The sequence below is a fragment of the Ochrobactrum sp. BTU1 genome (assembly GCA_018798825.1).
Taxonomy (GTDB): Bacteria; Pseudomonadota; Alphaproteobacteria; order Rhizobiales; family Rhizobiaceae; genus Brucella.
Map to the genome: position 1 here is coordinate 2097257 of CP076354.1, position 115343 is coordinate 2212599.

The window sequence follows — 115343 nt, forward strand, 5'->3', positions numbered from 1 at the left end:
GCGCATCAGCTTTCATCGCCATGTTCCGCAAATTGATGGGTATTACCCCCGACGAATATCGCAGACAAATCGGTGCCTGAACGGACATAGCGACAAGCTCTAGCGGCAATTGCAGCAAACTGCCCCTGATTTCTCCTGCAAGCACACAGGAGATATTAAAGTTGCATTGCTTGCACGGCTTGCCCTTGTTCTTGCCCAAAGCAACCGCTACATCTCGGCTAAAGCATCGCTCCGTAGCCTGACTGGATTGGGACAGTACGATGCAAAGTTCAAAGGGTTGGAGCGGTCTTCCTGGGTCAGTTTATGATCTGTGCCGCTCCGATTGCCAAGGAGACCTTTATGATCGCACTGTTCCGCACCATTGATCTGGCGCTCGATATCTATACTTGGATCATTATCGCTAGCGCCGTTTTCTCATGGCTCTATGCGTTCAACGTCGTCAATTCTTCCAATCGCTTTGTCGCATCGATCGGTGAGTTTCTTTACAAAGTAACTGAACCGGTCCTGCGTCCACTCCGCAATATCCTGCCCAATCTCGGCGGCATCGATATTTCGCCTATCGTCGTCCTGCTGATTATCTTCTTCATCCGTCAGTTCATGTGGACGACGCTGCTTCCTGCACTTCTGTAAGAAGCCCATACATAACCAGACAAACAAAAACGCCCGGACTTTCATCCGGGCGTTTTTGATTAAACATATAAGGCAGATTACTTGCCCTTGGCGCGTTCAATCGCTTCAACGATGAACTTGCGAGCGTAATCTTCATCGCCCCAATCACCGATCTTGACCCACTTGCCTGGTTCCAGATCCTTGTAGTGTTCGAAGAAGTGCGCGATCTGCTTGAGCGTGATTTCCGGAAGATCGGAATAATCATGCACCTTTGCATAACGCTGCGTCAGGTTTGGCGAAGGAACTGCAATGATCTTCTCGTCCTTGCCGGAATTGTCTTCCATGACCAGAACGCCGATTGGGCGAACATTGATCACGCAGCCAGGAACCAGCGGACGGGTGTTGCAGACCAGAACGTCGATTGGGTCGCCATCTTCCGAAAGCGTGTGCGGCACGAAGCCGTAATTGCCCGGATAGGTCATTGGCGTGTAGAGGAAGCGGTCCACAATCAGGGCGCCAGCCTTCTTGTCCATCTCGTACTTGATCGGCTGTCCGCCGACCGGCACTTCGATGATCACGTTGACGTCTTCTGGCGGATTGTTGCCGATGGAGATAGCATCAATATTCATGATGGGTCCTTTCGTGTCGCGCTCTGATAACGGGTTTCATGTTTCCGTGCAAGAAAAACGAAAGTTCAACAAAACGCGGCGAATTGTCATTGTTGCAATGCAACTGAGCGTGATTGGCTATTAAGAGTTAGGAGGAAGTTGTTTCGCCCAATTCCTTCAGCCTTTCGATAGCTGTTGGCGGCATGGGCGGAGCATTGGTGTCGCGACTTGCTGCAACCAGCAGTTCGTCACAAGCCGTCTCCGTCGTTTCTATCAAACGACGCAGGAATTCTTCTTTCTCAAGGCCCGCCGGAATGGGCGGCAGCACACGGCAGCGAATGGTGCCCGGAAAGCGCAGGAACTTTCGGCGTGGCCAGTAAAGCCCCGCATTGTGAGCAATCGGCAATACAGGCAGGTTCAGCGCTTCGTAAAGATGCACAATGCCGTATTTATACTGCGGCGGCGCTCCCGGTGAACGGCGCGTGCCTTCCGGATAGATGAGAATCTGGCGACCTTCTGCAATCGCCTTCTCCGCTCCCTTGGTGATGGAATGAAGCGCTTTGACGCGCGATCCACGATCAACCGGGATCATTTCCATCTTGGCAACATACCAGCCAAAGAGCGGTATTCGCATCAATTCACGCTTGAGGATCAGAACAGGATCGTCAAGCTGCGGCAGGAACGCGTAAGTGTCCCATGCAGACTGATGCTTGGGCGCAACGATATAAGCGCCTTCGGGAATATTCTCGAGGCCTTCGATCACATAATCAGTGCCAGCGATATATTTCTGCAGCCACAGGTTAACCCGCGCCCATGTCTTGGGAACGATCCATGCCTTCTTGCGGGGAAGCAGAAAATAGAACGGCGTATAAAGGATCATCTGCACCAGAGTGCCGATGTAAAAAGCCAAATTGAACAGGATTGAGCGCAGATAGAGAAGCATCGTATCGGCGAAGACCTTAAGTGGACCTGATGCAACCGCATCAGATGACAGAATTTCGGTGCTTTCTCATGAAAGCTGCGGCACCCGATATATCAGGAAGCTGAGCTTTTTCCATAAGGAAATCTCTGCACGCGATCATCAAATCGTGGGATGCACTTATTGGGGCTTAAGCCGTATCACCGAAAATTCTAGCTCCGCCTACGCGAATGGCAGCACCCAGATATTTGACATATTCGATAAACAGCACTCTGAGCGTATCGCTCTCTGCCACCCAGCTATGCGAACGCTTTTCGCCATTGACCACAGGATAAGGCACAAATTCAACGTCCTGCATCCGATAGGACATTTCCAGAATGCTACGCGGGATGTGGTAATTATTGGTGACGACGATCACACGATGATAGTTGTTGGCGCGTATCCAGCGTTCGCTTTCAGTCGCATTACCCACAGTGTTAAGCGCAGAACGGTCGAGATCGACACAGCAATCAAACAGACTTTGCTCTGAATGGGTGGCACGCTGCAGCGATTTTTCCGTGGTTGACGGATGAACGCCGCTAATCAACAAACGTTTTCCCTGCTTACCCTTTAAGAGATCGAGAGCGGCCTGAATGCGAGACTGTCCACCAGTCAGAACAACAATAGCGTCAGCCGGTTCATCCAGAACAGGCGACTGCATGCTGGTGACTTTTTCACTGAAGGCAACAAAGCCAATCAGGAAAGCGACAATGGCCAGAAAGAGAACGATGGAAATAGGCTGAAGTCGTCGAAATACACGCATTAGGACAGACCATAAGAATTTACCGACTGTAGACGCAAGCGTGGACGTCGCACCAATTGTACGACTGCGGCGCCATACCACAGCACCCGTATCCGCCCCCATCTCTCTATCTGCTGCTGCATCAACGCTTCCCGAATGCCCAACCGATACCGTTTGCTGAACCTTGCGTTCACCTTTCTTGCTATCATAGCCATCATTGCGGCGATAACTCGGAAAGTTGCTGGAAATTCGTGACTTCCGGCCGGTATTGGTAAAAAAAGCGGTCATTCGGCCCGTACTCCCGGACCATCCATCGTCGCAAGCTGTCGAACGACCGTCAGGCGGCTCGTCAACATCGTCAGCACACTCACTAGAATGATGATTGCCGCAGCGCCAATGTAACCATCGCGACCAATGGCAAAATTACCGAACATTGCGGCAGCCTGATCACCGGCAGGCGTCGCCATATGCCGAGATGCCCACCACGAAAAGACGAAGAAAACCAGCATAGCAGCCCCTCCGCCAAACAGCGCACCTTTAAGGGCTGTGCGGAAAAAGTGCCATTCGAACTCGCGCGCAACGAATTTTGATTCTGCACCGATGAAGTGCAGAACTTCAATAATATGGCCATTGCCCGACATAGCGCCGCGCGTTGCGAAGATAACCGTCAGAACAGTCGCGGCAATGACGAGCGACAAGACACCCGTTCCGATCAGCACGGTTGTATTGGCCATTGAAACAAGCCGGTCGACCCATGTGCGGTGATCGTCGAAACTCGCGCTCGGGATAGAGCGGGTAATTTCCGCCCGCATTGTTTCAAAATCCGGCGGCGAATTCTCATCAATCGTTACAACAACCAGACGTGGAACAGGCAATTCATCGATATTGAGACCCGTACCAAGCCAGGGCTCAAGCAAACGCGCGGTGGCATCCTTGTCGATGATGCTGGTATCTTTCACGCCTGCAAAGCCGCGCGCGATCCCGCTTGCGTCCTGAAGCGCCTTTTCCATGTCCAGCCCATCGGCAGGTCGGATCTGAATAGTTGCTTCGCGTGCAATCTGGCTTTGCCATTGAGCAGCAGAAGCGCGCACCAGCGTAACGCCACCCAGGGTAAGGCAGGCGAGAAATGTCATGATCGCAATCACGATCACAAGCGCTGTGCCCGTCACACTGCCGTCCGGCACAATCGGGCTTGGCCCCTGACGTTTCCTGCGCTTGCCGATGCGAACCATCAGCATATCTTTGAGGTCTTCAAAGCGGATGCGCAGGTCGTCTAGGACCTTCCGAAAAGCTCTCTGCCAGTCTTTGTCAGCTTCAATCATAGATATCGAGCCGCCCATGTTCGAGGATCATGCGACGCGCATTCACCTGATCCATCAGCGATAGATCGTGCGTCGCGATGATGACTGCAGTGCCGGAACGATTAAGCTCGGTAAAAAGCCGCAACAGGCGCTTGGCGAGCGGTGGATCAACGTTACCGGTCGGCTCATCCGCCAGCAGCAATTCTGGCTGGTCGATCAGCGCACGCGCAATTGCAGCACGTTGCTTTTCACCACCGGAAAGCACGGGCGGCAGCACGTTCATGCGGTCACCGAGGCCGACCCAATGCAGAAGTTCTTCTACTTCATGACGGTATGTCGCCTCTTCCTTGCCGCGTACGCGCAGCGGAAGAGCAACATTTTCATAGGTTGTCATGTGATCGAGCAGACGGAAATCCTGAAATACAATCCCGATGCGCCGACGCAGAAGCGGCACTTCCTTATGATCGAGCCGCGCGACATCCTTGCCAAAAATATTGATCAGTCCGCGCGTTGGTTTCAGCGCCATAAACAACAGGCGCAACAAAGAGGTTTTCCCGGCACCGGACGGTCCGGTCAGAAATTGAAATGAACGTGGCGGAATATGGAAGCTGACATCCTTCAGGATCTCTGGCCCCATTCCATATCGCAGGCCGACATTCTCGAAACGTATCACCGGTGTGCTTCTCTAAATTGCCCGCAGTCCCACATGGAGCGCGGATGAAATCGATATCAAAATGACCTTTAACCTCCATGGTTAATGTGAGGTTAATACAGTCAGAATCAGCCATAAAAATTGCGCGAGCATTGTGTTTTTATAACGCAGAACATTCAGGCAATTATTGGAACAGACGCAATAACGGTCTTGCTGACCTGACAATCGCCGGATCAGTCACAAAAAAACATCAAAAACGGATGAGAAAGAAAGGGCTACTCCCAGCAACCCAGATTGCGGCCCTTAAGATTATGCGCATCGATATCGGTTACGAGGCGCGCATCTTCACGCAGAAGAACCATTGTTGTGCGCTGCTTGAGATCAATTCTCTGCCAACCAGCACATTCTGTCGGCATCGGCGGCTTGCTATCGATACGTACCGTCTCGCTCCATGCAGTCGCGGTACAGCCGGAAAGAAGAGCGATCATGGTCATAGCCGATACAGCGCGCAAGACCGATCCGCCAGTTCGTGCCTCCAATTGAATATTCAAGGCTGGCAACTCCCTATAATGCCCCACGCGATACCCGTTTGCCGAGATAGTTTCCATCATAACCATCTGCATGAACAAGCTTCTTATAGCGCGGGCACAACCACTCCCGCAATATACAAGACAAAAACAAGAATGATTTAAATTAAGGCGGAAAAGCGGCTAATTCATGGGTTTTCCTGGTCTTTTTGAGCTTTTAGAACTATTTAAAAGAACATTCTAATACAAATAGGGATCGATTAAAAATTTACTGATATTCAGTCAATAGCATTCAGAAATTACAAAAATATCCTCCAATTAAACATGATTGATGTAAGAAAAAGTCGGCTATATATTTGGTCATCTGATTCGCAATGGCACTTATCACTACACCAACACTGGGGACTTCCATGTTGAACAAACTGTCTGCGGAATTTTTCGGAACATTCTGGCTTGTTTTCGGCGGTTGCGGCAGCGCGATCTTCGCAGCCGCTTATCCTGAATTGGGCATCGGCTTTGCGGGCGTTGCTCTCGCCTTCGGTCTGACCGTCCTTACAATGGCCTATGCTGTTGGCGGCATTTCCGGCGGTCATTTCAATCCAGCCGTATCGCTGGGTCTTCTCGTTGCGGGACGCTTCCCGGCTAAAGACCTCATCCCTTACTGGATTGCACAGGTATTGGGCGGCATTGCTGCAGCAGCAATTCTTTACCTCATTGCAACCGGCAAAAGCGGCTTTACAGCAGCTGGTTTCGCATCCAACGGCTATGGTGAACTCTCACCAGGTGGATATAGCCTGACATCGGCACTGCTCGTTGAAATCGTGCTGACGGCCTTCTTCTTGATCGTCATTTTGGGTTCGACATCATCCTCGGCACCAGCTGGTTTTGCACCAATTGCAATTGGTCTGGCACTGACGCTGATCCACCTGATCTCGATCCCGGTAACAAATACCTCGGTCAATCCTGCACGTTCGGCAGCGGCAGCCTTGTTTGCAGAAACCAGCGCGCTTGGCCAGCTCTGGCTGTTCTGGGTCGCTCCGCTGGTGGGTGCCGCAATTGGCGCAATCATCTGGAAAGGCCTTCTTGGCAAGGATTGATCAACAATCCTGAAAGATATTTAACGGAAGGCCGGTTTCGACCGGCCTTTTTGCTATCCGCCGACTGTCTCCTACTTTGACTTTACAGAGACACGCTCCCGCTTTGTTGCATAACCGTTAGATTCTCCAAGAAATGTGATACTTGCCGACTAAAAATTGCTGTAAGAAGGAACTCCCTTTTACAGATGTCTTGAGCAATGTCCCCCAGCACCGATGCTTCCCATGCGGATCGTTACGCCGCATTCCGCCATGCTTCCTTTAAAAAATACTGGGCCGCGCGTTTTCTGAGCGCTTTTGCCGTTCAGATCGTCAGCGTAGCGGTTGGCTGGCAGATTTATGACCAGACCCGTGACGCATTCAATCTTGGCATGGTTGGCCTTGTCCAGTTTCTCCCGGCACTTGTGCTGGTTCTGTTTACGGGTGCCGCAGCTGACCGTTTTGGCCGACGGCTTGTCATGGGGCTGTCACTGGTATTGGAAGCAGGCGTCACAGCCTTCCTTTTGCTCCTCACCTTGTTTGGCGACTTCGAGCCTATTGTCGTCTTTGGGGCATTGCTGGTCTTCGGCATCGCTCGCGCTTTTCTCGGACCGTCTTCCGCTTCGCTGGTAGTCAACCTCGTTCCGACGGAAGACTTCGCCAATGCCGTTTCGTGGAACTCATCGGCTTGGCAGGTAGCAACCATCGTCGGCCCTGTTGCTGGCGGCCTGCTCTACGGCATCTCGCATATCGCTGCTTACGGCGTAGCAACTGTGTTTCTGGTTGCAGGTTCTGTCCTGATTTTCTCAATTCCAAAGCCTAAGCAGCATACAATGACCGAAGAGCGCTCGCTCTCAACCATGCTTGCAGGCTTCCGCTATATCTGGAAGGAAAAGATCGTTCTGGGTGCAATCTCGCTCGATCTTTTTGCCGTTCTGCTGGGTGGTACAGTTGCGCTTTTGCCTATCTATGCACGCGATATTCTCGATCTTGGTCCATGGGGTCTGGGCCTTCTGCGCTCGGCACCAGGTATCGGCGCTGTTCTCACAGCAATCTGGCTCGCGGGCCATCCAATCCGCGATCATGCAGGCCGCGTAATGTTCGTGTTTGTGGCACTGTTCGGCTTCTTCAACATCATCTTTGGTGTTTCAACGCTGACCTGGCTGTCGATTATCGCTCTGGCTCTGGCTGGAGCCGCCGACATGATCAGCGTCTATATTCGCGAAACATTGATGCAGCTCTGGACGCCCGACCATGTTCGTGGCCGTGTGAACGCCGTCAACATGGTCTTCGTCGGCGCATCAAACGAGCTTGGAGAGTTCCGCGCAGGCCTTATGGCGGCAGCTATCGGTGCTGTGCCTGCGGTGGTCATTGGCGGGATAGGTTCAATTGCGGTTGCAGCAGCCTGGGCTGCCATGTTCCCGCAATTGCGCAAGGCACGCAATTTGCAGGGACGCACTTAAAACTTTACCACCGCGTCAAGCTTCTGGCGCGGTGGTATTTCCGGCATGGACACGCGCTTCAATCTGATCGCGGTCTTCAGCCTTAATGCCTATAAGCTCGGCCACACGCCACATCACATCGACCTCAACTTCGCTGGCGATGCCATCGGCATAAACGATGTCCCACATCAAGGCGATGAAATCGAGACGTGCGTGATAATCCAGATGGCGCTTGAGAACAGTGGTGAAATCCGACAGGCTGATTGATTCCTGATCGGCTTCTTCAGCAGCGCGGATAAGCTGTTTTAGCGCATCACCCTTCAGGCCATATTTCTGCGAAAGCATGGTGGAAAGCTTGGCACGTTCTACTTCGCGCGCGTCGCCATCTGCATCCATAATGTGAAACATCAGGGCAGCAGCAGCCAGTCTTGGATCATCGTCGGCAATTTTTTCGCCCCGTTCGCGTAAACCATTACCCGGCAACTCTTTCAGAAAATCCAGCAAACGCTCGAACATTCACCCTCGCCACAGAAACACTTTCGGCAAATGCCGTTCTTTAGAAGAATTGAAAGTAACGAGATGACCGCACGGCACAAGACGACAAACCGCCTTGGCCGCGTTTCAACAGCTCAAGACGGTGCCTGCGTTGTCTTTAGGCAACAATTAGGGGGTCAGAAAAGGCGCAAACCGCTGTTTTGACTCTTCTGCGAGGCCTTGCGTTCATCAACACCGGGATCGTCAACGATCATATGCCCAGGGCGTTTCTCGTTGTCACCTTCAACGTCTGCTTCTGCCACATCCAGAACAGCAGGCTTCTCTACCTGCTTGATTTCAGGCTTAACGGGCTCTGGCTTTACCTTGACAGGCTCCGCCTCCGGCACAACAACTTCCGCCTCAACAACATCGTGAAACTTCGGCTTAAGTTCATGTTTCTCGACCGGAACAATTGCCTTGTTTTCTGGAATGCGATCAGGAACGGCTTCAGCCACTTCCGGCTTTTCAACCTCAATCACAGGCGAAAGCTGCTCAACCGGCACTTTCCATTCAAAACTGTTGAGACGACCTGTGACCGGAGACACCGGCGACCATTGCTCGGACACATAACCATCTGCTGTCCATGCCGGATCGCGCGGAGCTTTGACTGCCTGTGCAAGCCACTGCCTGACCTTGCCCTGGTCACCAGTTTCGGCCTCTTCAATATCGGCAAGTAACAGATAAGCGCTTTCACGCGGCGAGCCTCGCAACACCTGCTCAGCATTATCACGCGCCAGACGATAATCACCCGCTTCATAAGCAGCACGCGCTACGGCTAGGCTGCCTTCCGCATTGTTGGACCTGAGCGTGACCAGATGCTTTGCACGTTTCAGACGGTCCTGCACAGTATCGCCAGCCCGACCATACACATAGGTCGAAGCAATATCAGGATGCGGCGAACGCTTCCATGCAGCTTCAAGGATTTTGGAGCCTTTGCGGACTTCGCCATCAGCAAACAATGCACGGGCCGCAACAACAGCTGCAGGCACCAGATCAGGCGCGAGCTTGTTGGCTTCAAGCGCAATCGCTTTTGCATTTGCATGATCGACATCTACTGTCGCCATGGCTTTGGCAGTCAGAAGCGCTGCGCGCTCCTTCTTCACCACATCCTTGCTGTGCGCGAGCGCCTGTTTGCGCGCTTCAACGAGCTTCAAAGCGCCATCCCAGTCGCCTTCCGAGCAGAGCTGCCCCATGACGGCAGACGACGCCCATTCAAGCTGCGGCGCTTCCTTGGCTGCTTCCACGGCATAATGGCGGGCAGCCTCGCGCGCACCAACGCGTTGTGCTTCTATATAAAGCCCGCGCAAGCCAAGCAGCTTGGTTTCTGGATCTTCGATCATCGCTTCAAAGCCCTTGCGGGCATCGTCTGAGCGACCTTCAAGCATTGCTGTCTGCGCTTCAAGAAGCTTGATGAGCGGCTCTTGATCAGAATTAAGAAGCTTACCTGCCTGCTTCGTCATACGGCGAGCGGCTTCTGCATCACCGGCACCAGCCGCAATCAAGCCTGTCGACAGTGACTGATAACCCCGGTCGCGTTTGCGCGCACGGAAATGACGGCGAAGGGTGTAGGGCGACTGGATGATGCTCTTGATCAGCCACCAGATAATCAGGATCGCCACAACAATTGCCACAACACCGGCTGCAGCAGTAATCAGCGGCACGTTGTAATGATTACCGCCAAAGGTAACATCAAGCTCGCCCGGACGATCAGCGAGCCACGAGAAGCCAAATCCCAGAGCAACGACGATAGCGAAGTAAAAAATCACACGCAGCATGGACGCCTCCTTAATTTGGCGCCGTGGCGTCTGTTGCAGTCTTTGGCTTGAGGCTTTCGGTCACGAGACGCTGGATGAGCGCATCGGCATCGCGCCGCGCCTTCATCTGCCCTGAAAACTCTTCCGAAACGGCCTTGGCATCGGCTGGTAACTGTTCCCATTCGGAGACCGCACGCTCAAGATCGCCAGCATGAAGGGCTGCTTCCATGCGCGCCGTGGTCGGGCCAACACCTGTTCCACTGACATTGCCTGCAACAGGACGCACGCTGACAAGCCCCTTGGCACTCGCGACAAGCTGATCCCAAACGCCTGCATCTGCAGGAAGTTTGTTTTCCGTGGCAATGATCTTGTTGGCAACAGGCCCAAACCATGCATTGAGATCGGCAATGGTCGGTACGCCCTTGTCGGCAAAGGTCTTCAGCCCTTCGATTGACGTATCCTGTGGTGCAACCGATGCATATGTGTCGAGTTCAGCCTTGAACGAACCACCGCGATCAATCGCTGTCTTCAACGCATTGGCGGCGATCAGTGCGGATGCATCAGGCTGGCGCGCGCTTTCGCTCACCTTGTCCTGAAGCGAAACCAGCTTCTGTTCAAGGTTCGAAATCGTGCCGCTATTGCCGGAAACTCCGGCTGCGGCCTGATCAGCCTGATTCTTTGCATCACTCAACTGCTGCTCAAGCGATGCTAAACGCTCGGTCAAAGCCGACATATCCGCAGGAGCAGCATCGCCCTCGCCTGGCTTTGGAAGTGCCGCAATCTGCTGCTGAACTTCGGTCAGAGTGCCGGCAACGGCCTCCGCCTTGATTTCAGCGGCTTCGACATTTTTCTGCAAATTGGCAAACTGCGCCTTGCTCGCATCATCAAGCGGCGCAGGGGCAGGATTGCTGCGTAGGTCAGCAATCTGCTGTTCGATATGTGCAAGCTGTTCTGCAGTCACACGCGATCCCGGTGACGGCACCACATTGCCCCATTGCAAAGCAAGCAGACCGCCCAGCGCGATTACACCACCTGCAACGCCCGCCAGAAGATTAGCGCCGGTTGAACCAGATTTCTTTTCAATTACCGGCGGCACAGATGCGGTGGAACGAGACGTTTCCCTGGTTGTTTCCGGCTTAACACCCGCGGTAAAGGGCGGCCTTTCCACTTTTGGCTCAGTTTTTGGAGCTTCCGGCTTTGGAGCGGCTTTCTGAGCGAAATCCCCGACAGGTTCGGCCTTCGGTGTCGATTGAGGCGCAGCACCTTCATCTACACGTTTTACATCAGACGGATCGAGATTGATCGTCACGGGCGCGCGGGCCGGTTTGGAATGTCGCGGAGTGCCGGATTTCGCCATGGGTCCTCTCGTATTCGCTTATCAGGTGGTTCGAAGCTTACCAGATAAAATCATCAGATGAAGGAAGGTTGCCAGGAAAAGAGTCAAAGTTTGGAAAACAAACGAAAAATACCACTCTCATCCGGATGATCCGCAACAAGCGCTCTCGCCCGCCATTCCTCTGGCAGCTCACGACAAACACGCTCAGAAATGCAGAGAAACCAGGTTCCGGCATCAAATTGCGCGCGAAACTTCTGCATCGTCTCAACAAAAGCCTGCGCTGCGACTGCTGAATAGAGCAGCACCGCGACAAAAGGCCCTTGGTCGAGAATGGCTTTGATTTCATTGGCTGAATAGTTGATCGCCTCGACGTCGTAGACGTCATGGACTTCCATATTAAGCCCGGCCTCTGACACCTTGTCCTCAAATATCGACTGGCGCACGCGACCGGCTAGATAAAGGAGCCTCGCGTTTTCCGGCAGATGTTTGGCAATTGTTGCAGCCAGACGCACCGCATCACCGCCGCCTTCAATCACAGTCTGAAAGCCTGCTTCTTGTGCAGCCCTTGTTGTGCCTTCGCCAACAGCAAATAGCGGCAATGCCTTCAATGATTCAAGATTTTCGCTGGGTACATGTCGAAATGCATTGGCGCTGGTGACCGCCAAAGCGTCAAATGTTTGGTCGCCGATATAAAATGGAACCGTGACAGTGCGGCTTACAGGTAGGGAAACGGGCGAAAAGCCGAGAGCAACAAGCTTTGCCGCCGTCATTGACGCTGACGGTTCCGGCCTTGTAGTCAGGACAGGGCCACCGATTGCTACATTCCGCTCTTCCGCCAATGCTACTCCCAACCCTCAAAGAAATCCGCACCCGCCTCTGCCCGCACGCGCTTGGCCGCATCAGCACCAAGTTCAGCTGCATCGAGAGCCGAGCCTTCCGCGGTTACTTCATGCGCATCACGGCCATCCGGCGTCAGAATCATGCCACGGAACGAAACCTTGTCACCTGCAACAATTGCGAGTCCGGCAATCGGTGTGCGGCACGAGCCATCAAGCGTCGCCAGAAATGCGCGTTCACAGGCAAGTGCAACATGCGTTTCGCGATGAGCCAATGGCTTGAGCAGCGCATCGATTTTTTCATCGCCAATGCGGCTTTCAATGCCGATTGCACCCTGTCCCGGCGCTGGCAAAAAGACCGCCGGATCAAGCAGATCAGTGATCACGTCAGCCAGATCAAGACGCTTCAAACCGGCACAGGCGAGGAATGTGCCATCCACTTCGCCTTCTTCGAGTTTACGCAGACGTGTCTGGACATTGCCACGGAACATCACCACCTGAAGGTCAGGACGCAGACGCTTGATCATTGCCTGACGGCGCAACGACGACGAGCCGACGACGGCGCCCTGCGGCAGATCGAGAAAGAGCTTCGAGGTCCGGCCAACAAATGCATCACGCGGATCTTCGCGCTCAAGAAACGTAGAAAGATGAAGACCTTCCGGCAGAACAGTCGGCATATCCTTGGTGGAATGCACAGCCAGATCGATGCGGCCATCTTTGAGCGCTGCTTCAATCTCTTCGGTAAAAAGCCCCTTGCCGCCGACCTGCGACAGAGGACGATCCTGAATACGATCACCCGCAGTGGACATCGGCACGATTTCGATGGCGTCTTCGGCGAAACCATGTGCTTCAATCAGACGGGAGCGCGTTTCATAGGCTTGCGCGAGAGCAAGCTTGCTGCCCCGAGTACCGATCTTCAAGCTGCCAATCTTCAAGGATGCTGTTTGCATATCGCGCCGTCCATGATACCGGGTTTCCGGAAAATATTGCATAAAGTTACGAGACAGGCAGGGTCTAACCGCAAATGCGCATTCTTGGAATAGAGACCAGTTGCGACGAAACAGCCGCCGCCATCGTTGAACGCGACGATAGCGGCAAAGGGTATATTTTGTCCAATGTGGTGCTCAGCCAGATCGCCGAACACGAACCTTATGGCGGTGTGGTGCCTGAAATCGCCGCACGCGCCCATGTTGAAGCGCTTGACCGGCTGGTGGAACGCGCCCTCAAAGACGCCAATGTGAAGCTCGATGACGTGGACGCGATTGCTGCGACCGCCGGTCCCGGCCTTATTGGCGGGCTGATTGTCGGCCTGATGACCGCCAAGGCGATGGCCATGGCTGCAAACAAGCCGTTTTATGCGGTCAATCATCTGGAAGGCCATGCGCTAACCGCACGACTGACCGACAACCTACCATTTCCTTATCTGCTGCTGCTGGTATCCGGCGGTCACACGCAGATGGTGCTTGTACGCGGCCTTGGCGATTATGAACGCCTTGGCACGACAATCGACGACGCGCTTGGCGAAGCTTTCGACAAGACTGCAAAGCTGCTCGGTCTGCCCTATCCGGGCGGTCCAGCAGTTGAACGCATGGCATTGCAGGGTGATCCGAAGCGTTTCCCGCTGCCACGGCCACTCAAGGGCGAAGCCCGGCTCGACTTCTCATTCTCCGGTCTCAAGACCGCTGTGCGGCAGACTGCAACAGAGCTTGCTCCACTTTCCGATCAGGACGTTGCAGACATTTGCGCATCTTTTCAGGATGCGGTTGCCGACACTTTGTCGGATCGCGTGAAACGGTCGCTTGAGCGTTTTAAAGATGAGTTCCCAGACTGCGCAACGCCGTCGCTGATCGTTGCCGGTGGTGTTGCTGCCAACAAGACATTGCGCGCATCGCTTGAAACATTGTGTGCAAAGCATGGTTTCGGCTTCATCGCACCACCGCTCAATCTCTGCACCGACAATGCGGCAATGATCGCCTGGGCGGGTGCCGAGCGAGCTGCAACCAAGGGGCCTGATTCGCTCAATCTTGCTCCGCGCTCACGCTGGCCGCTTGATGAGAAATCAGCACCCATGTTCGGCACCGGACGTCGCGGAGCAAAAGCATGAGTGAGCGGGCAAAAATTGCCGTGCTTGGCGGCGGCGCATGGGGAACGGCTCTGGCAGCCATGAGCGCCATCGGCCAGCACGACACATGGCTTTATGCTCGCGATGCTGAAACTGTTGCCCATGTGAACGACCAGCGCCGCAACCCTGCTTACCTTGGCGAAATTGAACTTCCTGAAGGCATTCGTGCCAGCACGGATGCCAAGGCTGTACTCGAAAATGCCGATGCGGTTCTCGTTGTTGTTCCCGCGCAGGCAATGCGCAAAGGTCTTCTGGAACTCAGCGCACTTATTCCGCAATCTGCGCCCGTCATTCTCTGTGCCAAGGGCATTGAGCGCGAAACAGGAAGGCTGATGTCGGAAGTGGTGGCGGAAGTTCTGCCACATCATACGATCGGCGCACTGTCCGGCCCGAGCTTTGCAACCGACGTGGCGCGTGGCCTGCCAACAGCGGTGACGATTGCTTGCGAAGATGCAACCATTGCCGATCAGCTTGCAGCAACGCTCTCCGGCCCCGCATTCCGCTGTTATTCGACCACCGATCTCAAAGGGGTGGAAATCGGTGGCGCATTGAAAAACGTGCTGGCTCTTGCAGCAGGTGCTGCCATGGGACGCGGCTATGGTGCCAGCGCACAAGCAGCCCTTGTCACGCGCGGCTTTGCCGAACTGCGCCGCGTAGCCCTTGCCATGGGCGCAAAGCCGGAAACCATCATGGGCCTGTCCGGTCTTGGCGATCTGATGCTGACCTGCTCATCATCGCAATCACGTAACTATTCCTATGGGCTGGCAATCGGTCGTGGCGAAGACCTCACCAACCGCCCGCTGGCCGAAGGTGTGGCAACCGCCCCCATCGCAGCTGAACTTTGCAGACAACATGAAGTGCCTGCACCGATTATCACGGCCGTTGCAGCGCTTCTTGCCGGACATATCACGATTGATGAAGCCGTAACGGCGCTTCTTAACAGACCACTCAAGACCGAGGATTAGAGCATGATCCTGAAAAGTGCGTAGCGGTTTTCAGATAAGATCATGCTCAAACAAAATGCATGATCCCGAAAAGTGGGAAGCCAATTTCGGATAAGATCATGCATAAACAAAAAGGTTAGAAAAACATGCTTTTTGCTCTTCTGTGCAACGACAAGCCCGATCATCTGCACGTACGCCTTGATACGCGCCCAGCCCATCTCGACTACCTTAAGTCGCTGGGTGACGTGCTGAAATTTGCAGGCCCTTTCCTTGGTGAAGATGGCAAGCCAAATGGTAGCCTCGTCGTGGTTGAAGCAGCCGACAAGGCAGAGGCCGAAAAGATCGGTGCCAATGACCCCTACGCACTGGCTGGTCTTTTTGCTGATGTGACTGTGCGCCCATGGAACTGGGCCATCAACAATCCAGCAAACGCATAAGGACTGGTCATGGCTTACTGGCTGTTCAAGTCTGAACCCTTCAAATGGTCATGGGAAATGCAGAAAGCCCGCGGCGAAAAAGGCGAGCAATGGGACGGCGTGCGCAACTATCTGGCACGCAACAACATGCGCGCCATGAAGCTCGGCGACAAAGGCTTTTTCTATCATTCCAACGAAGGTCTGGAAGTGGTGGGCATTGTTGAGATTTGCGCCCTTTCGCATCCTGACAGCACGACCGACGATCCGCGTTGGGATTGCGTCGACATCAAGGCTGTGCGCGATGTGCCAAAGCCCGTTACGCTAAAAGATGTGAAGGCCAATCCGAAGCTTGAAAAGATGGCGCTCGTCACGTCTATGCGTCTTTCGGTACAGCCGGTAACGGAAGATGAATGGGTCGAGGTCTGCCGCATGGGCGGGTTAGACGCCAAGGATATTTGATGCTTGATCCGGCACAAAAGGGCACGCGTGATTTCATATTGGCCAATACTGGCCTGCAAACGCCGCCGCATGTGCCGGAAGTCAGCCTCCATCTGGCCGATGAAGCCCACGACCTTTGGCATAAAACCGAGGAAGAACTGGCAACCATCGGCCTGCCGCCGCCTTTCTGGGCCTTTGCCTGGGCAGGCGGTCAGGGCGTTGCCCGTTATATTCTCGATCATCCAAAGGCAGTCTCAGGCAAAACCGTACTCGACTTCGCATCAGGTTCAGGTCTTGTCGCCATTGCAGCAATGAAGTCGGGAGCAGCAGGCGTTCTCGCTTCGGACATCGACCCCTTTGCGCTGCCTGCGATCGAAATCAACGCGGCTGCAAACAACGTTGCCATCACCCCGACACTCACCGATCTGATCGATCAGGATCATGGATGGGAAGTCCTGCTTGCAGGCGATGTGTTTTATGAAAAGCCGCTCGCGGATCGTCTGATCCCATGGTTTTCAAAGCTTGCCGCTCGCGGTGCCAGCATCATCGTTGGTGATCCGGGCCGCGCTTATTTGCCCAAAGACCGGCTTGAGCAGCTTGCCGTTTACACAGTGCCCGTCACGCGTGCGCTTGAGGATGCAGAAGTCAAGCGCACGACTGTCTGGACGTTTTTATAACGCGTGTCGTTATTCCAAAACCGGTTCCCACTTTTGGGCGACAAGCTTGTTTAAGCAAAACGCTTTGCACCAGCCACACACAGCACTACCACGCCGGCGGTCAGCACCATGCCCATGCTCACCGGTTCACCAGCAATGGATGCAGCCAGCATCAGACCGAAGAATGGCTGCAACAATTGCAGCTGCCCGACAGCCGCTGCACCGCCCTGTGCCAGTCCGCGATACCAGAAGAAAAAGCCGATCAGCATCGAAAACAGCGTAACATAAGCAAGCCCGCCCCATGCCATGACGCCGATATTGCCCCAGGTTTCAGGCCGCGTCATGAAGCTGAGTGGCAACATGACCGGCAGCGAAAAGACCAGCGCCCAGCAGATCACCTGCCAGCCGCCCAGCCTGCGCGACAGGCTGGCACCTTCGGCATATCCAAGACCGCAGACAATGATAGCGCCCAGCATCAGCACATCGCCAAGCAACGTTGACTGACTGCCCTGCCCATAGGCATAGGACGCCACAATCAAACCGCCGACAACTGAGAAAAGCCAGAACAGTGGGCGCGGGTTTTCGCCACCACGCAACACGGCAAACAAAGCCGTCGACAGCGGCAGCAGACCGATAAAGACAATCGCATGTGCCGACGTCATATGCTGCAGCGCAATGCCGGTCAGCAATGGAAAGCCAACCACCACGCCAAGCGCCACCACAATCAGTGAAATAACGTCATTGCGACGCGGAAATGGTTCACGGAAGGCGAGCAGCAGCGCAAGGCCCAGCAGCCCTGCAATCGACGCTCGCGCCATAGTCAGGAAGGTCGGGTCGATGTCGATCACCGCCAGACGTGTTGCGGGTAACGACCCGCTAAAAATCAGAACCCCCAGAAATCCGTTAATCCAACCCGCAGTCTTGTTCATTCTCTGTTTTCGGCCTTTTTCCAATTTGCATGTGTTTCGGCATTCCCATCAGCAACGTGAAGCGGATTTGGCATGGAATGCGAGAAACAAAGGGATAGAGCGGCTCGGGTGATTCCAATCTGCCTGAAACCGCTTTAGTACAGTGCCGCGAATTCCGCCAAATAATCAGAGACAGTTCACGGACAATTCTGCTAAACTGTACTGATACAAAGGATGATACAGATGATATCGACGGGCCTTTTGCGCAGTCTTGAAGCCGTGGAAGCTGCCTATCTTGGCAGTCGCAGCGAGGACAAGGCAGCGCCCGATAAGATGCCGCTCGTCGAAAAGGTCATGACCATCATTCGCGACCGTATCGCCGCCATGAGCCTTGCGCCCGGCGCTCGCCTGCCTTCAATCCGGCGTTTGGCCGAGACGATGAATGTTTCGAAATCAACGGTCGTCGAAGCCTATGACCGTATGGTGGCAGAGGGGATTATCCAGTCGCGCCGCGGTGCCGGTTTCTACGTTTCAGAGCGGGCACGTCAGCCTTTTACGCTTGCCGCAGTGACACCGCACAAGGACCGGCAGATCGATCCTTTTTGGGTAATGCGCCAGTCGCTCGAAGCAGACAATAAGACCTATAAGCCCGGCTGTGGCTGGCTGCCCGATGAATGGTTGCCGCTTGAGGGTATCCGCCGCGCCATGCGCACAATCGCACGCGATGAAGACAGCAATCTCGTCGCATATGGAGAGCCGCTCGGCTTTCGTCCTCTGCGCAATCATCTGGCGCGCAAACTCACCGAACAGGGCATCAACCTTTCAGGCGGCGATATTCTGCTGACAGATTCAGGCACACATGCTATCGATCTCATCTGCCGCTTTCTGCTGCAGCCCGGCGACACAGTGCTGGTTGACGACCCCTGCTATTTCAACTTTCAGGCCTCGCTTCTTTCACACCGCGTCAAACTCATCGGCATCCCCTACACGCATACAGGCCCCGATCTCGAAGCCTTCGCCAAGGCCGCTGAAGAACAAGCGCCAAAGCTATATATTTCCAATGCGGGATTGCATAATCCGACGGGCGGCATCATGACGCCCGCCACAGCACACCGGTTGCTCAAGCTTGCCGAAACCCACGACATAAAGCTAGTAGAAGACAATATCTTTGGCGATTTTCACCCTTCGCCAGCACCGCTGCTTGCCGAGCTCGATGGCTTTGACCGAGTGCTCCATATTGGCAGTTTCTCCAAGACACTCTCGGCCGCAGCGCGTGTCGGCTATATTGCCGGTCGTCGTGACTGGATCGACGGAATTACCGATCTGAAACTTGCGACCTCATTCAGCAGCAACGTTTTGTCCGCCCAGATTGTACACGCCCTGCTCACCGATGGCACCTATCGCCGCCATATCGACAGCCTGCGCGCTAAACTCGCTGACGCCATGACCATGACGGCAAACCGGCTCAAAGCAATCGGGCTGGAACTCTGGACAGAACCGCAGGGCGGTATCTTCCTCTGGGCGCGCTTGCCTGAAGGCATGGATTCAGGCCAGATTGCCCGCTATGCGCTTGAAAAGGGTGTCGTGTTTGCGCCGGGCGATGTTTTCAGCCCATCGCATAGCGCGGCCCGTTATCTGCGTTTCAACGTTGCGCAATCGACAGAACCCTATATTTTTACTGTTCTCAGCGATGCGATGCGCGAAGGATTGGCATAAGCGCATCCCGAAAAGTCTGAAACGATTTCCGCGATGCGTGCGGAACAAATGTTTAGAGCGTCGATCGCTTTCAATCGGATCGATGCGCTAAATCCATTAACCCGCTCGCATCGAAAACAACTTCAAGCAAAAGCAATGCAGTCAGTCTGCGCATGACGGATATACTCGCCCCCTGTCTTTGAGGAGAGACATCGGGAGGGATAAACGTGAATACACACCCAACCGGGATCGTGGCTAGTCCACGTCCCGAAGACGAAAAACTATCCGTTACAGCCAATCTGGCTTATGGATTTCAGCATGTTTTGACCATGTATGGCGGCATTGTAGCCGTCCCACTTATCATCGGTCAGGCGGCAGGCCTCAGCCCGAGCGAAATCGGCCTGTTGATTACCGCCTCGCTTTTTGCAGGCGGCGTGGCAACTGTACTGCAAACAATCGGTATTCCTTTTTTCGGCTGCCAGCTTCCACTGGTGCAGGGCGTATCATTCGCCGGTGTGGCCACGATGGTTGCCATTGTAACATCAGCAGAAACCGGCGAGGCGGGCATTCAGGTCGTGCTCGGAGCGGTGATGGCAGCAGCCCTCATAGGCTTTCTCATCACACCGATCTTTTCGCGCGTGACGCGTTTTTTTCCGCCCCTTGTGACCGGTATCGTAATTACCACCATCGGTCTCACTTTGATGCCGGTTGCAGCACGCTGGGCTATGGGCGGCAACAGCAATGCACCTGATTTTGGCGGCATGTCCAATATCGGTCTGGCCGGGCTGACGCTGGCGATCGTTCTGCTGTTGAGCAAGATCGGTAATGCCACCATCTCGCGTCTGTCCATCCTGCTTGCAATGGTGATCGGAACGGGGATCGCATGGCTTCTCGGCATGACGGACTTCTCGCGTGTTGCAGAAGGTCCAGTTATGGCACTGCCCGAAGTCTTCCATTTCGGCTGGCCGATTTTCAGTATTGCAGCAACACTTTCGATGTTCATCGTGATTGTCGTCACGCTGGTGGAAACCTCCGCCGATATTCTGGCGGTTGGTGAAATTCTGGAAACCAAGGTCAATTCCCGCCGTCTGGGCGATGGCTTACGTGCCGATATGGCATCGAGCATTCTCGCACCCGTCGTCGGCTCGTTCACACAGAGCGCCTTTGCACAGAATGTGGGCCTTGTGGCGGTGACGGGTGTGAAAAGCCGTTATGTGGTTGCGACTGGCGGGCTTATTCTCATCACGCTCGGCCTGCTGCCGGTGATGGGGCGCGTGATTGCCTGCGTTCCGCCAGCCGTACTTGGCGGCGCTGGCATCGTTTTGTTTGGAACGGTTGCCGCAAGCGGTATCCGCACGCTGTCAAAGGTCGACTATCAGAACAATATCAATCTGATCATCGTGGCGACTTCCATCGGTTTCGGCATGATCCCGATTGCCGCACCGGAATTCTATCACCACTTCCCGGCATGGTTTGAGACGATCTTTCATTCAGGCATCAGCTCTGCTGCTTTGATGGCAATCGTGCTCAACCTCATGTTCAACGAGTTCAAAGCTGGTAACTCAAACCAGATGTCGGTGTTTGCTGAGGGTACGGAACGCATCATTCGCCACCATCAGATCGCAGAACTGCATGATGGCGATTATGTCCAGAACGGCAAACTCTACGATGCGGAGGGCAATGAAGTGAAAATCGTCCCGGCAGGTGCTCATTAAAAGCACCTCCAGCAAAAGTGTGAAGCGGTTTTGCGTAAGCAGTGCGTATCAAAAAAATTAGAGCGCGTAGCGCTCTAATTACCGCAATACGCGGATCACGGTCCTATTCGTCAAATGAGGCAGGAGGCGCGCCATATCGGCGCGCTTCAATGCTATACAGCCCTCGGTCGGCGTATAACCCGGACGGGCAAGATGGAAGAAGATCGCACTGCCGCAACCTCGTTTGCGTGGGCTGATGTTCCAGTCCATGACGATACAGGCATCATAAACATCGTCATTGCGCCACATCTTCTCGTGACTTGGCTTAAACGGCAGATTGACCGGACGATTGTAATTGGCGTCTTTTGGCGCATCGCACCAGCCATCCAGCTTACGCACCCGGCGCAGCGGCAAGGGCGATAACGGCCATTGTCCGCCATCGCCACGACGATAGCCATAGAGCAGTCGCATGGAAGAAAGCGGCGTAGCACCGTCGCCTTCGCGCTTGAAAGCGCTGATTCCCCCCTTGCCAAGCGCACATTCCAATACCAAATTGCCAGCAGCAAGCAGGCCGCGCGTTTTATGGCCGGGCTTTGCCCGTACATCGATAATGCCAATGCCGCGGCTTTTTTGATTTCTGGTCAAGCCCTGCCTCCGTTTTCCGCCTGCTGATAAAGTTTGGGTGATCGCCTGAAAATCTGCTCTCTTTTTTCACGGCTTCAACTTATCGCCATTAAATGTCATAAAACACGAACCACTATTTGAATCAAAGAGTAACGAGGACAGGCATGACAGGTCGTACAATACTGATTGTGGACGATGACGAAGATCTCCGCTCCATCCTCGTCGAACAGCTGGAGCTGTGCGAAGAATTCCAGATTCTTCAGGAAGACAACGCTACCAAGGGCATCCAGACGGCCCGCAATGGCATTGTCGATCTGTTGATTATGGATGTTGGCCTGCCGGACATGGACGGGCGCGAAGCGGTTAAGCTTCTGCGCAAGGGCGGCTTCAAGGCTCCGATCATCATGCTTACCGGTCACGACACCGAATCGGACACGATTCTCGGTCTCGAATCGGGTGCGAATGATTACGTCACCAAGCCGTTCAAGTTCGCGGTTCTGCTTGCCCGCATCCGCGCGCAGCTGCGCCAGCATGAGCAGAGTGAAGACGCGACATTCATCGTTGGTCCTTACACCTTCAAGCCAGGCCAGAAGCTGCTTCTCGATGAGAAGGGCAGCAAGATTCGCCTGACCGAAAAGGAAGCAGCCATCATCAAGTATCTCTATCGCGCCGGCGACAAGGTCATTGGCCGCGATGTGCTGCTTGAGGAAGTCTGGGGCTATAATTCCGGCGTCACGACACACACGCTGGAAACCCATGTCTACCGTCTGCGCCAGAAAATTGAGAAGGATCCGTCCAACGCATCGCTTCTGGTTACAGAAAGCGGGGGATACAAACTTGTCCCATGATGGACAGCGCCTGATGCGGGTGTAATGACAAGCTATGGCGCTCGATGACGATATTCGCATTCTCGGCTCAGTAGGCCTGTTCGAGTCTTTCACACCCGAACAGTTGCGTCTGCTCGCCTTTGGCGCAGAACGCCTTGTTCTGCGTGCCGGTCGTGAACTGTTCCGCGAGGGCCAGAGTGCCGATTGCGGCTATATCGTCGTATCTGGCAACATCACCTTGTTTCATGATGCAGACGAAGGGCGGATCGCGATCCGCCCCGTCGGCCCCGGCGCGATGCTGGGCGAAATGGCGCTGATTGCGCAGACCACCCGCCTGACAGGCGCCCTGGCCGAAGAAGAGACCGAAGTCATCCGCATCAGCCGTGCGATCTTCCGGCGCATTCTGGAAGAATATCCGGAAGCCGCAGCATCGCTGCACGCCCATATCAGCAAAAACCTGCTGCAGCTGATTGCCGACATCGAAAAAGTCGCGCCACAGCTTAATGGCAACGACTAAAACCTATAATTCAATGACCCGCTCGATACCGATGGCATCCAGAAACGCCTGATCGTGGCTGACCAGCAGCAGGCCACCTTCATAGTCATTCAGGGCTGTTTCCAACGCTTCGATTGAATCGATATCGAGATGGTTGGTCGGCTCATCAAGGATCAGTAATTCCGGCTTCAGCGTTCCGCCAAGAATGCAGGCCAGTGCAGCGCGCAGCAGTTCGCCACCACTCAAGCTCCCTGCAAGACGCGAGGTGCCCTCCCCGCGAAATGAAAAACGCGCTAATGCTGCATGAGCATCGTTATCACTCGCCCCCTTATTCAGTCTGCGGAAGTTCTCGTAAAGCGTTGCACCGCGGTCCATCAAGCTCATCTGCTGATCGAACATGGCAACCGGCACAAATCGTCTGATCTCGCCTGAAGTTGGCTGCAAATCGCCAGCAATCAACCGTAACAGCGAGGTTTTTCCAGCTCCGTTTGCGCCGCGAATGACGATACGCTCTGGCCCGACGATTCTGAGTGAGAAGTCGCGGATGACTGGGTTTTCTGGTACTGGCCCACCAAAAACATTGAGCATTTCGAGCACCACACGCCCGGAAGGCGAAAGCGCAGCCTCAATGTTAAAACGCATTGGCTTATTGCGCTCGACCTTTGCTTCCGCGTCGCGCAACTGGCTTTGCGCACGCTCGGCATTGCGCTCAGCAAGTAGCTCTCCGCGACCGCCGGTCTTCTGCGCCTTGTCGGCACGCGCATCCAGCAACAATTTGCTCATGCCCGCATCTGCACGGGATTTGCGCCCGCGCGCATCACTTTTTGCTTGCCGTTCTGCAGCTTCCTGCGCCTTGAGCCTGACCTGCTTTACATCGCGCTGAGCAAGCTCGAGATCGCGCGCGGCCCCTTCCCGCTCCAGTTCTTTCCGCTCGTGGTAGAAATCCCAATTGCCGCCATAAAGCGCCAACGCGCCTTGCGAGAGCTCGGCTATCGCATCCATTGACCGCAACAATTCGCGATCATGGCTGACGACAACAGCACCCCCCTGCCATTTCGCAAGCATATCGGCAACAGCGTGACGGCCATCGCGATCAAGATTATTGGTCGGTTCATCCAGCAAAATAAGATCGGGCTTCTGAAACAGCAGTGCTGCAAGCGCTGCTCGCGTCTGCTGCCCGCCACTCAACTCGCAGAGCCGGGTTTGTGGCGAAAGCGAAATCCCGAACGACAGCAAAGCTTCATCGAAACGCTGAGGCAACAGCCAATCCGCTTGTTCGAAATCAACGTCAGTGCCCGCACCCGCTTCGATCCGTTCAAGCATTTCAAAGGCATCACGCGCGTCGAACAAATCGGCGAGCGTCTGTTGAACGTCACCGCCGACATTCTGCGCAAGCATACCAATCCGGCTGCTGCGCGTGACGGATCCACTGGATGGTAACAAATCACCGCTCATGATTTTCAAAAGCGTGGATTTGCCAATACCATTACGCCCGACAAGGCCGATGCGACCTTCGGTTACACTGAAATTGATGCCTGAAAAGAGAGTACGGCCATCAGCCGTGACGCAGGAAATATCCTGAAGAGTGAGAAGAGAAGACATGAAGAGCCCCGGAAACGTTGAAAACACTGGTCATTGAAAACAGTGCTGTACGATCCATTGCTCTTTTCTCCTCTTCTGAACTTCGCTCTATATAGGCTTGAGCGTTCGATTAATCCAGATCGAATGTCGCAATCACTGGTACGTGATCGGATGGGCGATCCCAACCGCGTGCTTCACGCAGGATCTGTAGTCCCTGCATATGCGCTTCCAGATCAGCCGAACCCCAGATGTGATCGAGGCGGCGACCACGATCGGCAGCATCCCAATCCTTGGCGCGATAGCTCCACCATGTATAGATTTTCTGGTCAGCCGGAATGACCTGACGCATCAGATCGCTCCACCCACCTTTCACGCGCAAGTCTTCAAGCGTGGTGGTTTCAATCGGCGTGTGGCTTACGATTTTAAGCAGCTGCTTGTGCGACCAGACATCGTTTTCAAGCGGAGCGATGTTGAGATCACCCACGAGGATGGATGAATTACCATCCTGCCTGTCAGCCACAATCGCACGCATTTCCTCAAGGAAACCAAGCTTGTGCGCGAACTTTGGATTAACTTCCGGGTCTGGCTCATCACCACCGGCAGGCACATAGAAATTATGGATACGGAGCCTTTTTCCACCCGCTGCGACGACTGCACTTAAGTGACGGCAATCACCCATCTCGCAAAAGCCGATTTTCTCGACATCGCTCAGTGGACGTTTCGAGATGGTTGCGACGCCGTGATAACCCTTCTGGCCACTGATCGCGATATGCTCATAGCCAAGTGCGCGAAAGCCCTTGGAAGGGAACTGATCGTCGGGACATTTGGTTTCCTGAAGACAGAGAACATCCGGCTGATAGTCGCTTAAAAACTGCTCGACCAGCGGCATGCGCAGACGAACAGAATTGATGTTCCAGGTAGCAACAGAAAATGTCATGGAAATAAGACTCACAGCCATCAGAAGATGGCCGCGAACCTAACGATTTATCCCGCAAATGCAAATATCGAGCGTAAAGTTTTACTGGCCTTTGCGCTTCATCGCGATGCGCTGATAGTCGATCTTGAACATATCGTCGGTAAAGCGCACACCGGTGCGCAAATTGAAGATCATCACCGTTGTATCAAGGCCTTGCGCATCGGTGATCGTCCACTGCTTCAGCTCATAAGTCTTTGGCTCGAACATCAGCGTAATCTTGGAGCTGCCGAACACTTTTTTGTCACCAATGACCAGTGTGGTCATATCCGGGTCCTGTTTGACGCTCTGAAGACGGCCACCGCCAAGGTCAATCTTATCGGAAAGAAGCAGCTTTAGCGGCGTGGTGCCCAGCGCATACATATCCCAGGTATCGAGCTTACGATTGTTGATGACAACCTGATTTCCATCCGAAATCACGCGTACCGGCGAGTTGTTGTAATTGAAACGGATTTTGCCCGGACGCTCGATATAGAAAGTGCCGCCTGTCTGGTCGCCCTTCGGGCCAAACTGAACGAACTCACCGGTCATGGTGCGAACAGAAGAGAAATGATCTGCAATCTGCTGAGCGGCCGCGGCATTTCCCGCGCCCTGCGCCTGAGCCGCAACGGGAGTGAACACCGGCGCAACAGAACCAAGAATCAATGCTCCCAATCCGAGGAAGGCCGCGAAACGGCTGGCTTTCGCAAATGCGGAAATGCGGGAGAACATCATCGGCAAACTCTCTCTTTTCATCATTCTCTAAAGGTAGATCGGCAGTTGGGCGCCAGTGTGGCAACTCAAAGTGTGGCAACTCAAGCTCACGAATTCTCGGCTAGAAATCGTCGTCGCCTGTCGGCACCAGTATTTCGCGCTTGCCGGCATGATTGGCAGGTCCAACGATACCTTCGTCTTCCATGCGTTCGATGATCGAAGCAGCACGGTTATAGCCAATGCCCAAACGACGCTGGATATAGGAAGTCGAAGCCTTCTTGTCGCGCAGCACCACAGCCACAGCCTGATCATAAGGATCGTCGGAATTTTCAAGGTTAGACGTTCCAGCCGGACCGCCGCCTTCATCCTCTTCCTCATCTTCGGTGATGGCGTCGAGGTATTCGGGCACGCCCTGAAGTTTCAGGTGCTGAACAATACGCTCTACTTCGTCATCACCCACAAATGGACCATGTACGCGCTGAATGCGACCGCCACCGGCCATAAACAGCATATCACCCTGACCAAGCAGCTGCTCGGCGCCCTGCTCGCCAAGGATAGTGCGGCTGTCGATCTTCGACGTAACCTGGAAGGAAATGCGGGTCGGGAAGTTGGCCTTGATCGTACCCGTGATAACATCGACAGATGGGCGCTGCGTTGCCATGATGACGTGGATGCCTGCGGCACGCGCCATCTGCGCCAGACGCTGCACCGTGCCTTCAATGTCCTTACCAGCCACCATCATCAGATCGGCCATTTCGTCGATGATCACGACGATATATGGCATTGGTTCAAGGTCGAGCTGCTCGGTTTCGTAGATCGCTTCTCCCGTATTCCGGTCAAAGCCGGTCTGAACGGTACGGGCGATCTGCTCACCCTTTTTCTGGGCCTGACCAACACGCTGGTTGAAGCCGTCAATATTGCGGACACCAACCTTGGACATCTTGCGATAGCGGTCTTCCATTTCGCGCACGGTCCACTTGAGCGCAACGACAGCCTTTTTCGGGTCGGTCACAACCGGCGTCAGAAGATGCGGAATACCGTCATAGATAGAGAGTTCCAGCATCTTCGGATCGATCATAATCAGACGGCATTCCTGCGGCGTCATACGATAGACCAGCGACAGGATCATGGTGTTGATCGCCACCGACTTACCCGAGCCGGTTGTACCAGCCACCAACACATGCGGCATCTTCGCAATATCGGCAATCACCGGTTCACCGTTGATTGTTTTACCCAGCGCCAGCGCCAGCTTTGCCTTTGATTGTTCAAAGTCGCGGCTTGCCAGCATCTCGCGCAGATAAACCATTTCGCGCTTCTGGTTCGGCAATTCGATACCGATGACATTGCGACCCGGAACAACGGCAACACGGGCTGCTATCGCGCTCATCGAGCGGGCGATATCATCCGCCAGACCAATCACACGAGATGATTTGATACCCGGAGCCGGTTCTAGTTCGTACAGGGTGACAACCGGACCCGGCTTCACATTGATGATTTCGCCGCGCACGCCGAAATCTTCCAGCACGCCTTCAAGCAGACGCGCATTCTGTTCAAGCGCATCCTTGGACAGCGACGCATCGCGCTGTACGAGCTTAGGCTCAGCCAGATAATGCAGCGACGGCATTTCAAATGCGCCGCCTTCCTTGAGGAACGACGCCTGTGCTTCACGCTGGATGCGTGCGCCACTCTTAGGTGAAGGCGCACGTTCGCCAACGCGTGCTTTGGCGCGCTGTGGCGGTGCATCATGCCATTCCTGGCCTGCCAGCGGCGCACCATCGCCGTCATTATCGAAACCGTCATCCATTTCAAACGGCGGCTCTTGTGACGGAGCAGAACCAAATCCCGGATCATGGCGAGGACCGTTGCGCGTTTCAGCACTACGACGCACGCTGCGCATATCACCGAACTCGTCTTCACGCGGCTTACGACGCTTCATGCCTGTAAGTCGCCTGAAAGTGGCGGTTGCACTGAGCATTGTATGCGTCATAGCACCGACGAATTGCGAAATGCCGCCCGATGCCGTTTCGTCGTCATTATCGTCGTCTTCGAAGTCGTCTTCCGCAGCACCGCGCGCGGCAGGCGTGTCGGCCAATACTTCGCGGCGACCAATAATGCCACTTGCAAAAAGGCAGAGCCAAAGTGCTGGGAAGGCGAGCACCAGCGCAATGCCGGATGCTATCGCACCTTGTGGGAATGTACCGATGAAAATACCTGGGATGCGCAGCATCATGTCACCGAAGACACCGCCAAGGCCAATTGGCATTGGCCAGCTTTCCGGCACCGCAAAGCAGCTTGCAATGGCTGCGAACAGCAGGGCTGCGCCGAGCCAGGCAAAACTGCGCTTGGCAATGCGACTGATACCGCCACGCGTCATCAACAGCAGTGACCAGATGACCAGCGGGAGCAGAACTGGAACGCTTGCAAGGCCAAAGAACTGCATGGCGATGTCGGAGAATACCGCGCCCGGATAGCCAAGCGCATTGGTAACAGGGTTGTCTGTCGCATGACTGAGGCTTGGGTCTGCAACATTCCATGTCGCCAGAGCCCCCACCGCAGCACCCGTAAGCGCAAGCAATCCCAGACCAAACAGGATATAAAATTGCCTGCGGAAGATATTGGCCAATCTCAGCCTGTCTTCCGAAATCCGCTCGTCACGCAGCGGGTATGAGGGCGAATATCCTTGCCGCATAAAGCCTGTCCCGAACCATGTTTTGGTGCCCTGCGGCTTGTGAAGCCTCGGGCGCAATGAATCGGGGTGATCCTAGCCTTGCGATGGTTAATTCCTCATTAACCATGCGACTTCTTATGTGGAGAAATGAAAAAGGCGCGGTTTCCCGCGCCTTTCCCCTTCTTGAGACAACCCTGTTCTACTGAACAGACTCGCCGTGCAAAGCGATATCGAGGCCTTCCATTTCGGCCTGCTTGCTTGGACGCAGACCCATGATGGCCTTGATTACGTAGAGAATAATCGCGGTCGCGACTGCTGTGTAGACAATGGTAACGGCCGCACCGAAGAACTGCTTGCCCATGGTTGCACCTTCGCCCGCGGCGTTGATCGCAACATCGGCAAAAAAGCCCGTCAGGATCGCGCCAACAAAGCCGCCAACGCCGTGTACGCCGAACGCATCGAGCGAGTCGTCATAACCAAGCGCATGCTTGAGCTTAACCGCTGCCACGTAGCAGATAAGGCCTGCGACGATACCGATGATCAGCGCGCCTGTCGGATTGACGAAGCCTGCCGCAGGGGTAACAGCAACCAGACCAGCTACCGCGCCCGAAATAATACCGAGAACACTTGGCTTACCCGCGATTGCCCACTCAGCAAACATCCAGGCAAGAGCTGCACCAGCGGTCGCAACCTGCGTGTTGAGCATGGCGACAGCGGCGAGCGAATTTGCACCGGCAGCAGAACCTGCGTTGAAGCCGAACCAACCCACCCACAGAAGGGCTGCGCCGATAACCGAGAGAACAAGGTTGTGCGGCGCCATGTTGGTCTGGCCATAACCGTCACGCTTACCGATGATCAGTGCTGCAACAAGACCTGCGACACCGGCATTGATGTGAACGACCGTACCGCCAGCGAAGTCGAGAACGCCGTCAGAGCCGAGGAAGCCGCCGCCCCATACCCAATGCGCAACCGGCACATAGACGATGAAGAGCCACAGAACCATGAAGACCAGCATGGAGGAGAACTTCATGCGCTCTGCAAACGAACCCGCAATCAGCGCAGGCGTGATAACCGCAAAGGTCATCTGGAACACGATGAAGAGGTATTCAGGGATGGTGCCGGTGAGCGAATCCATCGTTACGCCAGCAAGGAATGCCTTGTCGAAACCACCGATAAAGGCGTTCATCGAACCGCCATCGGTAAAAGCAAGCGAATAGCCGAAGAACATCCACAATACCGACATCAGGCAGGTAATTGCGAAGCTCTGCATGACGGTGGAAAGCACGTTCTTCTTGCGCACCATGCCACCATAGAACAGCGCAAGACCAGGAATGGTCATCATCAACACAAGTGCGGTTGAAGTCAGCATCCAGGCGGTATCGCCGGTATCAAGGGTCGGGGTTGGTGCAGCTGCGTCCTGTGCAAAAGCTGTTCCAGCCAGAGCGAGCAGTGCAGGCAGAGTGGCGAGAGCCGTTTGCTTGAATCTTCCAGTTATGAGCATCGAGTATCTCCGTCGAATGGCGGCTTCAAACGCGTCTGCGCTGAAAAGACCGGTTCAAAGCTACAGAAACAAAAATCGTGCCAGTTGCGCGCGATGGAACGGAGAAGATGCAATTTTTCTGATATTTGGCATTCACGCGTAAAGTGAAATCAAAGGATAGAAACGGCATTTCCGCCCAAAATCCGGGCTTTTAAACAAACGAAATGCGCAGTCCAGCCCGAGAAAAATCTTGCCGTAAAAATAATAAACGGCTTCTCCCAGAAAGGGAAAAACCGCTTTAAGTGATTCATCGGATTCAGCTTTTGCGCTTGAAGCCCATTTTACGCAATCGACATATGCATAAAATTTAATCGCATGCTTTTATGATGATTAAAATATCATCACTTGTCTTTTTCATGCACACGGATAAGTCCTTCCTGCGCAACCGAGGCAATCAGAAGCCCTTCACGCGTATAGAGCGCACCGCGGTTAAACCCGCGCGCACTGGACGCGCTTGGCGTATCCTGGGTGTAAAGGAGCCAGTCATCGAGCCTGCACGGGCGATGGAACCACATCGCATGATCAAGACTTGCCACCTGCAGATCTCGGTCAAAAATCGTGCGCCCATGCGGATGCAGAGATGTATCGAGCAAGGTCATATCCGACAGATAGGCGAGAATGGCCGCCTGAAGTGCGCGATCATCCGGCACAATACCGCGCGCCCGCACCCAGACATGCTGACTTGGAGCCAGTTTCTCGCGCGAGAAATAATGTTTGAGAGATACCGGCTTGATCTCGATGGGGCGCTCCTGCTCCCAGTATTTGCGCACACCAGCCGGTGCCAGATGCAAATATTCTTCCTTGAGATCATGATCGCCGACAAGCTGCTCGGGCATCGGCAGGCCTTCCGGCATATCGATTTGATGATCAAGTCCCGTTTCATCGATCTGGAACGACGCTGACAGCGTGAAGATCGCCTTGCCGTGCTGCTTTGCCAAAACGCGACGCGTGTTGAAGCTCGAGCCATCACGAATACGATCAACTTCATAGATGATCGGAATGGCCGGATCACCCGGACGTACAAAATAGCCATGCAGCGAATGAATATGCCGATCCGCATCAACCGTGCGCTGGGCCGCAATCAGCGCCTGTCCGATCACCTGCCCGCCAAAAACGCGCTGCCAGCCCACCTGCGGACTATTGCCGCGGAAAAGATCCATTTCGAGCGTTTCAAGATCAAGTGTCGTCAGAAGCTGCTGCATGGCAGCGGTCTGCTTACCTTCAAATGCACTGGTCTTTTTATTATCGGACATGGACAGCCTGTCTCCTGCAATCCTATATAGGAACTATATTCTCGGTGAACTGTTTGTGCCTGCACGATAGAAACTGTCAAGTCGAAGCCTCACATGCTTCACCGAAGGGTGATCTGAATATCCGAAAGGAAGAAGCGATGTCTGCCGCAAGCAAGCAGGGAACCACGGGCAAGAACGATCTGGTAATCGCAGGCGGCGGCTATGTCGGCCTCGTTACCGCCGTTGCGGTCAAATCGGCAGCTCCGCATCTTTCGGTTACCGTCATCGACGGCGCACCGGCAGGCGCATGGAAGAACGACCCGCGTGCATCCTCCATTGCAGCAGCTGCTTCGCGTATGCTCGACAAGCTCGGCTGTTGGCAGGAAATCGTTACCGACGCTCAGCCCATCACAGAAATGGTCGTTACCGATTCCCGCACCTCCGATCCGGTACGACCTGTCTTCCTAACATTCTCTGGCGACGTGAATCCGGGCGAGCCTTTTGCCCATATGGTTGAAAACCGTGTGCTCAACACCGCCCTTCACAGACAAGCAGATGCACTCGGCATCACCTTCATCGAAGGCATGAGCGTCGAGAATTTTGAAACCAATCCTGAATCGGTTGCCGTGAAGCTGGCCAATGGTGAAACACTCATCACCCGCCTGCTGATTGCCGCAGACGGCGCAAAATCACGCCTGCGCGACATTGCTGGCATCAAGACGGTCAACTGGGACTATGACCAATCGGGCATCGTCTGCAACGTCGCCCATGAGCGCCCACATGGTGGTCGTGCCGATGAGCATTTCCTGCCCGCAGGTCCATTTGCCATCCTGCCACTGAAGGGCAATCGCAGCTCGCTCGTCTGGACGGAACGCACAGCCGATGCCGAGCGCCTGATCCGCGAAGACGATTTCATCTTTGAGACCGAACTTGAGCAGCGTTTCGGTCATCGCCTTGGCGCGCTGACTGTTGAGGGTCCGCGCCGCGCCTTTCCGCTTGGCCTCACACTGGCCCGCGAGTTCGTCAAGCCACGCTTTGCACTTGTGGGTGATGCAGCCCACCGCATCCACCCGATTGCCGGTCAGGGCCTCAATCTCGGTTTCCGTGATGCGGCAGCCATTGCCGAAGTTATCGTCGAGACCGATCGCCTTGGCCTCGACATCGGCTCTTTCGCAGCACTGGAACGCTATCAGGCATGGCGCCGGTTCGACACGGTGCAGATGGGTGTCACAACAGACGTACTGACCAAATTGTTCTCCAACGACAATCCGGCAGTCCGAACCATTCGCGACATTGGACTGGGTCTTGTTGACCGCGTTCCAAGCCTCAAGTCCTTCTTCATCAAGCAGGCAGCGGGTCTTTCGGGGGATACACCACGTCTTTTACAGGGCGAAGCGATTTAAAGCATTTCCAGCAAAAGTGGGAACCGGTTTTGCGTCGGATAATGCGTAAAAAAAATAGTTACAGCGGTTCCAACGATTCAGCCTTAACTAGAACCGCTCTCAGCTTCACACGCGGACTGGAAAAAGCTCCCATTTCTGCTAAAAAAGCAAGACTGAGCATAGGCGTGGGGGCCTCGGGGCATGCATACCAATGAGCGATTGATCGACGGGCTCCGGCAGTTGCAGGCAGGCTTGTGGTCAACGGAATGCGTTCACAAACTATCCAAAATTGCAGGCGCACTAGCCATTATCGCCGCTATGGCAGCCGCCATCATCTATTCAGTCGTAAAGCCCGACCAGAACTGGGATATGATCCCTTATATCGCAACAGCGCTGGAAAACCGCTATCCCGATGCGACCCAACTGCATACGGAAACATGGCGGCAAGTCGCAGAAGTGACGCCGGAAGGCGAGCTGCAAGCGCTGAAATACGGTGGAGACTATCGAAGCGCCCAGTGGGTAAGCCCCGATAATTTCAAATCGCAGCTCGTCATGTACCGCGTCAAAGCGGGCTATATTCAGCTTCTGCGCTGGCTGGAACCCTATACAGGGCTGGTCCGTGGCGGCCACCTCATCAGCATCTCAGCAGCGTTCGCTACCGGGCTGCTGATGCTTTGGCTGCTTGGCAGCTATAATGCGCTTCAGGCCGGGCTCCTGGTTGGACCCGCGCTTTTACTGGCCGGTTATGGCCCAATAACATCAGCGGTCTTTCCGGACATCGCCATGGCAGCGCTTTCCTTCGCCGCCATTTTCGCCATTCTGCGCGAGCGCGACTGGCTGGGTGCCTTGCTGCTCGTGCTATCTTTCACAATCCGCCCAGACAACATCATCATGATCTTTGCTCTGCTGATCACAGCAGTTCTGTTCGGCTGGCGTAAACTTCCACTGCTGATAGCCTTTGCGGCCTGCATCGCGGCAGGCCTGATGATGGAAAAAACCGCCGGACATCCCGGGTGGTGGGCGCATCTTTATTTCACCTGCATCGAGATGCAGAGTTCCATGACTGGATTTAAGCCAGATTTTTCGGTCGTTCTGCTCGTCAAAGCCTATATTCGGGGGATCATTCTGGCGCTTTATCTCGAAAGCTGGCCTTCCATGCTGTTACTGGCACTGGTCGCTTGGGCAGCGATGGCGAAAGCCGGGATTAAAGCCGATATTCCTCGATTGAATGGTATCGTCTTTGCCATGGTCATCGGAATTCTCGGCAAATTTGTTTACTTTCCGATGCCCTATGATCGCTTTTTCTTCAACATGATCATCATCATCGTTCTGATGCTTTCACTGGCATGGGCAGTCGATACAAACCGTAAGTTTGCCCAAAACTGACACTGGAAGCCATGGGAAGCCGCCCTATCTGGTTGGAAGAAACCAATCGAGAGGAGCTTCCCCATGGACAGAAAAGCAACCGCAGTCTGGAAAGGTACACTCAAGGACGGCAAAGGCACGCTCAATACCCAGAGCGGTGCGCTTAAAGACCTGCCCTATGATTTCAAGGCGCGCTTTGAAGATGAAAGTGGCCGCGCAGGCACCAACCCTGAAGAGCTTCTCGGCGCCGCCCACGCAGGTTGCTTCGCCATGCAGCTGTCAGCCCTGCTTACCGAACACGGCACGCCACCTGAAAAGCTCGACGCGACAGCAGTCGTCACAGTTGGCCCCGCAACAGGTGGCGGCTTTGCAATCTCCCGCAGTGCATTGACACTCAGTGCAAGCATTCCCGGCATATCTGAGGAAGATTTTGCAAGCCTTGCCAAGAAAGCAAAAGAATCCTGCCCGCTTTCGAAAGCCCTTGGTGCAATCGAAGTAACACTGGACGCCAAGCTGGTTTGATTAACAAAAAGCGGGCCTAGCCCGCTTTTTTATTCCGGAAGATGGCAGACAGCTTCGATATTATGGCCGTCAGGATCGGTTACAAAGGCTGCATAATAATCGGGGTGATAATGTTCCCGCAAACCGGGCTTGCCGTTGTCAGTCCCGCCTGCAGCGAGTGCCGCTTCATAAAAGCGATCTACCTCAGAGCGGGTTCCTGCCGAGAAAGCGACATGAAGAACGCCTTCCAGCTTTGAACCTTTCTGCTTGCCGATCCAGAATTCCGGCTTTCCGTTGCGGCCATAGCCGACCCAATCTCCGAATTCCATCGCTCGCGTGATACCCAGCGGCGCTAAAGCCGCATCATAGAAAGCGCGGGATTTTGGCATACTGGAAATGTTGAAACCGATATGATCAAGCATGAAAGACCTTTAAAGCCGAAACACTGCATTGATTAGATCAGATATCGGCGAAACAGCAAAGATCAAGGATCGGTTGCGCTACATATAAAAGAAAAGGGAGGCATGAGCCTCCCTTTCCGTCGATTATAAAAACACGTTTTACACGCGGCGCTCGACCATCATCTTCTTGATTTCGGCAATCGCCTTGGCAGGGTTGAGACCCTTCGGGCAGGTTTGCGCGCAGTTCATGATCGTATGGCAGCGATACAGGCGGAACGGATCTTCGAGATTATCGAGACGTTCGCCCTTGGCTTCGTCGCGGCTGTCGATCAGCCAGCGATAGGCCTGAAGCAGAACAGCTGGTCCAAGGTAACGGTCGCCGTTCCACCAGTAGCTGGGGCACGAGGTCGAGCAGCAGGCGCAGAGAATGCACTCGTAAAGACCATCGAGTTTCTGACGATCTTCGTGGCTCTGCAGCCATTCCTTCTGCGGCTCTGGCGAAACCGTCTTGAGCCAAGGCTCAATCGAACGGTGCTGAGCATAGAAGTTGCTGAGATCAGGCACCAGATCCTTCACCACCGGCATATGCGGCAGCGGGTACACCTTGATGGAACCCTTGATCTCGTCCATGCCCTTGGTGCAGGCGAGCGTGTTGGCGCCATCGATGTTCATTGCGCAGGAGCCACAAATGCCCTCACGGCACGATCGGCGCAGCGTCAACGTCGGATCGATCTTGTTCTTGATGTAGAGAAGACCGTCGAGCACCATCGGGCCGCAATCATCGCGATCGATATAATAGGTATCGATGCTTGGATTTGCGTCGTCATCCGGCGACCAGCGATAAATGCGGAACTCCGTTACATTCTTGGCACCATCTGGACGCGGCCAGGTCTTGCCTTCCTGCATACGGGAGTTCTTGGGAAGTGCGAGTTCAACCATTGCTCATTCCCTCGATCAGTAAACGCGCTTCTTAGGCGCGATCTTGGCCAGGCTGATGCCGCCTTCTTCCTCGGTCGTCAGCGGATCGAGATGAACAGGGCGGTAATCAAGCTTCACGTCGCCATTTGGCGACAGCCAGGAAAGGGTGTGTTTACGCCATTCAGCGTCGTTACGGTCCGGGAAATCCTCATGCGCATGTGCGCCGCGGCTTTCGTGACGGGCTTCAGCCGAAACGACTGTCACCATCGCGTTAGCCATCAGGTTTTCCAGTTCCAGCGTCTCAACCAGATCAGAATTCCAGATCATCGAACGGTCAGAGACCTTGATGTCCGGCAGTTCTTTCCATATCTCCGCCATACGTGCGACGCCCTGTTTGAGCGACTCGTCCGTACGGAACACGGCAGCGTCTTCCTGCATGGTGCGCTGCATCTTTTCGCGCAGTTCTGCGGTTGGCGTCGAACCGTTGGCATAACGAAGACGATGGAAGCGATCCATGATCGTTTCGACCGCTGCTTCGTTGATGTCTGGAATCTTTGCAGCGCGGTCGATGACTTCGCCAGCGCGGATTGCAGCGGCACGGCCAAACACCACCAGATCGATCAGCGAGTTGGAGCCGAGACGGTTTGCACCGTGCACGGAAGCGCAACCTGCTTCACCCACAGCCATCAGGCCCGGCTGAACGCGGTCAGGATCTTCTTGCGTCGGGTTAAGCACTTCGCCCCAATAGTTGGTTGGAATGCCGCCCATATTGTAGTGAACGGTTGGCAGAACCGGGATCGGTTCCTTGGTCACATCGACGCCTGCGAAAATCTTGGCCGACTCGGAAATGCCCGGCAGACGTTCATGCAGAACAGCCGGATCAAGATGGTCGAGATGCAGGTAGATGTGGTCCTTGTTCTTGCCAACGCCGCGACCGGCGCGGATTTCCATGGTCATGCAGCGTGAGACAACGTCACGCGAAGCAAGATCCTTGGCGGAAGGCGCGTAACGCTCCATGAAGCGTTCGCCTTCGGAATTGACCAGATAGCCGCCTTCACCGCGTGCGCCTTCAGTAATCAGGCAGCCCGCACCATAAATGCCGGTCGGATGAAACTGAACGAATTCCATGTCCTGAAGCGGAAGGCCAGCGCGTGCTGCCATGCCGCCGCCGTCGCCGGTGCAGGTATGGGCCGAGGTTGCCGAGAAATAGGAACGGCCATAACCGCCCGTCGCCAGAACCACCATCTTGGCGGCAAAGCGATGGATTGTACCGTCATCGAGGTTCCAGGCGACAACGCCGGTGCAGACGCCATCAGTCATGATGAGATCCAGCGCGAAATATTCGATGAAGAACTGCGCATTGTTTCTCAGCGACTGGCCGTAAAGCGTGTGCAGGATCGCGTGACCGGTACGGTCAGCAGCAGCACAAGTGCGCTGAACCGGAGGGCCGTCGCCGAAGTTCTGCATGTGGCCACCGAACGGGCGCTGATAGATCTTGCCTTCTTCGGTACGCGAGAAAGGCACACCGTAATGCTCCAGTTCGTAAACCGCAGCAGGCGCTTCACGCGCCAGATATTCCATTGCGTCGGTATCGCCCAGCCAGTCCGATCCCTTGACGGTATCGTACATATGCCACTGCCAGCTATCCGGGCCCATGTTCTTGAGCGAAGCGGCGATGCCGCCCTGTGCTGCAACCGTATGCGAACGGGTTGGGAAAACCTTGGTGATGCAAGCGGTCTTGAAGCCCTGCTCAGCCATACCGAGCGTTGCACGCAGACCTGCGCCACCGGCACCAACGACAACAACGTCGAACTTGTGATCTACAAACTTGTAGTTCTTTTCGCCCGCAGCACTGGCCGCGTTTTTTTCTGCACTAGCCATCGGGCTATCAACCTCCGAAGCTCAGCTTGAGGATCGCATAGACGCAAGCCACGCCAACAACAACCGTGAAGAAGGTGTTGAGCATGACGAGCAGGACCTTCAGGCCTTCGCCGTGAATGTAATCTTCAATAATAACCTGCATGCCAAGACGCATGTGGTAAACGCCGGTCAGCACGAACAGCGCCATCACCAGAGCGGTGAACGGATGTGCCAGAACGGATTTCACTTCCGCATAGCTTGCGCCATGGAGCGAAATAACCAGACCGATGAAAAACAGAACCAGCGGGACGAGTGCCACAGCACTCATACGCTGAAACCAGAAATGGCCGGTGCCTTCTTTGGCCGAGCCCAGACCGCGAACCTTGCCGAGAGGTGTACGCATATCGTTCATGTCAGAACTCCTTTCAGCGCACTGCGAAAGCAACAACCCAGACAAGGATCGTTGCAGGCAGCGAGAAGGCCAGCGTCAGCCAGGCAATTTTGCTGGCCGTGTGCTTTTCAAGTCCGGCACCCATGTCCCAGATGAAATGGCGTACGCCGCCGGCCAGATGGTGCAGAAGCGCCCAGGTATAGCCGAACAGAACCAGATAGCCGATCCATGAACTATAGACCCAGCTCACCATGTTGAACGCATCTTCGCCGATTGCGGCGGCAATCAGCCATGCGGCGAGAAGAAGGGTTCCGAAATAAAGTGCGCCGCCGGTGATACGATGGATGATGGACATCGTCATCGTGATCTTTGGTCGATAGATCGACAAATGCGGCGACAAAGGACGCTGACGCGTAGCGGTCGGTTGTGTCATGGCTCTCGTGGGCTTCCCTGACGTTTCTACCCATTTCATCTTGCCCAGCTCTTGCTGGCACAATGAAATGAATGGCCGGTTCATTTGGAGCACCGTGCTTCCGAATGGACGCACAAAGGACGCTCCAACTTCTTGAATCTACGCATCGTGCTTTCCAAAAATCAGAAACGATTTTTAGGCCGATGCTGTAAAACCGAGTTCGATGTCGCTCACAACGCAGGAAACGGAATTTTCGATCCTGCGTCGGCACGACCCAGAAAATGTGGCTGGATCGTGCTACACGACCCTATGTGGCGCTTTCTACTGCGCTTTTACCACCACGTCAAAGAAGCTTTTTCACGAAAAGACTAACAATTGGTCGCACCTCGACGACACTTTCGCGTGATTTCGGATTTTAAACGATTGAAGTCCGAAATCTCGAAAAACATGTGTAATTTCATCCACTTTTGCGGATAAGCCTAGTTCCCGAAGCGAATCACGTAACTGGACCAGTCGGCAGCAGCTGCAATCTGTTCGTAGAGCTTGCGACCATCCTCCGGTACACGGGGCGCATTAAGGACAAGCTTGGACCAGCTGCGTTCTTCTGCCTTGTCAGCAAGCAGATCAATCAACGCCTTTGCGATGCCTTTGCCGCGATGATCGTGGTGTACATAAATATGGTCAACCTGACCGGCGCGCAGACCTGAGACCGGCTCCGGAAGATCGTAGAAGATCACGAATCCGACCAGATTGCCATCAACCCGCGCACCCAGAATCTCGGTAGCGCGATCCTGCAGGAGATGCTCGGCATAGAATTCATCCGGACGACGCGGCGCGCCACGCTTCAATGCCTGCGCGTAGCTTGCGAGCAGTGCCGAGAACTCATGGGCATCTCGCAGGTGAAGAAGCGCAATATCGACGGCATGATCTGTGGTCATGAGCAATCTTTCCCTCAAACATATTTCCAGAAATCGGAAACATCTCAATTGTAGACGAGAGCTGGGTGTAGACAAGAGCCCGCCCAAAGGTAAAGCGCATTGCTTGCGAAATCAGATCAGCTTGCGACCATTGCCGGTTCCCCGGAACTCCACGACATTGTCGTCCAGCATCATCGGCAAAGCCGTGCGAACGCAATTTCGACCATTCTTCTTGGCCTCGTAAAGCGCTCCGTCTGCCCGCTTGTAGACATCGGAAAAGAAGTCGTCGAACTCCATTTCCGTGACCCCGAAGCTGACCGCAAATGCCACATCCCCTGAAGCGCCAGGCAGCGTGATATCGGCACAGGCCAATCGCGCCCGTTCTGCAAAACGCCATGCCGACTGGATCGTGTGTCCGGGAAGCAGCACGGCAAACTCCTCACCACCCATTCGCGCAGCAATACCGCCCTTGGACGCAGCCGACCTGCGAAGTTCATCAGCAAAAGCTGCAATCACGCGATCACCGAGAGCATGACCGTGCGTGTCGTTGATCAATTTGAAATAATCAATATCGCAGACGATCAGCGAAAGAGCCTGCCGCATCCGCTTGGATTTTTCGATTGCAGCCTCGGCTCTGAATTCAAAACCACGGCGATTGAGGAGACCGGAAAGCTGATCCGTTTCCGAGCGAAGCGTCACATCGGAAATCAGCTCACCCATCAGGCAGAGCAGCAAGAGAAGTCCTGCCGCTACCGAAAGACCGGCACCAATCGACTGAACCAGCAACGCATAATCTGTTCTGACATAGTCGTCAGGATCAACACCCACGCCGCCAACCAGCGAAGCCAATACGGGCTTGATAAGAAAATGAATGGCACTGATCGTAAACAAACCTGCCATCAGCCCATCAAGCGTACCCCACGACCGACCGAATGGACGGCTTTTAGCGCGAGCACTCAATCGCCCTCGCATGATGACCCAGACAGCCAGCATCAATGTGAGGAAGTAAGGCGACTGATAAAGAATGCGACCCAGCATTTCGCTGCGCGCAATGTCGTAAATGCCATAGACCAGCGACAGCGAACCGACGAGCAGCAACCCCAATGGAAACCATGGAACGGGTGACGAATACATCCGCGCAAGGCCGATTACCAGACAGGCAAGCGTCATGAAATAGGTGGCAAAACCCAGCATGTAACCAAGCTTGGCATTTGGTATCGAGGGGATTAGCAGTTCTGTCAAAAAGTAGAGCATCGCGAAAACGAAGCCCAATGCGAAAATCGGCGCCGCTGTGTTATCGCGTGCAAAAGCCGCGATACCCAGAAAGGTAAACGCAAACAGACCGGAAACGGTCATATTGATCAGCAGTATAAATTCTGCTCCGTCCATCCGCGCTTTCCGGCCCCTGCCTGCGAAGCCAATGCGGCCCGCATTCCCCAATTCTAAGCCCCGCAAATTCCGCCGTTTTCAGCGAAACAGGAGAATGATTTTCACCTTATAGCCCTTATACATCCAAAGCATGAAAAAGCAGCTAATTTAGTAAACAAACCAGTCTGCGATGAGCCTCACGCACATATGAAAAAAGCCGCCGGATCACTCCGGCGGCTTTTTAAAACTTGCTCACGAAAGAGCTTAGTTCCAGTCGCGAATATCGACGAAGTGACCGGCGATGGCTGCAGCCGCTGCCATGGCAGGCGATACCAGATGCGTGCGGCCCTTGAAGCCCTGACGGCCTTCAAAATTACGGTTCGAGGTCGAAGCGCAACGTTCACCCGGCTTCAGGCGGTCGTCGTTCATAGCAAGGCACATCGAGCAGCCCGGCTCGCGCCAGTCAAAACCTGCTTCGATGAAAATCTTGTCGAGGCCTTCAGCTTCCGCCTGTTCCTTCACAAGGCCGGAACCCGGAACGATCATCGCGTTAACGCCATTAGCAACCTTCTTGCCAGCGGCCATACGGGCAGCGTCACGAAGATCTTCGATACGACCGTTGGTGCATGAGCCGATGAACACGCGATCAATCTTGATGTCGGTCATCTTGGTGCCTGGCTTCAGGCCCATATAATCGAGCGCACGCCACTTGGATGCACGCTTGGTTTCGTCTTTGATCTCGTCCGGGTTAGGGACGATGTCCGTGACGAAGACGACGTCTTCAGGCGACGAGCCCCAGGATACAACCGGCGAAATCTTGGCAGCGTCCAGCTCAACGATCTTGTCGAAATGCGCGCCTTCATCAGAATGCAGCGTCTTCCAATAGCCGATAGCCTGTTCCAGCGCTTCGCCCTTCGGTGCGCGCGGCTTACCCTGCACATAAGCGAAGGTCGTTTCGTCCGGCGCGATCAGACCAGCGCGTGCGCCGCCTTCAATCGACATATTGCAGACGGTCATGCGACCTTCCATCGACAGCGAGCGAATGGCGCTGCCTGCATACTCGATTACATAGCCGGTACCACCTGCGGTGCCGATTTCGCCGATGATGGCGAGCGTGATGTCCTTGGCGGTGACGCCCGGTGCCAGTTCACCTTCAACACGCACCAGCATGTTCTTGGCTTTCTTCTGGATCAGCGTCTGAGTCGCAAGCACATGCTCGACTTCCGACGTACCGATACCATGTGCCAGCGAGCCGAAAGCACCGTGAGTCGACGTGTGGCTGTCGCCGCAAACAATCGTCATGCCCGGCAGCGTGAAGCCCTGTTCCGGACCAACGATGTGCACAACACCCTGACGGCGGTCACGCTCGGAGTAATATTCAACATTGAAGTCAGCAGCGTTTTTGGCCAGAGCCTCAACCTGAATGCGGCTTTCTTCGTTCTTGATGCCATTCACGCGGTCTTTCGACGTTGGAACGTTGTGATCGACAACAGCCAGCGTCTTTTCAGGATGACGCACCTGACGACCTGCCATACGCAGACCTTCAAAAGCCTGCGGGCTTGTCACTTCGTGCACAAGATGGCGATCAATATAAAGGAGGCAGGTACCATCGTCCTGCTGATCCACTACATGGTCGTCCCAGATCTTGTCGTAAAGTGTACGCGGCGCGCTCATTGCGAGAGTTCCTTTGAATAGTTCTTAATTTGGCTGTCATATGCACCCGCCGCTGCATTTCGTCAAGAAACACAAACCGCAACAGGGTGTCGCAGTAACAATCTTGCGCAATGTTGGCGAAATTATGCGATATGTTACGCAGCCTTTCGGCTTTTGCAAATAAAAAAGGCGGTCTAAAGACCGCCTTTTTCAGATTCTTGCAGAGAGGTGCTTATTCAGCAGCAGTCTTTGCAGCTTCTGCCTTAGCAGCAGCGGCCTTATCGGCTTCGCGTTCTGCCTTGGTGCGGTTGTCTTTCTTCTCAGCAATACGAGCAGCCTTACCGGTGAGGCCACGAAGGTAGTAAAGCTTCGCGCGACGGACCTTACCGCGGCGAACGAGCTCAACGCCTTCAACGATTGGCGAGTAAACTGGGAATACGCGCTCTACGCCTTCGCCGTAAGAAATCTTGCGAACGGTGAAGTTTTCGTTGATGCCAGCGCCGGAGCGGGCGATGCAGACGCCTTCATAGGCCTGCACGCGGGTACGCGTACCTTCGGTAACGCGAACCTGAACGCGAACGGTGTCACCTGGCTGGAAATCTGGAAGCTTGCGCTTTTCTTCGATCTTTGCTGCCTGTTCGGCTTCAAGCTGACGAATAATGTCGGTCATCATCTGACTCCTTTACGAATTCTTCTCAAACAGTCAGAGCGCTCTGCACTTGCCACCAAGCACTTAAGGCCTTGTGGGTATGCCCGAAAAATCAGGCAGGAGCGGTACACCATCTATTGGTTTAAAGATGTCGGGTTTTCCCGAACTGGCGCGGCAATACACCATTGCTGCAAATGAATCAATATCAGCGCTGCGAAATCGCTATTTCCCGCCAATCCGCCCAAGATGCGTATCCTGAAAACCGGTTCCATACTTCAAACCAAAGCCAAGCGCGCGATCAACGCCGATATGAACCGCCCAGATGAGCGCAACCGCAAAGCAAAGCGGCCAGTTCATGGCCCAGCCAAGCACCGCTACAAGCACAACGCCAATCCAGCTATGCGCGACGTTATAGACAACAGCGCCTGTACGCGGACCTTTGAGATAGGCAAAGAACGACAGGTCAGGCGCAAGGATGAGAATCGCAAAAAGCCACCAGCTTGCACCACTCACCCAATATGCACCCAGCGCCAGCAGCGCGAGGGAAAGACTTTCGAGCCGCTGGATCAGGTTCATTTGCGTTTGCCCTCGCGATAGGCTTCCCAAAGATCAGGCCGACGTTGCTTTGTGATGCGTTCCGCCTCAGCGTGACGCCACTTATCAATCGCACCATGATTGCCGGAGGTGAGAATTTCAGGGATCGAGCGATCTTCCCATACCTGCGGGCGGGTATAATGCGGATGTTCAAGAAGCCCGGTTTCGAAGCTTTCTGTTTCGCCGGATTCCCGATTACCCATTACGCCCGGCAGAAGCCGCACAATCGCATCCAGCAGAACGATAGCCGCAGTCTCACCACCTGATAAGATATAATCGCCGATGGAAATCTCTTCGAGAGCGCGTCCTTCGATCACCCGTTCATCGACGCCTTCAAAACGACCACACAGAATAATCGCACCCGGACCGTCAGCGAGCGCGCGCACGCGCTTTTGTGTGAGCGGCGCGCCGCGTGGGCTCATCAGCAGCATCGGGCGATCATCAGCCACCGAATCGAGCGCTCGCGCCACCACATCCGGCTTCATCACCATGCCTGCGCCGCCACCCGATGGCGTGTCATCCACCATGCGATGCTTGCCTTCGGCGAAGTCACGAATCTGCACGGTATCGAGCGACCATGTGTTTTCTGCGAGTGCCTTGCCCGCAAGCGAGACGCCCAAAGGACCAGGAAACATCTCGGGATAAAGCGTCAGCACCGAGGCATGAAAACCCGGCACAACCTTATCCGTATCAGACTGTTCACTCATGGCTTCTTTGGTCGCTTCTGTTCATTCTTCTTATCGTTCTGTGGCTTGCCGCGCTCATTTAACGGATTGTCGTCATCATCCGCGATAAGTCCGGCCGCATAAGGCTCAACCCGAATTGTGCCGGCCTCGAAATCGATCTCAGGAACTGCAGCTTCGGTGAACGGGATCAGCATCGGACGCTTGCCCTTCAGGCTCAGCTCGATCAGGTCGCCACCACCGAAATCGAAAACAGCACTCACAACACCGTAAGATTTGCCGTCAGCATCAAGCGCTTCAAGGCCAATCAGATCGGTTTGAAAGAATTCGTCTTCATCGAGCTCCTCATCAGACAGCTGCGAACGGTCGATGAAAAGCTCGGTACCGTTCAGCGCTTCGGCAGCATTGCGATCATTGATGCCCTTGAAGCGTACAACAATCACATTCTTCGCAGAGCGGGCTTCCAGCACTTCATAAGCCTTGCCCTGCGCATCATAGAGCTGGCCGTAATCAGCAACAGCTAGCGGATCGTCGGTAAATGTCTTGACCCTGACTTCGCCACGTATGCCATGGGCGGCTCCGATAACGGCAAGCTGGATTGGGTTTTCTGGACGCGGCATGAATAATTCCGTGATTAGATACAATTTCTAATCGCTTACTCAATTTCCCATGAAAACGCCAAGAAAAACGATAAGCGGCTTCTTTACTGCCCGGCAACCTATCGCTGTCAGACTGTAATAACCGCAACTCAAACAGCGAATCCCGACCATGACGAGCAAAGCCGAATTCCTTATCCCTGCCCGCGCCGATCTTGCGGCAGCGCGCGAGGAATGGCTGAAATCGCTCAAAGACATGCGCCGTCTGTCGGAGAACACTGTTGAAGCCTATGAGCGCGATACCCGCCAGTTTCTGCAATTTTTGACCGGTCACCTCGGCGAACCGCCTGCGATCAAAGACATCGGCAATCTGCGTGTCGCCGATTTGCGTTCGTATCTGGCCAACCGCCGGAATGACGGTGCCGGTGCTCGCACACTCGGACGCGGACTTGCTGGCATTCGTTCACTGCTACGGCATCTGGAAAAGCTCGGACTGGTCAATGCCGCAGGCGCGAGTGCCATGCGTGCGCCGCGCCAGCCAAAATCGCTGCCAAAGCCGTTAACGGCAGAAGATGCCCGTCGCGTCGTCGCTGCCGATGGCCAGATGGCTGAGGAGCCATGGATCGCAGCGCGCAATGCTGCCGTTCTCACACTGCTTTATGGTTGCGGTCTTCGCATTTCAGAAGCGCTCGGCCTTGCAGGCGATGCGTTAAACGACGCATCTGTGCTGTCGATCACAATCACCGGTAAGGGCGGAAAATCCCGCATGGTCCCGCTGTTGCCAGCCGTGCATCGCGCTGTCGCCCAGTATCGCGCGTTGTGCCCATTCGATCTCTCAGCCGACAAACCTTTGTTCAGAGGTGCCAAGGGCGGAGAACTTCACGCCGCCATCATCCAGCGCGAAATGCAGAAATTACGCGCCGGTCTCGGCCTTCCCGACACTGCTACCCCGCACGCACTTCGCCATTCCTTTGCCACGCATCTGCTTGGCCGCGGCGGTGATCTGCGCACCATTCAGGAACTGCTTGGCCATGCGAGCCTCTCAACAACGCAGGTCTATACCGGCGTCGATACGGCTCGGCTGCTTGATGTTTATGACAAAGCGCATCCTCGCGCTTAATCAGGGGTGCCATCCGACACTAACCATCCTATATTCACTTCATGAAAAAGCTGTTCTTCCTTTTTGCCTGTGCCCTCATCGCCAGTTCAGCCAATGCGCGTGCGCAAAGCACTGACGCCGCCTGCTCCCCGCATGGGGTCAATCTGATTGATGGTCTAGACAAAAAGGACCCCAAGCTCTGGTCCGAGCTTCAGGCAGAAGCGGAAGAAATGCCTAATCATAAGGGTATCTTCTGGAAAATCGAGAAAGACGGCCTCGAACCGTCTTATCTGTTCGGGACCATCCATCTGAGTGATCCGCGCGTAATGGCCCTGCCCGGCGCTGTGACCAAAGCCTATGACGACGCCGACAAGATCGTGGTCGAAGCAACCGACATTGTCGATCAGAAAGCCTTTCTACGGGTTAAAGTTGAACAGCCTGAGCTGATACAGTTCACCGATGGCTCAACGCTGCAATCGCATTTGCCACAGGATCGGCTTGAAGAGATCGACAAAAAGCTGGAAGCGCGCGGCATCATTCTGGGTGCCGTCGGCAAAATGAAGCCGTGGATCATCACCAGCCTGTTGGCCCTGCCCAAATGCGAACGGCAAAGAAAGCTGGAAGGGGCAGACTTCCTCGACGGCTATCTGATTACGGAAGCGCAGGATCAAGGCCGAACCGTCATCGGTCTTGAAAGTGCAGTTGAACAGCTTGAGGCGATGAACCGGCTTCCGCTTGATTTCCATATTCGCAACCTGATTTCTGCCGCCCAATATGGCGACAACATCGAAGACGCCATGGAAACCACGATTGCGCTCTATCTTCAGGGTGACATCGGCATGATTATGCCCGCATTGCGGAAAATCGTGCCCGACAGTCTGTCCAAGGAAGACTACGACCTTTTCCAGAAAGTCTTGCTCACAGACCGCAACCACATCATGGCGCAACGCGTGGCCCCCGTCCTTGCCAATGGTGACGCCTTTATCGCCGTCGGCGCCCTGCATCTGCCCGGCAAGGAAGGACTGGTAGAACTGCTGCGCGCGCAGGGCTATAAGCTCACAGCAATGTAAGCGCATGTCCAGAAGTGGAACCATCCCGGCCTGCTCGCGTTAGACTTTCCAATGGTTGCAACCAACTGGAGGAGAGCTAATGGTTGACCCACTCGATCCACGCAACGATCCACTAAACAATCCGCGTCACGCTGATCCAATGGCCGACCCGGTTGCCAGACCGCCACAACCCAGAGGCAGTAGCGGTATTTTGCTTGCGGTCATCCTGATCGCTGCAATTCTGATCCTGGGCTATTTCTTCTATCGAGGCGGCGGCTCCACAGATACGGCTGCACCGCCACCACCACCCGCGGCACAGGGCGAAACAACAACGCCACCAGCAGCACCGCCTGCAACCCCACCGGCACAGAACTAACCCTATGAAAAAGGCCCGCTTTCGCGGGCCTTTCTGCATCCGGATAAACCCGGAAATTACGTGTGACCACGATTACATGTGAATTGGCTTGGCAAAGGTTGCCAAGGCAGATTCGCGAACCGCTTCCGACATGGTTGGATGCGCGTGGCAGGTGCGTGCAAGATCTTCGGACGAGCCACCGAATTCCATCAGTACGGCCAGCTCATGGATCATTTCACCGGCATTGTAGCCGAGGATATGAGCACCCAGAACGCGATCCGTTGCCTTGTCGGCGAGGATCTTCACAAAGCCGTCCGTGTGCTGCATGGCGCGTGCGCGACCGTTTGCAGTGAACGGGAACTTGCCGATCTTGTATTCCACGCCAGCGGCTTTCAGCTCTTCTTCGGTCTTGCCGACGGAGGCTACTTCCGGCTGCGTGTAAACAACGCTTGGAATGACGTCGAAGTTTACATGTCCTGCCTGACCAGCGATGATTTCAGCAACGGCAATGCCTTCATCTTCGGCCTTATGCGCGAGCATCGGGCCCTGAACCACGTCACCGATGGCATAGATGCCTTCGACATTGGTGCGCCAGTGACCATCGATTGCAACGCGACCGCGATCATCGACATTCACGCCAGCTTCCTGCAGACCAAGACCATCCGTGTATGGACGACGACCCGTCGAAATCAAAACCGCATCGGCATCAATGGTTTCAGCATCGCCACCCTTGACCGGCTCAAAAGTCACTTTCGCGCCCTTTCCAGCCTTTTCAACACCAGTAACCTTTGCGCTCAGCTTGAAGGCAATGCCCTGCTTTTCGAGAAGACGCTGAAACTGCTTGGATACTTCGCCGTCCATCGCACCCAGAACCTTGTCGAGATATTCAACAACGGTCACTTTCGCGCCAAGACGTGCCCAGACGGAACCAAGTTCCAGACCGATCACACCACCGCCAACAACAACCAGATGACCCGGCACCTTGTCGAAAGCAATCGCACCGGTTGACGACACGATGACCTTCTCGTCGATGTCGACCTTAACGCCCGGAATGCCCGCAACATCAGAACCAGTTGCGATGATGATGTTCTTACCTTCGATTTCCTGAACGCTACCGTCTTCAGCAGTCACGGAAACCTTGCCCTTGGCGACGATCTTGCCAGTGCCGATGTAAGGCGTGATCTTGTTCTTCTTGAACAAGAACTCAACGCCAGACGTGTTCGACTTAACGGTCGCGTCCTTGTGAGCCAGCATCTTTTCGAGATTGAGCTTTGGCTTGCTGATTTCAACGCCCAGCGTATCGAAAGAGTGACCGGCTTCTGCAAACACTTCAGACGCATGAAGCAGCGCCTTGGAAGGAATGCAGCCAACATTGAGACAGGTGCCACCAAAGGTCTTGCGCTTTTCTACTACGGCCACTGAAAGGCCAAGCTGTGCGGCCTTGATTGCGGCTACATAACCGCCGGGGCCGGTACCAATGACAACCACATCATAAGACATTGAACTATCCTTCTTCAGTCTGATCCAGAATGACCAGCAATGGCCATTAAACTTTTATAAGATCGGCGATCCGATCATTCTTCTTCAGGCGAGCACGACTTGAAACGGAAGCTTTCAAATTGAAGCGCCTTTTCTGGTTTCGCTGCGCCAAAATCATATCCGTCAAGCGCTGTTGCCAGATCAGGAAACAGAATTGCCTGCGCGGCCGGCTCATCGGCCTTTGGCAGCACATCCGCTTCCGCGCCTTCCTTCAGCGCATAGACAACGCTCTGCCAGAGGCTGCAATCATCGAGGTCTTCCGGTTCGGTGCCCCCATTCTTGCAGTTATAGGTAATGAGCGCATAGGGGCGTGCAACCCCTTCTTCCGGCCAAATGACGAGACCTGAGAGTTTGAACTCCGGCTTGTCATCAGCAGTAATCGTGAATTCATTGGTCGGTGCCGGGGTCATCTTGAGCGCATTGGACTGCGCGGCATGGAAAGTCAGCGTGTATGCATCGCCCTGATCGCGATAGACTGCACGGTTCTGCGTACAGGCGGCCTGAACGGCGCTTGAGAAAACCGTCACGGCAAGAGCTGATGCCGCCACCACTTTGAAGAGCTTCTTAACGTCATGCATCTGTCGGTTCTCCTCGTATTCCCGGCAGTGATTACTGCGCTTTCGCTCTGTTACTGTGCTTTTGCAATGGCAAGTTTCAGACCAAGTGCAATGAAAACCACACCACTTGTTCTGTCGATCCATTTGGAGGCGCGCGAAAAAACCGCGCGCATCTTTGGCGTCGTCATAAAAAGGCTGACACCGATAAACCATGAAATCAATGCCGTGGCCATTACCACGCCATAGCCAAGCTTCACTTCAGTCGGAGTATGAAGGCTCACAACCGTCGAGAAAATCGAAAGGAAGAAGAATACGGCCTTGGGGTTAAGCGCATTGGCGGCAAAGCCCAGACTGAAAGCCTTGAGAGCGCTCTGCTTGCGCTGCTGGTCCTGTGCGCTCATATCGATATCGATCTTCGTCGTATTAGCACGCAGTGCCTTGATGCCGATATAGACCAGATAGGCCACACCGCACCATTTCACGATATTGAAGAGATAGATCGACTGGGAAATGATCAGCCCAAGACCAAGCACCGTATAGGTGACATGCATCATGAAGGCCGCGCCAATACCAAAACTGGTAATGATTGCCTCGCGACGCCCCTGCATCAACGACTGGCGGATAACCATGGCGAGATCAGCGCCCGGCGAAACGATGGCAAAGACGAAGATCGCCATCAGGGATGCAAGTTCAAACAGATAGGGATGCATCACTTTTCCTCGCCCCGCATCTCAGGGATGCAGGCAACCGTCAAAAAACCAGATTGAAAAACATGAGTGCAAGCCCGGCCAGCGAACCGATCCAGACGAGCGAGCGGATATAAGGAATACCCGCCAGATAAAGCGGTACATAGATGATGCGGCAGGCAAACCAGACCCAACCACCATAAAGTCCGAAACCTGCTGCATCGCCCTTGAACACAAGTGCAAGCGCAAGTGCTATAAATGCAGGGTAGGTCTCGCGGAAATTGGCAGAAGCACGTTCCGCGCGACCAGCCAGATGGCCGGAGGGCTTACGCCCTTCATCACGCGGACCCGCATTCCATTGGGAGCCGAGTTCCTTCGTCGCCGTCCAGCCCTGCAGGAGGATATGAACCACCAGCAGAACCACACTCCAGCCGATCAGCGGGAGAAAAGGCGACGCGGAAAAGATACCCGGCTCCATAGCTCTATTCCTTAAAGGTCAAGAACCAGACGCTCTGGATCTTCCAGGCTTTCCTTGACGCGAACGAGGAAGGTCACTGCTTCCTTGCCGTCAACAATGCGGTGATCGTAGCTGAGAGCCAGATACATCATCGGACGGATGACGATCTGACCACCGACGACAACCGGACGATCCTGGATCTTGTGCATGCCGAGAATACCCGACTGCGGCGAGTTGAGGATCGGCGAAGACATCAGCGAGCCGTACACACCACCATTGGTGATGGTGAAGGTGCCGCCCTGCATGTCAGCCATCGAGAGCGAACCGTCGCGTGCAGCCTTAGCAAGGCGACCCAGTTCCTTTTCAACGCCAGCGATCGAACGCTGATCGGCATCGCGGATGACAGGAACAACAAGGCCCTTGTCGGTGCCGACAGCCATGCCGACATGCGCAAAGTTCTTGTAGATGATGTCAGTGCCGTCGATCTCGGCGTTAACAGCCGGGATTTCCTTCAGCGCATGGGTCACGGCCTTCGTGAAGAAGCCCATGAAGCCGAGCTTGACGCCATGCTTCTTCTCAAAAATGTCCTTGTAACGCGAACGCAGTTCCATCACCGCAGACATGTCGACTTCGTTGTAAGTCGTCAGCATCGCAGCGGTGTTCTGAGCGTCCTTGAGGCGCTTGGCAATGGTCTGGCGCAGACGGGTCATCTTCACGCGTTCTTCGCGTGGTGCATCGTCAGCCGACGAAGCCGGACGTGCAGCGGCAGCAGGAGCCTGAGCGGCTGGAGCAGCCGAAACACCCTTAGCAATTGCGTCGAGAACGTCACCCTTGAGAACCTGACCGCGCTTGCCCGAACCTTCAACCTGATCAGCGGAAAGGCCGTTTTCAGAAAGAAGCTTGGAGGCAGCAGGCGCAGGCTGCATTGCCGGACCCGACGATGTCGACGCAACAGGAGCTGCCGCAGCCGGAGCAGCAGCTGCTGCTGGCTTGGCTTCTTCCTTCTTGGGGGCAGGTGCAGCACCTGCGCCAGAAATCTGGCCAAGCAGTGCGTTCACTTCAACCGTGTCGCCTTCCTGTGCCACGATTTCGGCCAGTACGCCCGCAGCCGCAGCTGGAACTTCCACTGTTACCTTGTCGGTTTCCAGTTCCACCAGAGGTTCATCGACAGCGATAGCATCGCCGACCTTCTTGAACCACTTTCCGATGGTTGCCTCAGTAACGGACTCCCCAAGCGTGGGAACGCGAATTTCGGTAGCCATGGTTTCTTCTTCCGTTGATCTTCGATCTTTAGATTTGATTTCAATTCAAGCCGGAAGCAGCTTTTCCAAACCGCTTCCCGCCGAAAATTAAATTAGTTTCCCAGCGCATCCTCAAGGAAAGCCTCGAGCTGTGCAAGGTGCTTCGACATCAGGCCGGTTGCAGGCGATGCCGCAGCCGGACGACCGGTGTAACGAACGCGCTGATGCTTGGCGTCGATATGAGCGAGAACCCATTCGAGATACGGATCGATGAACGACCACGCACCCATGTTCTTCGGCTCTTCCTGACACCAGACGATTTCCGCATGACGGAAGCGCGACAACTCGTTGATGAGCGCCTTGGCAGGGAACGGATAAAGCTGTTCCACGCGCAGCAGGTAGACATCGTCGATGCCACGCTTTTCGCGCTCTTCGTAAAGATCGTAATAGACCTTACCCGAGCACAGAACGACGCGGCGGATCTTGGCATCCTTCTGAAGCTTGATACCATCGCCCTTGTTGTACTGTGCGTCATCCCAAAGCAGACGGTGGAACGATGAATCGCCCGACAGTTCGTTGAGGCTCGAAACAGCACGCTTGTGGCGCAGCAGCGACTTCGGCGTCATCATGATGAGCGGCTTACGGAAGTCACGCTTCATCTGACGGCGCAGAATGTGGAAGTAGTTAGCCGGCGTTGTGACGTTTGCGACCTGCATGTTGTCTTCCGCACACATCTGCAACCAGCGTTCCAGACGAGCCGAGGAATGTTCAGGACCCTGCCCTTCAAAGCCATGTGGCAGAAGGCAGACAAGACCCGACATACGCAGCCACTTGCGTTCACCAGATGAGATGAACTGATCGAAGACTACCTGAGCACCGTTGGCGAAGTCACCGAACTGGGCTTCCCAGAGAACCAGAGCACGCGGATCGGACAGCGAATAACCGTATTCGTAGCCAAGTACCGCTTCTTCCGAAAGCATCGAGTTGATGGCTTCGTAGATCGCCTGACCCTTCTGAATGTTGTTCAGAGGGATATAACGGTTCTGGGTTTCCTGATCATAGAGAACCGTGTGACGCTGCGAGAAGGTGCCGCGCTCCACGTCCTGACCGGACAGACGGATCGGGCTGCCTTCGGAAACCAGCGAACCGAATGCCAGCGATTCAGCCGTTGCCCAATCGAGGCCTTCGCCGGTTTCGATCATCTTGGCGCGGTTGTCGAGGAAGCGCTGAATGGTGCGATGAACATTGAAGTCCTTTGGCACTTCAACGAGCTTCTTGCCGATTTCTTTCAGCGTCTTAATTGGAACACCGGTTTTGCCACGGCGCTGTTCGTCGGCATTGTCTGCCGTGCGCAGGCCAGCCCAGGCACCGTCCAGCCAGTCAGCCTTGTTCGGCTTGTAGCTCTGACCGGCTTCAAATTCCTGTTCAAGCTTTTCGCGCCATTCAGCCTTCATCTTGTCGATGTCAGCCTGAGCGAGAAGACCTTCAGCAATCAGCTTGTCGCTGTAAAGCTGAACAGTTGTCTTGTGCGCGCGGATTTCCTTATACATCAACGGCTGGGTGAATGAAGGCTCATCACCTTCATTGTGGCCGAAGCGGCGGTAGCAGAACATGTCGATGACCACCGGCTTATGGAAGGTCATGCGGAATTCCATCGCAACCTTGGCTGCGAAGACAACAGCTTCCGGATCGTCACCATTGACGTGGAAAACAGGCGCTTCAACCATCTTTGCCACATCCGATGGATAAGGCGAAGAACGCGAGAAGGCCGGATTGGTGGTGAAGCCGATCTGGTTGTTGATGATGAAGTGCAGAGTACCGCCAACGCGGTGACCTTTCAGACCCGAAAGACCGAGACACTCGGCAACAACACCCTGACCTGCGAAAGCAGCATCGCCGTGCAGAAGCAGCGGCAGAACCTTGGCGCGTTCCGTCAGCGGCACCATGTCATCGCGGGTACGGCCAACAAGCAGGTCCTGCTTGGCGCGTGCCTTGCCCATGACAACCGGGTTGACGATTTCAAGATGCGACGGGTTTGCTGTCAGCGAAAGGTGAACCTTGTTGCCGTCGAACTCGCGGTCCGACGATGCACCAAGATGGTACTTCACGTCGCCCGAACCTTCCACATCGTCAGGCGCATAGGAGCCGCCCTTGAACTCGTGGAAGATTGCGCGATGCGGCTTGCCCATAACCTGCGAAAGCACGTTCAGACGACCACGGTGCGCCATGCCAAGCACGACTTCCTTGAGGCCCATCTGACCGCCGCGCTTGACGATCTGTTCCAGCGCCGGGATCAGCGATTCACCGCCATCAAGACCGAAACGCTTGGTGCCCTTGTACTTCACGTCGATGAACTGTTCGAAACCTTCAGCTTCGATCAGCTTCGACAGAATGGCCTTCTTGCCTTCAGCAGTGAAAGCATAGCCTTTGTCCGGACCTTCGATGCGTTCCTGAATCCAGGCCTTTTCGACCGGATCAGAGATGTGCATGAATTCTACGCCGATATTGCCGCAATAGGTGCGCTTGAGAATTTCAAGCATCTGCGGAACAGTCGCGTATTCAAGACCGAGAACGTTATCGATGAAGATCTTGCGATCGTAATCGGCAGGCGTGAAGCCATAGGTTGCCGGATCAAGTTCGCTAAAATCGTTTGGCTTTTCAGCAAGGCCAAGCGGATCGAGATTGGCATGAAGATGGCCACGCATACGGAATGCGCGGATCATCATGATGGCGCGAACGCTGTCGCGTGCAGCCTGTGCAATCTCTTCCGAAGTCAGTGCGGCAGCAGAAGCGGACTTGGCATCACCTTTTGCAGACTTGCCCTTCAGCTTGTCGGTCACATGCTTTTCGACTTCGGCCCAATTGCCGTCGAGTGCCGAGATTAACTCGCCATTGGCCTGAATTGGCCAGTTCTTGCGAGTCCAGCTTGCGCCCTGTGCGTTCTTACGCACATCGTCGGCATTGTCTTTCAGCTGTGCGAAGAAATCGCGCCATTCCTGATCAACCGAAGTGGGATCATCCTCGTACTTGGCATACAGCTCCTCGATATAGTCGGCATTGCCGCCATAGAGGAAAGAGGTAAGGGCGAAAACGTCGTTGGCTTGTTCTTGCCTTGCCATAACCTAATCCGGAGCCTCCGCTCCGTCTCCTTGTAGTAGCTCATCATGCGCGGGCCGGAAGCTTTTGACCTTCATCCCTCACGCCGCCGGGGAGGAACCACAACAGACCCCGGCATAACTCCATCGCAAATTCAATTCTTGCGGAAGAATGATGGCCAAAGCCTGACATTCTCTTAAACCGGCCGCCCCGGCATTTTTGCGCGCATCTTGTCCGAAAACCGCTTCACACTTTTCGGGATGCGCTTGCCCCGGCAGCAGCTTTCGCCACTGCCGGTTCATTTCAATCAGCTACGTAGTCTCAGCCCTTGAGGACTTCAACCAGCGTCTTGCCGAGCTGTGCTGGCGAAGGAGACACGCGAATGCCAGCCGATTCCATGGCTGCAATCTTGTCTTCTGCACCGCCCTTGCCGCCCGAAATCACGGCGCCGGCATGGCCCATGGTGCGTCCGGCAGGAGCCGTACGACCAGCGATGAAGCCAACCATTGGCTTCTTGCGACCGCGCTTTGCTTCGTCCTTCAGGAACTGCGCTGCTTCTTCTTCAGCGGAGCCACCAATTTCACCGATCATGACAATCGACTTGGTTTCATCGTCGGCCAGAAACATTTCCAGCACGTCGATGAACTCGGTGCCCTTGACCGGATCGCCGCCGATACCGACAGCAGTGGTCTGGCCGAGGCCTTCGTTCGAAGTCTGGAACACTGCTTCATAGGTAAGTGTGCCAGAGCGGGAAACAACACCCACCGAACCCTTCTTGAAGATATTGCCCGGCATGATGCCGATCTTGCATTCTTCAGGGGTCAGGATGCCTGGGCAGTTTGGTCCGAGCAGGCGCGACTTCGAGCGTTCCAGACGCTCCTTGACGCGAACCATGTCCATGACTGGAATGCCTTCGGTGATGCAGACGATGAAGCCGACTTCAGCTTCGATCGCTTCAATGATTGCATCTGCTGCACCTGCTGGCGGAACGTAGATCACCGATGCGTCTGCACCTGTGCGTTCCTTGGCTTCTGCAACAGTTGCGAAGATCGGAAGCTTTTCGCCCCTCGAGCCTTCCCAGGTTTCGCCACCCTTTTTCGGGTGAATACCGCCGACCATCTGCGTGCCGTAATAAGCAAGCGCCTGTTCGGTGTGGAAAGTACCGGTCTTGCCGGTCAGGCCCTGTACGAGAACCTTGGTGTCCTTGTTAACGAGAATGGACATGCCTTAGTTTCCCTTCACTGCAGCGACGATTTTCTGCGCCGCATCGTCGAGATCGTCAGCCGAAATAACATTCAGGCCGCTCTCGTTGATGATCTTCTTGCCAAGCTCAACATTGGTGCCTTCAAGACGGACAACCAAAGGAACCTTGAGGCCGACTTCCTTGACCGCAGCGATAACGCCTTCAGCGATAACGTCGCACTTCATGATGCCGCCAAAGATGTTGACCAGAATACCCTGAACAGCCGGATCAGCGGTGATGATCTTGAACGCGGACGTGACTTTCTCCTTGGTAGCGCCGCCACCAACGTCGAGGAAGTTAGCAGGTTCTGCACCGTAGAGCTTGATGATGTCCATGGTTGCCATGGCAAGGCCTGCGCCGTTGACCATGCAGCCGATGTTGCCATCAAGAGCGACGTAAGCGAGATCGTGCTTGGAAGCTTCGATTTCCTTTTCGTCTTCTTCCGACAGATCACGCAGTTCCTGAATGTCAGGATGACGGAACAGTGCATTGCCGTCGAACGATACCTTGGCATCGAGAACGCGCACGCGGCCATCGGTCATGACGATCAGCGGGTTGATTTCCAGAAGGCTCATGTCCTTCTCGGAGAATGCCTTGTAGAGGATCGGGAACAGCTTGAGGCCGTCTTCACGCGCTGCATCCTTAAGCTCTAACGCATCGGCGAGCTTGTTGGCGTCTTCATCGGTCACGCCCTTGGCAGGATCGATTGCAACGGTGATGATCTTTTCTGGCGTTTCTTCAGCAACAGCTTCAATGTCCATGCCGCCTTCGGTCGAAACGACGAAAGCAGGACGGCCAACGGTGCGGTCGATGAGGATCGAGAGATAAAGCTCGCGCTCGATGTCTGCGCCGTCTTCGATGTAAAGACGGTTGACCTGCTTGCCAGCTTCGCCGGTCTGCTTGGTCACGAGCGTGTTGCCGAGCATTTCCTTTGCATGGGAAACAACTTCTTCGATCGACTTTGCGAGGCGCACGCCGCCCTTGGCATCAGGACCGAGTTCCTTGAACTTGCCCTTGCCGCGTCCACCAGCATGGATCTGGCTCTTGACGACATAAAGCGGTCCTGGAAGCGTCTTTGCCCATTCTTCCGCCTGTTCGACGGAATAAACAGCCACACCATTGGCGATTGGGGCGCCGAAAGTGTGAAGCAGGCGCTTGGCCTGATATTCGTGAATATTCATCTGGTTGTCCTCTGCGGATTAACAGCCGGAAAAGGCCGGGCTGCTCTCAAGAGCGATCCGGCCTTGTCTGGAACTTATTTCAGTGACGGAGCGATACCGACGCAAGCTTCGCAAAGACCGGCAACAGATGCGACCGACTTTTCGAACTCGGCCTTTTCGTCCTTATCGAGATCGATCTCGATAATACGTTCAACGCCGTTGGCACCGATCACAGTTGGGACGCCGACATACATGTCCTTGACGCCATACTGACCGGAAAGCTGTGCTGCGACTGGCAGAACGCGCTTCTTGTCCTTGAGGTAGGATTCAGCCATCTGGATTGCAGAAGCAGCCGGTGCATAGAAAGCAGAACCGGTCTTGAGCAGGCCGACGATTTCTGCGCCGCCATCACGGGTGCGCTGAATGATCTTGTCGAGCTTTTCCTGGCTGGTCCAGCCCATCTTGACGAGGTCTGGAAGCGGGATACCGGCAACGGTCGAGTAACGAGCGAGCGGAACCATGCTGTCGCCGTGGCCACCAAGCACGAATGCAGTGACGTCTTCGACCGACACGTTAAATTCTTCTGACAGGAAGTAGCGGAAACGGGCGCTGTCCAAAACGCCAGCCATGCCGACAACCTTGTGTGCTGGCAGACCGGAGAACTTCTGCAAAGCCCAGACCATCGCATCAAGCGGGTTGGTGATGCAGATGACGAAAGCTTCAGGCGCGTATTTCTTGATACCTGCGCCGACCTGTTCCATGACCTTCAGGTTGATACCGAGAAGATCGTCGCGGCTCATGCCCGGCTTACGCGGCACGCCTGCGGTTACGATGACAACGTCTGCGCCTTCGATTGCGGCATAGTCGTTTGCACCGGTGAACTTCGCATCAAAACCGTCAACCGGTGAAGATTCTGCAATATCCAGTCCCTTACCCTGCGGAGTACCTTCCGCAATGTCGAAAAGGACGACGTCGCCGAGTTCCTTCAGACCAGCAAGATGAGCGAGCGTGCCGCCAATCATACCGGAGCCGATGAGGGCAATCTTGTTGCGTGCCATGTTGTTTCTTTCCTCAAGTTTGATCCAGAAACGCATGAAGCTATCCGGTTTCCTCCCGGAAAACGCGTCTGCGCTGCGAGGGTTCGATAGGACTCTTTGCAAAAAAACTCAACTCATTATTTTGCGACCAATGTTTTCAATCGGTTAGATTTATATGTTCTTACGTAAACGTAAGATATTTTGGCAAAATGGAGGCAACTGAGTCTTATCGTCCGGCTGTTACGCATTGCTCAGAACACGCCAGCCGGGCCGTCATTCATTTTTAAAGGCCATTCACGTCTAAGGGGGAAACACGATCAGCAAACAACCGCATTCAACCCAAGCTCTTGCCGAAGCAACATAGCCCTCGAATGCTATAAGTCGAGTCTGTGGCAGTTCGATGATGGAACGCATCCCAAAAGCAGAGGAATACGAACCGTCTCAGCCTGCTGATTTTTCTGCAAATGCTTCCAGATATTCCGCGCTCTGCATTTCAAACAGGCGGGAAGCCGTGCGGTCAAACTCGAAGGCTTCCACGCCCTGCTTTGCCTCATAAAGCTTTTCCGGCTGGGCTTCGGCAGAGATGAACAAACGCGCGTGATGATCGTAAAGCACGTCGATCAGCAGAATGAAGCGCTTGGCCTCATTGCGGCGCGAATGATCAAGCACCGGCACATCATCAACAAACAACGTCTGATAGCGCGTGACGATGGCGATATAATCGTTGGCTGCAAGCGGCTGGGCGCAAAGTTCATCGAAGGTGAAGCGTGCGGCCCCCGGCACTGCATGGCGCACGGGAATATCGCGCCCCTTGATATGCACCACGTCTGGCTTTTCTTGCCGACCATCCTTATGCGCGGTCCAGGCGGCATCCATGCGCTTGGTCGTCTCGGAACCAAGCGGCGTCAGATAAACCGGCTGACGGTCGAGCTTTTCCAGTCGGTAATCGGTGCGTGAATCGAGATTGATCACATCAACATGCTGCTTGAGGATATCGACAAAGGGTAGAAACAGCTGACGGTTCAACCCGTCGCGATAAAGATTGTCGGGCGCCACGTTGGATGTCGCGATCAGCACCACGCCGCGCGCAAACAATGCATTGAACAGGCGCGACAAGATCATCGCGTCAGCAATGTCGGTCACAGTAAATTCGTCGAAGCAAAGCACCCACGCCTGTTCGGCCAAAGCTTCAGCCACCGGCGGGATCGGGTCTTCCTGCTTGGTTTCACCTCGCTTCAGGGCCTGACGATGCGCATTGATGCGCTCATGCGCGTCAGCCATGAAATCATTGAAATGCGCACGGCGTTTGCGTTCGACCGGCAAAAGCTGGAAGAACATATCCATCAGCATGGTCTTGCCGCGACCAACTTCGCCATGAACATAAAGTCCTTTGACGGTGGCAACTTCCTTGCGCTTGCCAAACAACCAGCCAAGCGCACTCGATTTGCGCGAAAGACGTTTGGTGCAAACTTCCTCGATCAGCCGGTCATAGCGTGCAGTCAGTTCAAGCTGTGCGGGATCGGCTTCGACCTCCCCTGCCTTTACCAGCGCGTCATAATGCTCGCGAACCGAGGGGAACGCCTTCAAATTACCATCGAAAGACATGATTGCCTGTCCCACCGCTCAATTACGAAAAAGGCGGAGCGTCTCACGACTGCCCCGCCTGTCTTTAACTCAATAGGCTTATCAACGCGACAGCGAAACTGCCTGACCGCTCGTGGTCTGACCGTCGAATCGGCCCTGACCGGAAGAATAAAGCGTAGCGACCGTGCCGCCATTCGCATCATAGAGCGAAAGCTGCTTGCCACTGACCGACCAGGAAGCGAGGCTTCCGAGTTCACCCGGGCAGCGCAGCGGACCAGCGCGATAGCCCTGACCATACTTGGTCTGTGGCGTTGCGATCTTACAATTCTGACCGGCAAGCGATGCATTCCATACGCCTGCGACAGTGCCCGGCGTCAGATCAGGTGCCGATTCGGGCGGCAGGCTTGCAACCTGCGTTCCGGCCGCTGGCTGCGACATGTCGGTCGTCGGCGCCGTCGGAAACGAGTTAGGAGCGTTCAGATTACCAGACTGTACGGAACTGACGGGAGCAGAACGCAGCGGTGCTGGTGGCGGTGGCGATGCATTGTTGTCAAAACCTCCGACTCGGGAGCTTTGGCAACCGGCCAAAATGACGCCCGCCGCAGCAATGCTGAGCAAACTTGCTTTTGAAATTCCCATCTGGTTCTCCAATTTCGCCAAAAGTCCTGGCATGTTCGTGGGGCTGACTATTCGGGGGAGTGCCCCTCGCACCGTCGAGTTTGAAAGCTCGACCTAAAAACAATATTGCACCGATAAAATGGCGATATGGTTAAAAAATCAACAGCAAGCTACCGTGAATTTATGCAAAAGCATCCATAGAAGGCTTGAAATAGCTTAGAAATTTTCAAAATGGCGCAGGAAGGACACAGTTTTTAGGTAAACACCGATCCACAAATTCAGTAATCAGACCGGGCTTGAGCCAATAACGCGCCGGTACTGGCAATTTGTGGGCTTTTCCGCCATATAGAGCGCATCCCGAAAAGTGTAAAACGGTTTTCGGACAAGATGCGCGTTAAAACAAATGCTCGGAACGCCGATCTGATCCAGTCAGATCGAAACACGCTCCAGAGCCTTTCCGATATAGACAGGACCCGGAACCAGCAATGAGTAAGGCCATCTTCGCCAAGATGAACGGACTGGGCAACAAAATCATTGTTGCCGATATGCGCGGACGCAGCGATCGTATCGCTCCGACTGCTGCCATCCGTCTGGCCGGAGAAGAGGCAACTTCCTTTGACCAGATCATGGCCATCCATGATCCAAAGACGCCCGGCACTGATCATTATATTGAGATCATCAATTGTGACGGCACACAGGCGCAAGCATGTGGCAACGGCACACGCTGCGTTGTGCAGTGGCTTTCTAATGAAAGCGGAAAACAGGATTACACTTTCCAGACACTGGCTGGCATCCTGACCGCCAATGAGCACGAAGACGGGCTGATTACGGTCGATATGGGCAAGCCGCATTTCGGCTGGAAGGAAATCCCCCTCGCACATGAAGTGGACGACACCCGCGCCATTGATCTGTCTGCTGGCCCTGCCGATGCGCCTGTTCTGCAAGCGCCGTCGATTGCATCCATGGGCAATCCGCACGCGATCTTCTGGGTCGAAAACGATGTCTGGTCCTATGCGCTCGATCAATATGGACCGGGGCTGGAACATGATCCGATTTTCCCGGAACGCGCCAATATTTCCATCGCTCAGGTCACATCGCGCGACAGCATGAACCTGCGCACATGGGAACGTGGTGCGGGCCTTACCCTCGCATGTGGTTCTGCCGCCTGCGCTGCCGCCGTCTCAGGCGCACGTACTGGCCGTACCGAACGCAATGTCACGGTCAATGTCCCCGGCGGCCCGCTCAAGATTGAATGGCGCGACGACGATCACGTCATGATGACCGGTCCCGCTGAATGGGAATTTGATGGCACATTCGATCCCGCAACCGGCGAATGGGAGTACGCCCCTAATCAGAGCAGAGGTGCTGCCTGATGGCCGTTGAAGTCGTAACTTTCGGATGCCGCCTCAACACCTATGAATCCGAGGTGATGAAGCGCGAGGCAGACAGCGCCGGCCTTGGCGAACTCAAAGATGGCGCGATCATCTTCAACACCTGCGCCGTTACGGCAGAGGCCGTGCGTCAGGCACGTCAGGCCATCCGCAAGGCACGCCGCGACAACCCGGAAGCCCGCATTATCGTCACCGGTTGTGCTGCGCAGACGGAATCGGCCAAATTCGAGGCCATGGATGAAGTCGACCTCATTCTGGGTAATGAGGAAAAGCTCAAGGCCAACTCCTATCGTATGTTGCCCGACTTCGGCGTGAACCAGTTCGAAAAGGTGCGCGTCAACGACATTATGGAAGTACGCGAAACCGCGAGCCATATGGTCGATGCGATTGAAGGCCGCGCGCGCGCATTTGTGCAGGTGCAAAATGGCTGCGATCATCGCTGCACCTTCTGCATTATCCCTTATGGTCGCGGCAATTCACGCTCGGTGCCGATGGGCGGCGTAGTCGATCAGGTCAAGCGCCTTGTCGATAACAGCTATCGCGAAGTGGTTCTGACCGGGGTGGACATGACCTCTTACGGTCCCGATCTGCCGGGAAGCCTGCGTCTCGGCAAGCTGGTGAAGACCGTTCTCAGCCAGGTGCCGGATTTGCAGCGCCTGCGCCTGTCATCCATTGATTCCATCGAGGCCGACGAAGACCTGATGGAAGCAATCGCCAACGAAAAGCGCCTGATGCCCCATCTGCATCTGTCGCTTCAGGCAGGCGACGACATGATTTTGAAGCGCATGAAGCGTCGTCATCTGCGTGATGATTCCATCCGATTCTGCGCAGATGTCCGCGCACTTCGCCCTGACATTGTGTTCGGTGCCGACATCATTGCAGGTTTCCCGACCGAGACCGAAGAGATGTTTGCAAACTCGATGAAGATCGTCGAGGAATGCGGGCTGACGCATCTGCACGTCTTCCCATACAGCGCACGCGAAGGCACACCGGCTGCGCGTATGCCGCAGGTCAGGCGCGAAATCGTCAAGGAACGCGCAGCGCGTTTACGTGCCGTTGGCGACCGGGCTTATGAAAAACACCTAGCTTCTCTCAATGGCACAGTGCAGCGCCTGCTGATCGAGAAGGAAGGCATTGCCCGCACGGAAGGCTTTACGCTGGCCGCTGTTGATCAGGGTAACGCTGGCGAAATTATCGAACGAATTGTGACGGGGCATGACGGTGAAAAACTCCTCACCCGTCAGACAGAGCCGCAAGCGGCTTAAAGCTTAAGGGCATCAGATTTCATGGCAATGGGTTTCATCAAGAAAATGTTCTCCTTCGGCAAGAAGGAGGTTGAAGAAAAGCCGGTCGACCAGCCCGCTCCTGATGCCGTGGAAGCGGCTTTAGAAACACAGCTTCCTGAAACCGTCGAGGCGCCTGAAGAAACCGAAAACACCGTCGTTGAAGTGGTTATTTCCGAACCGGAAGTACCAGTGATCGCCAGTGAGCCAGAGCCTGAACAGATTGAAGAGCCTGCCGCTGAACCGGTTGAGGAAGAAAAGGCAGAACCGGAGCATCCGGTTGCCGAGATCGAAATCCCGATTGAACAGCCACCGGTGATGGAACCGATCGTGGTTGAAGCACCTGCGCCAGAGCCCGTTGTTGCGCCCGTCGTCGAGCCAGAGCCTGTTGCTGAACCCGAACAGGTTGAAGTCGCGAAAGCTCCTGAAGTTTCAGAGGCACCCGTTGTTGAGGAAATAGTCGAGCCCGCAACTCAGCCAGAGGCAGCGAAGCCCAAAAAGGTCAAGGTCGCAAAGGCCGTTGAAGAACATCAGGAAGAGGTGCCGGTCGAGGCAGCGCCTGAGCCAAAGCTTTCTTGGTTCGAGCGCCTGCGTCGCGGCCTGCTGCGTTCATCGAATTCATTGAGCGATTCCATCAGCGGTATCTTCACCAAGCGCAAGCTCGATGAAGACACGTTGCAGGATCTTGAAGACGTGCTCATTCAGGCCGATCTCGGCCTTGAAACAGCTATGCGTGTGACCGATGCGCTGTCGTCCGGCCGTTATGGCAAGGACGTGACTGGCGAAGAAGTGCGCAACATCATGGGCGCGGAAATCGAAAAGGTGCTTGGGCCCGTCGCAAAGCCTTTGGAGCTTGATCTCTCGCACAAGCCGCATGTCATTCTGGTTGTCGGCGTCAATGGCACCGGCAAGACCACGACCATCGGCAAGCTTGCCGCAAAGCTGACCGCTGGCGGCCTCAAGGTGATGCTAGCGGCAGGTGATACTTTCCGCGCCGCCGCTATCGAACAGCTCCATATCTGGGGCGAGCGTACCGGATCGCCTGTTGTTTCAAGCAAGCTCGGAGCGGATGCGGCAGGCCTTGCCTATGACGCATGGAAACAGGCCAAAGATGCGGGCAGCGACGTTCTCATCATAGATACAGCAGGCCGTTTGCAGAATAAAGCCGAGCTGATGGATGAACTCGCCAAGATCGTCCGCGTTCTTGGCAAGCACGACCCGGAAGCCCCGCACACGGTTCTCCAGACCTTGGATGCAACCACCGGCCAGAATGCACTCAATCAGGTCGAGATTTTCAAGAATATCGCTGGCGTCAACGGCCTCGTCATGACCAAGCTTGACGGCACGGCACGCGGCGGCATTCTGGTGGCCATTTCAGCCAAGCATAAGCTTCCGATCTATTTCATCGGCGTCGGCGAAGGCGTCGACGATCTTGAACCATTTGCGGCCAAGGATTTTGCCCGCGCCATCGCAGGAGTTGCCTGATGGAGCATCCCGTTTTCGAACGCGATCCGTCGCAAAAGACCGAAGCAGAACGCAAGGAAGTCCCGCCGCTGCTCAAGCTTGCGCTGGAACTCGGACCGCTGCTGATGTTCTTTTTTGCCAATGCGCGTGGTGAAAGCCTGATCGAGCGCTTTCCAGTGCTTGGACAGATCGGCGAGCCGATCTTTCTGGCAACCGCACTCTTCATGGTTGCAACCGTCATTGCGCTTGCCATTTCATGGTCGATGACACGCACCCTGCCGATGATGCCGCTCATTTCCGGCATCGTGGTTCTGGTGTTTGGTGCGCTGACGCTCTGGCTGCACAACGATACCTTCATCAAGATGAAGCCGACCATCGTAAACACGCTGTTTGGCGCGATCTTGCTCGGCGGGCTTTTATTCGGCAAATCCCTGCTTGGTTATGTGTTTGATTCGGCTTTCAAGCTGGATGCAGAGGGTTGGCGCAAGCTGACCTTCCGCTGGGGTTTGTTCTTCATCTTCCTGGCAATTGCCAATGAAGTGGTGTGGCGCAATTTTTCGACCGATGCCTGGGTTTCCTTCAAGGTCTGGGGCATCATGCCGATCACCATTTTCTTCACGCTTTCACAAATGCCGCTTATCCAGAAGCACACTTTGCCTGAGGCGAAAGCCGAATAAATAAGAAGGCGGCGAAAGCCGAATGAATAAGAACGTGGTGAAAGCCGAATGAATAAGAGTTCGGTGAAGGCCGAATAACAAACGCATGAAAATGGAGGACGCCATGCCCCAGATCGACAAAAGACTCGATATCGAACAGTTCATCTGCCGCAGCGATAATTATGGCGTTCTCATCCATGATCCTGAAAGTGAGCTGACCGCGGCAATCGACGCGCCGGATGCGCACGCAATCGAAGCGGCGCTCAAGCGCCGTGGCTGGACGCTCGACTTCATTTTCACGACGCATCATCACCTTGATCACGTCGAAGGCAACGAGGCGCTGAAAGCCAAATTCGGCGTCAGCATCATCGGACCAAAGGCTGAGCTAAACAAAATCCCGACACTCGACCGTACCGTTCAGGACGGCGACGAGTTCACCTTCGGACTTTTCAAGGTCAAAGTGATTTCCACACCCGGTCACACGGCTGGCGAGATTTCCTTTTATCTGCCAGAAGCAAAAGTCGTGTTTACAGGCGACACGCTTTTTGCACTGGGCTGCGGTCGACTGTTTGAAGGAACACCGGATATCATGTTCCAGTCGCTGCAAAAGCTTGTGGCGCTGCCGGGCGATACTGCCGTTTATTGCGGCCACGAATATACGCAGAGCAATGCACGCTTTGCCTTGACCATCGATCCCGACAATTCGGCATTGAAGGAACGTGCAGCCGAGATTGCGCGGCTCCGTGCAGCTGATAAGATGACCCTGCCCTCCAGCATAGCGCTTGAAATGGCAACCAATCCATTTCTTCGCTGGCACGATGGCCGCATTCGCACGCGGCTTGGAATGCAGGGCGCAACTGATGAAGCGGTTTTCGCGGAAATCCGTAAGCGCAAGGATTTATTCTAGGACATTACCATGATGACGATTTCTCGCTTCAAACAGTTTCATGCAGCAGCTCTGCTCGGCCTTTCTCTTGCGATCCTTCCGCAGTCAGCGAACATGGCCTTTGCCGAAGACATTCTGGCAATTGCAACGCCACCGCAGACACCAGCTGACATCAACAATTTCAAGCTGACCGAAGACCTCCTGACGCGTATGGAAAAAATCCATACGCAGCTTGAGGATATGCAGCTTTCACCGACTGCCGAAGAAGGTCAGGATGCGCAGCCGTCGATGGATTCCATGGTCAAGAGCATCGAATCGCGCCCGCAAGTGGTTGAGGTGATGAAGGCGGAAAACATCGAGCCACGCGATTATCTTCTCGCCTATTTCGCCATGATGAGCGCGCTTGCAGCAGCCGATGCCGAAGAAGAAGATCAGCTTGTCGATGAAGTGAAGCAGATCAATCCCGAGCACCTCGTCTTTGGCAAACAATATGGCGACCGCATTCGCGAACTGATCGGAGAATAGAGCATCAATGAAAAACCGGCGAAGTTTCCTTCGCCGGTTTTTTCTTTCAAGATGATTGCCTTAGCAGCCGTAGTGCGTTGATTGTCACCAGAACGGTCGCGCCGGTATCGGCCAGAATTGCTGGCCAGAGGCCGGTAATCCCCAGCACCGTGGTCACAAGGAATACCGCTTTAAGACCAAGTGCGATTGTAATGTTCTGATGAATATTACGCATGGTCCGCTTCGACAGATCGACCATCGCAGCCACATCACCGACGCGACCATGCAGCACCGCTGCATCCGCAGTTTCCAGCGCCACATCCGTACCGCCACCCATGGCGATGCCAACATCGGCTGCAGCAAGCGCTGGCGCGTCATTGATACCATCGCCAACCTTGGCAACAACCTGACCCGCATTGCGAAACTCGCCAACAATCCGCTGCTTGTCTTCCGGCAGGAGTTCGGCGCGCACTTCGATGCCCAGATCCTTGCCGATAGCTTCTGCCGTGCGACGATTATCGCCGGTCAGCATAACGGTACGAATACCGGCTTCCTTCAGCGTCTTAAGCCCCGCAATCGCATCCGCGCGCGGCTCATCACGCATGGCTATGGCACCTGCAATTTTTCCGTCTGCAACCAGAACAGAAACCGTCTTACCTTCATCATTGCAGGCAGCGATCCGCGCCGCCAGATCGTCCGGAATGGCAGAGATTTCATTCGCAGCCTTGCGCGAACCCAAGAACAGCTCAATGCCATCAGCTTTACCTGACACACCCTTGCCGCCATGTGCCTTACCTGCCGAAACGGCTGAGAGTTTCAGGCCACGCGTATCAGATGCACCGACAATCGCTAAAGCCAGCGGATGGCTTGAACCTGCATCAAGTGATGCAGCCAGTCGCAAGACTTCTTCTTCCGAAAGTGCGCCAGACAGAACATCCGTTACCTGCGGCTTGCCTTCTGTCAGCGTACCGGTTTTGTCGAAACAGGCGGTCGTAATCTTGCCTATGGTTTCAAGAACTGCGCCCCCCTTCAACAACAGCCCGCGCCTCGCACCGGCCGAAAGCGAGGCGGCAATGGCTGCAGGTGTCGAAATAACCAGCGCACAGGGGCAACCGATCAGCAGAATGGCCAGACCTTTATAAATCCACTCACCCCATTCAGCACCCGCGACCAGCGGCGGCAGAATGGCAACCAGAGCCGCCACGACAACCACGCCCGGCGTATAGTAAGTCGAGAAGCGATTGATGAAACGCTCTGTGGGTGCTTTGGCTTCCTGTGCTTCCTCAACCAGCCGCACAACACGCGCAATCGTGTTGTCCTGCGCTGCGGCTGTCACTTTGACCCGCAACAGCCCGTCGCCATTGATGGTGCCTGCAAAGACGCTGTCGCCGACTGCCTTGCCGACAGGCGTGCTTTCACCCGTGACGGGTGCTTCATCGATAGCGCTTTCACCCGAAATGATCTCGCCATCCGCAGGCATACGATCACCGGGACGCACCGCAATTACGTCGCCCACGCTCAGCTCTTCCGCTGGTACTTCTTTTGTGGAGCCATTGCTTTCCAAAAAGGCGGTCTTCGGCACCAATGCCGTCAGCGACTGAATGCTTGCGCGCGCCTTGCCTGCGGCCACACCTTCCAGCAATTCACCAACCAGAAACAGGAAGACGACAGCGGCAGCTTCTTCGGTCGCACCGATGATGACAGCGCCAATGGCCGCAATAGTCATCAGCATTTCAATCGAAAACGGCGTGCCATTGATGGCTGCGGAATAAGCACGCTTTGCAATCGGTATGAGGCCGATCAGCATTGCAGCCGTAAAGGCCCATAATTCAATCGGCGGATAAAGATGACCAACAATATAGGCAACCACCAGACCACCGCCACAGGCGAGCATCATCTGGCCCTTGCCGCTCTGCCACCAGCGCTTCGGTTTTGCAGGCACCTTTGGCTGGATTTTGAGCGCCCCTGTCGATTGCGCGCTGGCTTTGTAGCCAAGTGCCGTAACCTTCGCGGCAATCTCGTCAACACTGGCCGAGCCGTCATGATTGACGGTCATGGTGCCATTTGTGACGGAAACAGACACATCCTGCACCCCGCCGACACGACGAACAGCCGTGTCGATCTTGGCGGCACAGGAAGCACAATCCATACCCTCCACGCTGAAGCGTAAACTGTCGGCGCCCGCTGTAATCTGCTTTGCTTCGGGTTCGTCATGAGCGTGATCATGATGATCGTGGTCGTGCTTGTGGTCATGATCATGGCCGCTACAGCCTGCGTGGTCATGGTCATGGTCATGGTCGTGATCGTGATGCTCATGCTTGGCAGGTGCTTTTTCGTCAGCCAATGGTTCGATGCCATAGCCAAGACTGCGGACCTTTTTGGCAACACTTTCCAGATCGCTGCTGCCATCATGGCGCACCGTCATCATGCCCGTCGTCACCGACACGGAAACATCTTCCACGCCCGAAACGCGGCGCACAGCCGTATCGATTTTTGTCGCGCAGGAAGCGCAATCCATGCCTTCAACGCGAAAGCGGTTTTGTTTCAAAATCTCGTTCATGACCTGCCCCTATCGAGACCACTCTTGAATTGTCTGAAACAAGGTCTACATCCTCTAGTGACTAGAGGAGCAAGAGAAAAAATGATTACCAATGTTCCGATTGGCGAAGCATCGAAAGCCAGCGGTGTGAAAGTGCCAACTATCCGTTATTACGAGCAAATCGGGCTTCTCCCGGTGCCTCCGCGCACGGAAGGAAATCGCCGCCTTTATGACAATGCCGATATTCAGCGGCTGTTATTCATCCGCCATGCGCGCGATCTGGGCTTTGAAGTGGATGCGATCCGCACGCTTTTAGACCTTCAGGACAATCCCGACCAGTCGTGCGCTGCAGCTGATTCTATTGCACGCGCGCGCCTGATCGATGTCGAGCATCGCATCACCAAACTATTGTCTTTGAAAACTGAACTTTTGCGGATGCTGGATTGCACGGCACATGGCCGTATCGACCAGTGCCGCGTTATCGAAATCCTGGGCAATCACGATGAATGCGTACATCCGAAGCACTAAACTTCAGACGCAACCATCAATAAGCGGCCATCGCCTTACTGAATCTTCTCGAATCGAGTCGCCTCGATTTTCAGCGTCCCGAGCTGCGTGCCTATGCGGGCAACAACCGGCGCATAGATGCCGGAATTGCCTAATGAAGCGAAAGAGATCGTCATCTTGCTGCGCGTGCTCAGATAGTCGATGGCCTTCTTGCCCTTCTGGTAGCCTGAGATCGGCACGAACTTGGCCGAGCAGATCACCGATTCGCCCGTAAAACCTTCCGTCGTGAAAGATTCTGTGCCATTGAACGCCAACCGGATGTCGGCACGGGTCTGACCATCGAAAACTTGAAGCGTGCGATTGCACACGGCTTTTGGATCTTTGGTGGGAATCATCAGCGCACTGAGCGGGTCACTCACATTGACCAGATCATTGGGGGCTGTTTCCACCCAAGGATCGCGCTTTTTAACCGGCGGCAGATTTTCCGATTCGGTCACATTGCCACTCGAAAAACGTATCTTGGTACTCTTGTTCTTTCGCCCATGCTTGTAAGCAAGATCGAAAGCGGATGGAATAACTTTACCCTGAACCGAGTTACCGCCAACATAGACGGTGCCGTCCGTATCATCGAAAACGCGCGCGATGCCTGATGTCTTGAAGCGGCCATTCACACCGTAACTCGAACCTTTGACGGTGGTTTCAATCGCGGAACGCGCGATCGAGAGGCCGAACATCGAGATTTCATACTCTGTTCGGTAGAGAGCGTCTGCCTGAGCGCTGCTTATTGCAGCCACGCTCGCAATCGCCAATCCGGTTAGCAATGCAACACCCCGCCGCGCTGCCCCATTCTGCATCCACTCGCTTTTCACCGGCTTGAAGAAATGCGATTGCTCGATCATGCCAGATTTTCCTTTCACGATATTCGCCCCGTGAAGCACCGTGCACCCGCACGAACAGTGCCCCAGCAATCCAAATCCACGCATCGCGTCAGCAAAACCGATTCTGTTTTTCCGACCCATGCTGTAGTTTGTCTTTGCGCTTTTGACTATAAATGGCTCCAAATCTGCGTAGAATTCTCTTTCAGCATTAACTGTCGAACAGCAAAAATCGGCGAAGTTATGATCGGGAGGGTCTTCCGATACCGCAAAAGGCCGTAAATGCGCGCCTTTGGGCCATCATGGCGGAATCTATCTTGACTGTAATCGCTACTCTCACTATAGAAACGCGACTTTCCCAATAGGCCGCCTGTCCGAGATCGCGCGCCAGCAGCAGAAATACTGCTATGATTGCGTTGAATTCGGACATTCGAGTCGGGGCCTGAGAAACAAAAATTTGAAGGTGAGACCAAAATGTCCCGCGCTTGTGAATTGACCGGCACCTCGGTCCAGTACGGCAACAATGTAAGCCACGCGAACAACCGTACGCGTCGTCGCTTTCTGCCGAACCTCTGCAACGTTACGCTGATGTCCGAAGTTCTCGGCCAGAGCTATCGTCTGCGCATCTCCGCTTCTGCTCTGCGTTCGGTTGAGCATCGCGGTGGTCTTGATGCATTCCTCGTCAAGTCTGACGACAAGGAACTTTCGCAGCGCGCTCGCCTGCTGAAGCGTCAGATCGCTAAGAAGCAGGCTGAAGCTGCTGCATAAGCAATCAGCTTTTTAAAGTTTGACAAAAAAGGCTGACTCGCGTCAGCCTTTTTTGCTGGTTCCATCACCCAGGATAAAAAAATGCCTATTACAGGTCCTTCTTTTGCCCGGCTATTGCCGGCGGTGATAGCGATGTGTGCAGCTGTGGCTGCATCCAACATCCTTGTCCAATATCCTTTCCAGCATTTTGGCCTTGGTGAACTGCTCACCTATGGTGCTTTCACCTATCCGGTGGCATTCCTCGTCAATGATCTGACGAATCGCCGCTTCGGTCCTTCAGCCGCACGCAAGGTCGTCTATGCCGGTTTTGTGCTCGGTGTCCTCATGTCGATCTGGCTTGCAACCCCGCGTATTGCCATTGCATCCGGCTCGGCATTCCTGATCGCACAGCTCATGGACATTACAGTCTTCAATAGCCTGCGTCAGAAGACCTGGTGGAAGGCGCCCTTCGCAGCTGCAATGTTCGGCTCGGTCGTTGATACGATCCTGTTCTTCTCCATCGCCTTTGCTGCAAGCTTTGCGTGGATCGACGCGATGACCGGCATGCCCGATTCGTCGCTGGCAGAACCCGCCTCGTTCCTTGGCCTTGGCGTACCCCTCTGGGCTTCGCTGGCTTTCGGTGACTTCTTCGTAAAGGTCGTGATGGGAACGCTGATGCTGGTGCCTTATGGTGCCATTCTGGCGATTTTCGCACCGGCACTCTATGCGCCAGACCGAGCCAACGCCGCGAAAAACACTAATCTTTAGAAGTCACGATCCGTTTATCTGAATAAAAATTGGTTTTTCTCAGCGAGTAAAGCCTATAAGAAACGCGCTTCGATAAAAAGACGGATGATCGTCCGTCTTTCTTTATCGGAGCCATTTTCTATATTGTTAACAAGAAGCATGATCCGCGAAGATTTATTTCCTTAGCGGTCTTAATGCTTCTTCGTTGAGATATTTATATTTAGATAAGGATGAATGAGATGTCCTTTAATAAGGAAAAACTTCCGCTCGTCATTATTACCGGCGCAAGTTCTGGCATTGGCCTGGCTACTGCGAAGATGTTTGCTGATCGTGGCCATCCGCTGCTGCTTCTTGCGCGTCGACTGGACGTCATGGAAAAGCTCAACCTGCCCAACACGCTCTGCAAGTCGGTCGATGTAACCGACCGAAAGGCTCTTGTAGCTGCAGTTCAGGAAGCCGAAGCCAAGTTCGGCCCTGCGGATGTCATCGTCAACAATGCCGGTGTCATGTTGCTGGGCGATGCAACGAAGCAGAACCCGGATGAATGGGACCGGATGCTCGAGGTCAATGTCAAAGGCCTTCTTAATGGCATCCATGCCGTCTCGGCAGGCATGGTGGCACGCAAACATGGCACCATCATCAACATCAGCTCGGTGGCAGGTCGCAAGACATTCGCTAATCATGTGGCCTATACGGCCACGAAATTCGCCGTACACGGGCTTTCTGAGAATCTGCGTGAGGAACTCTCGCCGCATGACGTTCGCGTTGTGACGATAGCTCCAGGTGCCGTCGAGACCGAACTTCTCAGCCACACCAACGACGCAGGCATCAAGGCAGGCTATGAAGCATGGAAGAAGGATATGGGTGCGCCTGTGCTTTCAGCGGACGACGTTGCCCGCGCCATTGTCTACGCCTATGACCAGCCACAGGGCGTCTGCATTCGCGAAATCGTGCTCGCGGCAACCCGCCAGCAGGCTTAAAAGAGGCCCGAAAGCGCTTTCCCAAAAGTGGAATCCGGTTTTAGGATAAAATGCGCGCTCAAAATGCCCCTCTATCTTATGCCAAAACTCCATGAGTATGGTTCATGGAGTTTTGGTTAAGCCCGGGTGGCATTGGTCTTTTTCAAGGCGCGATGCGCCAGCGTCTCGGCGCCTTGGTATTATCGGCCACCTGCGCGACGGCGTCCGCGGCCTTTGCCTTCTGCGCCCCGTTCTTCGAACAGGGATGCAAGCTGCTCGGTCATTGCACCGGCTAGCTCTTCCGCGTCCACGATGGTCACGGCACGCTGATAATAGCGGGTGACGTCATGACCGATACCAATAGCGATCAGCTCAACCGGCGAACGGGTTTCGATCTCTTCGATGACCGCGCGTAAGTGGCGCTCAAGATAATTGCCCGGATTGACCGAAAGCGTTGAATCATCCACCGGCGCACCGTCGGAAATCATCATCAGGATCTTGCGCTGTTCAGGACGAGCCAACAGACGCTGATGCGCCCAGATCAGCGCTTCACCGTCGATATTTTCCTTGAGCAGACCTTCGCGCATCATCAGGCCGAGATTGCGTCGTGCTCGGCGCCATGGCGCGTCGGCGCTCTTATAGATGATATGGCGCAAATCGTTGAGGCGACCCGGATTGGACGGCTTGCCACGGCCCAGCCATGCTTCGCGCGACTGACCGCCCTTCCAGGCCTTGGTGGTGAAGCCGAGAATTTCGACCTTCACGCCGCAACGCTCCAGCGTGCGGGCAAGAATATCGGCGCAGGTCGCTGCAACCGTTATCGGACGACCACGCATCGAGCCGGAATTATCGATAACCAGCGTCACGACCGTATCACGGAAATCCGTATCGCGTTCCATCTTGTAGGAAAGCGGCTGTGTCGGGTCGATCACGATGCGCACCAGACGCGCCGTATCGAGATAGCCCTCTTCCAGATCAAAATCCCAGGAACGGTTCTGCTGCGCCATCAGACGGCGCTGCAGACGATTTGCGAGACGTCCAACAACGCCCTGCAGATTGGCCAGCTGCTTGTCGAGGAAGCCGCGCAGACGATCAAGCTCAGCCTCATCGCACAGATCGGTGGCTTCTACTTCCTCATCGAATTCGCGCGTAAAAACATTGTAATCGACATGCTCTGCGAAATTGGCAAAAGGCTGGTTCTGACGGCGCGTGTCGCCCGGCGTTTCCGCATCGACATCTTCGCTGTCGTCCATATCGTCGGAAGCCGCATCGGCGGCATCCATTTCGCCCTGCTCACCTTCTTCGCTGGAACTGTCCGATTCTTCGCTTTCAGCCGAATCAGAGCCTTCCTGGCTTTCTTCGCCGCCTTCCTCGTTTTCGTCTGAGTCGGGCGTCTGTTCGTTATCTTCGTCCTGCTCGTCGCTTTGCTCTTCCTGAGAAAGCTCCTCGGCCATATCCATGGAAGCGAGCATATCGCGCACGGTGCGCGCAAAAGCCTGCTGATCTTCCAGATTTTCGCCAAGACGGGCAAGCTCTGCACCGGCCTTCTGTTCGATCCACTCGCGCCAGAGATCGAGTACAGGGCCAGCTTCGGCAGGAGCTTTGCGACCGGTCAGTTTTTCGCGCAGCAGAAGCGAGATCGCTTCTTCAAGCGGCGCATCTTCCTTGTCGGTCACATCGGAGAAATTGGCGCGGGCATATTTATCTGCGAGCATAGTCGCAAGATTATCGGCAACACCGGCCATTGCGCGGGCACCAATGGATTCCACACGCGCTTGCTCGACCGCATCATAAATTGCGCGCGCCTGCTTGCCTTCCGGCGCAAGGCTTGCGTGAATACGGGCATTATGGCGCGCCTGACGCAGCGCCATGGAATCACCCAGACCGCGCGTAACGGCAACATCATGCGCCGTCGGACGTTTTGGCAGATCAGGCAGGCGGGCACGATTGGCGGTCAGCGCCGGACGATCATTGCTGAAAGCCACTTCCAGCTCATTCTCGCCGGAAATAGCGCGCATGGTCGCGGTCATTGCCCGCTTGAACGGCTCGGAATCAACCGGCCCGTTTTTACGCTCGCGCGAATTATCGCCTATTGCTGACTTCTGGCCCGACATCTGCCTATCCTGACTTTATACAAAGCACCGCCGCCCGTTATGGGCGGCAGGTTTCATCCAGCCTTATGCCAATACGATATTGGCAGCAGATTCTGGAAGTTCCTCACCGAAAGCGCGCTGATAGAACTCAGCCACCGTCTGGCGCTCAAGCTCATCGCACTTGTTGAGGAAGGTCAGGCGGAATGCAAAGCCGACATCATTGAAGATCGCGGCATTTTCAGACCATGTAATGACGGTACGCGGGCTCATCACGGTCGAAAGATCGCCGTTGATGAAAGCCTGACGGGTCATGTCGGCAACGCGAACCATCTTGTTCACGATCTCACGGCCTTCCGCATTCTGGTAATGCTTGGCCTTGGCGAGAACGATGTTCACTTCGTTGTCGTGTGGCAGATAGTTGAGCGTGGTGACGATCGACCAGCGGTCCATCTGGGCCTGGTTGATCTGCTGCGTGCCATGATAAAGGCCGGTCGTGTCGCCCAAACCAACGGTGTTGGCGGTCGCAAACAGACGGAAAGCCGGGTGCGGATGGATAACGCGGCTCTGGTCGAGCAAGGTCAGACGGCCCGAAGTTTCCAGAACGCGCTGGATCACGAACATGACGTCCGGGCGACCCGCATCATATTCGTCAAAAACCAGCGCAACATTGTGCTGATAGGCCCAAGGCAGAATGCCGTCCTTGAATTCAGTAACCTGCATACCGTCTTTTACGACGATTGCATCCTTACCGACGAGATCGATACGGCTGACATGGCTGTCGAGGTTGACGCGAACGCAAGGCCAGTTGAGGCGTGCAGCGACCTGTTCGATATGGGTCGACTTACCGGTGCCGTGATAGCCTGAAACCATCACGCGGCGGTTAAATGCAAAACCTGCGAGGATCGCGAGCGTCGTCTGACGGTCGAAAAGATAATCCGGATCGCGTTCCGGCACATAGGAATCGCCTGCCGCATAGGCTGGCACCCGCATGTCGGAATCAATTCCGAACACTTCGCGCACCGAAACCGTTGTATCCGGCAAATTGGCTATATCCCGCTCAACCTTGTTCATCATGCCTCCAGAGCGGCAGGACTGTCCGGCCGCGACATTCAAATTCGATCAGGGAGCCTTTCGGTGAACCGGATGACGCCCTTCTGTTCAGTTGCGGGCATCCGTAATCGCATCTGCGCGCAAGCGCAGTAGATGAATGTCCGTCAGGGCATTGAACATGCCCTGATACTCGGCCTCATAAAGCCCACAGAGGCTTTAGCAAAAACCTGCTGTCTTGAGCAATTGATAAGCCTGAATGACCTCGCGAAATCTTTCTTCAGACCCGCGGTCACCACCATTTGCATCGGGATGGTGTTGCTTCACAAGTTCTTTATAGCGCGACTTGATCATATCGCTAGTCGAATTTGCATCAAGACCGAGCGTCGCAAGCGCCTTTACTTCCAAAGTGCGCGGTTTGCGCTGCACAGCTTTGGCAGTGCCGGGATTGCTTTTCGCATCTTTGACGAAATTGAACGGATCGCGCAGACGATTGTGATAGGCAGCCGAACCCGAACGACGGGTCGCCATATCCGGCGACGTGCGTGCGGAAGCGGTGGAGTTGGATGCCGTCGACCAAGTCGGGCGATTGCCGGTGATCGCATCCTTCTGGAATTTCGAGATTTCGCCGTCGGACAAACCGGAGAAATAATTGAAATTCTTATTATATTCCCGGACATGATCCACGCAGAAATGAAGGTATTCACCCTCGCGCATGCGCCCGACCGGCGCACGATGCGTGCCCGGCTTATCGCAACCGTCCCACTGGCAGCAGGGACCGCTGGACTTCTTTTCCGCTTCCTTCTTGGGACGGATGCGGATGCTGTCGAAAAGTTTTGAGTGCGTTGTCATCGAATCGGATTATGCGAATTAAGAGTGACTAAACAAGAATTGACATTTCATCCTGAATGGTTTTGGCCATGAATTCAGGGCGAAATTTTGATGCAGATTGCAATTCCTGTGCGGATTTGCCCCACGGGTTGCCGCCGAGGCGACGTCTATATGAGGCACAACGTCTATATGGGGAGAACTGGCCAAAATGTCCATTCACAATAGCAAACAATCTTCAATGGAAGCCAAGCTTAATGCAGCTTTCTCTCCGGAACGGCTTGAAATCATAAATGAAAGCCACCTCCATGCAGGCCATCATCACGAAGATCGTGGCCATCATGAGGTCTATGATGGTACCGGCGAAACACATTTTCGCGTGCGCATCGTATCTGCCAAGTTTGAGGGTATGAGTCGCATCGCGCGCCATCGCGCCATCAACGATCTTTTAAAAGAAGAGCTGGAAACCGGCGTTCACGCACTCGCACTGGAGCCTACTGCGCCCGGCGAAGCGACACGCCGCTGATGTTTTATGCTGACGCTTTAAGCCATTTGCGCAAACGACCACGCGCATTGGCATAGGGCGAGGACGTGTTGAACTGGATCATGCGGCCCAGCGTATATTTTTCATACCAGAGGACGCCGTAAAGCTCAGTGTCCGTACGCGCCTTGATTAAGGCCAGCAGCGCATTCTTTGCCGTTTCAAATCGCGATAAAAGCGCTTCAAAGGATAGCGTTTCGTAATCCCGGTAAAACTTGGCCGCTAAAGCACCAAGTTCATTCCATTTGAAACCTGTTTCCGGAAAATCGACTGTAAGCCCCTGATCGCTCCGTTCGCACCATTTGAGCACCAGCTCGTTCCATCCGGTCAGATAGGCGACGAGATCATGCACGCTCATCAGCGTGTCCTTTGCATGGCCTTCCATGGTTCTGGATTTGGTCTGCTCCGGCTCAACGCGTGAAAGATCAAGCAACAGCCGCGCATAATTTGTTTGAATTGCCTCAAGCAGTTCCTGTTTGCTGGATGGCACAGCCATCAGGATGAAACCTTCGCAACGACGACACCAGAAAGCGGTTTGCCATCGGCATCCAGCGGCACGATGCGCAGACGTGTGAGGCGGTTCTTTTCCTTTTTCAGCACCGAAAAGCGCTTTCCGTGGAAGGTAAATGCCTGCTTCACTTCCGGTATGGTCTGCGTTTCATGAATCACCAGACCGGCAACGGTGGTCGCTTCCTCATCCGGAAGCTTCCAACCCAGCGCGCGGTTGAGATCACGGATCGGCAAAGAGCCATCGACCAGAATCGAACCGTCTGGCTGCAACCGCAGCCCCTGCATGTCGATATCATGTTCATCGGAAATGTCGCCGACAATCTCTTCGAGAATGTCTTCCAGCGTTACCAATCCCTGCACATCACCATATTCGTCAACAACGACGGCAATATGCGCCTTGCGGCGCAGAAACGCGTCGAGCTGGTCCTGAAGTGTGGTTGTGTCAGGCACAAACCACGGTTTGCGCGCCACTTTCATGATGTCGATGCGGGAGAAATCATTATCGACATCGTAAAGCGCGCGCAGCAGATCCTTGGTATGGATGATGCCGACGATATTATCGATCTCATCCCGCCAGACCGGCATACGCGTGTGCGGGCTTGCAAGAATATCACCGACAATCTGATCAGCAGGCGCATCAGCATTGATCGTGCCCATGGATGTGCGATGCACCATGACATCGCTGACTTCCAGTTCTTTAAGATCCAGCAGACCGCCAAGCTGATCACGATCTTCCTTGATCAGCGATTTATCGCGGTGCAGCACTTCGACCGCACCGCGCAATTCTTCCTGTGCGGAAAGCATCGAACGGCCGGATGCGAGATTAACACCGAACAATCGGAGAATTTTGCGCACGATCCAGTTCACCAGTCCCGAAACCGGGCCGAGAAAAGTTACAACCGCTGAAACAGGGCGTGCAACATTCAACGAGAATCGGTCAGGGCTGGAAATGGCCCAGGATTTGGGCAGCACTTCAGCAAAAATGACCAGAATGATGGTCATCGCCAGCGTCGAATAGGCCACCCCTGCATCACCAAACAGGTGCAGGAAGATATTGGCAGCAATCGACGAGGCAAGAATATTGGCGAGGTTGTTGCCAATCAGAAGCACACCAATCAGCCGGTCGCGCCTTCCAATGAGATATTGAACCACTGTAGCGCGTTCATCGCCATTATGCGCGTAAGTGAGCATTCGGGCGCGGGATGCGGCGGTCAGTGCCGTCTCCGCGCCGGAAAAAAAGCCCGACAGAATGATGCAGAGCAGGATGATGCCACACATGATCCATAGCTCGAAAATCATTCTCGTATTCCTTTCGGGGTCAGACGGCGAGGCGTTCCTTCAGAAATTCCAATACTGCTGCAGGCGGTACGTCCTTGGCAATGAAGGATTGACCGATGCCGTGCGTCAGAATGAATGTCAGCGCACCACGCGCCACTTTCTTGTCCTGCGCAATGTAATCCATCAGCTTTTCAGCATCCGGCAGGCCACCCGGCACTTCATGCAACGATGTCGGCAGCCCGACAGCTTTCAGATGCGCTTCAACGCGTTCGGCAGCCTCGACGCCACAAAGGTTCATCTTGACCGAAAAGCGATGCGCTAAGGCCATGCCGATGGCAACGCCTTCGCCATGCACCAGACGACTTGAATCATAGCCGGTCGCGGTTTCAAGCGCATGACCGAATGTGTGTCCGAGATTGAGCAAAGCACGGTCACCATTCTCACGCTCATCGCGCGCCACAACCGCGGCCTTCGAACGGCAGGATTCGGCAATTGCTTGTGTGCGTGCAGCACCACCTGCAAAGACTTCACGCCAGTTCTTTTCAAGCCAGGCGAAGAAATCCGGACGGTCAATCAGGCCGTATTTGGCCACTTCTGCATAGCCTGCACGGAATTCACGCTCACTCAGTGTATCAAGCACTTCCGTATCGGCCAGCACAAGCTGCGGCTGATAAAACACGCCGACAAGGTTCTTGCCAAACTGCGTGTTGATGCCAGTCTTGCCGCCAACGGACGAATCCACCTGTGCAAGCAACGAGGTTGGCATCTGAACGAAGCTCATGCCGCGACGTACGATACCGGCAACAAAGCCGGACAGATCACCCACAACACCACCGCCAAAAGCCACAACTGCATCACCACGTTCAAGACGAGCGGCCAGCACGGCATTGGTCACAGTTTCCAGTGTCGAGAAGGACTTTGACTTCTCACCGGGCGCCACAACAACCGGCGTGGATTCGATACCTGCACGGGCAAAACTTGCGCTCAGAGCTTCGAGATGAGCCTTGGCAACATTTTCGTCGGTGACGATTGCCATACGAATCCCCGGCAGACGCTTTGCGACTTCTTCGCCAGCGCGCGCGATCAGGCCTTTTCCGATCAGAATTTCATAGGATCGGTCCCCCAGCGAAACCGGAACTGTCACACTGTCGGCGCTCAAAGGGGTATTCATGCAGATAGTCTCCTAATGCATGTTGCGGAAAATTTAGAAGCGGCTTTCCGATAACGACATGCGTAAAAACAACAAAATAGAGCGAGCGTGGCGTTTAAATTTAAGCGCGACACGCTCTATTGTCAGGCTTCGCCCTTGGTGAGATGCGCGGTGAGAACGTCGATCAGTTCACCGGCAATCACTTCCTTCTTGTCGTCCCGCGTCATCACATGCAGATCAGCGAGCGCATAAACCGGATAGCGCACGTCCATCAGCCGCTGCATCACGCCGCGCGGATCGTCATTTTTGAGAAGTGGCCGGTTCTGACGGCGCGAAACACGATCCATCAGTACATCAAGCTCAGCATTCAGCCAGATGGACACGCCATTGGCAGCAATCGCCTCACGGGTTTCGGCATTCATGTAAGCACCGCCACCGGTGGCAAGCACCATAGGACCATCTTCAAGCAGCCGCAGGATAACCCGGCGCTCCAGATCCCGAAACTCGGCTTCGCCATAGGCATCGAAAAGTTCAGGCACGGTCATACGGGCTGCAGATTCAATCTCATTATCCGCATCTTTAAACGGCAGTCCGAGCATGGTTGCGACCTTGCGGCCGACGGTCGATTTTCCTGCGCCCATCAGCCCAACAAGAACAACGACTTTCGCACCAAGAAGCTGACGGACGGCATCCGCTTGCTCGTTAAGATTTGTCTGTTTTGTTGTGCTGCTCATTGACCTCATCCATTTCCTCCGGTTCCACATGAAAAACCGTGCGGCGTCAATCGCTTTCATCGGCTAAAATGAACCGGACATGGGTTTTTATGCGCCGGAACTGCCCGTCCTTGCTTTCGTCTCAATAGCACAGCATAAACGCTTCATGCCCACGCTGACGCGCATCATTGCCTTGCTCGCTGTTATTGCCGCCATAGTCTATGGCGCAATGTTCTCACTTGCCAACTTTGTGAAACCGACCACGCACGAAATTACGGTCGAGATTCCCTCATCAAAATTGAAGCAGACCGTCGTGGCACCGCCGCCGCCTGCCGTATCGGACAATGAACCGGTAACAAGCGAAACTGGACAGGAGTAATATGCGCGCTTCACTGGCCATCGAAAACTTTCTTGAAATGATGAGCGCTGAACGTGGAGCCGCGGGCAACACGCTTGAATCCTATCGCCGCGATCTTGAAGCTGCGGCCGATGTGATGCAGACGCGTGGCGTTAATCTGGCAGAAGCGAAGACCGAAGATGTCCGCCATGTTCTCGATGGCATGTCGAACGAAGGCTTTGCCGCCACCTCGCAGGCACGGCGTCTTTCGGCACTCAGGCAATTCTTCCGTTTTCTTTATTCTGAAGGCTTCCGGCAGGACGATCCGACCGGCGTTATCGATGCCCCTAAAAAGCAGAAACCGCTGCCAAAGATCATGAGCGTCGAAAATGTCGGCCGTCTTCTTGATCGCGCCGATCTTGAGGCAAGGGAAGCGCCGGAACCGGCTGAGCGTATCAAGGCGCTGCGCCTGCACGCACTACTTGAAACACTTTATGCAACGGGCCTGCGTGTCTCAGAGCTGGTCACGCTGCCAGTCAGTGTGGCACGCACCGATCATCGTTTTCTGATCGTTCGCGGCAAGGGCTCGAAAGAACGCATGGTCCCACTGTCGCAAAAAGCGCGTGAAGCACTGCAGAACTTTCTCTCTCTGCGCGATTCATTGCCCGGCTATGACGACAATCCCTGGCTGTTTCCGGCTTTCTCCGAAAGCGGTCATCTGGCGCGACAGGTCTTTGCGCGCGAATTAAAAGGGCTTGCCGCACGAACCGGCCTCTCCAGCGCCTCGATCTCTCCGCATGTGCTGCGCCACGCTTTTGCCAGCCATCTTTTGCAAAACGGTGCTGATCTGAGAACCGTGCAGCAATTGCTCGGCCATTCGGATATTTCTACCACCCAAATCTATACGCATGTTCTGGAAGAAAGACTGCATAAGCTGGTAAGTGAACATCACCCGCTTGCCGATTAAGCGCTCTGCAGGTAAGAGAATTTCAGAAAAATTTGCAAGATGCGCATGAAGTAAATATGTAAGGCGTCGTAAAACAGCCGTTTTCTAGCGTGTTTTATGGCCAACATCTCTGGAAACGCACAATAGTCAGGCCCGATGTATAACTATCTCGATTTTGAAAAACCCGTCGCCGACCTCGAAGGCCAGATCCTTGAGCTGAAGAAACTCGCTCAGGAACAGGGCAGTGTCGAGATGAGCGACGAGATCAGCCGTCTCGAGAAACGCTCGGCCGATGCGCTTAAAGATATCTACCGCAAGCTGACCCCATGGCAGAAGGCGCAGATCGCCCGCCATCCGGATCGTCCGCATTGCCTCGAATATATCGACAAGCTGTTCACGGAATTCACGCCACTGGCAGGCGACCGTCAGTTTGCCAATGACGAAGCCATTCAGGGCGGCTTTGCCCGCTTCAATGGTCAGGCCGTTGCCATTCTGGGCCAGGAAAAAGGCTCGGATACCAAGACGCGCCTCAAGCACAATTTCGGCTCGGCCCGTCCGGAAGGCTACCGCAAGGCTGTGCGCATCATGGAAATGGCTGACCGTTTCCAGCTGCCGCTGATCACCTTCGTCGACACTGCCGGTGCCTATCCAGGCGTGAGCGCTGAAGAACGCGGTCAGGCGGAAGCCATTGCGCGCTCCACCGCTGAATGCCTCAAGCTGCGCGTGCCTGTCATCTCGATCATCATCGGTGAAGGCGGTTCGGGCGGCGCGATCGCGATTGCTGTCGCAAACCGCGTCTATATGCTCGAACATTCGATCTATTCGGTGATTTCACCTGAAGGTGCAGCTTCGATCCTCTGGCACGATTCCACGCGTGCAAAGGATGCAGCTTCCAACATGCGCATCACTGCGCAGGATCTGTTCGATCTCAAGGTCATCGACGGCATCATCCCGGAACCGCTTGGCGGCGCACATCGCGGCAAGGATGCCGTTATTGCGGCTGCGGGCGACATCATCACCGCCTCGCTGCGCTCGATGAAGGATGTCGATGGCGAAACGCTCAAGCAGGAACGTCGTCAGAAGTTCCTCGACATCGGTCGTAACCTTTAATTTACCAACAATTTCAAAAATTGGCTCCGGCGCGCCCTTGGTGCGCCGGATTTGCATCGTGCCATTATTTCCGCCATATTGCGGACATTCTGTTTTTTAGGTATTTGAGCAACGGTTTATCAACGATACCGAAAGGTTTAGTTGTTAATATCCGGGCACCGAAAAGTCAGATTTGCTTAAATGCGTCGGTGACGCAGCTTCGATCAGATTCTGATGAAAGTTGAATACTGGCTGTTCTACCTATTTGTTTTTACGCATTATCCTATGCAAAACCGCTTCGCACTTTTGCTGGAAATGCTCTAACAGGCTCGATGCGATATGAAGATCAGAACCGCACTTCTTGGAACACTCTTGGCATCCGCTCTGCTTGCCGGTTGTCAGGGCTCGTCCGTTTCCGATCTCAGCTTACGCGCTGAAAAACCTCTTTCCGAGAAAATCGTCGCCAAGATGAAATCGAAGGGCATGACGCGCACTTCGCCGGTGATGGTTCGTATTTTCAAGGAAGAAGGCGTCCTCGAAGTCTGGAAGCAGAAGAACAACGGCAAATACGACCAGATTGCCTCTTATGAGATCTGCAAATGGTCAGGCAAGCTTGGTCCGAAGTTCGTAGAGGGTGATCGTCAGGCGCCAGAGGGCTTCTATAATGTTCGCCCGGCACAAATGAACCCGAATTCGCAATATCACCTTGCCTTCAACATTGGCTTCCCGAACGCCTATGACCGCGCGCACAACCGTACCGGACAGAATCTGATGGTGCATGGCGCTTGCTCGTCATCGGGTTGCTATTCGATGACCGACGAAAGCGTCAGCGAGATTTATGCCTTTGGCCGCGATGCCTTCAAGGGCGGTCAGCGCGACTTCCAGATTCAGGCTTTCCCGTTCCGCATGACCGCAGCCAACATGGCACGTTACAAGAGCGACCAGAACTACGCATTCTGGAAGATGCTCAAGCAGGGCTATGACGCTTTTGAAACAACCAAGGTTCCGCCAAAGGTTGATGTCTGCGAAAAGCGTTATGTCTTCAACGTGCCAACGCCAGATGGTCAGCCGCTTTCGGCGACCGATGCCTGCCCACCTTCGGTCGGCTCGGAATCCATGGCTTACACGTCTTCTTATGAAAAGACGTTCCAGTCCGCATTCAGCGCGGCACAGAAGAAGCCTTCGCCGTCCATTCAGGGCATCGCAGAAGCTAAGCTGGTCTCTGCATGGAGTGCAGCGCGTGCACGCGGCGAGAAGGTAACGCGCGAACCGCCGTCGCTTTCGCCAGCATCGGCTGAAACGCCAAATGCACCGGATATCCAGCCTGCGGCAACGCCGATCTCGGCACAGCCTGCGACAGCCATTGCTGCAACGCCAGCAGTTGCTACTCCGGCTCAGACTGCGGCAGTCCCTGTTCCGCAGGAAAATCCGGCAGCGGTTTCACCGATGACCACCGCAAGCACGGTCCCAGATGCTGTTGCAGCACCTGCACCGGAAAAGAAGAAGGCCTGGTGGAAGCTGGGTGGTAACTAATACCAGATGGATAAAGACGTTCCCGTCTATGATCTGAGAGGGCTTAAGTGCCCTCTTCCCGTTTTAAAGACGCGCAATCGCCTGCAGGATTTGCCGAGCGGCGCGCTTCTCTGGGTCGAAGCAACCGATCCTTTATCCGGTATCGACCTTCCGCATTTCTGCACGCAGGAAGGCCACGCCCTGCTCAAGCAGGAGCGCGACGAAAACCTTCACCGTTTTCTTATTCAGAAGAAATAATGTCTGAGGCATAAGTCCTATCGAAGTGAAACGAGGGTCGATAAGATTATGCTTCAAATAAAAGGCTTAGAGCGCCGATCTGATACAATCAGATCGAAACGCGCTCTAAAGCATATCGCAGAAAAGTGCGAAGCGGTTTTCGGAACAAGATGCGCATAAAAAACAAAGAGATAGAGCGAGCGCAGCGGATACACTAACCGCGAAAAGCTCTAGCGTGTTGAATAGCCCGGAATAGCCAGCGGATTGTCCATCATCGCAGCGCGGTCGGGACGATCAATACCTGCCTTGCCGAGAAACGCGTCGAAAAGCTCGCGCACATAGGTTTCCGGCAAATCCTTCACAATCATCACCAGCAGCGTTTCATGCTCATCCTTGGGCCATTTCGGCAGTCGTGCTGGCGGATGAAAGATTTTCTGCACACCATGAATGACCAGCGGACGATCCGGATCTTCGGCGATCTGAACAATGCCCTTCACGCGCAAAAGCTTTTCGCCATGGGTCGAGCGCAGCAGATCGAGAAACATCTCGAATGTCGAGAACGGGATCGGTTCCTTGTGACGCAGAGAGAAGGAACGAATGGCATCATCATGATGATGGTGGTGGTGGTGGTGATGGCCGTGGTCATGATCGTGATCACAATCCGGTCCGCAGACATGGCCATGCCCAGAATGCGTATCGCGATGATGGTGCGAATGATCGTGGTCATCATGATGATGGTGATGATCATCCTCATAGGCTTCCGCACGAAGCCAGCGCTGAACATCCGCCGTCTTTGTTTCCGGATTATAAAGCCCACATTCAAACAACGCCGCATAGCCGGTGCGGCCATCGGATGCTTCAAGAATATCGGCACCCGGATTAAGCTGTTCGAGCCGTGCCTTGAGCTCTGCAAGTCCGGCCTGCGCCTCCGGCAGATCAGCTTTGGTAATGATGATGCGATCAGCCATCGCTGCCTGACGAACAGCTTCCTCATGATTGTTGAGGGTTGCCATGCCGTTGACGGCGTCAACCGTTGTCAGCACGCCATCAAGGCGCAGAACCTGCATGAGAACAGGATGACCCATGATTGAGTGCAGCACAGGTGCCGGATCGGCAAGACCTGTCGTCTCGATGATAATCCGCTTCAATGCCTTGATGCGCCCGGTCTGGAGGCGGTCGATCAGGTCAGCCAGCGTATCGACCAGTTCACCACGCACGGTGCAGCACAGGCAGCCGTCGGCAAGCTCGATCACACCTTCACTGGCCTTTTCCACCAGCAGGTGATCGATGCTCACTTCACCAAATTCATTGATGATGACTGCCGTATCGGTCAGCTCTGGATCTTTCAGCAGCCGGTTAAGCAGTGTCGTCTTGCCCGAGCCCAGAAAGCCGGTCAGTACAGAAGCAGGAATTGGTTGTGGCATGATCTCAGACTTAGTTGATTGTGGCTGCATTCACACCGGCAGCTGCGCGCTGCGGGCGTGGCATCGGCACAGGAACCTGCGAAATATCAAGCTGACCGACTTTCGTCACCTTTGCAGGTGGAGCCGAAACAAGGCCGACTTCAACGGGAACCGGCTCGCGGGTCATCGCATGAATATAGGGCGAGTTGAGCTGCAAACGGCCCTCGACATCGCGACCATCCCAGCGGTCGGCCATGGCCTGCTGGCTGCAGATGGCTTTGCGCATATCAACAGCCTGATAGGCGGCGCTGTTTGCTGGCGGCACCATGCTGCCTAGCGTTGGCACTCCGGCACCATTGTTGCGGAAAGCATCGGTCATCAGCTGTGCTGCCTGAACCGCACGCGTTTCTTGACGATCAGCACCCAGAACCACAGCCAGAATGGTGCGGCCCTGACGGGTCGCGGAGCTGGCCAAATTGAAGCCGGAAGCACAAACGAAGCCGGTCTTCATGCCATCAGCACCATCGAAACGGCCAAGCAGAATATTGTAGTTGGCCTGCGGCTTCTTGCCGTCGCCCGTATCGATGGCTTCGGTTCCGAAGTAATGGGCATATTGCGGGAACTCACGACGCAGCTGCACGCCCAGAACGGCCAAATCATGCGCGGTCGAATAATTGTTCGGATCATGCAGGCCATTCGGGTTGGCAAAATGCGAACCGCTCATACCGATGCGCTGCGCTTCTGCATTCATGCGCTGCACGAAAGCCGATTCCGAACCGCCAACGGATTCCGCAACAGCAACCGCCACGTCATTGGCGGACTTTACCAGCATGATCTTGAGCGCAGTGTCGAGCGTCATCACGGAGCCTGGACGATAGCCCATCTTGCTCGGCGGCTCTTTCGAGGCATTGACAGTCATTTTCACTGGCGATTCAAGCGTCATCTGACCCGACTGAAGCGCGCGGAACGTGACATAAGCGGTCATCATCTTGGTCAGCGAAGCCGGATACCAGCGCTGGAAAGGGTCCTGCGCGGAATAAACCTTACCGGTGGCCACATCCACAGCAATCGATGGATTAGCCAGAGCAGCAGACAAGGTCAGGGCCGAAAGAGCCGCTGCTGTGCAAAGGATTTTCAACGACTTCGAGATCATTCGTAGTTCCAATCAGCAAGAGCCGCAATGTCTGCGGGCGATCGATTCCGCTTCCTGTTGTATCAACCTGCTAAAGTGACAACGGCGTGCGAATACGTCATTCAAAAAGGAAGATTTACACTGCTTCTATCTAAGCCATATGGCAATCAAAAGGCAAATAGGGATTGCCCGCTTTCACTGAAACGTCATATCCTCACTACTTCTGCTTATTGAGAATCTCAGGATATTTCCGAAATGCCAGTGCTTAATCGTGTCGTCGAAACTGCAAGCGAGATCGCCGCATGGCGCCGCCATCTGCATCAGAACCCTGAACTGCTCTATGACGTTCACGAAACGGCACGTTTTGTCGAAGAAAAGCTGAAATCTTTCGGCTGCGATCTGGTCGAAACCGGCGTTGGCCGCAGCGGCGTCGTCGCGGTCATCAAGGGGCGTCACGGTGATGGTCCGGCCATTGGCCTGCGCGCCGATATGGATGCGCTGCCAATCACTGAAACCAGCGGCGTTGAATGGGCATCGAAAAATCCGGGCAAGGCACATTCCTGCGGACATGACGGTCACACGGCAATGCTGCTGGGTGCCGCTCAATATCTCGCTGAGACCCGCAACTTCCGCGGTTCTGCCGTTTTGCTGTTTCAGCCGGCTGAAGAAGGCGGCGCTGGCGCGCTTGCCATGGTTCAGGACGGTGTCATGGATCGCTTCGGCATTTCGGAAGTCTATGGCGTTCACAATCTGCCAAGCCTTCCCGTCGGTCAGTTTGCCATGTGCAAAGGCCCGATCATGGCCGCAACCGATGAATTCGACCTTTCGATCAAGGGACGCGGTGGCCATGCAGCGCAACCGCACCGCACGATTGATCCGATCCTTGCCGGTTCACAGCTGCATCTCGCCATTCAGGGCATTGTTTCGCGCAATATCGATCCGCTCGATTCCCTCGTGATCTCGGTCACGAAGTTTCACGCAGGCGAGGCTTATAACGTCATTCCTGAAACGGCCAAGCTTTCAGGCACAGTGCGCACGCTCAGCAAGGAAACCCGCGCCTATGCCGAAAAGCGTATTCGTGAAGCAGCAGCAGGCATTGCATCGGTGAGCGGTGCGGAAATTACCGTTCGCTACAAGAACAACTATCCTGTGACCTACAACCACGATGACCAGACTGATTTTGCAGCCCGCGTTGCAAAAAATGTGGCTGGCGAAGGCAAGGTGAAAACCGATGTGGCTCCGATGATGGCTGCAGAAGATTTCTCCTACATGCTGGAATCGCGCCCGGGCGCCTATATCTTCCTGGGCAATGGCGACACACCCGGCCTGCATCATCCGGCCTATGACTTCAACGATGAAGCAATTCCCTATGGTGTGAGCTATTTCGTGTCGGTGATCGAAACAGCACTCGCTGCCTGATCCAGAGTTCAAAAGAAATGCGCCTGCCCCGCTTTTTGCGGGGTTGGCGAAAGCCATGAAAAACAGTATGTGTCGAAAAATGCTCGAGCCATTGGAATCAATGGCAAATACGAGCGTTTCTGATGACTGGTCCCGTAGCTCAGTAGGATAGAGCGCAAGATTCCTAATCTTGAGGCCACTGGTTCGAATCCAGTCGGGATCACCATTCATCGTCCGGGCAGGCAAATCCCTTCGCGCTCAAATTATCTTGAAGTCCTGTGATTTTCCGTAACCTGTGCTATACCCGCTCACGGTCTTGCGGTGGGCTTCTTAGTCCCTCTAACTGGTTGGCATGTTTTTTTGCCGTGCGCTCGTCTTGCGACAAGGCGCAGAACTGTTCCTGGAACCAAAAGCCTGACCGTGAACACATCCCCCAGGATCGTCCGAGACGATCGACCGTAATGCTGGCTGCTTTGACGGGCAGACCCGCGCCTTCGCAAAGCTGAAACTACCATGAGTGTTATGCCGGAAGCCCAGACTTCGACCAGTGAACCGACCGCGTCACTGGAAGCGAAAAGCAATTTCCGGATTATTGCCCTGATCGTTGCAAGCGCGATGCTGATGGAACAGCTCGACGCTACCATCCTTGCGACTGCATTGCCGACAATGGCCCGGGATTTCGATGTCGCCGCCCCTTCGATGAGCGTGGCGCTCACCTCCTATCTGCTCAGCCTTGCGATTTTCATTCCCGCAAGCGGCAAAATCGCCGATCGCTTTGGCACCCGAACCGTGTTCCGCTTTGCCATCGGCATTTTCATACTCGGCTCGATCCTTTGCGCACAGGCGCCAAATCTGCCCTTTCTGGTCTTTGCCCGTCTGTTGCAAGGTGCCGGCGGAGCCATGATGCTGCCGGTCGGACGTCTGGTTCTGATCCGCTCGGTCGAGCGCAAGGATCTCATCTCGGCAATGTCATGGATGCTGGTCCCTGCCCTGATGGGCCCGATCCTCGGCCCTCCCATCGGTGGTCTGTTCGTGACCTGGCTCGATTGGCGCTGGATTTTCTACATCAATGTGCCAATTGGCATTCTGGGCATGATTTTCGTCTCGCTCTATATTGGCGAATATAAAAGCGACACCAGAGAGCCGTTTGATTTCGTCGGCTTGATCCTGTCCGGCATAGCACTTGGCGCGCTGCTTTTCGGCCTTGAAAGTGCAAGCACGACCAGCGGTCTGGCAGCCAAATTCTTTGTGGTCGGCATCGTGTTTGCAATTGCAACCGTCATCCACTCACGCCGGCATCCCGCCCCGCTTCTCGATTTTTCGCTGATGCGGATTGAAAGCTTCGGCACCTCGATGATTGCCGGATCGATCACCCGCATCACTCAAGGGGCGCATCCCTTCCTGTTGCCCTTGATGCTGCAGGTCGCCTTTGGCATTTCAGCGGTTTCTGCAGGCAATATGGTACTGGCCACAGCGCTCGGTTCCATGGCCATGAAAGCCTTCGCACCCAAGATCATCCGCCGGTTCGGTTTCCGCTCGTCACTGGTGGTGAACGGCATATTCTCATCGTGCAGCTATGCGATTTGTGGCTTCTTCGGCCCTGAATGGCCACACTGGCTGATTTTTGCCGTGCTGTTCATGTCCGGCTTTTCAATGTCGTTCCAGTTCACCGCCTATAATACGGTGGCCTATGACAAGGTTGATGAAAAGCGGATGAGCTCGGCCAACAGCTTTTACTCAACCTTCCAGCAGCTCATGCTGTCCTTTGGTGTGTGTATCGGCGCGCTGGCCCTTCATTCATCCATGGCCTGGCACGACCGAGACGTGCCACTGACCTCGGATTTCTCGATCGCCTTCTTTATCGTCACCGGAATATCGCTGACAGCAACTTTCTGGAACCTGCGCTTTGCAAAACACGCAGGCGAACAGATGCGCGGAAGATGAGGAATGGGGGCTTACCCCCCATAAGGCCAGTTGGCCTGCGAGAATACACCACCATCGACCCAGAGCGTCTGCCCTGTCACAAAACGCGCAGCGTCGGACGCCAGAAACAGCACCGGCCCTGATATATCCTCGGCAGAACCAACGCGACGCAGCGGCGTGATCCGGCTCCAGGTGTCTGCATAGTCGGGCTGTTCCTGCATTGTGCGTTCGTTGAGAATGGCGCCCGGCGCAACACAATTGACCCTGATACCATTCGGCCCAAGCTCAACAGCAGAGACTTTGGTAAACTGCTCGATACCGCCTTTTGATGCCGTATAAGAAACGAGGCTGGGAAAAGCGAGCTTGTTGCAGCCCGAGCCTATATTGATGATCGCACCGCCTTTGCCGACCTCGACCATGCGGCGCGCTGCTGCCTGTGTGTTGAGAAAACAGCCCTTCATATTAGTGCGAATGACATCGTCCCAATCGTCTTCCGAAAGCTCCAGCAACGCCCCCCAGGTCTGAATACCGGCATTGTTGACGAGCACGTCAGGCGCATCGCCATACCAGCTGCAGACTTCATCGAAAAATGCGTCAACGTCACTTCCAACGCCAACATCACAAGCGACTCCCAGCGCCTGACCGCCTGAAAGCTCAATCTCTTCCATGAGTGTCTCTGCAGCGTCTTCATCGCCAAGATAGCTGAAAGCCACAGTGTAACCTGCTTCGGCAAATGCTGAGACCAGATGCCTGCCAATGCCGGTGCTGCCACCGGTGACGACCGCAAATCCACTCATAAAATTCCCTCCCGAAATCTTGTGAGTGAGACTTTAGTTGAGTTTTTCCAATGGTAAAGCCGGAAAGACTGAAATAAAATTCTGGCGAAAGAGGAGATCCGAATGAACCCCAATATTGAAGTTGCCAATGGTGCCTGCCACTGCGGAACCGTTCGCTTTCGCGTCAAACTATCAGATGGCCTTAACACTGCGCGCCGCTGCACCTGTTCCTATTGCCGAATGCGTGGAGCTGTCGCCGTTTCCGCAGATCTGAATGGCGTTGAAGTTCTGGAAGGCGAAGATGCGCTGACGCTCTACACATTCAATACGGGCGCGGCCAAGCATTATTTCTGCTCGAAATGCGGGATCTACACCTTCCACCAGCGCCGATCCAACCCTCAACAATTCGGTGTCAATGCCGCCTGTCTCGAAGGCGTCTCACCTTTCGACTTCAAGGTCATTCCGGTCAATGACGGCGTGAACCACCCGTCCGACAATCCGAACTACAAAGGCTCCGGCATCGCGGGTTATCTGCGTTTTGAGGTGAACGAAGACTAACCCCGCGCGCGCCGCTTGTGTTCGTTTTTCTCCCATGAAAACACAACAGGCGGCAGCGGGTCGAGACCGCGAATAATATCCGCACCCTTTTCGCCGACCATAATGGTCGGCGCATTGGTGTTGCACGAGGGAACGCGCGGCATGATCGAGCTGTCGCAAACCCGCAGACCTTCAAGACCGCGCACTTTAAGTTCCAGATCGACAACGGCCATCGCATCTGTCCCCATCCTGCAGGTGCCGACCGGATGATGATCGGTCTTGGCATTGGCGCAGGCATAATCGAACAGATCATCGTCACTGACGACCTTTGGCCCCGGCAGACGTTCGGCCATGACATAGGGCTTTAGTGCGTCTTGCTGCAAAATTTCGCGCGCGATCTTCAGACCTTCAAGCGACATCTTCCGATCATGCGGATCACTCCAGTAATTCGGATCGATGAGGGGTGCTGCAGCCGGATCATTGGAAGCCAGCCGCACGGTTCCACGCGAACGCGGATGCAGATAAGCAGAATTAAGCGTCACGCCTGCATTCTTGAGCTTCTCAACGCCAGCTTCAATGCCCGAACCAAGCCCCAGATGAAACTGAATATCCGGTGAGCGGGCATCCGGATCAGCATACCAGAAGCCGCCGGTCTCAAAGAGGCTGGAGGCCACCGGGCCGGAGCGCAGAAAGATATATTGCAGGCCCGCGCCCAGCGTCCGATGCAACTTTGCCACGCCATCATAGGTGTGATCGCCCGTACATTCGGAAATGACAAACAGATCGAGGTGATCCTGCATGTTCTCACCCACACCCGGCAGATCGTGCTTCACATTAACGCCAGCCTTTTTAAGTTGATCAGCAGGGCCGATACCCGATTGCAGCAGAAGCTTAGGTGAGCCGATAGCGCCGGACGAGACAATCACCTCACGGTTTGCGCGCAAAACCTCGCCGTTCATCAGTGTAACGCCGGTGACTAGGGTCTTTTCCAGATCGATACTGCGCACCGGCGCATTCATCCGCACGGTAAGGTTCTTGCGATCCCTGATCGTCGCGAGATAGGCAAGGGATGCTGACGAGCGACGGCGATTGCGCTGGGTTAGCTGATAAAAGCCGACGCCTGCCTGCTCACGACCATTGAAATCCGGGTTATACGGAATGCCGAGTTCTTGACCCGCGCGGATATAGGCGTCGCAAATCGGCAATGGTGCAGACGGCATCGAAACGCCAAGCGGCCCGCCATAGGAGTGAAAATCATCATTGAAACGCTGATTGTCTTCGGCGCGTTTGAAATAGGGCAACACATGACGATAGTCCCAGCCGGTACAGCCGTCCTCATTAGCCCAGAGATCATAATCGGCTGCATTGCCGCGTGTATAAATCTGCGCATTGATGCTGGAGCCGCCGCCAATGACTTTCGCCTGCGTATAGCGCAACACACGGTTTTTGAGATGCTTCTGCGGAACGGTTTCCCAGCCCCAGCTCGCCACACCCTTGGTCATCTTTGCAAAACCGGCAGGCATGTGAAACAGCGGATTCCAGTCGCTTCCGCCTGCTTCCAGCAGCAGCACTTTGATCGCTGCATCTTCGCTCAGACGATTGGCGAGAACGCAACCGGCAGGACCGCCGCCAACAATGATATAGTCATACTTCATGCGTTTCTCCTCCCGAGAAACTAAAGCTTCGCAATCGACAGGCCACCATCGGCATTGATCGCCGAGCCCGTCGCAAAAATGAAATCGCCGCCTGCAAGCCCGGCCACAATAGCGCCGACATCGCCTGCCTCGCCCCAGCGTTTCATCGGCACCAGACCACCTTCGATCAGTCCGTCATAACGCTCGGCAACACGCGCTGTCATATCGGTGCGGATGATACCGGGACGCACCTCGAACACGCCGATCCGTGCTTCGGCCAGCCGAAGCGCAAGCCCCTGCACGAAGGCTGTCAGACCTGCTTTGCTGATGCAGTAATCAAGCCTTTCGGGCGAAGTCATTACCGACGAAACCGAACTGATCGTCACGATACTGCGTGGAAAACGCACATCCGTCACCGCCAGCATGGATTTCACCACCGCTTGCGTAAAAAACACCGTGCCGCGCAGGTTCACATCAATAATCGTGTCGAAATTCTCAGGTTTCAGCCCGAGAAAATCGCCGCGCTCGACCGAACCCATGCCCGCATTGTTGACCAGACAATCGATGCCGCCAAGCTCATTCACAACGGCTGCAACCGTCGCTTCATGCGTTTCGATAGACGCCAGATCGCTTTCAAAGAAAGCCACCCTTCCCCCAAGCCCGCGCAATTCTTGGATAACCGCCTCATCACGTTCACGGTCGGTAATCGCCAGATCAAACCCTTTGGCGGCCAAAGCACGCGCGATGCCAAGCCCGATACCACGCCGCCCGCCAGTCACCAGTGCCACGGGTCTTTGACGGCTCATACCAGTACCTCCGTTTTAATGTGGTCGGCAACGCGCAGAGCCTGCGCCGCAATCGTCAGCGCAGGATTGACCGCAGCCGATGTCGGCAGGAACGATGCATCAACCACATAGAGATTGGGATGGTCATAAGCACGGCAATAAGGATCAAGCGGCGCTGTTGCTGGATTATCGCCGATACGCACCGTGCCGCATTGATGCGATGGTGTTCGCCTGTCGAACGCCCGCGACAGCACGATTGGAAATCCTGCTGCACGCAGCGCGGATTTGAGCTTATCAACCAGCATCAAATGCGCCTTCCAGTTGGAACGCACCCAATGCAGAATGATGCGATCACCATCCACGCTCACGCGACTTTCCGGCGATGGCAGATCTTCGCTCATCGCGTAAAAATCAATCGTATGTCCGGCAATGCGGTTTAAAAACCATTCCGGCACCTGGCGTATATTGGATTTCAGGATCGCGCCCGACACACGCCCCAGCAATTGCACATTGCCAAGCGGCGGCCCGCCAGCCCCATCGCTGAGATAATAATCGTTAAAGCCAAAAGTCTTCTGGTAGACGCTGTCATTGCGATAACGCGGATCAAACCCAATCACCGCACTGGCATTGTGGTTCATGAAATTGCGACCGACCTGATCGGAACGGTTCGCCACTCCCGAACGCAGCAAAAGCGCTGCTGACTGCACGGCTCCCGCTGAAAGAATGACCAGTTTGGGCCGAAGGACCAATGCCTCGCCATTCTTCGCATAGTGAACGGCGGTAATGGTTTTACCATCGGGCCCGGTTTCCAGCTTCGTTACCCGCGCGGAGGTTTCAAGCCGGACATTTGGATGTTTGAGCGCAAGTGCTAACGGACAAGTCTCCGCATCCATCTTGCCGTCATTGCTGTTGGGATGCGCGTCCCACGGCGTTTTGGCCTTCGCCAGCCAGCGCTCAATATCAACACCCAATGGCAAGGAAGCCGGATGCAACCCTGCTCTCTTCAGCCGTGCACGCAAATCGGCAATCGGGCTTTCATCACGGATGGCCGGATAGGAATAGGGCTTTGAATGATAGGGTTCGGTCGGGTCATCGCCCAATTCACCGCGCACCTGAAAAAGCTCTTCCGCCTTGCAATACCAGGGCTCAAGCTCATCATAGGCGAAGGGCCACGCCGGAGACACGCCTTCAAGATGCGCAAGCTCCTCAAAATCCTCGCGCCGATAGCGCACCAGCACTGCGCCATAGAATTTGGAATTGCCGCCGACATTGTAATAATTTCCGGGATTAAACGGCGTGCCATCCGTCTCATACCAGAACTCTTTCGGGCGAAAGAAGCCACGCTGGAAAATGGCGCGTGGGTCGCGGTTTTCCGGTCTGTCCGGCAAATGCTCGCCCGCCTCCAGAATGAGAATGTCTGCACCGGACGCTGCAAGACCGGCGGCCATTGTCGCTCCGCCGATACCCGATCCGATAATGACGATATCCGGCTGTCCTCCCAAAGCCGTCACTCCCTACTTAGCCTGCGGCATCCACCAGCCGGTACGCGCACCGATATGCATGTTGAGCGTCTTGGTTTCGGTATAATCCTCCACCGCATGACGACCCAATTCGCGGCCCAGACCTGACTGGCGGTAACCGCCAAAAGGCAGTTCCGGCGTGCCGTCCATGAAAGTGTTCATCCAGACCGTACCAGCCCGCACCTTGCGGCCAATGTTCATGCAAGTATCGAAATCGCAGCTCCACACGCCAGCTGACAAGCCATAATCAACCGCATTAGCAATGGAGATAGCCTCATCCACCGTATCAAAAGACAGCACCGACAGAACCGGACCGAACACTTCTTCACGCGCAACAGCCATGTCGGCTTTCACACCTGCAATGATGGTCGGTCCCATATATTGGCCAAGGCCGAGATCCAGCACGTCGCCGCCATGGGCAATTGCAGCGCCCGCCTTTTTCGCCTGATCGACATAAGCGCCAACCTTGCTCAAATGCTGTGGCGTGATGATCGCGCCCACTTGCGTGCTGACATCGAGCGGATCGCCGACGATCACTTTCTTCGACAGATCAGCAACGCGCCCAACAATCTCATCGACAATCGAGCGATGCACGATCAGTCGCGAACCGGCATTGCAGCACTCGCCTGCATTGAACCATGCGCCGAACACGGCCGCGTCGATAAAGGCATCCATATCCGCGTCCGGGAACAGGATTTGCGGGTTCTTGCCGCCAAGCTCCAGCGACACTTTTTTCAGCGTCTGCGCCGCATTGGCCATGGTCAGCTTGCCCACACCTGTGGAACCGGTGAACGACACCATGTCCACATCCGGATGCGTGCTCATATGCTGGCCGACATCAGCGCCCGTTCCGGTGATGATGTTGACGACACCGTCAGGGACGCCTGCCTCAGTCAGAATTTCGCCGAGTAACAATGTCGATCCGGAAGTCAGCTCCGAAGGCTTTACGACTGCCGTGCAGCCCGCAGCCAGAGCAAATGGCAGCTTCTGGCCCACGATCAAGAACGGGAAATTCCAAGGCGTAATGATGGAAACAACGCCAATTGCCTCACGCAGCACGACACCAAGGGTGCCATCACCCAGCGTATTATAGCTTTCACCATGCAGATCGCGTGCGAGCGCTGCCGCATAGCGCCAGATATCGACCGAACCGGCAATTTCGCCGCGCACCTGAGAAATTGGTTTGCCGGCTTCAATTGCATCGAGATAAGCAAGCTCTTCGGCCCGCGCTTCAATCAGATCGGCGGCTTTCAGCAAAATCAGCGAACGCTGAGATGCGGTTTTAGACGACCAGCGCCCATCATCGAAAGCCTTACGTGCGCTAGCTACCGCGCGATCCACATCGGCCTTCTTGCCAGCGGGATAACGGCTCACCGTCACGCCATGGCCGGGCGCTACGCGTTCAATAGTCTCGCCGCTTTGGCTTCCAACCCATTTACCATCGATCAGCATCGAGAATTCACGAACTTCAAGCCCGTTTAGCGGCTGCGGTTTTACGACTACGCTCATCACCATTTTCCTTCAAAATTTGCTTCGCGCTTTTCGGTAAATGAGCGCACGCCTTCTTTCAGATCGCTGGTCTTGGCGACCAGAATGGAACCCAGCGCCTCAACTGCCGTGCCATTGTCCTCGCCATTGGCGACCGACAGCATCAGCTTGGAAATTTCCAACGCAGCCGGTCCGCGCTTGGCCACCCGCGCCGCATAGTCTTGCGCCGCCTGCAGAGCTGCGCCCGTCTCCACTACATGATCGACAATCCCATGCGACAGCGCTTCCTCGGCCGTGAACATTTCGCCACCCAGCACCATGCGGCGCACGATCTGCGCACCGAAACGGCGCACGAGACGCTGCGTGCCCGACCAGCCGGGGATCATACCAAGCGATGTTTCCGGCAGGCCGATTTTTGCCTGTCGTTCGACAATGCGGATATCGGCGGCACCTGCCAGTTCCAGACCACCACCCAAAGCATGACCATTCATTGCTGCGATCAGCGGCACACGCAAAGTCGCAAGCCGCTCGAACACCCGATGACCGTAGCGCACCCAGGCATGGCCGAATTCTGCCGGTTCCATGCCGCCCCAGGCCTTGATGTCGCCGCCTGCGGAAAAAGCCTTGCCTTCGCCGGTCAGGATCGCAACGCGCACGGTGCACTCCGCTTCCACCCGATCACAGGCCGCAGACAATTCGTGCAGAAGCTCGATATCAAACGCATTGAGCTTTTCGGGCCGCTTGATGGTTATGACGGCGATGTGGTTCTCAATCGAGATGTCTATCCGTTGAGCCATTTATGCCTCCAGCTTTCGCGCAGGCTTTTGCGGCAGTGTCAGACCAATCGGCTCGTCACGGAACAGTGCCTCATCCATGAGTTTAAGCTGATCCGAAACAATCAGCGGAAACTCGGCTTGGTCCAGAATATGCGTCTGCAAATCCACACCCGGCGCAATCTCGGTGAGTACAATCCCTTCCGCCGTGAGCTTCAAAACCGCGCGTTCGGTGACATAAGTAACATCCTGCCCCTGCTCGACACCACGCGGACCGGAGAAAGTAACATGCTCAACCTCATTAACGAGCTTTTTGAGCTTACCTTCCTTCTCAATCACCAGCTTGCCGTCAGCGACCGACAATTTCGCCCCTGCATTGAACATGCCGGAGAAGACGATCTTCTTGGCCCTTGCAGTTATATCGACAAAACCGCCAGCACCAGCAGTCACATGCGGACGGAATGACAGCTTCGACACATTGACCGAGCCGTCGCGTCCGATCTCAAGGAAGGACAGAAGCGAGGCGTCGAAGCCTGCGCCCTGAAAATAGGTGAACTGATAGGGTGACGGCATATAGGCGTCTGCATTGGACGCACAGCCAAAGGCAAAGTCGAGAAGCGGCACGCCGCCAACAGCACCCTGCTCAATCACCCAGGTCACCGCACCATGCAGACCCTCTTCCAACAGAATGCGCGGCACATTGGCGGAAATGCCGAAGCCAAGATTAACCGCACTTCCTGCCTGCAACTCCTGTGCGACACGCCGCGCAATCGCCTTCTGAATATTGAACTCCGGCAAGCGGAATGTATCGAGCGGACGGAAAATCTCGCCGGAAATTGCCGGATCGTAAAGTGTCTGTGTTGTCTGCTTCTGGTCGGGATCAACGACGATATAGTCAACCAGAACGCCCGGAACGCGCACATCATGCGGTTTCAGCGTGCCTTCCTTGGCGATGCGCTTTACCTGCGCAATGACTATGCCGCCATTGTTGCGCGCAGCCAGCGCCTGATCCAGCCCACCAAGATATGCGCCCTCATGTTCATAGGTGAGATTGCCGCGTTCATCAGCAGTGGTAGCGCGGATGATCGTCACATGCGGCACGATATTGGGGAAATAGAGCCAGTCCTCACCTTCAAAACTGACCTGCTTGACGACCGGCTCCTCACGCGCCTTGTCGTTCATTGCCGATCCCTGACGCTTGGGATCAACGAAGGTATCAAGCCCCACTTTGGTCAGTACACCGGGACGCTTGGCAGCCGCCTCGCGATGCATATCAAACAGAATACCAGACGGAATATTGTAGGCCGGAATCTCGTTATTGGTTATCATCTGCCAGATCAGCGGCGGCTCAGAACTTGATGGCCCTGACGGATAAGAACCACCGATGATCTTTTTAAGAAGCCCCTTTTTGGCGATGTAATCGACACCCTTGATGCCACTCATATCGCCAGCGGCAATTGGGTGCAGCGTGGTGATATTCTGGGGATGACCGGTTTCATCAAAACGCTCGCCAATGGCTTTCAGCATCATATCCGGACAGCCGAGGCCGCTCGACGAAGAAACCGAAACGACAGCGTTGTCGGGAATAAGTGATGCTGCTTCCGCAAATGAAATATGTTTGCTCATAATTTTCAAAGTCCTGAATGAACAGCAGTTGCCTTACCGGTCTTTGCAGCCTCTAGCACGGCAAGCCCGGTCGCAAGCGACCAGATGCCATCCTCCAGAGTTGCGGAAGGCTGACCTTTACCTGCGATGGCATTATGGAAAGCCTGCAAGGCGGTTTCGTAGAGATTCTTCTGGTCGAGCGGCAATTCGTGCTCGCCATCCTTGTCACGCAGAATGACGGTTCCCACCTGCTTTTGCGTCATGACATTGCGTGCAATGAGTGAGCCTTCGCTGCCATGCACTTCAAAGCCGGTTTCCGCATATTTGGTGGTGAATGCATCGTGGAACTGAGCAATCGCGCCGGAGGAGAAGCGCAGCACACCCATCACACCGTCTTCCAGCCCTGCGCCGCTCAGGCCACCCTGCTGGCTGAAAGCCACAGCTTCGACCGGGTCTTCACCCAGCACAAAGCGTAATGTATCGGCATCATGCACGGTAATATCGAGGATCACACCACCGCCCGCATCAGGGCGCTCAATGCGCCAGCCTTGCAAATGCGGCGGCAGATAAACCGCGTGAAAAACCCGCGCGCCAAGCACCTTGCCGATCTTGCCTTGAGCGATCGCATCACGCATGGCGCGGTGGCTTACAGCATTGCGCAAGTGATGATTTGTGCCCGCCACAACGCCCGCTTCACGCACGGCTTTTAGCATTTCGTGGGCATCGCCAATCGTCAGCGCCAGCGGCTTTTCGCACAGAATATGCTTGCCTGCTTTGGCGGCGGCAATCGCCTGATCGCGGTGCAGTTCATTGGTAGTGGAGATATAGACAGCGTCGATTTCCGGATCGGACAACAGCGCATCAAGGCTTGTCACCGAGCGGGCAATCCCGTTCTCGCGGGCATAGGTTTCGCCACGCTCAGCATTGGTGCTGTAAACGGACGCAACTTCGCTACCGGTCGCGCGAATGGCACCAATAACCCATTCTTTTGCAATGGTGCTTGCGCCTATAAGGCCCCACTTTGCCATGCGAATTTCTCCTCCTTTTTAGATTGCGTACCGCAACTTGCACGCACCGCAAGACGCACCGACAAGCGCTGCGCCTCCGCCTCCACCCGTTCCGAATTGATCTGTTTCAGCAAAAGCTGCGCCGCACGTTCTCCCAAACCTTGCGGATCAACAGCCACAGTTGTCAGTGCCGGAACAGCGGTCTTTGCTTCGATCACATCGTCAAAACCAACCACTCCAAAATCCCGGCCCGGCTCCAGATTTGCAGCGCGCAAACCATCGCAGACCCCAAAGGCCACAGCATCATTGAAACACACCGCTGCCGTCGGCTTCATGCCGTGCCGCAACATGCGCTCAACTGCTTCAACACCGCCAGCACGCGAAGGCGCAGAGGTGAAGACCAGCGCATCATCAAACACGATGTCCGCTTGCTCAAGTCCCGCACGATAGCCCGCAACTCTTTCAGCAAAAACAGCGGTATCCGCATAACCGCCCATGAAAGCGATTACGCGATGCCCCAGCGAGAGAAGATGCTCAACCGCCTTTGCCACGCCGCCACGATTATCCGAAACAATCGACGACACACCCGATCCCGGCACATCACGCACCATCTGCACAACCGGCAGGCCGCTTTTTGCCAATGGTTTCAGATCACTAGCCTCGGTGCCACGCGCCGGCGAAACGATCAGCCCGGCAATGCCATGCTCACGCATCGAGGCGATCACTTCGCGCTGACGATCAATGCTTTCCGCTGTATTGGCGAGAAACTGCACATAACCTGCCGATTGCATGACACGATCAACACCAACGGCAAGCTCGGCAAAAAAGCTGTTGGTCAGATCATTGACCACAAGCCCGATAATCTTCGATTTCGACTGCCTGAGATTGGCGGCCGAGCGATTATAGACATAGCCGAGCTTCTCAATCGCTTCCTGAACCTTAGCCCGGGTCTCGGCATGAACCAGAGGACTATCGCGCAGAACAAGCGATACAGTCGACTTCGACACGCCTGCTTCGCGTGCGATATCGATGACCGTGATGCTGCTCTTGCTCATATCCGTCTCCTGTTCCCTTAAGTTAATTGGAACGATCCAAATTTGTCAACTTTTTTAATAAACACGGAATTGCCATATTCTTGACATCGGTTTTCCTTAATTTTTGAAGCATTTCGCGACGCTAAATGCAAAATCAGAGCCTGAAATCGCATTTTTTAAGCACCATATTGAAATTTGGAACGATCTAAATTATTCATGTCGTCGTGGAGTTGGAGGACTGACATGAGCGCATCATCAGAAAACGTGCTGACCCTGCCATTCGCTGACGGCAGTGTAAAACCATATCACCTGATCGGCACCCCGACACCGCGCCCCGCCTCACCTCCGAAATTCAATCGCATTGCCTATGCCGCAGCGCATGTTGTTTCAGACCCGCTGGGAGACAATAATCCGTGGAACGATCCGACGATTGATTGGGATGCGACTATGGCTTTCCGGCATCACCTCTGGAGCCTCGGCTTTCAGATCGCGGAAGCGATGGACACCTCGCAACGCGGCATGGGTCTCAATTGGGCCGGAGCGCAGGAGCTGATCCGCCGCTCGCTGGCAGAAAGCAAGACCGTAGCAAGCGCTGACCTGGCCTCTGGCGCTGGCACCGACCATCTCGATCCTTCTGAGGCAAAAAGCCTTGATGACGTGATTAAAGCCTATGAAACCCAGGCTGAATTCATCGAGAAGCACGGCGGTCGTTTCATTCTGATGGCCAGCCGCGCACTCGCCCGCATCGCCCGCTCGCCAGAGGATTATGCCAAGGTTTATGGCCATATTCTCACCCATGCCCGAGATAAGGTCGTGCTGCACTGGCTGGGCGACATGTTCGACCCACAACTCAAAGGTTACTGGGGTTCAGACAAGTTTGAAGACGCGCTTGATACGGTCATCGGCATTATAGAGGCCAATCGCGACAAGGTTGAAGGCATCAAGATTTCGCTGCTCGAAGAGCGCTACGAGATCGCGCTGCGCAATCGCCTGCCGGACGGCGTTCTCTGTTTCACGGGCGATGATTTCAACTATGCACCACTCATCGAAGGCGACGGCGACAAGCACAGTCATGCGCTGCTTGGCATTTTTGACGCCGTAGCACCACAGGCTTCAAGCGCGCTTGCCGCCCTTGCCGACGGTGACAATGCCCGCTTCCGCGCGATCATCGAGCCAACTGTGCCACTATCGCGCAAAATCTTTGAAGCACCGACGCAATATTACAAAGCAGGCGTTGTGTTTCTCGCCTGGCTCAATGGACATCAAAGCCATTTCACCATGCCCGCCGGAATGCAATCGGCACGCAGTATCCTGCATTATGCCGATATCTTCCGCCTCGCGGATCAGGCAAATGTTCTCGATCATCCGGAAATTGCCCTTACCCGCATGAAAACTCTTCTGGCGGTTTACGGCTTAAACTGACCGCCGAAAAAGAAAAATGGCAGCTCTTAACCCTGAGCAAGCTGCACCCCTTTCGGGCGCGGAGCAATATTACACGCCTCTGCTTTACCGCTCATCAATCGAGTAGCTCAACATCACCAAATTATCACAGCTGTAAATTTAAATACACGTTTAAGTAGAATCAATATATATTGCATACCTATTAAATATACTAAATTTATAAGACTCTAATAGAGAGTTATTACTTTAATGAAAAAATATAAGATAATTATAAAATCTATAATACTTAGTTTTTTCACTTCTCAAGCATGGGCTGATGTACCCACTTTCGAGGTTCATGGTTCATTTGGCGGTGAACGTGCTGATGCGGCTGGCATATCAGCGGATGGCAAAACAATTGGCATACGCCGATCATCTGCGGGCGGTGATTACGATAAATCCTTTATCGTGACGCCGGCCGGTATAACCGATATCGGCTCGTTAAGCGGTTCAGAACGAACAGCACTTTTGGCAGTTTCATCCAATGGTCTTGCCGCAATAGGCAGCGCATTTGTCAATCAAAATGAATCACATGCCTTCTGGTGGTCCCGCGAAACCGGAATAAGAGATATCGGAACACTGGGCGGAACGAATTCATATTCCAGAGGAATTTCGGCCAACGGAACTGTTGTTACCGGAGACAGCTACCTCGCAGGCGACACCATAACCAATGCATTTCGCTGGACACTTCAGGATGGCATTACCAGCATCGGTACACTTGGCGGGTCATCGTCATTTACCCATGCGATTTCGGCTGATGGCAGTACGATCGTGGGTTATAGCTTGACGGCATCGTCCGATGTCCACGCCTTCCGATGGACCGAAGCCAGTGGCATTATAAGTCTTCAAACTTTGGGTGGGAACACGTCGACAGCGCGTGCCGTTTCCGCTGATGGGAGTGTCGTTGTTGGCACCAGCGACACCGCCGATAGCTCCCAGCATGCATTCCGCTGGACTGCCGAGACCGGCATGGTCGATATCAATAGTCACGGAAATGCGCTGCATAGTATTGCCGATCTGGTTTCAAACGATGGCAAGGTTGTGGTGGGGACAGCCTCATTTAACAATGGGTTCAACCAGGCTTTTCGCTGGACCCAGGAAGCAGGCATGATCAGTCTGGACTCGTTAGGCGGCGGCCTGTCTCATGCTCTCAGCCTCAGCGACGATGGCACAGCGATCGTTGGCTATAGCTATACCGATACGATGACGCTTCGTGCATTTCGCTGGACAGCCAGTGACGGCATGATTGATTTGGGAACTATTGGCGGCAACAACGCGATTGCCTGGGATGTATCAGGGGATGGCAGTGTGATTGCCGGAACAGCTGAAACAGCTGAAGGAGCGCTTCACGCCACGTTGTGGAAATTTCCAAAGCCTGATCCGGGAACGATACCAACTGAGCCTGAAGGCAACCCAGGTACCATGCCGACAAATCCGGGCTCCGGTCCAACGGAAAACCCTTCTGCTGAAAAACCTGTCACGTCTCCAACAACCATCGACCTTGATCATACGGTTGCGACGGTCTTCACACAGGCAAGTAACAGCTTTTCGGCGATGGAGGCTCAGCGCCTTACATTGAACAAGCTGCAAAACTTCTGCGACATCGAAAGAGCCGGTCAAACCTGCTATTCGCTTTTTACCGATATCAGCGGCTTTGGCGGTCAGAAGGATTTGCTGACAGGTTTCACGCTTGGTCACGGCTTCACCGACAATTTTTCAGCAGGTGTCACCCTCGCCCATTCTTTCTGGCGTGATCTGCCGGACGGTTTTGATACCGGAAGCGATAATTTCGGCACTGGCATCTTTGCGCAGTGGAAAGACAAGACCGCTATAGGGGATTGGTATATGCGGGCGAGCCTGGCAACCAATCGCTATGATACCGACATCACGCGGCCAAAGCTCGCCTATACAGAAGCTGGAACCGGCGAAAGCAGGTTACAAGGCTGGAGCACTGCGCTGGAACTGGGGCGGACAGACAATCTCAATTTCCATAATGCCCGTCTCGGCTATTATGGCGGTCTGGGCTACAGTAATCTGTCCATGGATGGCTATACGGAAAGCAATGCGCTGTTTCCGTTCACTTATGGCGAAATGAAGTATGAGCTGACAACGGCTTATACGGGTGCAAATTTCGCTATGCCGCTGACCAACAGAATCCGATGGTCGATCAATCTCGAAATCGAGCAGGATGTTGCGCACAAGGATCCCGAATTTGACGCCAGAGCTGATTATATCGGCGTATTGACGCTCGATTCCGACTTCTCACATACCCGAGGCTCCGCCTGGACAAGTGTGAGTTATGCCGTCAGCGATGCGGTTGAACTTTCATTGACACCCTATGTGACCCGCACGGCATCGCGGGACAATGCGTTTGGTGCCATGGTCCGGCTTTCCGGGAAATTCTGACCAAAAAAAACCCCGCAGCAAGTGAATGCTGCGGGGCTGTTTTTGAAGTAAAATGATCTCAGCGCCAGCCAAGTCCCGGTGCAACATGCTTGAGGATCGACTCGATCACATGCGCGTTGTACTCGACACCAAGCTGGTTTGGCACGGTCAGAAGCAGTGTATCAGCTTCAGCAACCGCCTCATCCTTGGCAAGTTCCTTGATCAGCTGGTCTGGTTCAGCTGCATAGGACCGGCCAAAGACCGCACGCAGATTTTCCTCGATATAGCCAATCTGGTCCTGCTCTTTGCCGCCATTGCCGAAATAGGCACGGTCACGATCATTCACCAGCGCAAAAATGCTGCGGCTTACTGAAACGCGCGGCGTGCGCGTATGTCCGGCTTCTTTCCAGGCTTCACGATAAGCGCGAATCTGCTTGGCCTGCTGAATATGCAAAGGCTCGCCGCTTTCGTCCTTCTTCAAGGTCGAGCTTTGCAGGTTCATACCAAGCTTTGCGGCCCAGATTGCGGTTGCGTCAGAAGCAGCCCCCCACCAGATACGATCTCTGAGACCTTCCGAGTGCGGTTCGATCTTCAGAAGCCCCGGAGGGTTTGGAAACATTGGTCGCGGATTTGGCTGTGCAAAGCCTTCGCCTTTCAGCGCCTCAAAGAACACCTCGCCATGCTTGCGGCCCATATCGGCATCAGTCATGCCTTCTTCCGGCTCATAGCCGAAATAACGCCAACCATCGATCACCTGTTCGGGCGAACCACGGCTGATCCCGAGCTGCAGGCGGCCTTTGGAGATCAGATCCGCAGCGCCTGCATCTTCGACCATGTAAAGCGGGTTTTCATAGCGCATATCGATGACGGCAGTACCGATCTCGATCTTGCTGGTCCTGGCACCTACGGCTGCAAGCAGCGGAAATGGCGAAGCAAGCTGGCGGGCAAAATGATGCACACGGAAATATGCGCCATCCGCACCCAACTCTTCAGCAGCGACAGCAAGGTCTATCGACTGCAAAAGCGCATCGCTTGCAGAACGCGTGCCGGACTGTGGCGAAGGCGACCAATGGCCGAATGAGAGAAAGCCGATATTTTTCATGACTATGTTCCTCTGAGCATGATCCGGCCAGCGTGAAACAGGACGCGGCAGAACAATGCTTCAAACTTTGTGCAGGGGCACTTTTCATCTGTTTTGTCAGAATATGGCGGTGGGCGATAGCCATTGAAAGGGCACTGAACACTGTGTTCATGAAACAGAATATAGCGGGCTGGAAAGCGCCTGCGATGACGACACGTTGACAGCCCAAACGGACCCGATTAAGCCTCAATCTCAGGCGGATAGATCTTCAATCCCATTCTGGAAAAAATGGTATTGGATATAAGGTGTATGCCGACAAAATGCCCAAATGGGCAACGCACCAAAACAGGGGAGATTTTCATGCGTTCTATGCTTCTGGCCTTGCTGGCCGCAACAGCACTTGTAACGACGGCTCAGGCCAAGGATGTAACGGTTGCCGTTACTGCTATCGTTGAACATCCGGCACTTGATGCTGCGCGCGACGGCGTGAAAGACGCGCTGGCTGCTGCTGGCTTCAAGGAAGGCGAAAACTTGAAGTTCGTCTACCAGTCCGCTCAGGGCAATCCAGCAACCGCTGCGCAGATCGCACGCCAGTTCGTTGGCGAAGCTCCAGACGTAATCGTTCCGATTTCCACGCCATCGGCTCAGGCTGTTGTTTCCGCAACGCGTGATATTCCGATTGTCTTCACCGCTGTTTCCGATCCAGTTGGCGCACAGCTCGTCAAGGACATGGCAAAGCCGGGCGGCAACGTAACCGGCCTCTCCGACATGTCGCCAGTGGCTGAGCACATCAAGCTCATCAAGGAAGTGATGCCGAACATCAAGAAGCTCGGCTATCTCTACAATTCCGGCGAAACCAACTCTGTGTCGCTTCTGGCAGCACTGAAGGAAGCCGCTTCTGCTGAAGGCATCGAGATCGTTGAATCGGCTGCAACCAAATCGGCGGAAGTTCAGGGCGCAGCCCGTGCCCTCGTTGGCCGTGCAGATGCGATGTATGTGCCGACCGACAACACCATCGTTTCAGCGCTTGAAAGCGCCGTCGGTGTTGCCGAAGAAAGCAAGCTGCCACTCTTCACCGCTGATACGGATTCCGTCAAGCGTGGTGCGCTTGCCGCTCTCGGCTTCAACTATTACGACGTTGGCAAGCAGACCGGCGCTGTCGTTGTGAAAATCCTTAACGGTGAAAAGCCAGGCGATATCGCTGTCGACATCGCCAAGGGCACCGACCTCGTCATCAATCTTGCTGCTGCAAAGAAGATGGGCGTCGAGTTCCCACAGGCTGTTATCGACCGCGCAACCAGCAAGGTCGAATAATTGGAATTTCTATCCTAAAGAAAAGGGCGGGACGATTTCCCGCCCTTTTCTTTTAAAACTATCGAGTTTTCAAAATGCCTGCCATTCGTATCCTTCCTGCTGATGACAACACCAATGGCTGGAGCAGGATATTGCCTGCCCGTGCGCCACGAGCTGCACTTAAAGGCGGTATCAAAGTTGACTGGATTGTGCTGGGCGCTGGATATGCAGGCTTAGCCGCCGCCCGGAGGCTCGCCGAAAACCGGCCCAATGACCAGATTGCACTCATCGATGCTCAGGAAGTCGGAAAAGGCACATCCGGACGCGCTGCAGGCTTTGCCATTGATCTGCCGCACAATGTCAGCTCATCGATGGAGGAACTGGCCAAGTCGCACAGCTACCGTGCGCTGGCGCGTGCAGCCATCGACCATCTGAAACAGCAGATTGACCAGCATGGCATCGACTGCGACTGGCGGCAGGATGGAAAGTTTCACGCAGCCGTTTCCGATCAGGGGATGCGTGAGGTTCTTGAACCAACCGTCAAAGAGCTGGAGCGCCTTAAAGAACCCTTCGACTGGCTTGAAGGGGATGCTCTTACCAGGCGGCTCGGTACCAGCCATTTCAAAGCAGCGATCTTCACCTATGGCACATCACTGCTGAACCCTGCTGCTCTGGTGCGTGGCCTTGCCGACAATCTGCCCGCAAATGTCACGCTTTATGAAAACTCTGCCGTGACCAAGATCGATTATGGCGACCGTATCCTCATAAGCACGGCAAAGGGTCAGGTTCAGGCACCCGCCATGATTCTGACTGTCAACGGCTTTGGTGAGCAGTTCGGCTTTTTCAGGCGTAAGCTTCTGAATTTCGCAGCCCATGCGAGCCTCAGCCGCAAGCTTGACGATCAGGAATACAAAGCCATCGGCGAAGTCGCTCCTTGGGGGCTGACACCTGCCAATTCCTTTGCTGGCATCACCATGCGCCTTACCTCTGACCGGCGCATACTGGTTCGGCAGAACGTGCATTTCTGCCCGTCGCTGCGCCAGTCGGATGCACGGCGCCAAACAATCAAGCGTGAACACAAACGGCTGTTCGACGAGCGTTTCCCGATGCTTTCAAACGTCGATATGGAACATACATGGACCGGCTTCATCTGCCTGTCACGCAATGGCGCTCCGGGTTTTGGACAGATCGCCAAGAATGTTTATACCTCGCTTTGCCAGAACGGCGTCGGCATCACCAAAGGCACGATTGGCGGCATTCTTGCAGCCGACATGGCCTGCGATATCGACAATCCACTGATCGACGACATGCTGAAGCTCGGCAGCCCGACCGAACTGCCACCACGACCATTCCTCGACATTGGCGTCCGCGCACGATTTGCCTGGGAGCTATGGCGTGCACGCGGCGAAGTATGAGCGAAACCGAGTGAGCTGAATGTTGTAACAGGCGCACAGACTGGTGCTTTTTGGCGCATTTGCAGCGATAATGCTTGCTTATTGGAGCTTTTGGGTTGTATCGGGAAAAAGACAGAGCCAGAACAATCGCAAGCAATAAAATTGCGCATGAAAAACCGGGGAATGGTTCCAAAGGCAGATGTGTTTGGAACAAACTCAAATCAAAACCGGTCGTGATTGAAACAGGTCTTTCGGACATAAGAAGGCAAATGCCTGAATGTGCGAAAGCCAGTGAATCTATGTGCCTTGAATGGTGCGTTTTCATTTTCAATGACGGCAAAGAACAAGGAATCTCAATGTGAGTCAGATCGCCTTCTGGGGTGCGGTCGAATTGGGCCTCGTCTTCTCTTTTGTCGCCATCGGCGTCTATCTGGCTTTCCGCGTGCTCGATTTCCCCGATCTGACCGTGGATGGCTCGTTTCCGCTTGGTGCGGCCGTAACAGGCGTTCTGATCCTTGCTGGCTGGAATCCATGGCTTTCCGCCGGTGTTGCGATGATTGCAGGCTCGATTGCCGGTCTGGTGACAGCGACGCTCAACGTGCGCTTCAAGATCCTCAACCTGCTGGCTTCCATTCTGACGATGATTGCACTGTTCTCAGTCAATCTGCGCGTCATGGGTCGCCCGAATATCGCACTGATTAATCAGGATACGATGCTGTCTCCGTTCTTCGGTCACGGCATTCCTGAATATTATGTGCGTCCGGCCTTCCTGTTTGTGCTGGTTGCCATCACGGTATTCCTGGTCTGGCGCTTCCTCGAAAGCGACATGGGCCTTGCGATGCGTGCAACTGGCGCCAATCCGAAAATGGCCCGCGCACAGGGCGTACGCACTGATCGCCAGATTTACCTCGGAATGGCACTCTCCAATGCTCTCGTGGCGCTTGGCGGCTCGCTTTTCGCCCAGACAAACGGCTTTGCGGACGTGACCTCCGGCGTGGGTACAATCGTTGTTGGTCTTGCCGCTGTGATCATCGGCGAAACATTGCTGCGCTCGCGTCTCATCCTCGTCATTCTCATTGGCTGTGTTGCCGGTTCGATCATCTACCGCATCGCTATCCAGCTCGCGCTTTCCAATGGCAGCATTGTCGGGCTTCAGGCTTCTGACCTCAACATTGCGACGGCACTTCTTGTTACCTTCGCGCTGATATTGCCGCGCCTGCGTCGTGGAGGAGCATCATCATGATCGAAGTATCCAATCTTGAAGTTATCTTCGGTCGTGGAACACCGCTTGAAAAGCAGGTGCTCAACAAGATCAACCTGACGATGGAGCAAGGCACCTTCGTCACCGTGATCGGTTCCAACGGCGCTGGCAAATCAACTATGCTGGGCGTTTTGGCAGGCGATGTCATCCCGACGTCGGGCAAGGTGGTAATCAGCGGACAGGACGTGACCCGCAAGTCCACTGCCGAGCGTGCTGGTCTTGTGGCACGCGTGTTTCAGGACCCGCTTGCAGGCAGCTGTGGAACACTGACGATTGAAGAAAACCTGGCACTGGCTGCATCGCGTGGAACACGCCGTGGCCTCACCCACGCGCTTAATTCCAAGCGCCGTGAATGGTTCCGCGAACGCGTGGCAAGCCTCAATCTCGGCCTCGAAAACCGTATGCAGGATCGCATGGAGCTTCTCTCCGGCGGTCAGCGTCAGGCGCTCTCGCTAATCATGGCAACATTGGCGGGTTCAGAAGTGCTGCTGCTTGATGAGCATACGGCAGCACTTGATCCCGGCATGGCTGAATTCGTCATGGAACTGACCCGCACGCTGATTGCTGAAAACAAGCTGACAGCACTGATGGTCACGCATTCCATGCGTCAGGCGCTCGATTATGGCGACCGCACCATCATGCTGCATGGCGGCAAGATCCTGCTCGACGTAACCGGTGACAAACGCAAGACGCTCGGCGTTGAAGACCTCATCGAAATGTTCCGCAAAGTGCGCGGACAGACACTCGATGACGATGCTTTGCTGATCGAATAATATTACAAACAGCTTTGTTTCACAGCCGCCGTTCAGTTTGACCGGCGGCTGTTTCGTTTGAAAACGAATTGCGCTACTTAATCCTAATGGCGCAAAAAAAAGCACACGAAGTCGATCAGTTTATTGGAAAGCCGAGCAGCTCGTTTCCGGTTGTGCTGCTCTACGGCCCTGATAAGGGGCTGGTGAGCGAACGTGCGCGTCGATACGCGCAGGCGACCAAGCTTCCGCTCGATGATCCCTTTGCCGTCATCCGCATGGAAGCCGATGAAATCGATGCCGATCCTTCAAAGCTCGCAGACGAAGCGCGGACAATTTCGATGTTCGGCGGCGAGCGGCTCATCTGGATCAAGAATGCAGCCGGGCAAAAGAAGCTCGCGGATGCCGTGAAACTTCTGGTGAGCGAGCCACCGCGTGAAACCTATATTCTGGTTGAAGCAGGTGATCTCAAGAAAGGCGCAGGCCTTCGCAGTGCTGTAGAGAACGGTTCTGCTGGTATGGCGTTGCCCTGCTATTCAGATGATGCGCGCGGCATAGACGGTGTGATTGACGACGTTCTAGCCGAATGGAAAATGCAGATCACCATGGACGGGCGCCAGCTGTTGCGGGCAAGTCTTGGCGGCGATCGTCTTGCCACGCGTGGCGAGCTGGAAAAGCTCTGCCTTTATGCGCGCGGCAAGGAGCGCATTGACATAGATGATGTGCGGGAAGCCGTTGGCGATGTGGCCGGGCTTTCGACCGACGAAGTGGTGGATGCTGTCCTAAACGGCGATCTGTCGCGTTTTGAGATGACATTTGACCGCGTCGTAAAATCAGGCACAGCACCCTTCTTGGTGCTCAACACAGCAGCTCGTCAGTTCCAACAGATACAGACCCTACGCCATATAGCAGACACTGAGCGCAAAAGTGCTTCAGTCGTTGTTGCATCGGCACGGCCTCCGATCTTCTTCAACCGCAAAAAGCTGATTGAAAACGCCGTCGGCCGCTGGAATGCCGACAGTCTTTCCCGTGTGATGGAACGTCTGCAACGCGCGGTCCTTGAAAGCCGTCAGAATGCGGCATTGGCTGTGCCGATCATCCGCCAATGCTTGCTGGCGATTTCGGTAGAAGCCGTGAAACTCTCGCGCCGATAGAATTCTAACCAAGCTTTAGCTGCAGGCTTTCCTGATACTTGCGCCACAGCGAGACCAACCAGCCGCCAAAATAGCCCGCTGACGCGCCAGATACGACGGCTGTAATCAATGTAAGGGATGCGTGCTCTCCCGGATAAAACGCGTTCAGCACTGCCAGCACATATTGAGAGCAGAAGAAAATCAGATTTCTGATCAGCGGCAAAATCGTGCCCGCACGCTCGATAGTTTTGTTCTCACGATCAACCGCCAGAATGCGCGGCCCCGTGAAATATCCGACAGGTGCCAGCACAAACAGGCCCACAAACCATGCCATCAGAAACGTGCTGAACTGATCTGAATTGCTGTCGAAATGCAAAAAGCCAACAGCGATGAAAATCACCGGCACAAATAGCATTCGCCAAACGGTCACTGTTCGTGTTTCACGCCCTTTGATCCCCGTTATGATGAGATAAGCAAGCAGGCCCCAAACATAGACAGGCGTGTGAATGATTATTTGTGTTAACATTTCCATAGATGCAGTATCTCCCAAGCCCGGCGATAAACAAGCAGCGTCTTAATACTATACGACTTAAAAGCACTTCAATAGAAACCGGTTACACGGACCCATTGATGACATTTCGGGACTTACAGCGGTTCCAGTTAGAAATGAATCGTTGGAACCACTGTAACTATTTGTTTTTACGCATTATCCGACGCAAAACCGCTTCGCACTTTTGCTGGAAATGCTATAATCAACAGCCCGTGAGTACCCTCACCCAATCTTGAGTTCATCTCTCTGCTCAACAGTATTAGCTTCATTGAAAGAAACGAAATCGCAAGATTCCGGTCCCTACATATAGTTATAACCTATTGGAATAAAACGATGATTGGCTGCATTCCCCCGATTCTTCTGCTCATGCTCGGCGCAATGCTTGGCTGGCTGATCGGTGGCAATTATGGTGCGGTCTGGGGAAGCTCAATCGGCGCGATCATCGGCATCGTCCTGATGATTATCATCGTCTTTTCGCTCATGAAAGCCCGAGGCCGCTAAAGCATGTGTCGGAAAAGTTGGGACCGTCTTCGCCGGGATTTCTATACACTCGACTGGTTTTTGTTCTCGCTACGATCCGATAACGAAGTGTCAAAAACAAAGAGATGGAACGAGCTGAGTGGACACAGTTAATCGCGACACACTTTAACGAAAAAAACCGTGAAACAGATGATGTTCCACGGTCTCAAATACCAAGTGTCTGACGAAATAGTATCAGCTCTGCAGACGACGGCAAATCTCGTCGAGCTGCTCGAGCGAGCTGTAGCGAATTTTGACATCGCCACCACGTTCGCGATGGTTGATCTCAACCTTCATTCCAGTGACATCGGACAGCAGCTTTTCAAGCGCTTTAGTGTCAGCATCTTTCTCGATGGGCACACTCTTGCCCGGCTTCGGCTCGGTGCCGTTGCGT

The 115343-nt window shown here is 54.7% G+C and carries 111 protein-coding genes and 1 tRNA gene (2 of these 112 running past the window's edge); 47 read left to right on the top strand and 65 right to left on the bottom strand.

Going from position 1 to position 115343, the window contains the following annotated elements; genetic code table 11:
* Positions 1-80: the final stretch of a helix-turn-helix transcriptional regulator gene (locus tag KMS41_10130; GenBank protein QWK77431.1), read on the top strand. The gene continues 715 nt to the left of window position 1, outside the view; 80 of the gene's 795 nt are visible here — the last part of the coding sequence; its start codon lies off the left edge, out of view; the stop codon is at positions 78-80.
* Between the two features lie 259 nt (positions 81-339).
* Positions 340-630, top strand: a complete 291-nt coding sequence (locus KMS41_10135) for a YggT family protein (GenBank protein QWK77432.1) — start codon at positions 340-342, stop codon at positions 628-630.
* Positions 631-707: 77 nt separating this feature from the next.
* Here KMS41_10135 and ppa read toward each other — a convergent pair whose 3' ends face one another.
* From ppa to KMS41_10165, 6 genes are all read right to left on the bottom strand, one after another.
* The gene (gene ppa / locus KMS41_10140) at positions 708-1238 is read right to left on the bottom strand and encodes an inorganic diphosphatase (GenBank protein QWK77433.1); all 531 of its coding nucleotides are present in this window, start codon (positions 1236-1238) and stop codon (positions 708-710) included.
* Positions 1239-1365: 127 nt separating this feature from the next.
* Positions 1366-2160 (bottom strand): 1-acyl-sn-glycerol-3-phosphate acyltransferase, encoded by a 795-nt coding sequence (locus tag KMS41_10145; protein ID QWK77434.1) that lies wholly within the window; start codon positions 2158-2160, stop codon positions 1366-1368.
* 166 nt (positions 2161-2326) lie between these two features.
* Positions 2327-3205 (bottom strand): YdcF family protein, encoded by an 879-nt coding sequence (locus KMS41_10150; protein QWK77435.1) that lies wholly within the window; start codon positions 3203-3205, stop codon positions 2327-2329.
* Entirely contained in the window at positions 3202-4239 is a 1038-nt protein-coding gene (locus KMS41_10155; protein QWK77436.1) for an ABC transporter permease, read from the bottom strand. The genes KMS41_10150 and KMS41_10155 overlap by 4 nt, the downstream gene beginning before the upstream one ends.
* Positions 4232-4891, bottom strand: a complete 660-nt coding sequence (gene ftsE / locus KMS41_10160; GenBank protein QWK77437.1) for a cell division ATP-binding protein FtsE — start codon at positions 4889-4891, stop codon at positions 4232-4234. Before ftsE ends, KMS41_10155 begins: the two co-directional genes overlap by 8 nt.
* A 254-nt stretch (positions 4892-5145) precedes the next feature.
* Complete coding sequence (locus KMS41_10165) at positions 5146-5364, bottom strand: hypothetical protein (GenBank protein QWK78841.1); 219 nt, start codon at positions 5362-5364, stop codon at positions 5146-5148.
* 443 nt (positions 5365-5807) lie between these two features.
* Here KMS41_10165 and aqpZ point away from each other — a divergent pair, with 443 nt between their 5' ends.
* Positions 5808-6494 carry an aquaporin Z gene (gene aqpZ, locus KMS41_10170; protein ID QWK77438.1) on the top strand — a complete coding sequence of 229 codons (687 nt, stop codon included), beginning with the start codon at positions 5808-5810 and terminating at the stop codon, positions 6492-6494.
* 197 nt (positions 6495-6691) lie between these two features.
* Positions 6692-7933 (top strand): MFS transporter, encoded by a 1242-nt coding sequence (locus KMS41_10175; protein QWK77439.1) that lies wholly within the window; start codon positions 6692-6694, stop codon positions 7931-7933.
* A 15-nt stretch (positions 7934-7948) separates the two neighbouring features.
* Here KMS41_10175 and KMS41_10180 read toward each other — a convergent pair whose 3' ends face one another.
* The 5 genes from KMS41_10180 to hemC form a co-directional block, all read right to left on the bottom strand.
* On the bottom strand, positions 7949-8428 hold the full coding sequence (locus KMS41_10180) for a TerB family tellurite resistance protein (protein ID QWK77440.1): 480 nt from the start codon (positions 8426-8428) through the stop codon (positions 7949-7951).
* Between the two features lie 155 nt (positions 8429-8583).
* Positions 8584-10221: a heme biosynthesis protein HemY gene (locus KMS41_10185; GenBank protein ID QWK77441.1), complete on the bottom strand. Its 1638-nt coding sequence runs from the start codon at positions 10219-10221 to the stop codon at positions 8584-8586.
* A 10-nt stretch (positions 10222-10231) separates the two neighbouring features.
* Positions 10232-11557, bottom strand: coding sequence for a hypothetical protein (locus KMS41_10190; protein ID QWK77442.1), 1326 nt, complete (start codon positions 11555-11557; stop codon positions 10232-10234).
* Between the two features lie 83 nt (positions 11558-11640).
* Positions 11641-12375 carry a uroporphyrinogen-III synthase gene (locus KMS41_10195; protein QWK77443.1) on the bottom strand — a complete coding sequence of 245 codons (735 nt, stop codon included), beginning with the start codon at positions 12373-12375 and terminating at the stop codon, positions 11641-11643.
* Between the two features lie 2 nt (positions 12376-12377).
* The gene (hemC, locus tag KMS41_10200) at positions 12378-13322 is read right to left on the bottom strand and encodes a hydroxymethylbilane synthase (GenBank protein QWK77444.1); all 945 of its coding nucleotides are present in this window, start codon (positions 13320-13322) and stop codon (positions 12378-12380) included.
* 74 nt (positions 13323-13396) lie between these two features.
* On the opposite strand from hemC, the gene tsaD reads away from it, so the two are divergent.
* The 5 genes from tsaD to KMS41_10225 all read left to right on the top strand — a co-directional run bounded on the left by tsaD (position 13397) and on the right by KMS41_10225 (position 16969).
* Positions 13397-14476 (top strand): tRNA (adenosine(37)-N6)-threonylcarbamoyltransferase complex transferase subunit TsaD, encoded by a 1080-nt coding sequence (gene tsaD, locus KMS41_10205; GenBank protein QWK77445.1) that lies wholly within the window; start codon positions 13397-13399, stop codon positions 14474-14476.
* A complete protein-coding gene (locus tag KMS41_10210; protein QWK77446.1) occupies positions 14473-15459 on the top strand; it encodes an NAD(P)-dependent glycerol-3-phosphate dehydrogenase in 987 nt (328 codons plus the stop codon). The genes tsaD and KMS41_10210 overlap by 4 nt, the downstream gene beginning before the upstream one ends.
* Before the next feature lie 125 nt (positions 15460-15584).
* Entirely contained in the window at positions 15585-15875 is a 291-nt protein-coding gene (locus KMS41_10215; protein QWK77447.1) for a YciI family protein, read from the top strand.
* A 9-nt stretch (positions 15876-15884) separates the two neighbouring features.
* Complete coding sequence (locus KMS41_10220; protein ID QWK77448.1) at positions 15885-16313, top strand: EVE domain-containing protein; 429 nt, start codon at positions 15885-15887, stop codon at positions 16311-16313.
* Positions 16313-16969, top strand: a complete 657-nt coding sequence (locus KMS41_10225) for a methyltransferase (GenBank protein QWK77449.1) — start codon at positions 16313-16315, stop codon at positions 16967-16969. Before KMS41_10220 ends, KMS41_10225 begins: the two co-directional genes overlap by 1 nt.
* A 50-nt stretch (positions 16970-17019) precedes the next feature.
* Here the strand turns inward: KMS41_10225 and KMS41_10230 are convergent, their stop codons facing one another.
* Positions 17020-17877 (bottom strand): DMT family transporter, encoded by an 858-nt coding sequence (locus KMS41_10230; protein QWK77450.1) that lies wholly within the window; start codon positions 17875-17877, stop codon positions 17020-17022.
* Positions 17878-18099: 222 nt separating this feature from the next.
* On the opposite strand from KMS41_10230, the gene KMS41_10235 reads away from it, so the two are divergent.
* Positions 18100-19572 (top strand): PLP-dependent aminotransferase family protein, encoded by a 1473-nt coding sequence (locus KMS41_10235; GenBank protein ID QWK77451.1) that lies wholly within the window; start codon positions 18100-18102, stop codon positions 19570-19572.
* Between the two features lie 206 nt (positions 19573-19778).
* Positions 19779-21266 (top strand): purine permease, encoded by a 1488-nt coding sequence (locus KMS41_10240; GenBank protein QWK77452.1) that lies wholly within the window; start codon positions 19779-19781, stop codon positions 21264-21266.
* Between the two features lie 78 nt (positions 21267-21344).
* On the opposite strand, the gene KMS41_10245 is transcribed toward KMS41_10240, so the two are convergent.
* Complete coding sequence (locus tag KMS41_10245) at positions 21345-21890, bottom strand: L,D-transpeptidase (protein QWK77453.1); 546 nt, start codon at positions 21888-21890, stop codon at positions 21345-21347.
* Positions 21891-22033: 143 nt separating this feature from the next.
* Here KMS41_10245 and KMS41_10250 point away from each other — a divergent pair, with 143 nt between their 5' ends.
* Together KMS41_10250 and KMS41_10255 are read left to right on the top strand one after the other, a co-directional pair.
* Positions 22034-22717 carry a response regulator transcription factor gene (locus tag KMS41_10250; GenBank protein ID QWK77454.1) on the top strand — a complete coding sequence of 228 codons (684 nt, stop codon included), beginning with the start codon at positions 22034-22036 and terminating at the stop codon, positions 22715-22717.
* Positions 22718-22751: 34 nt separating this feature from the next.
* Positions 22752-23213 (top strand): cyclic nucleotide-binding domain-containing protein, encoded by a 462-nt coding sequence (locus KMS41_10255; protein ID QWK77455.1) that lies wholly within the window; start codon positions 22752-22754, stop codon positions 23211-23213.
* 3 nt (positions 23214-23216) lie between these two features.
* On the opposite strand, the gene KMS41_10260 is transcribed toward KMS41_10255, so the two are convergent.
* The 6 genes from KMS41_10260 to tesB form a co-directional block, all read right to left on the bottom strand.
* Entirely contained in the window at positions 23217-24794 is a 1578-nt protein-coding gene (locus KMS41_10260) for an ATP-binding cassette domain-containing protein (GenBank protein QWK77456.1), read from the bottom strand.
* 109 nt (positions 24795-24903) lie between these two features.
* The gene (gene xth, locus KMS41_10265; GenBank protein QWK77457.1) at positions 24904-25710 is read right to left on the bottom strand and encodes an exodeoxyribonuclease III; all 807 of its coding nucleotides are present in this window, start codon (positions 25708-25710) and stop codon (positions 24904-24906) included.
* Between the two features lie 81 nt (positions 25711-25791).
* Positions 25792-26460: an outer membrane lipoprotein carrier protein LolA gene (locus KMS41_10270; GenBank protein ID QWK77458.1), complete on the bottom strand. Its 669-nt coding sequence runs from the start codon at positions 26458-26460 to the stop codon at positions 25792-25794.
* Positions 26461-26560: 100 nt separating this feature from the next.
* Positions 26561-29128, bottom strand: a complete 2568-nt coding sequence (locus KMS41_10275; GenBank protein ID QWK77459.1) for a DNA translocase FtsK — start codon at positions 29126-29128, stop codon at positions 26561-26563.
* Positions 29129-29306: 178 nt separating this feature from the next.
* On the bottom strand, positions 29307-30608 hold the full coding sequence (locus tag KMS41_10280) for an ammonium transporter (protein ID QWK77460.1): 1302 nt from the start codon (positions 30606-30608) through the stop codon (positions 29307-29309).
* 380 nt (positions 30609-30988) lie between these two features.
* Entirely contained in the window at positions 30989-31900 is a 912-nt protein-coding gene (tesB, locus tag KMS41_10285) for an acyl-CoA thioesterase II (protein ID QWK77461.1), read from the bottom strand.
* A 137-nt stretch (positions 31901-32037) separates the two neighbouring features.
* On the opposite strand from tesB, the gene KMS41_10290 reads away from it, so the two are divergent.
* The 3 genes from KMS41_10290 to KMS41_10300 all read left to right on the top strand — a co-directional run bounded on the left by KMS41_10290 (position 32038) and on the right by KMS41_10300 (position 35148).
* On the top strand, positions 32038-33282 hold the full coding sequence (locus KMS41_10290) for a ubiquinone biosynthesis hydroxylase (GenBank protein QWK77462.1): 1245 nt from the start codon (positions 32038-32040) through the stop codon (positions 33280-33282).
* Between the two features lie 180 nt (positions 33283-33462).
* The gene (locus KMS41_10295; GenBank protein ID QWK77463.1) at positions 33463-34647 is read left to right on the top strand and encodes a hypothetical protein; all 1185 of its coding nucleotides are present in this window, start codon (positions 33463-33465) and stop codon (positions 34645-34647) included.
* A 63-nt stretch (positions 34648-34710) separates the two neighbouring features.
* Complete coding sequence (locus KMS41_10300) at positions 34711-35148, top strand: OsmC family protein (protein QWK77464.1); 438 nt, start codon at positions 34711-34713, stop codon at positions 35146-35148.
* A 29-nt stretch (positions 35149-35177) separates the two neighbouring features.
* Here KMS41_10300 and KMS41_10305 read toward each other — a convergent pair whose 3' ends face one another.
* The 12 genes from KMS41_10305 to rimM form a co-directional block, all read right to left on the bottom strand.
* Positions 35178-35549, bottom strand: a complete 372-nt coding sequence (locus tag KMS41_10305; protein ID QWK77465.1) for a VOC family protein — start codon at positions 35547-35549, stop codon at positions 35178-35180.
* Between the two features lie 138 nt (positions 35550-35687).
* The gene (locus tag KMS41_10310; protein QWK77466.1) at positions 35688-36467 is read right to left on the bottom strand and encodes a succinate dehydrogenase iron-sulfur subunit; all 780 of its coding nucleotides are present in this window, start codon (positions 36465-36467) and stop codon (positions 35688-35690) included.
* 15 nt (positions 36468-36482) lie between these two features.
* Positions 36483-38327, bottom strand: a complete 1845-nt coding sequence (locus KMS41_10315; GenBank protein QWK77467.1) for a succinate dehydrogenase flavoprotein subunit — start codon at positions 38325-38327, stop codon at positions 36483-36485.
* A 7-nt stretch (positions 38328-38334) separates the two neighbouring features.
* Entirely contained in the window at positions 38335-38718 is a 384-nt protein-coding gene (gene sdhD / locus KMS41_10320; protein QWK77468.1) for a succinate dehydrogenase, hydrophobic membrane anchor protein, read from the bottom strand.
* A gap of 13 nt (positions 38719-38731) precedes the next feature.
* Positions 38732-39130 carry a succinate dehydrogenase, cytochrome b556 subunit gene (gene sdhC / locus KMS41_10325; GenBank protein QWK77469.1) on the bottom strand — a complete coding sequence of 133 codons (399 nt, stop codon included), beginning with the start codon at positions 39128-39130 and terminating at the stop codon, positions 38732-38734.
* A 458-nt stretch (positions 39131-39588) separates the two neighbouring features.
* Positions 39589-40047 carry a GNAT family N-acetyltransferase gene (locus KMS41_10330; GenBank protein QWK77470.1) on the bottom strand — a complete coding sequence of 153 codons (459 nt, stop codon included), beginning with the start codon at positions 40045-40047 and terminating at the stop codon, positions 39589-39591.
* Between the two features lie 111 nt (positions 40048-40158).
* On the bottom strand, positions 40159-41415 hold the full coding sequence (locus KMS41_10335; GenBank protein ID QWK77471.1) for a GGDEF domain-containing protein: 1257 nt from the start codon (positions 41413-41415) through the stop codon (positions 40159-40161).
* A gap of 243 nt (positions 41416-41658) precedes the next feature.
* Positions 41659-43068 carry a 3-isopropylmalate dehydratase large subunit gene (leuC, locus tag KMS41_10340; protein ID QWK77472.1) on the bottom strand — a complete coding sequence of 470 codons (1410 nt, stop codon included), beginning with the start codon at positions 43066-43068 and terminating at the stop codon, positions 41659-41661.
* 211 nt (positions 43069-43279) lie between these two features.
* Entirely contained in the window at positions 43280-43717 is a 438-nt protein-coding gene (rplS, locus tag KMS41_10345) for a 50S ribosomal protein L19 (protein ID QWK78842.1), read from the bottom strand.
* A gap of 201 nt (positions 43718-43918) precedes the next feature.
* Positions 43919-44272 carry a DUF4260 domain-containing protein gene (locus tag KMS41_10350; GenBank protein QWK77473.1) on the bottom strand — a complete coding sequence of 118 codons (354 nt, stop codon included), beginning with the start codon at positions 44270-44272 and terminating at the stop codon, positions 43919-43921.
* Entirely contained in the window at positions 44269-44997 is a 729-nt protein-coding gene (gene trmD, locus KMS41_10355; GenBank protein ID QWK77474.1) for a tRNA (guanosine(37)-N1)-methyltransferase TrmD, read from the bottom strand. Before trmD ends, KMS41_10350 begins: the two co-directional genes overlap by 4 nt.
* Positions 44994-45593, bottom strand: a complete 600-nt coding sequence (rimM, locus tag KMS41_10360; GenBank protein QWK77475.1) for a ribosome maturation factor RimM — start codon at positions 45591-45593, stop codon at positions 44994-44996. Before rimM ends, trmD begins: the two co-directional genes overlap by 4 nt.
* Positions 45594-45741: 148 nt before the next feature.
* Here rimM and KMS41_10365 point away from each other — a divergent pair, with 148 nt between their 5' ends.
* The 3 genes from KMS41_10365 (at position 45742) to KMS41_10375 (ending at position 48093) form a co-directional block, all read left to right on the top strand.
* The gene (locus KMS41_10365; GenBank protein ID QWK77476.1) at positions 45742-46689 is read left to right on the top strand and encodes a tyrosine recombinase XerC; all 948 of its coding nucleotides are present in this window, start codon (positions 45742-45744) and stop codon (positions 46687-46689) included.
* A gap of 41 nt (positions 46690-46730) precedes the next feature.
* Positions 46731-47738, top strand: coding sequence for a TraB/GumN family protein (locus KMS41_10370; protein QWK77477.1), 1008 nt, complete (start codon positions 46731-46733; stop codon positions 47736-47738).
* A 79-nt stretch (positions 47739-47817) separates the two neighbouring features.
* The gene (locus KMS41_10375) at positions 47818-48093 is read left to right on the top strand and encodes a hypothetical protein (protein QWK77478.1); all 276 of its coding nucleotides are present in this window, start codon (positions 47818-47820) and stop codon (positions 48091-48093) included.
* A gap of 72 nt (positions 48094-48165) precedes the next feature.
* Here the strand turns inward: KMS41_10375 and lpdA are convergent, their stop codons facing one another.
* The 11 genes from lpdA to KMS41_10430 all read right to left on the bottom strand — a co-directional run bounded on the left by lpdA (position 48166) and on the right by KMS41_10430 (position 61311).
* Positions 48166-49572 carry a dihydrolipoyl dehydrogenase gene (lpdA, locus tag KMS41_10380; GenBank protein ID QWK77479.1) on the bottom strand — a complete coding sequence of 469 codons (1407 nt, stop codon included), beginning with the start codon at positions 49570-49572 and terminating at the stop codon, positions 48166-48168.
* 74 nt (positions 49573-49646) lie between these two features.
* Entirely contained in the window at positions 49647-50189 is a 543-nt protein-coding gene (locus KMS41_10385) for a hypothetical protein (GenBank protein ID QWK77480.1), read from the bottom strand.
* A 50-nt stretch (positions 50190-50239) separates the two neighbouring features.
* Positions 50240-50878 carry a LysE family translocator gene (locus KMS41_10390; protein QWK77481.1) on the bottom strand — a complete coding sequence of 213 codons (639 nt, stop codon included), beginning with the start codon at positions 50876-50878 and terminating at the stop codon, positions 50240-50242.
* A gap of 40 nt (positions 50879-50918) precedes the next feature.
* On the bottom strand, positions 50919-51332 hold the full coding sequence (locus KMS41_10395; GenBank protein QWK77482.1) for an MAPEG family protein: 414 nt from the start codon (positions 51330-51332) through the stop codon (positions 50919-50921).
* An 11-nt stretch (positions 51333-51343) separates the two neighbouring features.
* The gene (gene odhB / locus KMS41_10400; GenBank protein QWK77483.1) at positions 51344-52573 is read right to left on the bottom strand and encodes a 2-oxoglutarate dehydrogenase complex dihydrolipoyllysine-residue succinyltransferase; all 1230 of its coding nucleotides are present in this window, start codon (positions 52571-52573) and stop codon (positions 51344-51346) included.
* 92 nt (positions 52574-52665) lie between these two features.
* On the bottom strand, positions 52666-55671 hold the full coding sequence (locus tag KMS41_10405) for a 2-oxoglutarate dehydrogenase E1 component (protein QWK77484.1): 3006 nt from the start codon (positions 55669-55671) through the stop codon (positions 52666-52668).
* A 298-nt stretch (positions 55672-55969) separates the two neighbouring features.
* On the bottom strand, positions 55970-56872 hold the full coding sequence (gene sucD, locus KMS41_10410; GenBank protein QWK77485.1) for a succinate--CoA ligase subunit alpha: 903 nt from the start codon (positions 56870-56872) through the stop codon (positions 55970-55972).
* Between the two features lie 3 nt (positions 56873-56875).
* Positions 56876-58072: an ADP-forming succinate--CoA ligase subunit beta gene (sucC, locus tag KMS41_10415; protein ID QWK77486.1), complete on the bottom strand. Its 1197-nt coding sequence runs from the start codon at positions 58070-58072 to the stop codon at positions 56876-56878.
* Between the two features lie 74 nt (positions 58073-58146).
* Positions 58147-59109, bottom strand: coding sequence for a malate dehydrogenase (gene mdh / locus KMS41_10420; protein QWK78843.1), 963 nt, complete (start codon positions 59107-59109; stop codon positions 58147-58149).
* 420 nt (positions 59110-59529) lie between these two features.
* Positions 59530-60693: an AFG1 family ATPase gene (locus tag KMS41_10425; GenBank protein QWK77487.1), complete on the bottom strand. Its 1164-nt coding sequence runs from the start codon at positions 60691-60693 to the stop codon at positions 59530-59532.
* Positions 60694-60774: 81 nt separating this feature from the next.
* Complete coding sequence (locus tag KMS41_10430) at positions 60775-61311, bottom strand: protease inhibitor Inh/omp19 family protein (protein ID QWK77488.1); 537 nt, start codon at positions 61309-61311, stop codon at positions 60775-60777.
* 464 nt (positions 61312-61775) lie between these two features.
* On the opposite strand from KMS41_10430, the gene dapF reads away from it, so the two are divergent.
* From dapF to KMS41_10460, 6 genes are all read left to right on the top strand, one after another.
* Complete coding sequence (gene dapF, locus KMS41_10435) at positions 61776-62663, top strand: diaminopimelate epimerase (GenBank protein ID QWK77489.1); 888 nt, start codon at positions 61776-61778, stop codon at positions 62661-62663.
* Positions 62663-63946, top strand: a complete 1284-nt coding sequence (gene mtaB, locus KMS41_10440; protein QWK77490.1) for a tRNA (N(6)-L-threonylcarbamoyladenosine(37)-C(2))-methylthiotransferase MtaB — start codon at positions 62663-62665, stop codon at positions 63944-63946. The genes dapF and mtaB overlap by 1 nt, the downstream gene beginning before the upstream one ends.
* A 21-nt stretch (positions 63947-63967) precedes the next feature.
* Positions 63968-65449, top strand: a complete 1482-nt coding sequence (ftsY, locus tag KMS41_10445; protein ID QWK77491.1) for a signal recognition particle-docking protein FtsY — start codon at positions 63968-63970, stop codon at positions 65447-65449.
* Positions 65449-66105 carry a septation protein A gene (locus tag KMS41_10450; GenBank protein QWK77492.1) on the top strand — a complete coding sequence of 219 codons (657 nt, stop codon included), beginning with the start codon at positions 65449-65451 and terminating at the stop codon, positions 66103-66105. Before ftsY ends, KMS41_10450 begins: the two co-directional genes overlap by 1 nt.
* A gap of 103 nt (positions 66106-66208) precedes the next feature.
* Entirely contained in the window at positions 66209-66991 is a 783-nt protein-coding gene (gene gloB / locus KMS41_10455; protein QWK77493.1) for a hydroxyacylglutathione hydrolase, read from the top strand.
* 9 nt (positions 66992-67000) lie between these two features.
* The gene (locus KMS41_10460) at positions 67001-67495 is read left to right on the top strand and encodes a hypothetical protein (protein ID QWK77494.1); all 495 of its coding nucleotides are present in this window, start codon (positions 67001-67003) and stop codon (positions 67493-67495) included.
* Between the two features lie 46 nt (positions 67496-67541).
* Here the strand turns inward: KMS41_10460 and cadA are convergent, their stop codons facing one another.
* Positions 67542-70034: a cadmium-translocating P-type ATPase gene (cadA, locus tag KMS41_10465; protein ID QWK77495.1), complete on the bottom strand. Its 2493-nt coding sequence runs from the start codon at positions 70032-70034 to the stop codon at positions 67542-67544.
* Positions 70035-70118: 84 nt separating this feature from the next.
* Between cadA and KMS41_10470 the strand changes: the two genes are divergently transcribed.
* The gene (locus KMS41_10470) at positions 70119-70541 is read left to right on the top strand and encodes a helix-turn-helix domain-containing protein (GenBank protein ID QWK78844.1); all 423 of its coding nucleotides are present in this window, start codon (positions 70119-70121) and stop codon (positions 70539-70541) included.
* A 35-nt stretch (positions 70542-70576) separates the two neighbouring features.
* Here the strand turns inward: KMS41_10470 and KMS41_10475 are convergent, their stop codons facing one another.
* Positions 70577-71419, bottom strand: coding sequence for a DUF3108 domain-containing protein (locus tag KMS41_10475; GenBank protein QWK78845.1), 843 nt, complete (start codon positions 71417-71419; stop codon positions 70577-70579).
* A 450-nt stretch (positions 71420-71869) separates the two neighbouring features.
* Between KMS41_10475 and rpmB the strand changes: the two genes are divergently transcribed.
* The 3 genes from rpmB to KMS41_10490 all read left to right on the top strand — a co-directional run bounded on the left by rpmB (position 71870) and on the right by KMS41_10490 (position 73869).
* Positions 71870-72163, top strand: a complete 294-nt coding sequence (rpmB, locus tag KMS41_10480) for a 50S ribosomal protein L28 (GenBank protein QWK77496.1) — start codon at positions 71870-71872, stop codon at positions 72161-72163.
* An 81-nt stretch (positions 72164-72244) separates the two neighbouring features.
* Entirely contained in the window at positions 72245-72910 is a 666-nt protein-coding gene (locus KMS41_10485; GenBank protein QWK77497.1) for a queuosine precursor transporter, read from the top strand.
* 218 nt (positions 72911-73128) lie between these two features.
* The gene (locus tag KMS41_10490; GenBank protein QWK77498.1) at positions 73129-73869 is read left to right on the top strand and encodes an SDR family oxidoreductase; all 741 of its coding nucleotides are present in this window, start codon (positions 73129-73131) and stop codon (positions 73867-73869) included.
* A 179-nt stretch (positions 73870-74048) separates the two neighbouring features.
* On the opposite strand, the gene cobT is transcribed toward KMS41_10490, so the two are convergent.
* The 3 genes from cobT to KMS41_10505 form a co-directional block, all read right to left on the bottom strand.
* Positions 74049-75962, bottom strand: a complete 1914-nt coding sequence (gene cobT, locus KMS41_10495; GenBank protein QWK77499.1) for a cobaltochelatase subunit CobT — start codon at positions 75960-75962, stop codon at positions 74049-74051.
* Between the two features lie 63 nt (positions 75963-76025).
* A complete protein-coding gene (gene cobS, locus KMS41_10500; protein QWK78846.1) occupies positions 76026-77012 on the bottom strand; it encodes a cobaltochelatase subunit CobS in 987 nt (328 codons plus the stop codon).
* 195 nt (positions 77013-77207) lie between these two features.
* On the bottom strand, positions 77208-77840 hold the full coding sequence (locus tag KMS41_10505) for a J domain-containing protein (GenBank protein ID QWK77500.1): 633 nt from the start codon (positions 77838-77840) through the stop codon (positions 77208-77210).
* A 187-nt stretch (positions 77841-78027) separates the two neighbouring features.
* Here KMS41_10505 and KMS41_10510 point away from each other — a divergent pair, with 187 nt between their 5' ends.
* Positions 78028-78342, top strand: coding sequence for a BolA family transcriptional regulator (locus KMS41_10510; protein ID QWK77501.1), 315 nt, complete (start codon positions 78028-78030; stop codon positions 78340-78342).
* A 4-nt stretch (positions 78343-78346) separates the two neighbouring features.
* Here the strand turns inward: KMS41_10510 and KMS41_10515 are convergent, their stop codons facing one another.
* The 4 genes from KMS41_10515 to KMS41_10530 form a co-directional block, all read right to left on the bottom strand.
* Positions 78347-78853 (bottom strand): ClbS/DfsB family four-helix bundle protein, encoded by a 507-nt coding sequence (locus KMS41_10515; GenBank protein ID QWK77502.1) that lies wholly within the window; start codon positions 78851-78853, stop codon positions 78347-78349.
* Positions 78853-80166: an HlyC/CorC family transporter gene (locus KMS41_10520; GenBank protein ID QWK77503.1), complete on the bottom strand. Its 1314-nt coding sequence runs from the start codon at positions 80164-80166 to the stop codon at positions 78853-78855. Before KMS41_10520 ends, KMS41_10515 begins: the two co-directional genes overlap by 1 nt.
* 19 nt (positions 80167-80185) lie before the next feature.
* Positions 80186-81316 carry a 3-dehydroquinate synthase gene (gene aroB / locus KMS41_10525; protein QWK77504.1) on the bottom strand — a complete coding sequence of 377 codons (1131 nt, stop codon included), beginning with the start codon at positions 81314-81316 and terminating at the stop codon, positions 80186-80188.
* 122 nt (positions 81317-81438) lie between these two features.
* The gene (locus tag KMS41_10530) at positions 81439-82029 is read right to left on the bottom strand and encodes a shikimate kinase (GenBank protein ID QWK77505.1); all 591 of its coding nucleotides are present in this window, start codon (positions 82027-82029) and stop codon (positions 81439-81441) included.
* Between the two features lie 79 nt (positions 82030-82108).
* On the opposite strand from KMS41_10530, the gene KMS41_10535 reads away from it, so the two are divergent.
* The 5 genes from KMS41_10535 to KMS41_10555 all read left to right on the top strand — a co-directional run bounded on the left by KMS41_10535 (position 82109) and on the right by KMS41_10555 (position 86150).
* The gene (locus KMS41_10535) at positions 82109-82387 is read left to right on the top strand and encodes a hypothetical protein (GenBank protein ID QWK78865.1); all 279 of its coding nucleotides are present in this window, start codon (positions 82109-82111) and stop codon (positions 82385-82387) included.
* 1 nt (position 82388) lies between these two features.
* Positions 82389-83312 (top strand): site-specific tyrosine recombinase XerD, encoded by a 924-nt coding sequence (xerD, locus tag KMS41_10540; protein ID QWK77506.1) that lies wholly within the window; start codon positions 82389-82391, stop codon positions 83310-83312.
* Positions 83313-83447: 135 nt separating this feature from the next.
* Positions 83448-84401: an acetyl-CoA carboxylase carboxyltransferase subunit alpha gene (locus KMS41_10545; protein ID QWK77507.1), complete on the top strand. Its 954-nt coding sequence runs from the start codon at positions 83448-83450 to the stop codon at positions 84399-84401.
* Positions 84402-84719: 318 nt separating this feature from the next.
* Positions 84720-85913: a hypothetical protein gene (locus tag KMS41_10550; GenBank protein QWK77508.1), complete on the top strand. Its 1194-nt coding sequence runs from the start codon at positions 84720-84722 to the stop codon at positions 85911-85913.
* Between the two features lie 6 nt (positions 85914-85919).
* Complete coding sequence (locus KMS41_10555; GenBank protein QWK77509.1) at positions 85920-86150, top strand: sulfurtransferase TusA family protein; 231 nt, start codon at positions 85920-85922, stop codon at positions 86148-86150.
* A gap of 209 nt (positions 86151-86359) precedes the next feature.
* On the opposite strand, the gene KMS41_10560 is transcribed toward KMS41_10555, so the two are convergent.
* A complete protein-coding gene (locus KMS41_10560; protein ID QWK77510.1) occupies positions 86360-87553 on the bottom strand; it encodes a GTP-binding protein in 1194 nt (397 codons plus the stop codon).
* A 10-nt stretch (positions 87554-87563) separates the two neighbouring features.
* Positions 87564-88685 carry a D-alanyl-D-alanine carboxypeptidase gene (locus KMS41_10565; GenBank protein QWK77511.1) on the bottom strand — a complete coding sequence of 374 codons (1122 nt, stop codon included), beginning with the start codon at positions 88683-88685 and terminating at the stop codon, positions 87564-87566.
* Between the two features lie 234 nt (positions 88686-88919).
* Between KMS41_10565 and KMS41_10570 the strand changes: the two genes are divergently transcribed.
* From KMS41_10570 to KMS41_10580, 3 genes are all read left to right on the top strand, one after another.
* Complete coding sequence (locus KMS41_10570) at positions 88920-90083, top strand: amidohydrolase (GenBank protein QWK77512.1); 1164 nt, start codon at positions 88920-88922, stop codon at positions 90081-90083.
* A gap of 128 nt (positions 90084-90211) precedes the next feature.
* Positions 90212-90288, top strand: a tRNA-Arg gene (locus tag KMS41_10575).
* Positions 90289-90584: 296 nt separating this feature from the next.
* Positions 90585-92006, top strand: a complete 1422-nt coding sequence (locus KMS41_10580) for a DHA2 family efflux MFS transporter permease subunit (GenBank protein ID QWK78847.1) — start codon at positions 90585-90587, stop codon at positions 92004-92006.
* Positions 92007-92017: 11 nt separating this feature from the next.
* On the opposite strand, the gene KMS41_10585 is transcribed toward KMS41_10580, so the two are convergent.
* Complete coding sequence (locus KMS41_10585) at positions 92018-92782, bottom strand: SDR family oxidoreductase (GenBank protein ID QWK77513.1); 765 nt, start codon at positions 92780-92782, stop codon at positions 92018-92020.
* A 102-nt stretch (positions 92783-92884) separates the two neighbouring features.
* Here KMS41_10585 and KMS41_10590 point away from each other — a divergent pair, with 102 nt between their 5' ends.
* Positions 92885-93319 (top strand): GFA family protein, encoded by a 435-nt coding sequence (locus KMS41_10590; GenBank protein ID QWK77514.1) that lies wholly within the window; start codon positions 92885-92887, stop codon positions 93317-93319.
* On the opposite strand, the gene KMS41_10595 is transcribed toward KMS41_10590, so the two are convergent.
* From KMS41_10595 to KMS41_10630, 8 genes are read right to left on the bottom strand one after another with little or no spacing between them, the layout of a single operon-like run.
* Positions 93316-94953: a GMC family oxidoreductase N-terminal domain-containing protein gene (locus tag KMS41_10595; GenBank protein QWK77515.1), complete on the bottom strand. Its 1638-nt coding sequence runs from the start codon at positions 94951-94953 to the stop codon at positions 93316-93318. The two genes, KMS41_10590 and KMS41_10595, sit on opposite strands and share 4 nt — an antisense overlap.
* A gap of 20 nt (positions 94954-94973) precedes the next feature.
* The gene (locus KMS41_10600; protein QWK77516.1) at positions 94974-95738 is read right to left on the bottom strand and encodes a 3-ketoacyl-ACP reductase; all 765 of its coding nucleotides are present in this window, start codon (positions 95736-95738) and stop codon (positions 94974-94976) included.
* Positions 95735-97219, bottom strand: coding sequence for a GMC family oxidoreductase (locus KMS41_10605; GenBank protein ID QWK77517.1), 1485 nt, complete (start codon positions 97217-97219; stop codon positions 95735-95737). Before KMS41_10605 ends, KMS41_10600 begins: the two co-directional genes overlap by 4 nt.
* 12 nt (positions 97220-97231) lie before the next feature.
* The gene (locus KMS41_10610) at positions 97232-98752 is read right to left on the bottom strand and encodes an aldehyde dehydrogenase family protein (protein ID QWK77518.1); all 1521 of its coding nucleotides are present in this window, start codon (positions 98750-98752) and stop codon (positions 97232-97234) included.
* Complete coding sequence (locus KMS41_10615) at positions 98746-99522, bottom strand: enoyl-CoA hydratase/isomerase family protein (GenBank protein ID QWK77519.1); 777 nt, start codon at positions 99520-99522, stop codon at positions 98746-98748. The genes KMS41_10610 and KMS41_10615 overlap by 7 nt, the downstream gene beginning before the upstream one ends.
* Complete coding sequence (locus KMS41_10620; protein QWK77520.1) at positions 99523-101124, bottom strand: acyl CoA:acetate/3-ketoacid CoA transferase; 1602 nt, start codon at positions 101122-101124, stop codon at positions 99523-99525.
* A 5-nt stretch (positions 101125-101129) separates the two neighbouring features.
* Positions 101130-102131 carry a Gfo/Idh/MocA family oxidoreductase gene (locus KMS41_10625; protein QWK77521.1) on the bottom strand — a complete coding sequence of 334 codons (1002 nt, stop codon included), beginning with the start codon at positions 102129-102131 and terminating at the stop codon, positions 101130-101132.
* Entirely contained in the window at positions 102110-103165 is a 1056-nt protein-coding gene (locus tag KMS41_10630; GenBank protein ID QWK77522.1) for a LacI family transcriptional regulator, read from the bottom strand. Before KMS41_10630 ends, KMS41_10625 begins: the two co-directional genes overlap by 22 nt.
* A 222-nt stretch (positions 103166-103387) precedes the next feature.
* Between KMS41_10630 and KMS41_10635 the strand changes: the two genes are divergently transcribed.
* Together KMS41_10635 and KMS41_10640 are read left to right on the top strand one after the other, a co-directional pair.
* Complete coding sequence (locus KMS41_10635; protein QWK77523.1) at positions 103388-104566, top strand: dihydrodipicolinate synthase family protein; 1179 nt, start codon at positions 103388-103390, stop codon at positions 104564-104566.
* 228 nt (positions 104567-104794) lie between these two features.
* A complete protein-coding gene (locus KMS41_10640) occupies positions 104795-106990 on the top strand; it encodes an autotransporter domain-containing protein (GenBank protein ID QWK77524.1) in 2196 nt (731 codons plus the stop codon).
* 58 nt (positions 106991-107048) lie between these two features.
* Here the strand turns inward: KMS41_10640 and KMS41_10645 are convergent, their stop codons facing one another.
* Positions 107049-108071 carry an LLM class flavin-dependent oxidoreductase gene (locus tag KMS41_10645; GenBank protein ID QWK77525.1) on the bottom strand — a complete coding sequence of 341 codons (1023 nt, stop codon included), beginning with the start codon at positions 108069-108071 and terminating at the stop codon, positions 107049-107051.
* 339 nt (positions 108072-108410) lie between these two features.
* Here KMS41_10645 and KMS41_10650 point away from each other — a divergent pair, with 339 nt between their 5' ends.
* The 5 genes from KMS41_10650 (at position 108411) to holA (ending at position 113901) form a co-directional block, all read left to right on the top strand.
* On the top strand, positions 108411-109364 hold the full coding sequence (locus KMS41_10650; protein QWK77526.1) for an ABC transporter substrate-binding protein: 954 nt from the start codon (positions 108411-108413) through the stop codon (positions 109362-109364).
* Positions 109365-109438: 74 nt separating this feature from the next.
* A complete protein-coding gene (locus tag KMS41_10655; protein QWK77527.1) occupies positions 109439-110758 on the top strand; it encodes an FAD-binding oxidoreductase in 1320 nt (439 codons plus the stop codon).
* A gap of 337 nt (positions 110759-111095) precedes the next feature.
* Entirely contained in the window at positions 111096-111980 is an 885-nt protein-coding gene (locus KMS41_10660) for an ABC transporter permease (protein QWK77528.1), read from the top strand.
* Positions 111977-112771, top strand: a complete 795-nt coding sequence (locus KMS41_10665) for an ABC transporter ATP-binding protein (protein QWK77529.1) — start codon at positions 111977-111979, stop codon at positions 112769-112771. Before KMS41_10660 ends, KMS41_10665 begins: the two co-directional genes overlap by 4 nt.
* An 86-nt stretch (positions 112772-112857) precedes the next feature.
* Positions 112858-113901, top strand: coding sequence for a DNA polymerase III subunit delta (holA, locus tag KMS41_10670; protein ID QWK77530.1), 1044 nt, complete (start codon positions 112858-112860; stop codon positions 113899-113901).
* A 4-nt stretch (positions 113902-113905) separates the two neighbouring features.
* Here holA and KMS41_10675 read toward each other — a convergent pair whose 3' ends face one another.
* Positions 113906-114412 (bottom strand): hypothetical protein, encoded by a 507-nt coding sequence (locus KMS41_10675; protein QWK77531.1) that lies wholly within the window; start codon positions 114410-114412, stop codon positions 113906-113908.
* A gap of 351 nt (positions 114413-114763) precedes the next feature.
* On the opposite strand from KMS41_10675, the gene KMS41_10680 reads away from it, so the two are divergent.
* The gene (locus KMS41_10680) at positions 114764-114931 is read left to right on the top strand and encodes a hypothetical protein (GenBank protein ID QWK77532.1); all 168 of its coding nucleotides are present in this window, start codon (positions 114764-114766) and stop codon (positions 114929-114931) included.
* Positions 114932-115144: 213 nt separating this feature from the next.
* Here KMS41_10680 and KMS41_10685 read toward each other — a convergent pair whose 3' ends face one another.
* Positions 115145-115343 carry the final stretch of a ParB/RepB/Spo0J family partition protein gene (locus tag KMS41_10685; GenBank protein ID QWK77533.1) on the bottom strand. Its footprint extends 677 nt past the window's final position, so the window shows 199 of its 876 coding nt (coding positions 678-876); its start codon lies off the right edge, out of view; the stop codon is at positions 115145-115147.

What these genes read in the sequence shown, in the direction of transcription:
- KMS41_10135 (QWK77432.1), top strand. Translation starts at nt 340, where the DNA reads ATGATCGCACTGTTCCGCACCATTGATCTGGCGCTCGATATCTATACT.
- ppa (QWK77433.1), bottom strand. Translation starts at nt 1,238, where the DNA reads ATGAATATTGATGCTATCTCCATCGGCAACAATCCGCCAGAAGACGTC.
- KMS41_10145 (QWK77434.1), bottom strand. Translation starts at nt 2,160, where the DNA reads ATGCTTCTCTATCTGCGCTCAATCCTGTTCAATTTGGCTTTTTACATC.
- KMS41_10150 (QWK77435.1), bottom strand. Translation starts at nt 3,205, where the DNA reads ATGACCGCTTTTTTTACCAATACCGGCCGGAAGTCACGAATTTCCAGC.
- KMS41_10155 (QWK77436.1), bottom strand. Translation starts at nt 4,239, where the DNA reads ATGATTGAAGCTGACAAAGACTGGCAGAGAGCTTTTCGGAAGGTCCTA.
- KMS41_10165 (QWK78841.1), bottom strand. Translation starts at nt 5,364, where the DNA reads ATGACCATGATCGCTCTTCTTTCCGGCTGTACCGCGACTGCATGGAGC.
- aqpZ (QWK77438.1), top strand. Translation starts at nt 5,808, where the DNA reads ATGTTGAACAAACTGTCTGCGGAATTTTTCGGAACATTCTGGCTTGTT.
- KMS41_10175 (QWK77439.1), top strand. Translation starts at nt 6,692, where the DNA reads ATGTCCCCCAGCACCGATGCTTCCCATGCGGATCGTTACGCCGCATTC.
- KMS41_10180 (QWK77440.1), bottom strand. Translation starts at nt 8,428, where the DNA reads ATGTTCGAGCGTTTGCTGGATTTTCTGAAAGAGTTGCCGGGTAATGGT.
- KMS41_10185 (QWK77441.1), bottom strand. Translation starts at nt 10,221, where the DNA reads ATGCTGCGTGTGATTTTTTACTTCGCTATCGTCGTTGCTCTGGGATTT.
- KMS41_10190 (QWK77442.1), bottom strand. Translation starts at nt 11,557, where the DNA reads ATGGCGAAATCCGGCACTCCGCGACATTCCAAACCGGCCCGCGCGCCC.
- hemC (QWK77444.1), bottom strand. Translation starts at nt 13,322, where the DNA reads ATGCAAACAGCATCCTTGAAGATTGGCAGCTTGAAGATCGGTACTCGG.
- tsaD (QWK77445.1), top strand. Translation starts at nt 13,397, where the DNA reads ATGCGCATTCTTGGAATAGAGACCAGTTGCGACGAAACAGCCGCCGCC.
- KMS41_10210 (QWK77446.1), top strand. Translation starts at nt 14,473, where the DNA reads ATGAGTGAGCGGGCAAAAATTGCCGTGCTTGGCGGCGGCGCATGGGGA.
- KMS41_10215 (QWK77447.1), top strand. Translation starts at nt 15,585, where the DNA reads ATGCTTTTTGCTCTTCTGTGCAACGACAAGCCCGATCATCTGCACGTA.
- KMS41_10220 (QWK77448.1), top strand. Translation starts at nt 15,885, where the DNA reads ATGGCTTACTGGCTGTTCAAGTCTGAACCCTTCAAATGGTCATGGGAA.
- KMS41_10225 (QWK77449.1), top strand. Translation starts at nt 16,313, where the DNA reads ATGCTTGATCCGGCACAAAAGGGCACGCGTGATTTCATATTGGCCAAT.
- KMS41_10230 (QWK77450.1), bottom strand. Translation starts at nt 17,877, where the DNA reads ATGAACAAGACTGCGGGTTGGATTAACGGATTTCTGGGGGTTCTGATT.
- KMS41_10235 (QWK77451.1), top strand. Translation starts at nt 18,100, where the DNA reads ATGATATCGACGGGCCTTTTGCGCAGTCTTGAAGCCGTGGAAGCTGCC.
- KMS41_10250 (QWK77454.1), top strand. Translation starts at nt 22,034, where the DNA reads ATGACAGGTCGTACAATACTGATTGTGGACGATGACGAAGATCTCCGC.
- KMS41_10255 (QWK77455.1), top strand. Translation starts at nt 22,752, where the DNA reads ATGGCGCTCGATGACGATATTCGCATTCTCGGCTCAGTAGGCCTGTTC.
- KMS41_10260 (QWK77456.1), bottom strand. Translation starts at nt 24,794, where the DNA reads ATGTCTTCTCTTCTCACTCTTCAGGATATTTCCTGCGTCACGGCTGAT.
- xth (QWK77457.1), bottom strand. Translation starts at nt 25,710, where the DNA reads ATGACATTTTCTGTTGCTACCTGGAACATCAATTCTGTTCGTCTGCGC.
- KMS41_10270 (QWK77458.1), bottom strand. Translation starts at nt 26,460, where the DNA reads ATGATGTTCTCCCGCATTTCCGCATTTGCGAAAGCCAGCCGTTTCGCG.
- KMS41_10275 (QWK77459.1), bottom strand. Translation starts at nt 29,128, where the DNA reads ATGCGGCAAGGATATTCGCCCTCATACCCGCTGCGTGACGAGCGGATT.
- KMS41_10280 (QWK77460.1), bottom strand. Translation starts at nt 30,608, where the DNA reads ATGCTCATAACTGGAAGATTCAAGCAAACGGCTCTCGCCACTCTGCCT.
- tesB (QWK77461.1), bottom strand. Translation starts at nt 31,900, where the DNA reads ATGTCCGATAATAAAAAGACCAGTGCATTTGAAGGTAAGCAGACCGCT.
- KMS41_10290 (QWK77462.1), top strand. Translation starts at nt 32,038, where the DNA reads ATGTCTGCCGCAAGCAAGCAGGGAACCACGGGCAAGAACGATCTGGTA.
- KMS41_10295 (QWK77463.1), top strand. Translation starts at nt 33,463, where the DNA reads ATGCATACCAATGAGCGATTGATCGACGGGCTCCGGCAGTTGCAGGCA.
- KMS41_10300 (QWK77464.1), top strand. Translation starts at nt 34,711, where the DNA reads ATGGACAGAAAAGCAACCGCAGTCTGGAAAGGTACACTCAAGGACGGC.
- KMS41_10305 (QWK77465.1), bottom strand. Translation starts at nt 35,549, where the DNA reads ATGCTTGATCATATCGGTTTCAACATTTCCAGTATGCCAAAATCCCGC.
- KMS41_10310 (QWK77466.1), bottom strand. Translation starts at nt 36,467, where the DNA reads ATGGTTGAACTCGCACTTCCCAAGAACTCCCGTATGCAGGAAGGCAAG.
- KMS41_10315 (QWK77467.1), bottom strand. Translation starts at nt 38,327, where the DNA reads ATGGCTAGTGCAGAAAAAAACGCGGCCAGTGCTGCGGGCGAAAAGAAC.
- sdhD (QWK77468.1), bottom strand. Translation starts at nt 38,718, where the DNA reads ATGAACGATATGCGTACACCTCTCGGCAAGGTTCGCGGTCTGGGCTCG.
- sdhC (QWK77469.1), bottom strand. Translation starts at nt 39,130, where the DNA reads ATGACACAACCGACCGCTACGCGTCAGCGTCCTTTGTCGCCGCATTTG.
- KMS41_10330 (QWK77470.1), bottom strand. Translation starts at nt 40,047, where the DNA reads ATGACCACAGATCATGCCGTCGATATTGCGCTTCTTCACCTGCGAGAT.
- KMS41_10335 (QWK77471.1), bottom strand. Translation starts at nt 41,415, where the DNA reads ATGGACGGAGCAGAATTTATACTGCTGATCAATATGACCGTTTCCGGT.
- leuC (QWK77472.1), bottom strand. Translation starts at nt 43,068, where the DNA reads ATGAGCGCGCCGCGTACACTTTACGACAAGATCTGGGACGACCATGTA.
- rplS (QWK78842.1), bottom strand. Translation starts at nt 43,717, where the DNA reads ATGACCGACATTATTCGTCAGCTTGAAGCCGAACAGGCAGCAAAGATC.
- KMS41_10350 (QWK77473.1), bottom strand. Translation starts at nt 44,272, where the DNA reads ATGAACCTGATCCAGCGGCTCGAAAGTCTTTCCCTCGCGCTGCTGGCG.
- trmD (QWK77474.1), bottom strand. Translation starts at nt 44,997, where the DNA reads ATGAGTGAACAGTCTGATACGGATAAGGTTGTGCCGGGTTTTCATGCC.
- rimM (QWK77475.1), bottom strand. Translation starts at nt 45,593, where the DNA reads ATGCCGCGTCCAGAAAACCCAATCCAGCTTGCCGTTATCGGAGCCGCC.
- KMS41_10365 (QWK77476.1), top strand. Translation starts at nt 45,742, where the DNA reads ATGACGAGCAAAGCCGAATTCCTTATCCCTGCCCGCGCCGATCTTGCG.
- KMS41_10370 (QWK77477.1), top strand. Translation starts at nt 46,731, where the DNA reads ATGAAAAAGCTGTTCTTCCTTTTTGCCTGTGCCCTCATCGCCAGTTCA.
- KMS41_10375 (QWK77478.1), top strand. Translation starts at nt 47,818, where the DNA reads ATGGTTGACCCACTCGATCCACGCAACGATCCACTAAACAATCCGCGT.
- lpdA (QWK77479.1), bottom strand. Translation starts at nt 49,572, where the DNA reads ATGTCTTATGATGTGGTTGTCATTGGTACCGGCCCCGGCGGTTATGTA.
- KMS41_10385 (QWK77480.1), bottom strand. Translation starts at nt 50,189, where the DNA reads ATGCATGACGTTAAGAAGCTCTTCAAAGTGGTGGCGGCATCAGCTCTT.
- KMS41_10390 (QWK77481.1), bottom strand. Translation starts at nt 50,878, where the DNA reads ATGCATCCCTATCTGTTTGAACTTGCATCCCTGATGGCGATCTTCGTC.
- KMS41_10395 (QWK77482.1), bottom strand. Translation starts at nt 51,332, where the DNA reads ATGGAGCCGGGTATCTTTTCCGCGTCGCCTTTTCTCCCGCTGATCGGC.
- odhB (QWK77483.1), bottom strand. Translation starts at nt 52,573, where the DNA reads ATGGCTACCGAAATTCGCGTTCCCACGCTTGGGGAGTCCGTTACTGAG.
- KMS41_10405 (QWK77484.1), bottom strand. Translation starts at nt 55,671, where the DNA reads ATGGCAAGGCAAGAACAAGCCAACGACGTTTTCGCCCTTACCTCTTTC.
- sucD (QWK77485.1), bottom strand. Translation starts at nt 56,872, where the DNA reads ATGTCCATTCTCGTTAACAAGGACACCAAGGTTCTCGTACAGGGCCTG.
- sucC (QWK77486.1), bottom strand. Translation starts at nt 58,072, where the DNA reads ATGAATATTCACGAATATCAGGCCAAGCGCCTGCTTCACACTTTCGGC.
- mdh (QWK78843.1), bottom strand. Translation starts at nt 59,109, where the DNA reads ATGGCACGCAACAAGATTGCCCTCATCGGCTCCGGTATGATTGGCGGC.
- KMS41_10425 (QWK77487.1), bottom strand. Translation starts at nt 60,693, where the DNA reads ATGTCTTTCGATGGTAATTTGAAGGCGTTCCCCTCGGTTCGCGAGCAT.
- KMS41_10430 (QWK77488.1), bottom strand. Translation starts at nt 61,311, where the DNA reads ATGGGAATTTCAAAAGCAAGTTTGCTCAGCATTGCTGCGGCGGGCGTC.
- dapF (QWK77489.1), top strand. Translation starts at nt 61,776, where the DNA reads ATGAGTAAGGCCATCTTCGCCAAGATGAACGGACTGGGCAACAAAATC.
- mtaB (QWK77490.1), top strand. Translation starts at nt 62,663, where the DNA reads ATGGCCGTTGAAGTCGTAACTTTCGGATGCCGCCTCAACACCTATGAA.
- ftsY (QWK77491.1), top strand. Translation starts at nt 63,968, where the DNA reads ATGGCAATGGGTTTCATCAAGAAAATGTTCTCCTTCGGCAAGAAGGAG.
- KMS41_10450 (QWK77492.1), top strand. Translation starts at nt 65,449, where the DNA reads ATGGAGCATCCCGTTTTCGAACGCGATCCGTCGCAAAAGACCGAAGCA.
- gloB (QWK77493.1), top strand. Translation starts at nt 66,209, where the DNA reads ATGCCCCAGATCGACAAAAGACTCGATATCGAACAGTTCATCTGCCGC.
- KMS41_10460 (QWK77494.1), top strand. Translation starts at nt 67,001, where the DNA reads ATGATGACGATTTCTCGCTTCAAACAGTTTCATGCAGCAGCTCTGCTC.
- cadA (QWK77495.1), bottom strand. Translation starts at nt 70,034, where the DNA reads ATGAACGAGATTTTGAAACAAAACCGCTTTCGCGTTGAAGGCATGGAT.
- KMS41_10475 (QWK78845.1), bottom strand. Translation starts at nt 71,419, where the DNA reads ATGATCGAGCAATCGCATTTCTTCAAGCCGGTGAAAAGCGAGTGGATG.
- rpmB (QWK77496.1), top strand. Translation starts at nt 71,870, where the DNA reads ATGTCCCGCGCTTGTGAATTGACCGGCACCTCGGTCCAGTACGGCAAC.
- KMS41_10485 (QWK77497.1), top strand. Translation starts at nt 72,245, where the DNA reads ATGCCTATTACAGGTCCTTCTTTTGCCCGGCTATTGCCGGCGGTGATA.
- KMS41_10490 (QWK77498.1), top strand. Translation starts at nt 73,129, where the DNA reads ATGTCCTTTAATAAGGAAAAACTTCCGCTCGTCATTATTACCGGCGCA.
- cobT (QWK77499.1), bottom strand. Translation starts at nt 75,962, where the DNA reads ATGTCGGGCCAGAAGTCAGCAATAGGCGATAATTCGCGCGAGCGTAAA.
- cobS (QWK78846.1), bottom strand. Translation starts at nt 77,012, where the DNA reads ATGAACAAGGTTGAGCGGGATATAGCCAATTTGCCGGATACAACGGTT.
- KMS41_10505 (QWK77500.1), bottom strand. Translation starts at nt 77,840, where the DNA reads ATGACAACGCACTCAAAACTTTTCGACAGCATCCGCATCCGTCCCAAG.
- KMS41_10510 (QWK77501.1), top strand. Translation starts at nt 78,028, where the DNA reads ATGTCCATTCACAATAGCAAACAATCTTCAATGGAAGCCAAGCTTAAT.
- KMS41_10515 (QWK77502.1), bottom strand. Translation starts at nt 78,853, where the DNA reads ATGGCTGTGCCATCCAGCAAACAGGAACTGCTTGAGGCAATTCAAACA.
- KMS41_10520 (QWK77503.1), bottom strand. Translation starts at nt 80,166, where the DNA reads ATGATTTTCGAGCTATGGATCATGTGTGGCATCATCCTGCTCTGCATC.
- aroB (QWK77504.1), bottom strand. Translation starts at nt 81,316, where the DNA reads ATGAATACCCCTTTGAGCGCCGACAGTGTGACAGTTCCGGTTTCGCTG.
- KMS41_10530 (QWK77505.1), bottom strand. Translation starts at nt 82,029, where the DNA reads ATGAGCAGCACAACAAAACAGACAAATCTTAACGAGCAAGCGGATGCC.
- KMS41_10535 (QWK78865.1), top strand. Translation starts at nt 82,109, where the DNA reads ATGGGTTTTTATGCGCCGGAACTGCCCGTCCTTGCTTTCGTCTCAATA.
- xerD (QWK77506.1), top strand. Translation starts at nt 82,389, where the DNA reads ATGCGCGCTTCACTGGCCATCGAAAACTTTCTTGAAATGATGAGCGCT.
- KMS41_10545 (QWK77507.1), top strand. Translation starts at nt 83,448, where the DNA reads ATGTATAACTATCTCGATTTTGAAAAACCCGTCGCCGACCTCGAAGGC.
- KMS41_10550 (QWK77508.1), top strand. Translation starts at nt 84,720, where the DNA reads ATGAAGATCAGAACCGCACTTCTTGGAACACTCTTGGCATCCGCTCTG.
- KMS41_10555 (QWK77509.1), top strand. Translation starts at nt 85,920, where the DNA reads ATGGATAAAGACGTTCCCGTCTATGATCTGAGAGGGCTTAAGTGCCCT.
- KMS41_10560 (QWK77510.1), bottom strand. Translation starts at nt 87,553, where the DNA reads ATGCCACAACCAATTCCTGCTTCTGTACTGACCGGCTTTCTGGGCTCG.
- KMS41_10565 (QWK77511.1), bottom strand. Translation starts at nt 88,685, where the DNA reads ATGATCTCGAAGTCGTTGAAAATCCTTTGCACAGCAGCGGCTCTTTCG.
- KMS41_10570 (QWK77512.1), top strand. Translation starts at nt 88,920, where the DNA reads ATGCCAGTGCTTAATCGTGTCGTCGAAACTGCAAGCGAGATCGCCGCA.
- KMS41_10580 (QWK78847.1), top strand. Translation starts at nt 90,585, where the DNA reads ATGCCGGAAGCCCAGACTTCGACCAGTGAACCGACCGCGTCACTGGAA.
- KMS41_10585 (QWK77513.1), bottom strand. Translation starts at nt 92,782, where the DNA reads ATGAGTGGATTTGCGGTCGTCACCGGTGGCAGCACCGGCATTGGCAGG.
- KMS41_10590 (QWK77514.1), top strand. Translation starts at nt 92,885, where the DNA reads ATGAACCCCAATATTGAAGTTGCCAATGGTGCCTGCCACTGCGGAACC.
- KMS41_10595 (QWK77515.1), bottom strand. Translation starts at nt 94,953, where the DNA reads ATGAAGTATGACTATATCATTGTTGGCGGCGGTCCTGCCGGTTGCGTT.
- KMS41_10600 (QWK77516.1), bottom strand. Translation starts at nt 95,738, where the DNA reads ATGAGCCGTCAAAGACCCGTGGCACTGGTGACTGGCGGGCGGCGTGGT.
- KMS41_10610 (QWK77518.1), bottom strand. Translation starts at nt 98,752, where the DNA reads ATGGTGATGAGCGTAGTCGTAAAACCGCAGCCGCTAAACGGGCTTGAA.
- KMS41_10615 (QWK77519.1), bottom strand. Translation starts at nt 99,522, where the DNA reads ATGGCTCAACGGATAGACATCTCGATTGAGAACCACATCGCCGTCATA.
- KMS41_10620 (QWK77520.1), bottom strand. Translation starts at nt 101,124, where the DNA reads ATGAGCAAACATATTTCATTTGCGGAAGCAGCATCACTTATTCCCGAC.
- KMS41_10625 (QWK77521.1), bottom strand. Translation starts at nt 102,131, where the DNA reads ATGGCAAAGTGGGGCCTTATAGGCGCAAGCACCATTGCAAAAGAATGG.
- KMS41_10630 (QWK77522.1), bottom strand. Translation starts at nt 103,165, where the DNA reads ATGAGCAAGAGCAGCATCACGGTCATCGATATCGCACGCGAAGCAGGC.
- KMS41_10635 (QWK77523.1), top strand. Translation starts at nt 103,388, where the DNA reads ATGAGCGCATCATCAGAAAACGTGCTGACCCTGCCATTCGCTGACGGC.
- KMS41_10640 (QWK77524.1), top strand. Translation starts at nt 104,795, where the DNA reads ATGAAAAAATATAAGATAATTATAAAATCTATAATACTTAGTTTTTTC.
- KMS41_10645 (QWK77525.1), bottom strand. Translation starts at nt 108,071, where the DNA reads ATGAAAAATATCGGCTTTCTCTCATTCGGCCATTGGTCGCCTTCGCCA.
- KMS41_10650 (QWK77526.1), top strand. Translation starts at nt 108,411, where the DNA reads ATGCGTTCTATGCTTCTGGCCTTGCTGGCCGCAACAGCACTTGTAACG.
- KMS41_10655 (QWK77527.1), top strand. Translation starts at nt 109,439, where the DNA reads ATGCCTGCCATTCGTATCCTTCCTGCTGATGACAACACCAATGGCTGG.
- KMS41_10665 (QWK77529.1), top strand. Translation starts at nt 111,977, where the DNA reads ATGATCGAAGTATCCAATCTTGAAGTTATCTTCGGTCGTGGAACACCG.
- holA (QWK77530.1), top strand. Translation starts at nt 112,858, where the DNA reads ATGGCGCAAAAAAAAGCACACGAAGTCGATCAGTTTATTGGAAAGCCG.
- KMS41_10675 (QWK77531.1), bottom strand. Translation starts at nt 114,412, where the DNA reads ATGGAAATGTTAACACAAATAATCATTCACACGCCTGTCTATGTTTGG.
- KMS41_10680 (QWK77532.1), top strand. Translation starts at nt 114,764, where the DNA reads ATGATTGGCTGCATTCCCCCGATTCTTCTGCTCATGCTCGGCGCAATG.